Source organism: Nostoc sp. FACHB-133, assembly GCF_014698055.1.
GTDB lineage: Bacteria > Cyanobacteriota > Cyanobacteriia > Cyanobacteriales > Nostocaceae > Nostoc.
In genome coordinates this window covers 1-115343 of sequence record NZ_JACJSH010000023.1, presented here as the reverse complement: position 1 = coordinate 115343, position 115343 = coordinate 1, and the positions used below count along the sequence as shown (strand labels likewise).

Below are 115343 nucleotides of genomic sequence, written 5' to 3'. Positions count from 1 at the left end.
CTCCAGCACAAGTATTAAATAGGAACAAATGATAAAGCTAACCTTTTCAACGTGACTCGTAAAATCTTTTTCTTGGAACATTATCTGTGTCGCAAGTGGCTTATAAGTTATTTATTTAACCGCAGAGGCACAGCAGAAAGCCTGAGAGCAGGCATCAGATTTTCTAAAATAGAAAAGAGATTTAGAGAGGAATTCACTTTTGATAATTTCTACTCACTTTGAAAGGGCTGGTCTTATGTTATACCCTTTTTATCTAGCTTGTGTAGTCATGTCGAAGCACTTTGCCTAGGGTTGGTACAAGGTAAGGATGCCTACAGTTTCAAGACAATCTCAAGTAATACCGCATCCATTGACGACATCCGCAATTGCCGAAAGCCCTGCTGATGTGGGCTATTAGAGTTATGAGTGGCGTGTTGGTGGTAAATCTGGCGCGAAGTCGCATAAATTGCCTGAAAAAAGGCTAATCATCTAGCTCAAACTCTAAATTAGCTGTTTTAGTAGGTAGCTGCTGATATTGTCGCTATTTTAAGCACAAGCTCCGGTTGTATAAATATTCTAATTATTTGAGCCAGGTTCCCATCGCTTACACTGGCTTGTTATATTACAGTTACTAGCTATGTATTACTTATATTAGTATTGGTTGACAAGTTGTTGGACATATTGCTTGGACGAGCCATAGCTTACGATCGCTACATCAAGATCAGCATACTTGTAAAGGTTCAAGGCACGTTGGATTGCTCCAATAATCCAATCGGTTTCGTTGCCAAATGCTCCACCGCCGAGAAGCGTAAGAAACAATCTGTTGTTTCCATTTCTGATCGAATTCAAGATTGCAGTACAAATAGTTGCCTCATAGGATGCCTCTAAAACAAGGCGTGCAAATTCCGTCCAAAGATTTGAGGAATGACGAGAGTAGTTAACTGGCAAGGCAGAGCAATAAGCTTGTGAGACCGTATGCTTGGAATCATTGAGTGTTACTTGCGTACTCCATTGAATGCCGATTCGTAATAATTCTCGCAATCTATCAAGTTCACTCTCGCTTGCTGTTCGAAGTCGATTTGAAATCTCGACCAAACCGCTATGTGATGCCAAAGCATAGCCATTTCTCATTTCCCAAAGACGGCTTTTGGAATTTCCCAATGCTACTCCCATATCTGCAAGACAATCGATTTGGTTTGTTGTTGATTGTCCGGTTTGCCCATTTACGGTTGCAAAGTAGTTTCGATAAATCGTTCCTGCACCAGCCGCGATCGCACAGGCTGGGCCCTGGGTAGAATCATTCCCATAAATCCCTACACCACTCTCAGGCGTTACATTTGGAGATACCATTTCAAGTAGATTAAACTGGGAAGCTACTTGAAAAAGCGAATCAGCATTCGATTCATTTATGTGCAAATGCTGGACATTGGCAACTATTTCGCGTACCGATATTTTTCCAACCTCATATCCACTCGAATGGACACGTTCTCTGAGTTCGGCTAAAGACGGTGTTTCCAACTGACCGCAAACCATTACTTTCCCATTCACATGAGATTTCAATACCTTACCGTCAACAGTGATATTCTGCCAAACCTGTTGTGGGGACTCTTCAGGAAAACCGATCAATGTTTCAAACCACGTCATTGGATAAAATCAAACGACATACATAACTATTTATTGTACGGAAAGTTTTCGTATAATTTTTTTCTTTTTGAAGGACTTGCCAAACGTGATAGACTTGTCCAGCGATCGCTCTTATGACTAATATCCACAAAAGACTGCACCAAACAATCTACTAAATGCGACACGCCCTTTTTCAAAAAAGAAAGCTCTTGGTCGGGGGAATAACTGTTGAGTATTGACTTTCAAGTAGCCGTACTAGGTGTTTGAGGAACTGGCTTGATTAAGAAGGTCAATAGCATCTTGGTCGAGCTTTATATTGACAGCTTTGATAATATCGTTGAGTTGCTCAACCTTTGTTGCACTAACAATAGGAGCAGTAATGCTGGGATTAGCAATGAGCCACGCCAGAGAAACTTGGGTGGGAGTAAAATTATAAGTCGTTGCCACCCGATCAATTGCCTCTAGAATTCGCAAGCCACGAGGGTTTAAATATCTTTTTACAGAATTACCACGAAGACTAATAGACAAATCTTTTTCTGAGCGATATTTACCAGAAAGAAAACCACTGCACAGAGAGGAATAGTTAATCACGCCAATTTCCTGTTCTTGGGAAATTTGTTGTAAATCCTGTTCATAACCATCTCGGTCATACAAGTTATAACGGGGTTGAAGGCTTTCGTAGCGAGGATAGCCATGCTGACGGCTAATTTCTAATGCCTGTGCCAAACGCTCTGCACTATAGTTTGAAGCACCAATCGCACGTACTTTACCCTGACGAATCAATTCTGCGTAGGTTTCAAGGGTTTCTTCAAGTGGAGTGTTTTCATCGTCGATATGCGATTGATATAGATCGATATAATCGGTTTGTAATCTCTGCAATGAGTCTTCCACAGCTTGTTGAATGTGTTTACGAGAAAGCCCTTGACCTCTAACACCCATATCGTTGCCAACCTTAGTTGCAATTACCACTTGGTCACGATGACCGCGCTGCTTGAGCCATTTTCCTAAAATTGTCTCAGACTCTCCACCTTGATTTCCTGGAACCCACTTGGAATAGACATCAGCTGTGTCAATAAAATTACCTCCAGCCTCTATGAAACTATCTAAAATCTCAAATGAACTATTTTCATCAATAGTCCAGCCAAATACGTTGCCACCAAAAGATATTGGTGATACTTCTAGTTCCGAACGTCCAAGTTTACGCCTTTGTGTAATGACCATGAGTTTTTTCTTACGACAGTTTTAGAATTACTTGTGCTGACTCAAATTAAAAATACAGTATGCTATTAAAACTACTATAAAACTATTGATAAACCGTATTTTCAAGAGATGAACGTAGGTTATCACGGAAAATCATGTCAAATCAAGTCTTCTTATCGTTGAGTATTCTTAAGCATACTTGTTTTAAACATTACCGCCTATTTGGTCTGTGTTAACAGTGTTGGCAATATAGCAATCCTACTCAATACTTGTCGGGTTTTGGGTTAAAAGGGAAAAACCTTATATATCAAGTCTTCCACTCCTTTCTCCTTTAACCGAACAGTATTGCAATCCTACTTATTAAACATCTATAGCGGTTCCCGATCTGGTAAGGTGCGTTTTCAAAGCTACTAACCTTGCTAACAAAGATTTGGGTGTACCTCAGTTGCTTAGGAAACGCTATAAGGAATGGGGATTCACTCGAACTCCAGACATTAGCCCATCGTAGACATCGCTCAATAACGTTACAATAACTAATTGTTACTAATTAAACGGTAATTTACTTATGAGTCAACTTGAAAAGATTCAAGCTGAGTATGAAAAGTTTACTGAAGAATTTGAGAGTGTAATCATTAGCACCGTAAACGCCCAAGCAATACCCAATGCTAGTTATGCTCCCTTTGTAATGGATAATTCCAAAAACATCTACATTTATGTTAGTGGTCTTTCAACTCATACTAAAAATCTCTATACCAATCCTCATGTAAGTGTCTTATTTATCGAGGATGAAGCCAAGAGTAATCTAATTTTTGCCCGTCGTCGTTTGAGTTTTGATTGTACGGCAACTTTGATAGAGCGTGAAACTGACAAGTGGAATCAAATTGTTGAGCAATTTCAAGGGCGATTTGGTGAAATTATCGAGGTTTTGCGCGGCTTGTCTGACTTTCGGATTTTTCAGCTAACTCCTAGTGAAGGGCGTTTTGTAGTTGGTTTTGGGGCAGCCTATCATATTAGTGGCGATAACCTCCATCAACTTGTTCAGATCACAGGAGATAGTAATCAAAAATAAAAAATGAATTATGAATTAGTTTAACTGTATACAAATTAAATATGAATAGCTTAGGACACAAAAATTTTACTTACTCTGATATTTATCGGTAAGCTTGACTTTATACCTCTTAATTTTGCCTTCGGGTAAAGTGCTATTAAACTATACTTTTTAATTTTATGCTTCAGTTTCAACCTCCTGGCTTTGGACATAAACTTATCCATACATCCTTGGGGGCAATGGTTTACTATACCCAAACGAATACACCTTGGGCGTTCGCTGATACTGAAGATTTACCTCCACTACTGTTTCTCCATAACTTTGGTGGTGGGGCATCTGCGTATGAATGGTCTAAAGTTTACCCGGCTTTTGCCTCTGATTACCACATTTTAGCTCCCGATCTAATCGGCTGGGGAGAATCGGCTCATCCAGTCCGGGATTATAAAATTAGGGATTATCTCAGCACGATCGCAGAGTTTATCATCGAAACTTGTCGCCAGCCGGTGACGGTGGTAGCCTCTTCTCTAACAGCCGCTTTTGCTATCCGCCTAGCTATTGTTCAACCCAATTTATTCAAAGCACTGTTTTTGGTTTCCCCATCTGGATTTGATGATTTTGGGCAGGGTGCTGGACGCAGACTTCCGCTTTCGGTAATCAATACGCCTCTGTTGGACAATTTTATTTATATGCTTGGTGCTGAAAATGAAATTGCAGTCCGAAATTTTTTACAAAGTTTTCTGTTTGCTAAGTCAGAACGAGTATCTCAAGAAATAGTGGATGCTTATTTAACCTCTGCACAACAACCTAATGCCAAATTTTCCGCCTTAGCATTTTTACGGGGCGATCTTTACTTTGATCTGAGTTTATATATTCAGCAACTGACAATTCCCACTGTGATGTTTTGGGGAGAGAAGGCACAATTTACCAATATTAAACTAGGACGACGCTTGGCAAATTTAAATCAAAGGGCAATTCAAGATTTTTATGCGATCGCAGATGCAGGAATATTACCTCATTTAGAAATACCAGAAGTTGTCATTGGTCTATTGCAACGATATCTTCGGTAACTGGGGATTGGGGACTGGGACTGGGGATTGGGGATTGGGTACTGGGGACTGGGGAAGACGAGGGGGATGAGGGAGACAAATGACAAATGACAAATGACTACTTAGAGAGTAAATGTGCATTTAATGCTTTGGTGATGCGATCGCCAGAAGCTTCTAAGTGGGCTAGGGTGTAAATATCAAGGCTTTCACCCTCCGGGTGATGCTCCTTCTCCTGCAAAGACGCTAGGGCGAATGTCGCTAACGCTGCACTAACGCCAGTCGCTTCAAGGGAGGGAACACCGCCAACGCGTTGCTCGCTAAGTTGTTTGATTCTGACATCAATGGCTTTTTGCAGTTGGCGCAATTCATACCAAGCCAATGTCCGGCCATCTTCAGGTGTATCGGTAGTACCCAACATCATCTCTAGCAAAATATTCAGATATTCCCGTTGCAATGAACGACGAATGCTAGAAATTGGCTTTAGTTCTCCTGGGGTTAAGACTTCTGCCCAGATGCCTGTTTGCAGGGTATCGAACAGTTCCGGGATAGAAAGTGCTTCCCCAGGCAGAGTTTTTAATTCTATATCTTGTAAACGATTGAGGCGATCGCTGTCTAATAGCGATCGCAGCACCGTACTTTGAAACTTCAAAATATTTTCGTGAATTGGATAATCAAGGCGGTTGTTAGGTACAGAACTACCCCAATGTTCCCAGCGTGACGGCGCTAGTTTATTGAGCAATTGTGGTGAAAAACTGAAAGCATTCTCAGAAAATGCATACTCTTGCAATTTTGTCAATGCCTCGCGTTGTTTTAAAAGTGAAACAGGTACAAATGTCCAAGAAGCATTATCACTAGTATGGAGACGCAGAAACGATTGTCCACCAATATATTTAGAAAGCAAGGTGGCGTTCCGAAAATAATATTTAAGCACTCTATTGAATGAGACGCGCAGGTTACTATAGCTTTCTCCTTTTGATAGATAACCCTTATCAAGGCGCTGCCACATAACGCGGGCATTATCCATTTGCCACTGCGAATAAAGTAGCACATCACTACTCATATCCCAAACATTCGCCAAAGGATTAATGTCCCAGATATCCTCATCAGTTGCATAAGACAATTCTGGTTGAGGCGACGCTAGTGCAATCTGCTCTAAAAAACTTTTTTCTGATTCTGGAATTATCCCCTCAAGCGCTGCTGATGGGCTTGTTTTATAACCATACTCAATTGCCCATTCGTCATAAGGCCCAACAACTCCTGGAAAATAGTCACCTTGCTGTACTCCCTGCGGTGCTATATTCACCGGTAGATAGTCCATTACCGAACCCACTAAGCCTTTAGTGTGAGTGATTTCAGTATTATTTAATTCTTCAGGTGCTAACATTGTGCTGCCATGAAAGTTGTGGCGCAAACCGAGAGTATGCCCGACTTCGTGAGCAATGAGAGAACGCAAATATTGATGCACATACTCCTTCATCGTTTCACTACTGGCTGTAGTATTTGGCAAAATTGACAACCCCAGCGCTCCCATCGCAGCTTGATTTGAAGACTCCATACCATAGCAGAACTCAGAGTCCGCTAGAAGAGAATTATTAACTCCTGGCTTTTGGCTTCCCCAAAGGGCTTGACATGGGTTTTTGCCCACTAAAGATGGATTTACTTCCATCAATGCGTGATATTCTTGCTGAATTGATAGCACCATATTGGCATCTACCATAATGTCTGCATCCAATATTTCCCCAGTGAATGGGTTGACGCGCATTGGGCCTTTAGCAAAACCTGCATCCAAAGAGTTGAACCAGCGAATAGTATTGTAATGTACATCTGCCGGCTGCCAATCAGCATCATCTGGCATTTGCTGCACTTCAATAGCATTTTGAAATCCAGCTTTTTCAAATGCTTTGTTCCACATCAAAACACCTTCACGAATCGCATCGCGGTACTCTAGTGGTACAGCATTTTCAATCCAATACACTATTGGCTTTTTAGGTGGAGATAAGGGAACATTCGGATCGGATGGCTCTAGATGCCAACGATTGATGTAACGTACAAATGATTCATGAGGATTCTTATTAGATAAATCTTGAAAAGCAGTAATAAAATATCCCACTCTATCATCAGCAAGTCTGGGAATATAATCATTGTTCTCTCTAAGTTGAGAAAAACTGTAATGTACCTTGAGAGTGAGCGCCCTACTATCAGGTACGGTAACTAAATTTGCTCCTTCTAATGATGAAAAATCGTAAATAGAATCAATCTCTATATTTTCTGAGAAGCTGTTAACATCACCAAAATATGACTTGTGTGCATCCAAGTGGTAATCAGCCTGTAAAGAGTATTTCAAAATGGTAGTTAATCCAGGTAAATCCTGCATTAGCAGTTCATTCAGGTTGATCAGGATATTCTCATTCTGTGGATCGATATTGGCTATTTCGAGTGAATAAAGAACAGAGTCGCTAAATGAACGAGCAAGCGATCGCTGTTCTGGACTACTTTCTGCACGAAATTTCACATTTCGCACCACAAAATGCAATCTATTGTTTACTCGTTGGAAGTAAAAGATAAAATCAGAAAGAGGTAATCCACTATAAATTCCACTTTCCCCAACGCCCGATTCTAATGTCGCTATAGCTAGGTAGTCTTTATTTAGCTGTTCTGGTTTAATTTCTAAGTAAATTTTTCCCGAATTATCAGTGCAATAAAGTGTGAAGAGTCCTTCTACTTTATTTATCCCTTTGACAACCTCATTAAATCGGCAAAAATTTTCCTTTCTATTTTTAGCAATATCGTTGTCAGTATTTGCTAAGTTTTCAACTGCTGGGAGTGCATTTACTTGCTGTGCATCAATATTTGAAAGTTGATTTGCTCCTGCATAATCACTACAGATGAACAAGTTATACAGTAATACTATAAAGATTGCTAATTTCCCGATCCAGTATTTCATCCTTTGGCTTTCCAGGTGAAGCAGTTCTCGTATTGAGGAAAAAATGTGGATTAATTTGTCCTCTGCAAGCCCTTCAAATATCTAGGGATTACGGTATAAATCCACTGATTCAGACAATATCTCTAGCCTAAAAGTCCTGTAACTATTGATTGTTTTTAGTAGGTCTTTGGGAACTATCTATCTCTTTGGACAGATAATTTTTATAACTAAAGATATATGTTTTTTTAAACTCTATCTGTATTAAAAACCAAATGTAGCATTAAAAATGTATTTAGTGCTACATTTGGCAGGCGAAGGAATCTTAAGCAAGATTTATAAACAAAGAGTAAAACTTCTAAAAAAGCTCTGATTAAACAGTTAAATACTTTTTTCAGATGAATTAGGGAAATTTATGGTGAGCCTAACCGTTTACTCACATGGTTAATTGCTTCTTTTCAATCTCTTAAAAGCGGTATCCCAACAAAAAATCAGCTTTTTTACCTAGTTTATGCTGTTTCGCCAGGTTGAGGAAGATTGTTTTGATTTGTTTGGGGAGCCAGGAGATGGGATAGAGCAGTCTAGCCAACTACAAACTGATTTGGAATGGTTTGCTGTAATTTTGTGTAGTAGCAAAAGTAAGTACCCAATTTTTCCCACATCAGTGGTGTCAAAATCAAGCAATACATGAAAAATATCGTGGGTGGCTAAATATCGCAGAGTAAATAGATTAGTTTGGCAATGTCTTCATAGTTCCGGGCTGATATTTAAGGGATTTAGTTGATTTTTAACCAAATCATTGGCATATTATCCTCCAAAGTAGCCTTGACTATATTGGCTTAATTGGTTCAAATAATATTCCACTACTGATTGCAATTTGGAGGCAAGCCTGGATAAAATTAAGTACCAAAATAATCATATTTTAGAATGGCAATATCAACCCAATTTACTGAGTTTTTGTCAGCTATAATTGCTTAGATTTGTGGGAGTTTTTTAGCATCATGATTTTCCTGATTAGATTGACAAAACTTGATAATAATTAGGTGTATACCTTTATCCTATTTGTCATACAACACGGTTTAGTTAGCGCCAAGACCCTTAAACTGAGTAGATTTGGTTGAGGAACTAAACCTAACATCTCTGGGGTTTTGTTGGGTTGCGCTTTGCTTAACCCAATCTATAATTTTTATTGATAATACTGAGATTTAGCCCTTTATCCTATTTGGAATAACAATTTAATTGGTTTAGCAGTGGCTCTCTATCGCTTATTATGTAAACTCTCTAGGGAAAGGCAGTACTGCTCATTGCTCTTGCACATAGACGAATACAAATATCTATTTATCTAACAAACTACCTCCTCCGCAAGGTTTAGAAAGTCTTTCTTTTTTCTAACGGAGTTATGCCTTTTGCTAGAAGGATAATTACTCTTTTATAGTTAATGTTTATTTGTACTCAAAAAATAAGTGAATTGGCATGATAAATTTGATTTCTAGAAAGATTGGTCACATCAGTTCCGTGCTTAAAGGACTTCAGGTAACACGTTTTTTGGCTGTTGTCTTAGTTGGTTTTCTCGTGCTGACGACGAATGTTACTTATGGGCAGAATGACAAAGCCTTAAAGGAGAGAGTTCGCGAACAGGTACAGCAAGATGATGCTCAAAGACCGAAAACAGTAGGGGAGTGGTATAAAGACGCTCGTGAAACAGAAGGCTCTCCTGGTGAACGACTTCAAAAGATTGGAGAACAGTCAGCAGAAGCCTTTAAACAATTTGGTTCTGGGTATGTAGAGGGGGCTAAGGAAACTGCTAATGATGTAGGGAACAGTGCAGCACAGACAGGCAAAAATATCTCTAACCAAGTTCGACGCTAAGAGGTTGTTTGAAAAGTGTTTCACTGTAACTTTAGGCACTTTTAAATCCCCCTAATGCCCTTAAATAACGAATTCTAATACTTGGATAACGCCTTTACCCTTGCTGGTAAAAGATTGTAGCGTTTTTCAGGTGCATAAAATATAGGTCTTTAGTAGGGGCGTACAGCTAGCTGTACGCCCCTACTGCGTGTTACATCTAAAAAAATCGCTAATTTTGAGAAGCGTAGGTGGCGTAGCAATACTTCTTGCTTTGTGCATTTTTAACTCGGAATCGGGTTTGGGTTAAAGGTTTTTGCTTTCCCTTTTCCCCAAAACCCGAGAAGTATTCCACTCCAAAATCCAGATGAATACCAGATAAGAAATAACTTTAAGTAATATTTAGGCACTTTGCATAAATAAAGTGAACTATTAAGGCAGTCATTTATTATTTGCAAGTAGTAAAAAACACTTGATGTGTAAGCATCAGCAGCTTACCGTAGTAGAAAGAAAAGAGTTATGTTTATTTATACCCACTTATCTAAATCTTATAAAACAATCAAGTATCTTTTTTTACTAAAAATTGAACATTTTAATAACAGTTAAGTAACTGTTGAATAACTGTTTTAAAACATGAAACAATGGGGGGATAGTTAAGGAAGTAAAGAAAAAAACAGATAGATGATTAGCAATATGAAGCAATCTAAGAGTACGCGAAAGCGAGGAATTGTCCTAACGATCGCTGGATTGAAGCGTTTACAAGCGGCGATTCTGGCTATGGAAAAGGTTCAAAACAATGGCAATCACTTCACTCTAGAAGATTTAGGCGATCGCATGAATGTTTCAACCAAAACTCTGAACCGATTATGGTCGTTGAATACAGGCGTGGATCAAAAAACCTTGAAATTGTGCTTTAGCGCCTTTAACCTAGAATTACACAGGGAAGACTACACAATTTTGAGTGAACCGAATAATACTGTAGTCTCTCCAACTCAATTGTCGAGTTTAGATACAGGAGAGAAGAAATTATCTCCGCCTTTATCCTTAGAATCATTTGTTACTCAGCACCACAATCAACTCGAAAATCTTTGGTCATACCCAGATGGCCCCGTAGCTCTAGATTCCCCCTTCTATGTCGAACGTCCTCCCATTGAAGAACTAGTTTATCGAGAAATAATTCAACCAGGCTGTGTGATCCGAATTCGAGCACCAAGAGAGATGGGAAAAACATCTCTTGTGTTGCGGCTATTGGCTTTTGCCCAGATGCAAGGTTATCGCGCTGTGAACCTGAATTGCAAGCAAATGGATGCAACCTGTCTGACAGACTTAAACAAGTTTTTGCGTTCTTTTTGCTGGCAAATTGCAACAGAATTAGGCATAGACCCCAAGCTAGATGAAAACTGGGATGAGGAAATAGGCTGTAAGTTAAGTTGCAGTTTATACTTACAATCATACTTACTGAAGCAGAGTAAAAGTCCAGTAGTTTTAGTGTTAAATGAGGTTGACCACTTTTTTGAATATCCTCAAATTGCTCAGGAGTTCTTTGGTTTGTTACGCTCTTGGTATGAAGAAGCGCGACAAGATGCTAACTTGCAGAAGCTTAGGCTACTGGTGGTTTATTCCACAGAAGTTTACGTATCTCTGGATATCAACCGTTCCCCATTTAATATTGGACTACCGATCCGTCTGCCAGAATTTACTAAGCATCAAGTAGAGTATTTGGCCCAACGACATGGGCTAGACTGGACTTCTCAGAACGAGGTTACGCAACTGATGTCTCTAGTGGGAGGACATCCAGCGCTAATTCGGATTGCTCTGTATTATATATGCTGTCAAGGAATCACCTTAGAGGAAGTAATACATGAAGCGATCGCTAACGGCGGTATCTACCGTTATCATTTATGGCGACACTGGGCAATTCTGCAAGAAAATTCTAGTTTGGTAAAGGCATATATTGAAGTTGTTAGCTCAAAGCAAAGCGTTTCTTTGAATCCCATTGATGCTCATAAACTCGAAAGCTTGGGATTAATCACTTATGAAGGCGATCGCATCCTACCGCGTTGCCAACTCTACCGCGCTTACTTTAAAAAACAACTAGGTGTTGCTGAATTTGAATATAAATCATTGCAAAAACGTGCTTGAAAAACTATCAGGTACATTTTCTCTCACGCTTCAATGCTTACCGAAATTATGGGCGGAGTTTTTCTTTGCTCAGATTTATCTGGAGCGTGAGCTTTTTTATCTTGAATTAGCAACACCAAGAACTATCTACATTTTTAAATGATGGCGGCTGGAAAAGATTTTAAACTAATTAACTAGCTGACCAATAAAGTTGATAATCCTCGATAAAAAAAGATCCATTATTGGAAGACATTTTGAAAAAGAAGTAATAATCTCCTGGCTCCCAAATACTAAATTCTTGTTCTTGTTCTTGAACAGTAGCTGTCGAGCCACCGTTGGGAATAGTCATGCTAGCAGTTTGTGTTCTGTTCTGCGCTTTGATCAGAAAAACTTCCAGTAGGCAAAAACCCTGTAGTTCGGCAGAATAACGAATTTTGAAGCGGATTTTCCCTCCATCTCGGAGAGTATTTTGAATAAAAAATTGTTCAGTTTGAATAAGATTACCAGACAGTTTAATATCTTTATCTTGTGTTAAGATATAGGTATGTTTTTGCTCTAATGAACTCACTAATTTTTCTCCTTAAAAAGAATCAACTCTATTGAGATAATTGCATTTTTGACAAATAATTTTTACTGTCACGTTGTATTTTGCCGTCATCGCAAACAAAATGCAATGACAGATAAGACAGTTAAGAAAATAATTAAAAAATTGATTGCAACAAACAAAAATAATTGAAATTGGCAACAAATTTTAAACGTATAGACTACATCTAGGGCAAGGAGCAAGGTGTGGTATCAATACTTTTCGGGTTTTGGGGGAAAGGGGAAAGGGAAAGGGTTTGAATTTCCCTTTCCCCATTGCCCTTTAACCCTTCCCCAGACCAAAAGAGAGATTATTGGGTTTAACCGAAAAGTATTGGGTGTGGTATAGTCTCTTAATTTGAAAACTACTGTAAGTGTTAACTAAATAGTTGTGACCTGACCCAATACTTGTCGGTTAAGGGCAAAAGGGGAAAGGGGAAAGGGGAAAGAAAAAACCTTTAACCTTTACCCTTTAACCTTTTCCCCAAACCCAATTCCGAGTTAAAAATCCAAAACCCGAGCAGTATTGCGACCTGACCAAGATTGCCAAAACTCCATGTTGCCAGTCCTACCACTTGCTGTATCGACAGATTTGGCATTTTCTCTGACACTATTCTTGTCCACTGTTTGAGGTACTCATTTTTTAGCATTTGAGCCTCTGTTTCACTCTTTGAGTCTGCTTTTATTTTCTGACTTTGTGAATGAATACTCACACTCTTGTAAAAAACCTACACCTGTCAGGCAGGGGGCAAGGGGGAGATAAAAATTACCTCTTTCCCCTCTGCTCCCTTGCCTCTTTATTTCCATTCGCCTTGTAGAGTGAAAGGTGCCCAGTAATAGGGTGCGGCATATTTTTGAGTGCGCCATATTTCTATTTGTGCTGTCCGCAAAGCTGCTGCTGGCTTTAATCCTTCTTGCAGCATCTTTTTGTAAAATACCTTCATAAGTTCAGATGTTGCCTGGTCATCTACACTCCACAGGCTAACTACGACTCGCGGGCTGCCTGCATACATAAACCCTCTGGTTAACCCTACCAACCCTTCTCCCTTAACTTCTTCTCCCAGTCCGGTTTTACAGGCGCTGAGTACTACCAGTTCTGCTTGCAGGTTGAGGTTGAAGATATCGTGCAAGCGCAAAAAGCCATTTTGTGGCATTCCCTTGTCGTCAAATAACGATAACACCACTCCTGATAATTCTGGATGCTTGCTGTTGAGAATGCCATGCGTGGCGAAATGGATGATGCGATATTGACTCAAATTTTCGCTGCTTGCAGTTGTACGACTAGCGTTAAAATCAAAGGCTTGCTTGCGATCGCTAATTGGTACAAGAGAAAGAATTTGCTCGGCTTCTTGACGTGTAAAGCGCAGACGTTCAAAGCTAATGTCTGAGTCTTGGGCGGATCTGGTTAAAGCCAGGTTGTCTAAATTGCTCTCTGGCGCAGGTAAGCGAGACACTTGTGCTTTATTTTGGAGACGCTCATCATCACTATTAAAAATCGGATCTGCCAATACAACTAGGGTTTTAGGAGCAGATTTACGTCCTTTGTGTTCGCTTCTGAGGATAGCTAATGTAGATGCTGAAGGGAGAGTAATGATTTCGTGGTTGAGCAGTAATGGTTCATAATTGCGACTGCTACCTGTTGTGAGGACAGCAAATGGCACATATTGCAAAGCACCATCGCTGGCGATCGCTAAACGCTTCTTTTGCAGTTGCTGGGCTACTGGTGCAAGTATTTGTTGAGATAGAACATCTAGAGACGGACTATGCTTTAAATATGGGGTAGTGATTTCTTGACGGAACTTTTGCACTGTAGCTTCAATATCTGCACGCTTGGGTAGTTCATAACTGGTGATACTCTTATTAGTAACTGCCCAAAGATAACTGCGCTTTTCCCCCAAAGAATATTCTAAAAGCAGAGTGTTTTCATCAAGTACTTGCTGTTGAATTTGCACGAGTGAGAGAGGCTGAGGTTGAGTCAGCGCTGCATAACGCGGACTAGTGGCACGAATTTGTGCCTGGACTTGTTTATACTGTTCTAGAAGTACCTCGGTGTCTTCTTCTAAAGCTTGCACCTGCGCTTCGGTATGCTTACCGCCTAATAGTTGTATCCGACGTTTTTCTAAAACATCGAGTTGTTGCTGCAAGTTACGTTCTTGAGCAAGTAACTTTGGCTCTACACCTTGGCGAATATCAGCGTTGGCTTCTGCAAGTAGTTCCAAAAGACTGCGGGCGCGGGCGCGTTCGCTGGCTTGCAGTGCTAAAGCATCATATCCTTGAGATGGTTGCTGTTTGTGTAACTGCATCAGCAAGTCGACATAAAACTCATAATAATTCTGCACTGTGGCAAAATAGGAAGTGCGGAGTTCCTGAGAGTCAATTTTGATACGAAGGTCTTCAACAATTTTGATGACTCTCTCTATCTGAGTCAGGGCAGACTGAAAATTGCCTGCGTCGTGTTGAACAAAAGCGATGTTATAGAGTGTACGTGCTTCCCTTGCCTTGTTCCCTGTCTGTTGATATAGCAGCAAAGATTGGCTGTAATAATCTAGCGCCTTTTGGTGTTCTCCTAAATTTGAGTAAGCTTTGCCAATATTGTTTAGAGCAGTTGCTATCCCTCCTTTGTCTCCCGCCTGTTGGTATAAAGACAGGGCTTGGCTAAAGTATGAGAGTGCTTTTTGCTGTTCTGCTAACTCTAAATAAACTGTGCCAATATTGCTCAGAGCAGTTGGTATTCCTTCTTTCTCTGCGTCTTTAGCCTGTTGGTATAAAGACAGGGCTTGGCTGAAGTATGAGAGTGCTTTTTGCTTCTCTCCTAAATCTAAGTAGACTTTGCCAATGTTGTTCAAAGTAGTCGCTATCCCTGCCTTGTTTCCCACCTGTCGTTTGAGAGACAGCGATTGGTTGTAGTAATCCAACGCCTTTTGCTTTTCTCCGAGGAAATGGTAGACAGAGCCGATATTATTGAGGCTAATAGCTTCACCATTTTTGTCTCCCACTTGTCGCCTTAAAGATATGGATTGGTTGTAGTAATCCAGCGCCTTTTGCTTTTCTGCTAACTCTGAGTAGATTTTGCCAATGTTATTCAGCGTAGTACCTTGGGCTTGTTTGTCCCCCACTTGTTCAGATAGAGGTAAGGATTGCTTGTAATAATCCAGTGCCTTCTGCTTTTCTCCTAAATTTGAGTAGATTTTGCCAATATAAACGAGGGTGTCAGCTTCTAAAGAGCGTAGGTTTTGCCCATTGGAGCGATCGCTCGCCTGACGATATAGTAAAAGTGCTTGCTCAAATTTTGCGATCGCTTTTAACAGAGATTCTGCTGTTCCTTGCTGATATAGTTGCTTCCCTTCTTGATATGCAAGTTTAGCAACAGCCAGAGTTGCATCTGGCGAACTTGTCTGCGTCATCTGTGCAACATTTACCGGCTGCTGTCTAGCAATCGCCACATTTGATTCTGAAAATAACAAAATACTGCTAAAAAGAATAATACTGCGACCTGTTATCAAGGGCAGAAATTGCCATTGTCTTGAGTCACATATCTTAAATTGAGTCATATACATCTGCGGTTTCTATAGCTTATTAGATTTAGAATTCCCAAAATCAATCAAAAAACCGTAGATTAACTCATTCTATGGGGATCTGGCAGCGATTTTCTCAAGCAAAAGCTACCTCAACGCACGATTCTATATCCTCTATGGAGCAGATTATATATGAGTCGAGCCAAGACCAGGAGACACAATAGAAGATATTCTAACTCTCTAATCAACCCGCTTAACTTCAAATCCTCGTAACCCTTCCGGTACTTCATACTCAACCACAACATCTTTAACTACAGCAGCAGGCGGCCCAGAGTGACACCAGCGAACCATATCATCTACAACCTCTCGCGCCCCTTCAAAGACTGCCTCTACTCGATTATCAGGGAGATTTCGCACCCAACCGGTTAATCCCAACTGCCTAGCTGTATCGACAGTGGAATAGCGATAACCTACTCCTTGGACTCGGCCAGAAATGAATACATGGGCGCGAATGATCTTTGGCAGTGCTGTAGAATTCTGCATAAACTGGTCTAATCTTTACGATTCCAGTTTACCTAGTTTGTGTATACACAATCTGTTTTTGACTCCAAGCGTCATGCCCTGAAGGTGCGATCGCAATTATCCCTATCTTTGGGAGTGTAGCAGAGTAATGATAAAGTATTTTTCACTACTCTGCTAATTGTTGTGAATTTAATTAAGTAGCAGTCCGTTTTTCAACCTGGAATTTTGAATTGCTTATGTCTAACCTGCCACCACTCAATACAGCAACAATTTGGGCAATTCTTGAGGATAAACTTGATGATGCTACAGTCAACCAGTTGCTATGGCATTATTTAGGCTATCGCTATGATTCTTCAACTGCACAATGGGACACTAGCCAAGTTGCACCAGAATGGCAAGAGGATTACCCACAACCACCAAATTTCATAGAATCTCGCCCTGCAACAGTGAAGTTAACTCGTTCCATCCCTGCTGAAAACAAACAAATGCTAAAAGAAAAGCTGGGTTTCAAAGGGTACAAAATTGGTGAATTTGGGCCACGGCAAACTCGCAGAGCAACGGCGGCAAATTGGTTTTTAAGTTATTTACAACAAACTAACGGCAAAATTGAATAATCTGATACAGCAGATATTTAGACAAAAACATATTTTTTTACTAAATATCTGCCATTTAAAAAATCATAAAAAGTCATTAGCTTATTTATATAAATTTTGTAGCTTGATTAATAGTATTTAAAGTTTAGTAGTTTTTTAGGTTAAAAACAAATGCGATCAACAGTCAAAAATCGCCAAAATATAGTAATTTTTATAAAATATTTATAAACTCATCCTCAAGAGAGAAGCGCTGGTTAAATAATTATTTCTCTAGACCGATTTGTAAATTCAATTAAGCATCAGAGAATACGTCTATCAACCCTTGATATTACAAACACTTCTATGGCAAAGCCAATTGAATTTAATTTATTTGCACCATACAACAAAGGAGCCGCATTAATTGGTTCTTTTTCTGATTGGCAAGAAATACCAATGAAAAAAGGTGATGATGGCTATTTTCGTACAAGTGTTGAACTAGAAGACGGCGTTTATAAATATAAATTTCGCATCCAGTCAAATTCATGGTTTTTTGAACCAGAACAATGGGTTGATGTTACAGACCCTTATGCAACTGATATAGATGAACTGAGTGGAAAAGATGATAGTGTCATCCATGTAAAAGATGGTGAAAGAATTACTGATACTTATGTCTGGCAACATGATGATAAACCTTTACCTGCTGACAAAGAATTAGTAATTTATGAATTACACGTTGGTGACTTTTCTGGTGGCGAGGATGATCCTTATGCACGAGGTAAATACAAACATGTCAGTGAAAAGTTAGATTATTTGTGTGAACTAGGAGTCAATGCTATTGAGTTGATGCCACTTAAAGAATATCCTGGTGATTATAGTTGGGGTTATAATCCTCGCCACTTTTTTGCAACAGAATCAAGCTATGGTTCTACTGCTGAGTTAAAAAAATTGATTGATGAGTGTCATGGTAGAGGCATTCGTGTGATTATTGACGGTATTTATAACCACTCAGAAGCATCTGCTCCCCTAACACAAATTGACCACGATTATTGGTATCATCATGAACCTCGTGACCCTGATAATAACTGGGGGCCTGAGTTTAATTACGAACATTATGATGAAAAATTAGAGATCCATCCAGCGCGGAAATTTATTGGTGAAACAATTCGTTTCTGGATTCAGGAATATCATCTTGATGGTATTCGTTATGATGCAGCACGGCAAATTGCTAATTACGACTTCATGCACTGGATTGTTCAGGAAGCCAAAAAAACTGCTGGTGCAAAGCCTTTTTACAACGTTGCTGAACACATTCCTGAAACTACCAGCATTACCAATGCAGACGGGCCAATGGATGGTTGCTGGCATGATAGTTTCTATCACTGCATTCTAGAACATATCTGCGGTGATACATTTGATTTAGAGCGTCTCAAAGATGTCATTGACTGCAAACGCCAAGGCTTCTTGGGTGCTACGAATGTAGTAAATTACCTCACCAACCATGACCATAACCACATTATGGTTGAATTGGGGAACCGTGAGATTTTTGACGAAGAAGCCTTTAGACGGGCTAAATTAGGAGTTGCCATCCTAATGACTGCTGTTGGCGTACCTTTGATTTGGATGGGAGAGGAATTTGGTGAGTACAAACCCAAACAACCTGAATCATCAAAAATTGATTGGACTCTGTTAGGTAACGATCTTAATCGTAGTTTATTTGAATCATACAAAGGCTTAACCAACCTGCGTAAAAGTAATCACGCTCTCTACACAGAAAATATTGACTTTATCCACGAAAATCCAGAGGCAAAAGTATTAGCTTATACTCGTTGGAATGATGAAGGTTCTCGTGTAGTCGTAATCGCAAATTTCTCAGAAAATTTCCTAGCTGGCTATCATGTTCCTAATTTTCCTAGTGCTGGTACATGGCACGAATGGACAGGCAATTATGATGTCGAATCTGGTGATGATGGCATCATCACTGACTTGGGCCCATACGAAGCTAAAGTGTTTGTATGGCAGTAATTATATACACTAACACTGAGTCAGTAATCCAATAGCAAAAAGAAAGGGGGGAAATATTCTCCCCTTTTTAAGTTATTACATTTCCGAAATACAGTGTAATTAGAAATTTGTCAAGCACAAAATAAGCTATTTTAAAATTTCATTGGTTTGTGTTACACTTTTGAGTTGAAGTGCGTATATAAAATTGCCAAAGCATCCCCATGCACAACAAATTATTTAATAGTAATATCGACAACGCTAACATTGAGAACGATCGCATTTTATTAACTCCCAATGAAATAAAATCAAAATTACCTTTAACACAATTAGCCGAACAAAGAGTTTTAGCATACAGACAGGAAATAGAAGATATCCTGGATTTTCAGGATCGGAGAAAGTTTATAGTAGTTGGCCCATGCTCAATCCACGACCCAAAAGCAGCGCTCGAATATTCTGAAAGGTTGAAAGCTTTGTCTGAGCAAGTTCAGGATAAGCTGCTACTAATAATGCGTGTATACTTTGAAAAGCCAAGAACAACCGTCGGTTGGAAAGGATTAATTAACGATCCAGATATGGATGATTCTTTCCATGTAGAGAATGGTTTATTAATTGCACGCGATCTGTTATTAAAAATTACAGAATTGGGATTACCTGCGGGTACAGAAGCATTAGATCCAATCATACCTCAATACATTAGTGAACTGATTACATGGTCTGCTATTGGGGCACGCACGACCGAATCACAAACTCACCGTGAAATGGCAAGTGGACTTTCGATGCCTGTGGGTTTTAAAAACGGTACTGATGGCAATATTCAAGTAGCTTTGAATGCCCTACAATCAGCTAGAAACCCGCATAATTTTCTGGGAATTAATCAAAACGGACAAGTCAGCGTCTTTCAAACTAAAGGGAATGGCTATGGTCACGTAATTTTAAGAGGTGGTAGTCAACCCAACTTTGATGCAGCAAATGTCAAATTAGTAGAAGATAAATTAAAACAGGCGAATTTACCACCAAGAATTGTTATCGACTGTAGCCACGGAAATACTAATAAAGATTACAAATTACAAGGTGCTGTTTTAGAAAATATTATTCAGCAAATAGTAGATGGTAATACATCAATAGTTGGCATGATGCTGGAATCACATTTGTATGAAGGTAGTCAACCAATTACTGGTAAAGAAGAATTAAAATATGGAGTTTCTATAACTGATAAATGTATTAGTTGGGAAGAAACCGAAAAAATTATTATGGCTGCTTACGAAAAACTTAAGTAAATACCATAATTGGGATTTTCAGAGGGTTTGAATCTTAATCACCAACGCTTGTAGTAATAACGTGTAAAACTTTACACGTTATTTAGTATTTATCAGAAACGGCTATGAACACAATAACTTTTTTGCTTTCCTCGTTTTTCCTATAGATGCTGTTTCATATCTATTGGTATTGTGATATCAGTCTATTATTATTTGCTGTAAGAATAAATCTCGGTTTTCCAGCCAGATATAACCTAATACGCTTGGGTTAAGAAAAATAGTAGGTTGCTTTGAGGAATAGCGAAACCCAAGCTACACCACTTTTAGTTTTTACCCTTAACTAAACCGTATTTAGGTATAATCTGGCTTATCTAATCTTTTACAACTCAAAAATATTGTTAACTGCTTCACCTACTATTATCTGAAAAGTACTTGTAGATAAAATCATCTTTCAGACTATTGATAGACCCTCATCTCAGTATAAAGATAGAAACAATACTTTTAGTCAATCATGTAATATCAATTTTAATCCTAATAATTGCTGTGTTTCTTTAAATTTTATTTAAGTGATGTTACACAACAAATGTAGGTAGCGGTAAATATTACCCCGTTTCTCCTGCGGGGTTTTTCTTTGAGTTACCGATGTCTACAGAGAGTTACCTTAGCCAAGCAAATCTACTAAGCCTGTAATGCCTTAAACCACTTATTCAAAACTGTGCTGATGGTTTTCTTAATCTGATGATTACGGCTCCACTTCTGGAATGCTATTTCATACTCTTCGCCTTTGATTTGAAAAGTATTCCATACATCCAGTCCTACAGGTAATCCGCAGAATAGCAAAATGTACAGCGACCAGGAAAATCCGCCACCAGTTAGTAAATTTAGCAGTATAAAAAAGCCATTAAAAATTGCATAATTCCCTAGACGCTTCTGAAATCTTCTAATCCGGTAAGCGTCAAAAGCTTTTCGCTGTTGGACTTGACCTTGTTGTACTAACCAGTCGCGCTCGGCTAATTTTAAAGAATCAGGTGAAATTTCTAACTCAGCAGCAATTTCTAATATCTGCTCATAAGAAAATTCTGTATTTTTGTCATTAGCTTGACGAGCGATCGCTAAGTGTAGAATTTGTTGGACATCTTCTTGGCTATAAGAGCGGATGCTTTGGGGTTCAAACGCCGTCATAATTCTTTCTCTTATTATTACTTTTAATAGAAATTTGCTGCACGATAGATTTTAAGCAGCTATGCCAGTACTATTTCCATTATCTCTACATTAGCAAATATGGATGTTGTCGTGCGTCTAATGTGTTGATATACTACTCAGGACTCATGACTAGTAGTCTGCCAACTCAAAAATGCGCTTGTGAGGTCTGGGGAAAGGGGAAAGGGTAAGGGATTTAAAACCTTTTCCCCTTACCCTTTACCCCGCCAAGTCACGAAAGCGAACTACTAGTAAACTGTGATTGTCGATAGGCTTGGCACTCTCCAGGCTGGAGCGTCTCTGTGAGGAGCAGGGTAGCCACGAACGATTCTTCAATCTTAAGACATAAGTTGCTCAAACCTTGCTGGCGCTAAGTTGAGTAGAGAACTCATCTCCTCCACTTTCCTCTCAATATAAAGACTCTCCAAATATCCGAATCCGATCGGATGCAGCAGAGCATAATATCGAAAGAACAAGCATTAACAAGGATGTAACTCAATGGTTGAAGAAAATGGATCGATTCGTACCCTATCGGTTGATATTGGTGGTAGTGGCGTTAAGGCTATGGTTTTAGATATTACAGGAAGTCCTGTAACAGAAAGAGCGCGTTTAGATACACCTCAACCTGCTACACCAGATGTTGTAATTAATGCAATTGTTGTGTTAGCTGCTGCTCAAGGTGAATTTCATCGTGTTTCGGTGGGTTTTCCTGGCGTGGTTCGATGCGGAGTCACGGAAACGGCGGTAAACTTACATCCAGATTGGATTGGATTTGATTTGGAAACAGCATTATTAAAACACTTAAACAAGCCTGTACGGGTGATTAATGATGCAGACATGCAGGGGTTTGGGGCGATCGCAGGTAAAGGTGTAGAACTGGTGATTACTCTCGGTACAGGGTTTGGTTCAGCTTTATTTGTAGACGGTAAGCTAGTACCAAATATGGAAATGGGACATCATCCGTTTCGCAAAGGAGAGACTTTTGAGCAGCAGTTAGGGCGTGCAGAGTTAGAAAAAATTGGTGATAAAAGATGGAATAGGCGTTTAGAAAAGGCGATCGCATCCTTACAACATCTGTTCAATTATGATTACCTTTACATTGGCGGTGGTGAAGCTGTAAGAGTGAATTTCCAGCTACCTTTAAATGTAAAACTCATCCCTAATATTACTGGTTTATTAGGTGGTATCGCTTTGTGGCGAGATGAAAAAAGGTAAAAAGTTTTTCAACATCCACAACTAAGCGTACTAAGCAATGTCTAAGGGCGAGCTATACCTACGCGCCTATAAGGTGCATCCTTTCTTAACATTTAAAAATGTTATAAAAATTAACACAGGTTAAGCAGAGAACTGTATACACATTATTTACATTGCTACCATCTAACTTTGTCATGCAGTAGTCTCAACTCTAGTTGAAATTCAAGACCGTACAACAACGTTGTGCGGTTTCATCTTCTTAAGGTCGAAGTATGTGTTTTCTGAGAATAGGGCGAAGGAGCCATATAAATTCAATTACAAAGCAAATATTTAGGAAACATAGCTGAATATTTCCAGATTAAAGTTGACAAAACTAGATAATGGTGTGACGACCAGCATGTATCCTGCGATATAAAAGTGATTGATAAAAAGTTGATAACCCCCTCTAAAGGAGGACAAATTGTTTAAAATCAAGAGTTTATCATTATTGTCAAATCTTGCATTGATAAATGCTTAAAAAACAGACTCAGAGAATTCACAGGATTTTTGCTGGTAGTATAAATATGCTAAAAGTAGCATCAGCATATCAAGCATGAGCCAAAGGTAACGAGAAAAACTTCTTTGATGGCATTCCCAGAGAATCATATAGTATGTTATTGTCTAAACCGTTGATTTAAATAGCATATCTTAGAAGTTCGTGGCTTGATTGAAGATAAAAAAGGCACAAAACTAATAATATTAGTCTCATTAGATGGAATCGGAGGTGAGCAAATATGAGCATGATAATATTATCTGAAAAATTAGTACATGACTTTTTTATTTAGTCAGTATGTATTATCCTGAACAGCAGCAATGTTGTTAGTTAAAAGAAATATTGGTTAAAGTAAAATGAACTACAATGACTGAAATTGGCCTGATGATGACGGGCGTATTAACAATAAGACAAGCATTTGGAACCAATTTGCCACAACAGCAATTAGTTCAGATGGAAAATGACGAAAAGCAGTCAAAACAGAATGAGTCGGAGATAACTGCTCAAGTCACACCACCTGAATTTATACAGACAGATGAGATTTCCCAGGCTTCTCCCTCAACGATCGCACTAGAGAAAGGACACATACTTCAGAAAATCAGCAAAAATAATCAGTTCCTAGCTTCTTCTAACTTAGGTAAGTCTAAAAAGCATTCTCAGTCTGTAGGCCAAGTCCGCATAAAGGCTACAGGACGTTTCCAGAGGTTTAGTAGCCAACCAATGCCGACTCTTTATTTCGGTAGCTCTGGTCTTGCTGTCAGAGTCTTACAACGGCTATTAGTGGCTAACGGTTATGCCGTAAGAGTGGATGGGATTTATGGCGCACTGACAGAAACTGCTGTCAAAGCCTTTCAAAACCAGCAGAATTTAGGAACGGATGGAATAGTTGGTCAGCGAACTTGGCGGGCGTTGACAACTTAGTCATTTGTCCTTGGCCATAACAAATGACTAATGACAAATGACAAATTACCGATATTTATGCTGCTCTAATAACTGTTGCGCTCTTGGCTTATAAATTAAATAGAACAAAGCCTCAAGATAACGTAACAAATCTTCCCGATTCTCCTTCGAGGTAAAGTTCCAGAAGCCATAAATCCGCGCTAATGATAACAGCTTGCTAGTGTGAATTTTCCAAGTATAGGTACTGTAAACTCGGTCAATTCCTCGCTGCGAAATTTCATTCCAATAGTTAGGATTCTGTTCGCATTTAGTAATGAAATCCACAATTTTTGTGGCTGTCTCATCTAAATTTGTTGGGTTAATCAAAAAGCCATTAACCTTATCTTGAATAATCTCTAGTGGCCCACCAAACTGTGTGGCAAAAGTCGGTAAGCCTGAAACCATCGACTCTAAAATTGTCAAACCAAAAGCTTCAAATAAAGCTGGTTGTACAAAAATTCCTTGATGATCGGCAATGACTCGGTAAATTTCACCAGAATCAGTTTTAGTTAGGCGCACACCCAGCCAACGAATCTTTCCGTGGAGATTGTACTCCTCAATTATTTGGTAGAGTTTGATAATTTCGTCACGTTCTTCGTTGTCGCCTGATTCCTCTACACGTAACTTACCCGCCACCAAAATTAAATTGCAATGCTCCTGTAATTCTTTACTTTGACCATAACATTCAGCTAAACCTGTGAGGTTTTTGATGTGATCAAGACGCGCCATTGAGAAGAGAGGGCGCTTGTTAGGATCGTCGAGTTTGCCAAATATTTGCGTGGGGTCTTCCAGAGTAAAGAGTATTTCCGCAAGGCGTTGGCGATCGCTCTCGACTCTATCTTTAGTCCGGGTGTAGGGGAAGTAATTATTTTCGTTTACTCCAGGCGGTACGACATTAAATTTGGGACTAAATAATTCAATGCCATTGGTAACATGGTACAACTCCGGCATGGTGAAGCACTTATAAGACTCGTACTGTCCAACGCTATCCGGTGTACCGACAATTTCTTGGTAGGTGCTGCTGACAACAAAATTGGCAGCATTCATCGCAATCAAGTCAGCTGTAAATTGCAATGAAAAATGATATTTATCCTCTAATTCTTGCCAGTAGAGGTTACTGAACAAGTATTTAGATTTTTCCAAAGCATGGGCAACATTGCATTGGGTAACTTTTAGCCGTCGCGCCAGCAAGAATGCTATTAAATTCCCATCAGTATAGTTTCCAACTATTAAGTCAGGTGTGCCTTGAAATTCTGCCCGTAGTTCTTTTTCTGAGTCAATCGCGAAAGTTTCTAGATAAGGCCAAAACTCAAACCGAGAAATCCAGTTTTGAGTCATGTTGGGATTAAAATCCCGTAAAGGCACTCGCAAAATCCAGGCATTTTCGGTACCGTGGACTTTTTCTAGCCGTTGATTACAAAGAGTGCCATCACTATTGGGAATCAAGCGGGTAAGAATAATTACCTTTGGCTCGACATTCAATTTCTCTAAACCAGCTAGCAAAACATCTTCTTGTAGCTGCTTCTCTAGGCTCTTAGCCTGGTCAAGGACGTAAACAACCTGACCGCCAGTATCGGGACGACCCAATACTCCCTCTTGCCCAAACCAGCCGTGAGCCGACACCAAGACGATTCTAAAAATCATCGGGATACGAGAAATGAAGGCTTCTAGGGTCTGGGGGTCGGCAGAATCAATCAATTCATCGAGAATATTTAAAGTTTCCCGCACGCGTGCTGCGGTGTTACCCCAACCCGGCTCAAAACCCATTGACTGCAATTGGAACCGGAATTGTTCGTAGGGTTCATCTTCGGGGCGATTATTGACAAAGCCGATCGCTTTCTTAACTTGCTCGGAAAGTTGCTGCTGTGATTGAATGCGATCGTTGACTAGTAGTTGGACACCGTTGTAATGGTGCAGGCGCAAGAAATTCAATAAGCTGTCCAGCAATTGCTTGGAGTCTTGAAATATTTTGCTGGATAGATAGCGGTTGAGAAATTGTACCCCTTTACCAATATTTTTGGGGTCGCGGATGATTGGGGTGTAGTCGTAAAATGGGCCGAAGTCCAATTCTAGCAGGTCGCCATCGTTGGGATGAAATTTGTTCACCAAGCGATCGCGCAAATCCAGCAAATCCTGTACGGTCATCGGCTGAATGCTCAAGTCTGATGTTAACCAATAAACTTCTTGGCTAGCAATCTTCGAACGGATGATGAAACAGAAGTTGGAATCTTCCTGAATAATTTCCTGAGTATAGTAAATCAGTTTGCCTAACTCAGAGGTAGTGTAATAAGCCTCTGGTTTCTGGGACTTTAAGCAATACTCACTATATACATTGAGTATGTCGTTCCGCAGCAAGTACTTCTTTTCTTGTTGGCGTAATTCACTAAGAAAGGAACGCAAATCACTTCTTTCTTCACTATCTAAGACTGCTTGAAGCAATTCAGACATGGCAACTCCACTAGATGACGATGTTTGCATTGTTGATTTTCAAGGCGAGACTAAATAAGCCTCTACCTTTTGTTAGACCAGATATAAACATGAAATAATAGAGATAAATATGATTTATCTGTGTACCTAAAAGTATCAGTTTTTCAGTAGGTACTTAAATCATGTTCTACTTTACTTAAAGTATCTATGACTCAGTATTTTTGGCTCTAACTAAAGGAATACAATTTTTATTTCTTTTGACAGATGTTATTAAAAAAGCTCATAGTAATTTAGGCGCGATCTATTGTGCCTTAAAATTATTGATTTAATCTTTACTATATAATTTATTCGCGTATATCGGATGATTATCAGACCAATATATCAAGATTTAGCTAAAAACTTCTGTAATGCTTGTAAGTCAATACTTTTTTCGGTTTCCCCAGGATGCTAATATTCATTTTTTTAGTGGTGTAGGTGATATATTATGCAATTTTGATCGTTGCCAACATTCTGACAATTCAGATAGAGATTATTCTATTGCTATTATCTATATCTAAATACATGAAACAAAAATTAATAATTTATTTTTAACATAAACTATAATAAATTAAAATAAATTTTTGTTTAAATATAGACTAATCATTATTTGCATTAGTTATAGTTTAAGCAAAAGTTGTTTAAGTAGGGTCTGTTTATATGGCTACTAATACACCTAAGTTAATAGCTTCTGACCACAGTATAGGCAACATTTTGATTATCTCCTTGCTGGCCTTTTGTGGGCTGACTTTTATCATCCTTCTAGGAATTTTCTAACGGCTAAATGTGCGTTCAAAAACTTCTGAGGCTTAGATTCCTGGTTTTTCTAAAAAGTCAGGAATCTTATTAATATAAATAGTTAATTTATCCGAGATTGACGAAAAAGGGTTATCAAGCTTTCTGCACTATCGACGTTGCTTAGATACGTACTTCTGCAAAAAAACAACATTTTGTAAAAGAGAAGTGAACATTGCACACTTAATTTTCTTTTAGCAAGTAGATTTGCTTATATACATCAAAACCTTTATAATATATTCTTATGAATTATGGCAGATTTGCGATCCTTCCAAGTTCATTAACTTGTAGGTGACAGTTACTTGCTAAAGTAATGGTTATGAATTATCACAACCGCAACCCATCTTTTATAAGAACTTATGGATCGTTATGAAATTATATAGGGCGAACGACGGGACTCGAACCCGCGGATGGTGGTACCACAAACCACTGCCTTAACCACTTGGCTACGCTCGCCATTCAACAATTTGAATTATAGCAATAATTTGGCAAACGATCAAGAGTTTATGTTCAAGGAACGGACTCAACTGATTTAGAGTCTCTGAAATCTAACGATTACAATGTATTTTACTTGGCAAACATGAAACCCCTAACCATCATTGCATATACTGGAGCAGCAGCAGGACTCGCCGCCTTGGGTGTGACAATGGCAAAGACTAATCCCAGTCAGGTTGAATATGAAGAATATGCAGTGCAACGGTTGACAGAATACTTAAAAACCGATGTATGCAAAAAAACTACGAATATTATAGAAAATTTAATCCATTTTAATTGTGATAAGTTGGTTGACTCAGCTAACCCACAAATTCAAGGAATTATTGCCAGGACTACAGAAAGACAAAATTTTATGATTTTTAGCATTTACCGTACAGATTTAAAAATAAATTCTTGGATACCTTCATACAAATTTGAAACGGTGGGAGCTTTTGATCAATTTTATACTTACACTGCCGAAGAACAATAGCGCAATCAGAAGTGGAAAAATATAAAAGTGATTTAGAATACTTGTATTTAGGAATTTATAATAGTTTCAATAATCACCAGAGTAATTATTACCACTAGCTTAATATTAAGTAAAATATGAACATTAGTCACTGAGAGTTCAAGCTTTGCCGATGTCATCTGCCTATTTGCTAGTATCTCACGGAAGTCGCGATCCGCGCCCAGAAGTTGCTATGCAGCAACTAGCAAAGCTGGTATGCAACAAATTACCAAACAACTACAACCCATCAAGTAGTGAACATTTGGTTGGCATAGCTGCTTTAGAAATGAGTCCTCAGCCTTTACATGAGCAGATTCAAAAATTTGCCAAGAGCGCTTTTGGCGATGCTTGGGTTGGGCTACACAAACCATCTCAAAACGAGAATCGCCTCAAAATTGTACCGCTATTTCTGTTGCCGGGAGTCCATGTGATGACAGATATTCCCGCCGAAGTAGCGCTAGCGCAACAGGCTATTGGTCAAGATATCATGATTGACTTGCAGCCACATTTAGGATCTCACCCCAATTTAGAGAAATTACTGACCAAGCAAATATCTACTATAAAAGCAGAAGCATGGATTCTCTTAGCTCATGGTAGTCGTCGCCCAGGTTCCAAAGAAACTGTGGAAGCAATGGCGGCGAGTTTGTCAGCAGTTGCTGCTTATTGGGCTGGGCCTCCTAGTTTAGAATCACGGGTGAAAGAGTTGGTAGCCGCTGGTTATAGCGAAATTGCAATTTTGCCATACTTTTTATTCGCAGGTGGAATAACTGATGCGATCGCGGCCTCCATAGAGGAGCTAAAATTACAATTTTCTGCGGTGAATTTCCAGTTGGCGCAGCCACTGGGAGCAAGTGCAGAATTAGCCGAGCTTATTTGGGATTTAACGGATAGATGAACCGCACAGAAAAACAGGAGAACGAGTATTTGGGAAAGGTTTATTTAGTAGGTGCGGGGCCAGGAGATCCAGGTCTAATAACCCTGAAGGCAAAAGGTTTGTTGGAATGTGCAGATGTAGTTATCTATGATGCCTTAGTGAGTCCGGCAATTCTGGCAATGATTAATCCCCAAGCCGAACAAATTAATGCTGGTAAGCGCAGGGGGAAACATTCGCTGTTCCAGGAAGAAACAACTCAATTAATGATTGAGAAAGCGCAGGATCATGCAATTGTAGTGCGGTTAAAGGGTGGCGATCCGTTTATCTTTGGTCGCGGTGGTGAAGAGATGGAAGAATTAGTCAACGCTGGTATATCAACTGAAGTTGTGCCCGGTATCACATCGGGGATTGCGGCGGCGGCTTATGCAGGTATTCCATTGACTCATCGACTCTATAGCTCATCAGTGACATTTGTAACTGGTCACGAAGCGGCGGGTAAGTATAGACCGAAAGTAGATTGGAATGCGATCGCGCACGGTTCCGAAACCATTGTAATTTATATGGGAATTCACAATCTGCCTTATATTGTGGAACAGTTAAGTGCAGCTGGGTTGAATGCAGAAACGCCCATTGCTTTAGTGCGCTGGGGTACGCGCCCAGAACAAGAAGAATTGATTGGTACTTTAAAGACAATTGTAGAACAGGTAGAGCAAACTGGATTTGGTGCGCCTGCGATCGCAGTCATTGGACAAGTAGTAAATATGCACAGCATTTTGTCTAGTTGTCGTCCAGTTTGATGGCTGGCGCAAAAGTGAAATGAAGTGTTTTTAAGTTTCTCGAATCCAAAATGCCAATCCTCCTCCACGGCCACGAGCTGCAATGAAATCTTCCGTCACTAAAAAGAAGGCAAAGAAGGGTAATTGAGCTATGGGCTGGTTGTAGAAATCTTCTGTTTGAAATTTATCAGAACGAATTGGTCTGTTGTAGACAACACGACCAAACAGACTGATAAGCATCTGGTTAAAATCAAACGCCAATAAATTTTTCTTACCTGTATATTGCACTGGCCCCGTGAGCTTCAATAAAAGTTTCCCCAATTCAACCTGATTACAAATTTCGCCTCTATCTGAATCCTGTTCTAAAGTGGCATTAAAGGAAACATGGATTTTTATAAACTTGGGTACATACAAACCCTTGCCTAATACAATTCCTCCATGTTCTCTGGCTTTCTTAGTGCCAGTGGCAAAGCAAAGTTCCCATTTACCTAGAAGAGACTCAAAGGGGTAAGTTAACCGTTTCTGCTTGGCAGATTTTTCTGCTTGTAGCAACGCATTTACTAATATTTCAGTATTAGGGCGTGTATCTTTTTTTTGTCGATATGCAGCCGCAGCCTGTGATAGCACGGTAACAAAGTCAAATTTGGCTACAGGTGTCAAATTAGCTGTCATAATTTAACTATTTCTTTGCTTTTTTGATAAATTGTAACCTTATGAAGAGTAGAGAGTGCAGAATCGAGAAGGGGTATTTTTATAATCGGTTGTTAGATTTTTCGTGATTGAGAGTCTTCCATAGGGTAGATTAATTATTCATCTCCTAGGTGTAACTGGTTTTTGAGTAGGTTACGGCCAAATGTGCCCACTGCTACCTCCCCTACGAAAGCTCTTGCTAATGACCAAATTCTGTGACAATGGTTAACAATCTGACAATTCATACAATATGGAAAAGTTAATGCGGAACCTAACGCCCCAACTTTTGTAGGTAATGGGGAAAATTCAAAGTCTCTCAAAATGAGGAGAGAGGAATGAAAGTAAGGTTTTCCAAATTTTGTGAAAAGTCAGAGTTAACAATAAGCCGGAATCTGAATCTAAGGTACTCATGAGCCAGAGTTCTCAAAACAGCCCTTTGCCACGCAAACCTGTTCAATCATATTTCCATTGGTTATACGCTTTCTGGAAATTCTCTCGCCCTCACACGATTATTGGTACAAGTCTGAGTGTGTTGAGTTTGTATTTAATTGCTATTGCCATTAGTAATAATACTGCTTCTTTATTCACTACTCCCGGCTCCCTAACCCCTGTTTTCGGTGCATGGATTGCTTGTCTATGTGGCAATGTTTACATCGTAGGGTTGAATCAATTAGAAGATGTTGATATTGACAAGATTAATAAACCTCATTTACCGTTGGCATCAGGTGAGTTTTCTCAACAGATGGGGCAATTAATTGTCGCGTCTACTGGGATTTTGGCGCTAGTTGTGGCGTGGCTAACTGGGCCATTTTTATTTGGTATGGTAGCAATTAGTTTGGCCATTGGTACTGCTTACTCTTTACCGCCAATTCGTTTAAAACAGTTTCCCTTTTGGGCGGCGCTGTGTATTTTTTCGGTACGCGGCACGATTGTTAATTTAGGATTGTATTTGCACTATAGTTGGGCGCTTAAACAAAGCCAAACAATTCCGCCTGTGGTGTGGGTGCTGACATTGTTTATTTTGGTGTTTACTTTAGCGATCGCAATCTTTAAAGATATCCCAGATATAGAAGGTGATCGCCTCTACAATATTACTACTTTCACGATTAAACTAGGGCCCCAAGCTGTGTTTAATCTAGCTCTTTGGGTGATAACTGTCTGTTATCTAGGGATAATTCTGGTTGGGGTGCTACACGTGGCCTCAATTAACCCCATCTTTCTGGTAATTGCCCATTTAGGGCTGTTAGTTTGGATGTGGTGGCGGAGTTTAGCGGTAGACTTACAAGATAAAAGTGCGATCGCTCAATTCTACCAATTTATCTGGAAACTCTTTTTTATAGAATATCTGATTTTTCCTATTGCCTGCTTTTTGGCTTAGACAATGCTAGAAACCTTTCCTACCAGTTCTATTATCGCTGCGATCGCAGTTATTTTGAGTTTGTCGATCCTAGGGTATTTCGCTTGGAAAACTTTGATTACTTCAGACTTGTTTCAAAAAGGAATCAATCTTGCTCAAGCAAAAGATTACCAAGGTGCAGAAGCAGCATTTCGCAAAGTGATTTCCCTCAACTCTACTAATGATGTAGTGCGCTTGTTTTTGGGAGATGTTTTAAACCAGCAAGGCCAAGTAGAGGAAGCAACAGAATTATTCCGGGAAGTGATTCGCCGCAGTCCAAAAAATCCCGATGCTTACTTGCGTCTGGCCAATATTCTTATGCAGCAAGAGCGAGAAGAAGAAGCTAAAACTAACCTGCTACAAGCTAAAGATTTATTGCAAAAACAACGCCAACCCGAAAAAGCTCACAAAATCACTCAAGTGTTAGATAAAATGAGTATTAAGTCAAGTCAATCTTAAGTTGAGTGAGAATTGCAGAAATTAAATTTTCCTGTTGCGTCTCCTAATTTTTTACCATTCCCATCATTATTATGATGAGAATGGTTTTATTTTGGAATTACCAGTGTTTTTTGTAATTATGTCCGCAATTTTCGTAAGTTTGATTGTTCCCTTGATAGCACTTAGAATGACATCTACATAAATTGCCTCGACAGCGTATAGTTTTGGGTAAGTCCTATCACAATATGAGGGAAAATACCAATCTTTCAAAAGTTCACAGTACTGATGCAAAAACCCTTGACAACTCTCTTATCTTTGCGCTCTTTATGTTCTCCCTATGGGTACTCCTTCGGAGAACTCGTAGAGTAGCCGCTTTGCGTCTATGCGGTTCATTTACTCATTCTCTTATTCCTATTTTCAGACAAGATAAAAGTAAATTTCAAACGTGCAAAAAACTTGGGCTAATTAAAGGCATTTAGTATTAAATTTTATAGATTCAAAATAATCCAATATTTATGTCAGACTTTATATCAGAATTGTGGACTAACTTTTTTACATCAGGATCGTTTATTCCACATGGACATTGTTATCTATGGCAAACGAATTTAGTTTGGTTACATATATTATCTGACGCGTTCATTGCACTAGCTTATTATTCGATTCCAGCTACCCTATTTTACTTTGTCCGTAAACGGCAGGATTTACCCTTTGATTGGATATTTTTACTGTTTAGTGCATTTATTGTGGCTTGCGGCACTACTCATTTAATAGAGATTTGGACACTTTGGCATCCAACTTATTGGGTATCAGGGTTTGTCAAAGCAGTAACTGCCATGATATCTGTAATTACGGCAGTACAACTTGTGTCTTTAGTTCCACAAGCATTAGCACTTCCTAGCCCTGCTCAACTAGAACAAGCAAATCAAGAGCTTCAAACACAAATAGCCGAACGCTTACGGGTAGAAAAGGAACTGCGAAAATACCAAAATCATTTAGAAGAAATGGTTGCTATTCGCACCAATGAAATTACCAAAACCAACGAGCAATTACAACAAGAAATCCTTGAACGCCAACGAATTTTAGAAGTTCTCCGACAAAGTGAAGAACGTTACCGTTATCTAGCTGAGGCAATTCCTCAACTTGTATGGACAACTGATGCTAACGGTGAATGTGATTTCTTTAATCAAAATTGGTGCGAATATACTGGGCTAACATTAAAGCAGTCCTTGGGTTCTGGTTGGTTAGCTGCATTGCATCCAGATGATGTCCAAAATGCTAATAAGGTGTGGTCTAATGCCGTAAAAAATAGCACTACATATAACAATGAATATCGTTTCAAACGGGCTTCTGATGGTTCTTATCGTTGGCAGCTAGCGCGAGGTTTACCACTCAAAGATGAGCAAGGTATTGTAGTTAAGTGGTTTGGGACGTGTACAGATATCCACGAACAAAAACAAATACTTGAAGAACGGGCACACCTGCTGGAATTAGAACAAATAGCACGAGCTAAAGCAGAAACAGCCAATCGAATTAAAGATGAATTTCTAGCTGTACTATCTCACGAACTACGCACTCCACTAAACGCAATTCTCGGCTGGTCAAAGTTATTGCAAAGTCGGAGGTTAGACCAAGCAAAGACATCGGAAGCACTAGCCACAATCGAGAGGAATGCAAATTTACAAGTTCAACTCATCGAAGATTTGCTGGATATCTCCAGAATTTTACAGGGCAAACTGACGCTGAATATTACGAAGATTAACCTAGAGTCTACGATATTGTCGGCACTAGAAACAATGCGTTTAGCGGCAGAAACAAAATTAATTGAGGTAAGTAAAGTATTTGAACCGAATGTGGGACAAGTTATGGGCGACTCGACTCGTTTGCAGCAAGTCGTCTGGAATCTCCTTTCTAACGCTCTCAAATTTACACCCAAGGGAGGAAAAATAGAAGTGCGATTAGAGCAAGCCGATGGTTATGCTCAAATTATAGTTAGCGATACAGGTAAGGGAATCAGCCCTGAATTTTTGCCATTCGTCTTTGATTACTTCCGTCAAGCAGATAGCACCTCTACAAGAAATTTTGGTGGATTAGGATTAGGGTTGGCAATTGTGCGTAATATCGTCGAAATACATGGCGGTATTGTCAAAGCGAAGAGTGAAGGTGAGGACAAAGGGGCAATATTTACTGTTAGTTTGCCGCTTCTGCCAGATGAAAGCCGAAGCCTGACGGATAAACAAAACTATGCTGTATTCTTAACTTCTAACTCCTTACCCCTCAGTGGCATCCGGGTTTTAGTTGTAGATGATGATACTGATTCACGAGATTTTGTTGCTTTTGTACTAGAGGAAGATGGGGCTTTTGTGATTGCGGTATCTTCCGCTTATGAAGCATTACAAACCCTAGCACTGGTAAAGCCAGATGTCTTGGTCAGCGATATTAGTATGCCTGAGATGGATGGCTATATGTTAATACATCAAGTGAGAACTTTGACACCAGAACAAGGTGGACAAATCCCAGCAATTGCCTTGACTGCTTTTGCTAGAAACGATGACCAGCAAGAAGCGCTAAAAGCTGGGTTTCAAATGCATTTATCCAAGCCTGTTAACCCAGAAGAATTAATTGCAGCCATTACTCGAATTGTCGAAACAAAAGTGTAAACAATTACTTAGTAAACAACTTTTTACTCGTAATAAAGCCTCATATTTTGTATGCAAATGGACAATTAGATGAGAATCCACTTGTATCAAGTTAGGCTAATAACCTATAATTCCTGCTATAACTACGCCAAAGCTATACAAGTCGATATTATATATAAACCAAGCAGGTAAGGTAATAAAAATGCTGAAAAACAAGAATGTACTGGTAGCAGCTATTATCTGCTTGTGTTTGAGTAATGGCAATATTGCTTTTAGTAAAGATGTCGGCGTTTTTTTATCAAAAATTCCAGACTCAAATCGAGCAGTACTTCCTGGCAACAAAAACGCAGTTGCTAACTTTGAGCAAGGAAGCAATCTATACAAACAAGGAGATTTCAAAGGAGCAGAGGCGGCTTTTCGCAAAGCGATTGAACTTGAACCCAACTTTGTGCAAGCTTATATTGCTTTGGCAAATACTCTCGACGATCAAGGCAAACCCCAAGAAGCGATCGCACATTACAAAAAAGCCATCAGCCTCGATCCTCATGACTCTGGAGCCTACTTTAATTTGGGTTTAACTTTAGCAAGGCTCAATCAGTTAGAAGCTGCGATCGCCCAATATAAAAAAGCCCTGAGCCTTGAACCCAACTATGCAGACGCTCACTATAACTTAGGAAATGCTCTCTACGCCCAAGGTAAGCTAACCGAAGCAGTCACCGAATATACAGCAGCTATTCGCCTTAAACCCAGTTATGCCCCAACTTACACACGTCTGGGAAATGCTCTGTACGATCAAGGTGAGCTAGCAGAAGCAGTGACTCAGTACAAAAAATCCATTAGCTTTGATCCCAAATATGCAGACGCTCACTATTACTTAGGAAATGCTTTATACGCTCAAGGAAAGTCAGCTGAAGCGATCGCCGAATATACAGCAGCCATTCGCCTCTCTCCAAAAAATCCCGCAGGTTATAATGCCTTGGGAAATACTCTCTACGCTCAAGGCAAACTAGAAGAAGCGATCGCACAATATAAACAAGCCCTGAGCCTTGAACCCAACTATGCAGACGCTCACTATAATTTAGCAAGCGCTTTTTACGCTCAAGGCAAACTAACTGAAGCGATCGCCGACTATACCGAAGCGATTCGCATCGATCCAAAACACGCACAAGCTTACACAGGTTTAGCAAATGCAATGGACGATCAAGGTAAACCCCAAGAAGCGATCGCACATTACAAAAAAGCCATTAGCCTTGTACCCAATGATGCATTCACTTACTATAATTTGGGCATCACTTTAGGAAGAGAACAACAGCTAGAAGAAGCGATCGTTAATCTCAAAAAAGCCAAAGAGTTATTCCAAGCTGAAGACAACAAGGAAATGATTGAGCAAGTCGATCAGCTAATCCAAAAAATTAATATCCGAACGAATTGAATTTAGGGAATTGGGAATTGAGAATGGGGAATGGGGAAGTAATAACCAATGACAAATGACAAATGACAAATGACAAAAATTGAAGAAAAGGGCAAAGTCTACCTCGTAGGTGCTGGGCCTGGAGATGTGGCATACCTGACTGTAAAAGCTTATAATCTCTTAGCTAATGCTCAGGTTTTAGTCTACGATGCCCTGGTAGATGCTCAATTATTGCAGTGTGTACCACCTGATTGCTTGAAATTGGATGTTGGGAAACGCGGTGGTAAACCTAGTACAACCCAAACTGAGATTAACAAGTTACTAGTAAAATATTGCCAACAAGGAAAACAAATTGTCAGGCTCAAATCAGGCGATCCATTGATTTTTGGGCGTTGCACTTCTGAAATTGAAGCGTTGAAAGCATCGGGTTGTGATTTTGAACTGATACCAGGAATTTCTTCTGCCCTTGCAGCACCCTTGTTTGCAGGAATTCCCCTTACAGATCCGGTATTGAGTCGTTGTTTTGCAGTGCTTACAGCTCATGAACCAGAGGTTTTAGACTGGGAGGCACTCTCACGCTTAGAGACACTGGTAATTTTGATGGGAGGGCAACATCTGCCAGAGATTGTACATCAATTGGTGCAACACGGGCGAGCGCACTTAACACCCATTGCAATCATCCGTTGGGCAGGAACTCCTCGTCAAAAAATTTGGACAGCGCAACTGGGCAATATTTTGGAACAAACCGCCGGATTATCACTTTCCCCGGCGGTAATTGTTGTTGGCGAAGTTGTTGGGCTACATAAGTACTTACAACCTGAGAAAATAGATTATCAGGATTCGACTACAGCCCAAACTCCAATGTTAAACAACCTCTCCGCCTCTCCCGAACCCCTCACTGGTAAAACAATCTTGGTGACACGTTCAGTTGGACAGTCGAGTACATTTAGCGATCGCCTCATGAAATTAGGTGCAACAGTCATCGAAATGCCTACCTTAGAAATCGGCCCGCCTTCCAGTTGGGAAGCTTTGGATGATGCGATCGCTCATTTATCTCAGTTCGACTGGTTAATTCTCACTTCTAGCAATGGCATAGATTACTTTTTTGAAAGGTTAATTGCCCAAGGTAAAGATACCCGTGCCTTAGCAGGTGTAAAAATTGCTGTCGTTGGCGAGAAAACAGCCAATAGTCTCAAACAATACTCTCTCCAAGCAGATTTTATTCCCCCCAACTTTGTTGCCGATTCTTTAATAGAAAATTTCCCAGAGGAACTGAATGGTAAAAAAGTTTTATTTCCCAGAGTTGAAAGCGGCGGAAGAGAAGTTTTAGTTAAGGAATTAACTCTCAAGGGAGCAAAAGTAATTGAAGTTGCTGCATATCAATCTTGTTGTCCTAGTGATATTCCACCTGCCGCAGAGTTAGCTCTCCAAAACCGTAAGGTAAATGTAATTACCTTTGCCAGTTCTAAAACTGTACAATTTTTCGATCAGCTAACTGAGAAGATATTGCCCAAAAACTCTGATGTTAATCAACTTTTAGAGAGAGTTTGTATTGCCTCTATCGGCCCTCAAACCTCTAAAACTTGTCATGCTTTATTCGGACGTGTAGATGTAGAAGCTCAAGAATATACTTTAGATGGTTTAACCCAAGCACTAATAACATGGGCAACCAATTCTTAGATAAGGAAAATAAAATAAGCGAGCAGGAAAGGCAGGGGGAGAAGAACTAATAACAAATAACAAATAACTAATGACAAATGACAAATAACTAATGACAAATGACAAATGACAAATGACAAAACGTATAATCGGCTTAACCGGAGGTATTGCCACAGGCAAAACCACTGTCACCAATTATTTAGCTAGCGCTTATAACCTGCCGATTCTGGATGCAGATATTTATGCAAGAGAGGCAGTATCTTTAGGTTCGCCTATTCTTAGTGCGATCGCTAAACGTTACGGCGAACAAATTTTATGGCCAGATGGCAGCCTCAACCGCCAAAAGCTAGGCGAAATTATCTTTAATCGTCAAGATGAACGCAACTGGATAGACAATTTGATTCATCCTGATGTGCGCGATCGCTTCCTTAAAGCAATTGACCAATCTTCCTTACAAACACTGGTCTTAGTAGTGCCTCTATTATTTGAAGCGGGAATGACTGATTTAGTTACAGAAATTTGGGTAGTGTGTTGTTCTCAAGAGCAACAACTACAAAGATTGATACAACGAAACCATTTAAGTAGAGAACAGGCGCAAGCCAGGATCAACAGCCAATTATCTATCGAAGAAAAAGTGGCTCGTGCAGATATAGTTTTAGATAACTCTTCTACCCTCGAAAGACTACTGAAGCAGATAGATGTCGCTCTAAAAACTACAAGTAGAGACTAGAAGCTATCTATATTAAAAAATATACATAGATTGCATTCTCAAGACATAAAACCTTTATCATTTTAGATGATCTAGTCCAGTAAAAAATATTATATCTGACCAGCCTTATATAATAATTCGGTGATTTTACAGTTGAATCTGCGGTTGATGATACTGTAAATTTAAATGATTGTTCATAAAAAGATATATAGAGTAAAATGAAAGACTAATAATTAAGAATTAAGAAAAATTGATTGTAAATTATTAATCTTATTTTAAACTTACTTTTAAGTACCTTATCGATGACCTACTTGTAATTTAATTTTGCTAGTTATTCTGTGCAGGCACTTAATTGGACATTGGGTTATAAATTTCTTTACTAACTGTCAATGTGGTTGATTTCTAACTAGATTGTCGACCTGTTCGATTCTGGATTGGTGATTTAAAAATGATTGAGATTCACCTAGAGTCCAAAACTCTTCGTTATAGATTTCTTCTTTGGGAGAACTCATTTATGTCTTTGATCAGGACAGGTATGAACTTAAGTTTTAGTTTTTTAAGCAAGTTAGCTCTAGTGAGCTTTCCAGTAAGCGAATTAAAGAAGAAAAATAAAATACACGATTATAGCCAACTAGCCTGGGGAACTGACTACGTATTTGAGCGCCTCAACCAAGGAATGATCGGATATCTGACTGGAGTAGGGAAAGGCGTTAAACCCTGCGATCGCATTATTTTACGAGAAGGTTGTGAATCTTATCAATATCAAGTAGAAGAAGTTGATTATTATTCCGATCCATCTGATATGTGGATAGCTTTGCTTAAGCAAGTACCTATTGACTAAATATTAAAGTCAACCAGTTACTTCAATTATATCTGTGAAAATTTTCCCTATCTTGCTAGACGAATAAGAGAAAGCGTATATCTATTTTAAATCGATCAAAAAATGAGCTATTAAAGTATTCCTTTCGTAGGATAGCAAGTAAAGATGCAGAAGATTTGGGTTATCTTTATCAAGGTGCATCACTGAACCATCAACTGCTAAATGGTGATGATCTATCCACCGCTCCTGCGAATCTAGTAAAAAACTGAAGTATGGGCTGGCATCTGGATGATTTTTCGTTAATTCATCGTAGCTTTGATAAAAAGGAGGTATGCCAATTCCCATAGGCATATATAAACCTTTAGGATACTCTTCTACAGGCAATTGAGGAAGCTTTTTAAGATTAATGCCACTGATGAGTAATTTATTTTGCTCACTAGTTTTAGTATCTGTAAATACTAACTCAATTTCTTGTAAATTTTGTTCAATGCCAATCGGTTTAATGTTCCTTAAAATAGTTTTATCAAATTTGCCTATTCTCCAGTATTGATTTCCCCAAGACTTATTTTGATCGTAAAATCCTGGTGGTCGAAAACTGGCAAATTTAATTTCATTTTTAGCATCGTAAAAATCTCTCCATTTTGTAATATTTTTCGTTAGTGTAGTTCTAACTTTTCTACTCTGCTCTCCCGACACAATTATCCTCTCATCAAGGGGGAATTGAGTAGCAACTTCTTTTTGATCGAGTACGTTTCTCAGAAGATTACTTTTGACTATTGTGCCACTTGGATCTTGCCAGTGTTCTAATTTCCACCAATGCTTCCAATAAGAAATATTATTAATTTTTTCAAAAATATTTTTGTAATTTCCCATCGGGAAGGTAAACCAACTTTGATAATAAAGGGATTTATTACCATCCTCTTTAGTGAAAAGTAAAATTTCCCAAAATCCTGCATTTAAGCAATTATTAGCCAAAGCCACTTCTACCAGATTTTGCTTTTCAAAACCGTCTCCGCCGCTAATTTCTATATTTGGTGAGTTAGCAGGAAAACTAACCTGTTGTCTGTTCCACTCCCGGTCTGTAAAAGCGATTATTTCTAAAGCTTGATCTTTTTTAACCCATTCTGGTGCTTTCGGGACTAATAGCTCTAAATCAACATTTTTTATAATGATTTGCGCCGTTTTGTTGTCTGTTGGCTCAATCACAAAATCGAAATGTGTATCATATCTCTTAATAATTGTTAATTTTCTCTGAGAATATCTTTGAAAATTTTTACCTAAGGGTGCGGGATTGACTGGATAATCGACATTAGATAATTCTTGTAAGTTTACACTCATCTTATTATCAAATTTATATCTGGATTTAAACCAGAAGCCAGCCAATCCCAGCAAACCAATACATAGAAGAAGGGTGCTAAATAAAATCTGTTTATTCGTGACTCTAAAATTAAGCTTGCCAAATCTGAAAATGCCTGCATTTTTTTCCTTTGCAGAAGTGTTTTTCATGGGATAGATTAATTTTTATGAGAATGGTACTTAACAGCATACTGTTATGTGAAACTGATTTTTCATTCTCATTATTAAAGGTCACATTAATAAACAATTATCTAAAATTAAGGGGTTTAATACCCATTTTCTGCTGACTTTTCACAGTTTCTGGAAAACCTCTCTTCTATTTCTCTCTCTTTCTAGGCTACGGTGTACACATAAGTCTTTTAAAGTTGTCCTACAACTTTTTGATCCACTCCACCCAGTCCCGCGGTAAATTGAGGGCAAAAACCTCTCAAAGTCCTCCAATTTATCGGAGGATTTAGGAGGAACTACAACATTTTGGTTTTGTAGAGAGATGTGCAATAGTTTTCGGTTAAGGGGGAAAGGGTTTGAATTTCCCTTTCCCCATTGCCCTTTAACCTTTCCCCAGACCAAAAGAGAGATTATTGGGTTTAACCGAAAAGTATTGGAGAGATGTGTATACACCTTAGCCTAGAAGAAGAGAGACTTTGAATTTCCTCCCAGTCAGGATTTTAGTGACGAGTGTAGGAACGCTCAAAGTGAGTTTTGAGTGTCTGAGCCATAGCGGATATTACAATTGCTGTTATAGAAACCGATATTGCTGCTATTCTGATTCTAGAATCATCTGCAAGTATCCCTACAGCAGCTAAAGCGATCGCTATCCCTATACAAATTTGTCTGACTTTATTTGTCACTTGATAAGCTTGATTGCAGGAATGACAAATAATTGTATGTTGCGACAATCGGTCTAATGTTATCAACTTCTCATTGGACTCGCTATTACCGACATTTTTTGAGGTGGAATAACCTTGATAAAACGGCAAAGATGATCCAAATTTATCCAACCACTTGCGATACTCGACCACCAAAGTATCAGATGTCTTCAGAGGTAAATACACTTCTTTAAGATTTTTTTTCAAACGCTCAATTTGTGCTTTTTGTTCAACAACTAATTGCAAATCACCTTCCAAGATTTTGTTTCTTATCAAGATGTGATCTAACCAAGGAGGCATCAGCTTGATTTTTTGGGTAAAAGAGTTACTATAATTTCTGATGAGAATCCGACATCTATTCTTACCTAGTGGAATTGAATACAAGGCTGTGCCCCCAAATTTACCTTGCTGTGCATTAGCAAATTTGTAAAGAATCAAATTAGGAGCAATGAAATCTAATGAAATCCAAGGCAGATTGGGTTTCCGTGTTCGTCGCCACCTTCCCTTAATTCCCTGAATATTGCTCTCAATGACTTCTAGTTCCAACGCTTGAGCATCTTCTCGACTTCCCATGATGCCATCATGACTGATTGGAACATGAGCCGGATCAATAATATTTTCAATAAAATAGCTTTGGTCGTAAGGTAGGTCACGTACATAGTCTAAGTTGAAGCATTCCGGCTTGTTCCAATCTGGTAGTGATGGAATTAGCTCATCAATAGCTGTTTCGGCTTCACCTGCCCACATCCAAATGATACCTTGACGTTCCAAGACTTTAAAGGATGGCACGCAAGCATTTACCGGAATTTTTGCATCGCTTGGTAACTGGGGAATGTGTAGACATTGACCATTATTGCCAAACTGCCAACCGTGGTACGAACATTCTATTTTGCCGTCAATAATTTGTCCATCAGAAAGTCTAGCTGCACGGTGAGAACAACGATCTGTTAAACAAACAAGCTGTCCATTTTGGTCTTTGAACAAAACGAAGGGTTCTTCATATAGCGAAAAAGTATAAGGACGATTTGTAGGCAAATCTTGCAGAAAACAGACAGGATACCAAGATTGTCTCCAGTTAAATTCCTGCTGATTTTCAAGTGTTTCAAAGGTAGAAGTTGATGATGTCGCCTGTAGTGTCTCTGTTTCTAATGTCATCGTTTTCTTCAGGTTTATGCCATTTTAACTTTTATAGAAAACTCCTATTTAATTTTTGAACATAAAATTACACATAATGTCTTATTCTTACCCAACAAGCGATGTATATAACATAACAGACACTGAGTTGTTGAGAGGAAATCTGCGGTTAGAGGAAGTAAGCGTAGTTTATGACCGCAAAGTTTTTCTCGCCTAGATGAAGCTGAATATAAAATAACGGAAACGTCTCAGGCTCTGCCCCTAAATTCTGACTTCTGAATTCTTCAACAAAAGCTGCTCGTAATCATCTGGAGTATCTAAGTCGAATACACCTTCTGGGAAAGGAACTGCTAAAACTTCTTGAAGATATTTTTTAATTATATGTCTTGCACCATCTGTACCACTTAGTGTAGTTAGTTTTGCAAAGAAAGTGCGGTTAAATAATGCAGGAACACCTAGAGTGTCTGCATATTGTGAAGCAACGATTGGTTTAAGAGTAGTTTCGTGAACTTCAACAAGTTGATTGATGAGTTGAGGTGAAATAAAAGGTTGATCGCATACCATCAAAACAACAGCTTTTGCTTCTTTACTGATTATATTCAGAGCTTCTATGCCAACACGAATAGAGGTACTTATTCCCTCACTAAAAAGTGGATTTTCTACAATATGTACTTGTTCTGAGTTAATCTCTGGTTTGATACGTTCAGCGTATGACCCTAATACAACGATAATTGGATGGCAAACTGAAGCGTTCGCCACTTGAACTACATGCCTAATCAAACTCTGTTCACCGTAAAGTAGAAGTTGTTTTGGTGTTCCCATACGAGTAGATGCACCAGCAGCAAGAATAATTAGACCGACATCAGACATTTGATTTTATCTCCATGAATTGAGCCAAGTCGTGACCTCAGCATTCCACCAGTGCGATTTGCCAGCACTGCTTGAATTTCTGCTACGATTGACAGTGTGATCGCTTCTGTTGAATCTGCACATCTGAATACTTATGGAGAAGAAGAATAAGCTTTTGTCCATAAGCATTCCAGTGATTTGTGCTATTAAGTAGTGAATAGTTTAGGCGATCGCTATCTCTTGCAGTCCGAATATTTCTTGTAGGTAGAAAAAGTTTAGTCGTTTATGAAACACTCTTTTTTATCCGAATAAGCTAACACAATAAATTCTCAAAGAGAAGTTTAGTCAAAGTTTGGGATTAAGGAAGCAAGCTTCTCTCACCAGAGTTAAAACAGTATTAACGTTTCTGGCAAATTTCTGAAACATTACCCAAATGCGATATCACAATTGTCCCAGTGTGACTGGTATTTTATTGCAAGTCCCTAACTTTGCTCTGCTTGCTTGGCGATATACTTCTCAAGCAAGAATTGCTTAAGTTGCGGTTGTTCTAAGTTTAAACCAAGCTCTTGCGCTTTCTGGCTAATTTCCTCATAGGTCAGACCTTCGCTAATAGCATTGGCAATCAAGGCAATACCACCAGCCCTTGCTCCAGCCGCACAGTGAATTAAAATTGGTTTGGGTAAGTTTTCAATCTCTTGGATTGCTGCCTCTGTTAGCTCTTGATTTGCTTCTGAAGGCTTTAACGGGATATTGGCATATTGCAATCCAGCAGCTTGGGCTTGCTGCTGTTCATCACTGAGAAAACCTGGTTCATCGGGAGAACGCAGGTTTAGCACCGACTTAAATCCCTCTTGGGCTGCCTGTTTTAACTCTTCAGGAGTTGGTTGTCCAGCAGCGCTCAAGTCTTCACTAACTTTTTTAGTGTTGCTCATAAAATACACTAGTTAGATAGGCTTAATGTAGTATATTAGCAATTCCGTTCAAAAATCTAGGCTTTTCCTTAATCAAAATTCTGTAATAGTTGGCTCATATCATTTGCCTACATGAGATAATTTCCTATTAATTATTTTATTCTGCACAAAAGAAATTAGCTCAGTATGCGTATGCAGCAAAAAGCATCAGACCATAACATAGAGTTACCAATTCATCTGTGTGCTAAAACAATTGCCCGACGTTTAATGGCCGCAGTTATTTGCCTCACCTTAGCAGGCGCTCTAAGTTCCTACTTCTGGTTCACAGAGTTTTCCTTCCCAGCTAGCAAATGGTTTTACGAACTATTTAGCTTAGATAAAGAATTGAATATTCCTGCCTGGTATTCTGCATTTTCTCTATTATTTTGTTCGGGATTACTTAAAGCAATTACCGCTATTAAGACGGAAGATCGCTATTTCTCTGGCTGGAAAAACTTATATTTTATATTTGTATATTTGAGTTTGGATGAAGCATTTAGTTTTCACGAGCTTTTGATAATTCCGTCAGTGCGAGAATCGCTTAATCTCAATCCTATATTTTTCCAAACCTGGGTGATACCTGGTGCTATTCTAGTGGGAGTTTTTGCATTTAAATATCTAAAATTTTGGCTTCATCTCCCTTACAAAACACGATATTTATTTCTAATTGCCGCAGTTGTTTATGTGAGTGGAACTTTAGGTATGGAGATGGTGGGTGGACTTTTGAGAGAAGATTTTGGGCGACACGGACTAATAACGTTAATTGGTATAGTGGTTGAGGAATTTTTGGAAATGACTGGAATTGTGATTTTTACTTATACGCTGTTAGCTTACCTTAGCAGTTTGAGAAAAAGCCTTCAAATGAAAATCTATATATCTGAAAATTAATTTAAACAATTCGTAGTTCGTAATAGCGCTCTCTACGATCCACTATTATCTTAAGATGGCAACACGAATTCCGAGCATTAATCCGCATTGTTAACTGTTGCTTGGCTCAAAATCTAGTGCATAATTGAATCGCAATTTAAAATTTCCATAAATGTTTGCCAAACAGAAACTGGAATTTAATTGGTGCGCTCCGGTATCTGGGGATGGATTCTATTTAGGTTTGCCCATTTGGGAACGTCCTCCCAGTCTTGAGTATACAGTTGAGATTTTTAAAACAGCAGAACGATTTGGGTTCCGGCAGGTTCTAATTGGTATGGGTTTCAACCACCACATTATGGAGGCTTGGACTTTAGCAACGGCAGTTTTAGCACTTACCATTAGTGCTGGAGCGATGGTAGCTGTGCGTCCAGGGTTTTATTCTGCTCCAGTATTGGCAAAGATGGCTGTTACCTTAGATCATATCAGTAAAGGTCGCCTTTCTCTTAACATTGTCACAGGTGGAAGACCAACAGAACAGGCAATGTATGGTGATTATTTAGATCATGATAGCCGCTATCGTCGCACTCGTGAATTTATGCAAATTTGTCGGCAGTTATGGTCAACAACTAATTCCTTTGACTATGAGGGAGAATTTTATCAGCTCCATCAAACTCGGTTAGAAACATTACCTCTGCAACCGTCTGGTCCGTTATTTTATTTCGGTGGTGCAAGCGAGATGGCTCAACAAGTGGGTGCAGAATTTGCAGATGTTTATCTAATGTGGGGAGAAGCACGACAACAACTAGCTGACCGAATCAACCAGATGCAGCAATTAGTTAGCAATTGCGGACGAAAAAAAGGGGTACGTTATGGATTAAGAATTAATATTATTGCTCGAACAACTGAAATCGAAGCTAGGGAAACAGCAAAAGAAATGCTGGCAAAAATTTCTCCACAAGTATTAGCTAAAGCACGAATTACTGAATTTCCCAATACCAAGCGGGAAAGTGTCGGTCAAAGTCGACAATGGGAATTACGGGGAAATGCTGATGAAGATTGGTATGTTGAACCACTGCTTTGGGCTGGTATTTCTGTGGTGCGGAGTGGTGCGGGAATGGCTATTGTTGGTAGTTATCAGCAAGTGGCAGAGCGTCTTTTAGAATACATAGACTTGGGAATCACAGTTTTTATTTTGTCTGGTTATCCCCATTTAGAAGAGTGCGAAAATGTGGGACGAAATATTTTGCCGTTAGTTAGAGAAAGTTATCTTCAGAGAAAGTAGTAGCAACTTGGAAAGCAAAGGCAACTCTTAAAATTAAAGCTTCGGTATAGGAATTACCAACAAGTTGCAATCCTATAGGTAAACCCTGACTGCTTCGTCCACAAGGCAGTGATATTGCAGGTAAACCCAGAAAACTGAAAGGTATCATAAATCGCTGATTGAATCGATAGATTTTAGCATCTGCGTCAATAATAGGTGCAACCATTGGTGTTGTGGGTGTTAGCAAAATATCCACTTCCTGAAACAGTTTTTGCCGTTGCAGAAAACATTCTTCCTGTTTCTGCTTTGCTTTTTTGTAACTGTGATAAGAAATTTTTACTCCTTTAGATAAATCGCTTTGTACTTTAGCTCCAAATATATTTGAGTTTGTAGTATAAGCTGCTTGCAAAGCTTGATGGAATTCATAAAGAGCAATAGTGGAATAAGTCACCTCATCAAATTCCTCTATTAAAAATGGAGAATTTATAGTGATAATTTTCGCTCCAAGTTTTTTAAAGATGGATATGGCATTATAAATTGCCTTAGCAATTTCTGGTTCAATTCCCCGAAATGTATAGTTATTAACTATGCCCAATTTTAAGCCGTTGATATTGGTTGTTAGAGGATACAGTTGTTTGAAATTTGTGGAGAGCGGGAAGAGTGCAGCATCAAGTAAAATGGCAATATCTTCTACACAATTTGTCAAAAAACCAACTGTATCAAAACTACGAGCGCGGGGAAAAATACCTTCATTGCTAAGTAATCCGTAAGTTGGGCGTAGTCCTACCACTCCTGACCAACTGGCGGGAACTCGAATTGAACCACCAGTATCAGTACCAATTCCAGCTAAACAAAGGCGTGCAGCAATAGCGGTTGCACTTCCACTAGAAGAACCTCCTGATGAGTGGTTGTGGTTCCAGAAGTTGCAAGTATTTCCATAAAAAAGATTGTTTCCAGAAAGGTCAGCCGCAAATTCGCTTAAATTTGTCTTACCTAAAATTACCGCACCTGCTGCCTTGAGCTTTTGGACAATTACACTATCAGATAATGGTATGCGATCGCACCAGCCCTGATTTGTCAGTTCGCAAAAAAGTTGTGAACCAACAGTAGTTTTTACTCCTGCTGTATCAATATTATCTTTTACAACAATAGGAATCCCGTGTAGTAGCCCGCATTGTTGACCGTTGATTCGCTCAAAGTCCTTTTGAATAGCAGCTTCTATAGCTTCTTGTTTTAGAACTGTAATAAAAGCATTGAGTGTAGGATTTAACTTTTGGATACCTTCGAGATAATGCTTGACTAACATACTGGAAGTTAGCAAGCCACTTTGCATTTGCTGACTTGCTTGTGCGATCGTTTTAGGGATAGAATCTGCTTCCATGTTGGAAAAAGCGATGAGAGTGGAATGGCACTAAGAAAAGCCTAAACACTTGTGGTTTAAGCAGTTTGTATCTGTTGTGCCTCAAGGAGACAAATGGTACATCTACTGTCGTGCCATAATGGTACGCATCTCGGCTTCTGTGTCTTGAGTCAAATCTCCACTAACATCTATGATCGCACGATAAATCTTGCCCGTAAACTTGAAGGGTGGTTCATAATCAGGTGTTACAGGCGCACCAGGGGCTATCCCACAGGTCACACCACTGGTCAGACCTAGTGCTAAGGGAGTAGTTACAGGGACATCAGCTTGTCCGACTAATTTCCCATCGATATAAAGTTGGGCGTGACCCGGCGATCCTTTCCCCTTCGCTAAATCTGGCTGACCCGTCACTTCAAACTCAAAGCGCAACTGATGGCGACCCTCTGGGACTGACTCTACAGACTCGACATGATAGAGCGATCGCGCTACATAGTTATGAACCCAGTGAAGTTTACCATTTTTGACATAAAAGGAGTAGCCACTATCATTACCCCCGTGAGCAAGTAATACTCCTTCTGCGCCACCGATGGGAATTTCGACATCAGCCGTAATACTATGGGGACGATTTAACACTCTAACGGCACTATTGGCTGGAATCGCCTGAGTATCGGGATAGTAAATATAGCGGGTACGATTGACAGCAATCTGAGGACGTTCTTCTGCCAATCGTTGCGTGCCACGTCCATCCACGGGCAACACATTATATTTACCCGCCTCTACATACCAAGTAGCAATCATCTCAATTAGCTTAGGGCGATTGTCAGCAGCAATGTCGTGATTTTCCGCAAAATCCTTAGCGACATGATACAGTTCCCAATGATGGGTATCCAAGTCTGTAAGGGTTTGGGCTGAGATTGGCGCACCAAAAAACTGCCCTGCTTCTGTAAATGATGGCCCAGGCCAAGGACAAACCGCCCGCCAGCCATCATAGTAAAGAGAGCGATGTCCCATCATCTCGAAATACTGGGTAAGATGCTTAGTGGGTGCGTCAGTTTTATTAAAAGTATGGGCGAAGCTTACACCTTCAAGGGGGGATTGAGTAACACCCTTGATAGTTGTGGGTGGTTCAATTTCTAGTAGGTCAAGCACCGTCGGCACAAGGTCAATGGCATGGGCATACTGAGTACGGATTTCGCCTTTTGCCTCAATGCCTTTAGTCCAATGGACGATCAAAGGATCGCTGATTCCACCCCGATAGGTTTCCCGTTTCCAACGACGAAAAGGCGTATTACCTGCCCAAGTCCAGCCCCACGCATAATGATTGAAGGTTTCTGGACTGCCTAGCTTGTCGAGTGCCTTGAGATTTTCCTCTAGGGATTCTGGCACATTGTTAAAAAATAGGTTCTCATTAACCGAACCAGTGGGCCCACCTTCCGAACTTGCCCCATTGTCCGAGATGACCATAATTACGGTATTGTCGAACTCCCCGATAGATTTGAGGAAGTCGAGTAAGCGACCAATGTGGTAGTCAGTATGGGTTAAAAAGCCAGCAAAGACTTCCATCATACGGGCATAAAGCCGTTTTTCTGCTGCTGAGAGAGTATCCCAGTGAGAGACATCGGGATCATGGCGGGAGAGTTCGGCATCGGCGGGGACGATACCCATTTGCTGCTGACGGGCAAAAACTTTTTCCCTGTAAGCTTCCCAACCATCATCAAACTGTCCGGCGTAGGCATCAGCCCATTCTTTTGGCACATGATGAGGGGCGTGCATCGCCCCAGGACAGAAATACATGAAGAAGGGCTTATCGGGGGCAACCTGCTTGGCATCAGCGATGAAGCTAATTGCTTTATCTGCTAAGTCTTCAGTTAAATGGTAGCCTTGTGCAGGGGTCTTTTCTGGTTTAACGGTGTGGTTATCATAAACCAATTCGGGATAATACTGGTGGGTTTCTCCTCCCAGAAAGCCATAAAAACGTTCAAAACCGCGACCGAGAGGCCAGCGATCGTAGGGGCCGGCGGCAGAAAGCTGGTCTGAGGGTGTTAAATGCCACTTCCCGATCGCATAGGTGTTATAACCCTTCTGTAGTAATATCTCCGAGAGAAACCCATTTTCAAAGGGAATATTCCCATTACCACCGGGATAACCGGTAGAACCTTCTGTAATGCAGGACATGGCGTTGGAATGGTGATTGCGCCCAGTCAGCAGACAAGAACGGGTGGGTGAACACAACGCTGTCGTGTGTAAATTGTTGTAGCGCAAGCCATTGGCGGCTAATGTGTCTAAATTGGGTGTTTTGATCGGACTTCCGTAACTCCCAAATTGCCCAAAGCCCGTATCATCGAAGACGATAAATAGGATGTTTGGTGTACCTTCTTTGGCTCGCAAAGGTTCTGGCCAAGCAGGGCTGGATTTATCAACTGTCCGTCCTATGACACCGGGGAAAGTCTTTCCGGGTTTGTATTCACGCAGAGACATAAACCAAAACTCCTTATCTAGGTTGACGAGTGGCTGACTCATAACGAGTTAATTTCCCGACTCAATCCGGCTAATCTGCGCTTATTCCAGATTGAGTAAGGAATACCTACAAAAGCTCCCAAAATTACATAAGCTACCAGCGTCGGAATCACCTGCTGCTGTATATGATTCAAAATAGCGATAAATAAAGCTAAACCAAAATTGCGAGCAATACAGAAAATCGCTAAGATAGACCGCATATCATCATCAAGTCTGCCTAAAATATGTCCAATTCCTAGAGAGGCAATCACCATAATCGCGATCGCTACGAGTGGTAATTGCCAAACTCTGGAAAACAGTGGCAGCCCTAAGATGCACGCTAAAATAACCAGTATTGAAAAGACACCATTAGCAATAAAAATCAAAGGTTTGGCAATCTTTTCGGCAAATGTAGGAGCGAACTTTTGAATCAAAAGACCGAGACTGACAGGCAATATCTGTACCATAATGACTTGTCGGGCAACTTCTAAAATCGCCACCTTTTGTGAAATACTCTCAAATAAGGCGGCGAAAATCGCCAAGGTGAGGGGAGTAACAAAAACCGCAAGTATTGCCAGGGTTAGCTGAAGACTCGCTGCGTAGGATAAGCTGCCTCCAGCCCTTTGCGTTCGCTTTGTGCTTAGAGGCGCACCTGGTGAAGCTGCCAACAAGGCCAACCCTATCATCACTTCTGATGGTAAGTTAAACAGTTTCAGCAAGAAAATAACCACTAGAGGAACTAGCACAATAACGGCTAGAAGCGCACGGAATACTAAGGCAGGTTTTCGCCAGAAGGAGAGCATTTTTTCAAAAGAAAGGTTGCTCCCGATGGCTAACATCAGAGAAAAAATAGTGATTTTAACGAGAATCAATAGTAAAGGATGATCCATGCCTTTAAAATGGCTAATACTGGGTGTGGCCAAAAATAGTCGCTTCCCAAGTCACAAGTGATGTAATTGGAATTGTCATTTAAAATTTGGCAAAATAAGCTAATCGGCATTTAAAGTGTAATAGAGTCACTGTTTGCCTTGTTTCTTTACTCTTAATGACTAACTCGCCCTGATTCAATAGCTTATCTAGTAAAGATTTCAACTCATCTACTGATTGGAATAAACGACAAGCAATTCATTCTTTACAGAAATACCAGACTAATTTAATGATGTTGTAAGCCGGATTATATGCGGGGAAAAATTTTAGTAGAAAGTTATTGAGTTATTGGGTAACTAATCTAGCAATATCTTGACGTTGATGAAAACTAGCATTAGAGACTTGCAGAGAAATAAGATACTAGCTAATGTAAAGGTTTGCCACTCAAAGTGGGTGTAAATGGTGGCTAGGCGGTTAAATTATCTGGCTGATGATTATCCCACTGCTGACAACCAATCACAGAAGCCGGATTTGCACAACGGCGCGAAGTTAACAACCACGCATAATGAGTGTATTTGTTTGAGATGATGAAAAATTTTACAAATTGTTTTTGGTTTAAGTGAAGCGGAGAATTACAAGCCTCTCTCCTAAAAAAAGAGAGGTTTGTGAAATGTCCTAAAATTACTGATTATGCGTTGAAAATTTACCATGCTATTTGATGCGTTTAAAAATCGTAAATCTCCTAAAATCGAATTCATTAAGACTGCCCCAACCTGGCGCGTAGCTTGGGGAACAGTTGATGAAAGTTATGAAAATATAGCTTGGCGAGATGAAAAATTTTCTGTAGTTTTACCACGTACAACTTCTGGGTTTCTGACGGAGAAATTAGCAATCAGTTCTGGAGGACGATTTGTTGTTGTTGGTGATGTTTGGTTAACGAACCAAGTGCAGTTACTGCAAAAGTTAGGGATTGAACCGGATAGCTTTCAAGGAAGTTATCTGCAAGTAGTTGCCAATCTTTGGGAACGATGGGGTAATGAAAGTCTTCACCAACTTGTGGGGATGTTTGCGCTAGTGGTTTGGGATAGAGAAAGACAAGTATTGAAGTTGGTTCGCGATCGCATTGGTGTTCGGACTCTCTATTACACTACCACTGGTTCGGTTCGTTGGATTGCGCCTCAACTGAGAACTTTATCACCTCACCGTTCATCCGAATTAGATTTGGTAGCGTTGCGAGATTACCTTTGTTGTGCCTTTGTTCCAGGAGAAAGAACGCTTTGGGAACAGGTGCGCGAACTACGACCTGGAACTGTTTTAGAATTTCCCGACCACAAAGTTGAAGCTTATTGGCAGCTTCAAGAACAGATTGTAGCAGTAGATCAACCCTTAGCATGGCATGGCGATCGCTTGCGAGAACTCCTAGACCAAGTTGTTCAAGAATATTTACCCCCAGCAAACGAACCCGTCGGCGTTTTTCTTTCCGGTGGTTTGGACTCTAGCTGTATCACTGCTTTAGCAGCGAAATTCCACAAAGCACCAGTTCACACCTTCTCGATTCATTTCGGTTCCGAATGTCCCAATGAGTTAGAATTTTCCAGTCTCGTTGCATCCCATTGTCAGACGCAGCACCACATTTTAGAAATTACTTTTAAGGATATGTGGTCACGCCTACGGTCAACAATGGCATATTTAGATGACCCCATTGGCGACCCACTGACTGTTCCCAACCTATTGCTAGGACGACTGGCGAGAGAAAGCGTAGAGGTAGTTTTAAATGGCGAAGGTGGCGACCCCTGTTTTGGTGGGCCAAAAAATCAGCCAATGCTCATCAATAGTTTATATGGCTCTGTCACTAATCAGGATGCATTGCAAGCTTATTTAATTTCCTTTCAAAAGTGCGCTGTTGACTTACCGCAACTTTTAAAACCAGAGGTTTTGACAGAGGTACAAACAGCACCTTGGGTTTTTGAAGAAGATTTATATTCCCAAGCCAGCTATCTGAATCGTTTGATGGCAATGAACATCAAATTCAAAGGTGCTGACCAAATTCTGACGAAAGTCAGTAACTTGACTCAAGCAGCCCTTTTGCACGGTCGTTCTCCTCTGTTTGACCAACGAGTGATAGATTTAAGCATGGAAATTCCTCCAGAGTATAAGCTTTCTGGAGTGGAAGAAAAAGCAGTTTTAAAGCAAGCTATCGCAGATATCTTACCAGAGGCAATTATTCATCGTCCCAAAAGCGGCATGATGGTGCCTGTGCAGTTAGGATTTCGGAAATATTGGCAGCAAGAAGCCAAAGATTTATTACTAAATCGGAATGCAGCTATCACGCCTTACTTGAACCAGTTACCTATTCGTAATTGGTTAAACTATCAAGGAGATACTTGGAGTCGTTATGGAGTAAAGCTTTGGTTGCTTGCAAGTTTAGAAATTTGGTTACAGGTGAATCAAAAAGCGCGGTAGTAAAAACAAAAAATGAATACACGATAACTACAGCCAACTTTGGAAAGTAAATAAGTTTGTAGTAAAAACTTGAGTTTTTGTATCAATAAGCACTAAAAAGCTTAATATTGCCAGCAGATTTCTACCGTACTGTACTAGTCAATAAAATATTTTTTTAACTACAATATTAACTTCATTCTGGAATGGTAATTTTCTGCTGTGTATTTACACGTAGATAAAAATAAAATCTAGAGTTCTAATAAAAATTACAGAGAACAAATTAATGACACAGCCTAACTCGCAAGATAAAAATAGCTTTCTTTACCCTCGTAGCCGATATTATGGTAAATTCCAGCCAGAGACTTTAGCATTTAATGCCAACCTCCAAGAATTTGCCCAAAGAATTACTTACATCTCTTGTCTAGAAACAGGCGGAAAACTATCTCCAGAAGAAGCTTACGAGCAAATTAGGGCGCTTTGGAAACAGTTGAAACATAGCAAAAAGGAACTGTCTATTGGCGTAAATAAATGAAAGCTAGTTTTTGGGCATAGGGCATGGGCAATAACTAGCAATGCCCTATGCCCCCTTAATTAGCTTCCAGCAAAGTCCAGAAGTAGCCATCTGGCGCAATGAAAGAGAAACTCGTCTCGCCAAACTCATTACTAATAATATCTGTAACTTTTTGTACAATACTTGCTTTAATGCGATCGCAATACTCCTGTATTCCCTTAACTCGATAGGTGTATAAAGACATACCCAAGCTACCTGGTTGGGCTGCCTCAAAGCGCGATTCTAAATTAATAGATTCTGGGAATCGAACAATATAAAGTCTACCACTGCGTGCAGCCATCAGGTCAGACTTAGAAGAACGCGGATCATCAAAAGCAGTAACAATAAACTTTTCACCAGGGTTAAGGTCAAAAATATCTCGACCTGCTGGCGAAGATTCATAGCTAGTTTCGACATCATCACGCACACGCAGTAAACCTAAAACTTCTTCGTAAAACTTGAGGGTTTCTTTGCTGTCATCTTGAGAGATGATTCCTATATGAGTAAACTGACTAGCCTTGAGAGCAGCATTATGATTAACTTGTCCATAATGCGGTAATGTATAGCCAAAGCGTTGAAATAAAACTTGTCGAGCTAACGGTTGAAGTAGCAGCATTTCTCGTACACCAACTGCTGACTCAATAAAAGGACGGCTTTTCCTCTCTTTGTTATAGATGACTTCCCAATAAGGATGAGAGTGCCTAATAGGAAAACCTGCGGCTTTTGCATCCTCTATATGATTTAAGATACTTAACACATCGGTCGTTAAGCTTGTCGCCCAGCGATTTCCCTTAATTTTCATCGATGCTATTCCCAAACCTTCATGGGTGGGGTTTTGCCAAACCATCAACCGAATCAAACCATGATCTGAATTTTGGTGGTAAAGGCGAATTGAGCGTAAAGACGAATTTACTCCATATAATTGATAGGCTACATCTGCGGTTAATTCACCCACTTGACCAATACGATAGCCAAATTGCTCCCAATACTGAATTGCAGAAATTGGCTCTGGAATGCCGATACAGACTTCATAGATACCTTCGATTGCGGTTTGTTGTTCTTGAGCCATAACAATTTTGGATTTTAGATTGGTCAAATAAATAAAGCTTTCGGAAAGATATCTCACAAAGAATCCGAAAAGCAACAACTTTAGGTTGTAGCTTATGATGTACTTTGAAAATCGGGTATAGAGTTCTTCTGATTGCACGTAATCAAGAATCGCCATCAAGTTTTTTTTAACAGGAGTTAAGCGATGACGCAGCGACTGACTCAAGAGCAATTAGCACAAATAGTCACAGAAGTAGAAGGTCTGCAAGTGCGTCGAGAAGCGGAACTAGACCAACAGCAGGTTAGAGAAATTTTACAGGAGTTGAATTTACCGCCTGAGTTACTAGATGAAGCGCTGATTCAGTTAAATCGCCGCCAAGCGCTGGAGGTACAGCAACGCCGCAATCGATGGATTACCTCTGGAGTTGTGGCATTCTTAGTCATAATGAGTGCATCTACAATATTTTTCATCCAGCGACAGAATTCTCTACTCTCTCGTGTTTCAGCTCAACAAGACCGCATCACCTTGGTATCAAATACTGGCGGTGATTTGAAGACAATTTACCGCCAAACCAATCCAGAAATTTTTTACCATGTCACTTTAAAAGATGCACCTTTGGGTAAAAAGCTGGCTCTCTCCTGTAATTGGATTGACCCAAGTGGTCAAATTGTCAAGCAGAACAGTTATCAAACCCGCGAAATTAATACGTCTGTCTGGGATACGCAGTGCCGCTACACGATTAATCCGGCTGCAACTGTAGGCAATTGGAAGGTGCAGATGTTGCTGGAAGGTCGGCAGATTAGTGATGAAACCTTTGAAGTGAAATAGTCTAGATGGGCAACATCCCGCATCACTTTCTTGGCTATTGGGGTTATGGCACTCAACATGAGTTGGAGGCGCTGTTAAATAGCGTTTTAGAAAACCTCTCTCCAAACCTCTCCCCTTGTAGAGGAGAGGCTTTGAACTTTCCCCTTTCCCTTGCAGGGAAGGGGGTTAGGGGGTTAGGTCAGAAAAATAATTTCTCTCTACAAGAAAATTATCCTTTTCCTATTTGGAATGTTGTTCATATAGGAATTGATGGAAATTGTCCACCTCTAAAAAATCAAATTGCTGCTATTTCGGCATCAGGATTATTAACTTCACCCGATGCTTGGGTTCTCCAAGAAAATAACTGCCTAATTTTGGGTAGAGAACCTTTCGGAAAGATGCCCTTATATTGGACTCAGCAAGGACAAGTTATCTGGTTTGCATCACAACTGCAACTACTCTTACCGATTTTGCAACAGTCAGAAGTTAGCATTTCTGGGTTATATGGCTATAGCTGTTTTTCTTACGTTCCCACACCCTTAACCCCTGTTAAGGAAATGTTTGCACTGACGGCGGGAACTGAATTAGTTTGGCAGAGTGATTCTCAATTAGGTAAGCTACAAACACCTAAATCTAAGCACATCTACTCGTGGCGGGAAGCCCCAATCCAGTTAACAGATGAAGCTACAGCAATTACCGAATTGCAAACCCTCCTTAAAGATTCCATTGAACGACAGATTGTCGATTTAAAGGATGAACCTGTTGCGGTATTTCTCTCTGGCGGACTCGATTCTTCAGTGGTGGCGGCGCTGTTGGTGCAAGCAGGGGTGAAAGTCCGCGCCTACACTCTAGATTTTGGTGATGTAGGCATTTCAGAATATCCATACTCTGAACAAGTTGCCCAGTTTCTCAAAATTCCGCTTATTAAAGTTGCAGTAACCCCAAGTTCCATCAAGAATGCCCTAATTCCCACTGTGCAAGCATTAGATTTACCCTTTGGAGATGGCGTGTGTGTTCCGTTGTATCTCTTATCTCAAAGGGCGAGTCAAGAAACTCAGGTAATTTTTAACGGCGAAGGTGGAGATCAATTGTTTGCCGGTTGGACGAACAAACCTTTAATTGCCGCAGGTGTTTATCAGGCAGAAAATCCCACCGGACAGGAAACTTTTATCCAGCAATATCTCCGCACCTTTCACCGTCTTGGGGGATACGAATCTCAAGTTTATCAGCCGGAGGTTTATGCACAGATCCAAAATTTGCATCCTGAAGATTGGCTATTGGCGGCTCTTAATCGTGATGAGTGTCCATCTTTGCTGCATCGCCTCCGCCGTGCTAGTTTGATGCTCAAAGGGGCACAAAATATCCATCCCCGTGCGACTGCATTGGGGTTTGCTCATGGGTTGTGGGTGCGATCGCCTTTTTGTGATTTACCTTTAGCAGAATGGACATTCCGCCTATCTGGAGAACTCTGTTTGCAAGGAGCCTGTGAAAAATATATCCTCAAGCGGGCTGTAGAAAGTTGGCTTCCGCCTGAAATTGTCTGGCGACAAAAGCGTGGGATGGGGGTTCCCTTAACTTCTTGGTGTTTAAATGATTTTTGGCATCAACTAGGCATCTGGCTCAATCCAGAAACACTTCGCGCCAACAACCATTTTTATCCGCATATTGCGGCCCAAATCGTTGAAGGCAAACTAGGAGCAGCTATTCAAGGTCGACGGATTGGTGAAACTCTCTGGTTACTTATTATGTGGCAACTTTGGCGATCGCACGTCTTAAATGAAGAACTAGGTAAACAGTCCTTGGATCATCCTTTTTGGTTACATCGATGGCTATGGAGAAATTACAAAATAATTCGTAATTCGTAATGGGCTACGCCCCGCTACGCTAACGTAATTCGTAGTTTACTGTAACAGTATTCTTGGTAAATGGTATCAAATAATTTAACTCAAAATCGCCTTAATCCCCCATTCTCTAAAGAACTTGCTCAGGAGTTACTGAATAACTATGGTTCTCCGCTTTATGTTTATAATGGCGATCGCTTGCGTGAAACTATTGAGCGGATTACAAAAGCAGTCAGTTATCCTCGCACGCAATTTCGGTTTGCCAGTGTTACTAATGGCAATATTGCCTTGTTAAAAATTTTTCGCTCCTTTGGATGGGGACTTCACGCTAATACCCCAGGAGATATTTATTTAGGATTGCAAGCTGGTTTCGATCCTAGTGAGATTGTTTACAGTGGTAGCAATTTGAATCGGGCTGAGATGCTACAAGTCTTAAATTGGGGAGTTACAACTCTCAATCTCGATAGCCTCGCTCAATTGCAGTTGTGCTGCAAAGTTTTGCCCAAACACAGAGAGAAATCTATTCGGCTGGGTTTACGCCTCAATTTGCCCGAAATTACCGGAGATAGCCGCATTGGTGTGCGTCCTGAAGAATTTGGTGATGCGATCGCTTTAACTCGTGAAGTTGGATTAAAGCTGAGTGGTTTACACTTTTATCGAGGGACTGGAACCAATGCCACAGAAGCATTTACCCAAGTGATTGATGCAGTAATGGCCACAGCACAACTGTTACCAGATTGGGAATATTTAGATTTTGGTGGTGGCTTTGGCTATCCATATCACCACAACAAAACAGCCTTTGACTGGGAAATATTTGGCGCTGAGTTAAGCGAGAGAATTACTCATTTAGGGCGGAAAATTGATTTGGTGATTGAACCGGGACGAAGTGCGATCGCAGGATGTGCAACTTTGCTTGCTCAAGTTGTTTCTGTGAAATGGCAAGGAGAAAAACAGATTGTCGGAGTTGATACTACAGTTGCCAATCTTTCAGTACCATCAGTACACGGTGGCTACCGAGAAATCGTCACCTGGAAGCAAGCAGACAATCCATTCACAACTGATATTTGTGGTAACACTACTTATTCGCGAGATTATCTAAGTAAAAATTGCCAACTCCCAGCGTTAGAAATTGATGATATCGTTGCCATTTTAGATGTCGGTGCTTATGGTTATGCTATGTCGTCTCACTTTTTACACCGCCCAAAACCGGCTGAAGTCTTGCTAGAAAATGGCACACATCGCTTAATTCGCAAGCGGGAAGACTACAGTGTTTTACTAACAAATCAGATTCTTGATAATTCCCCCCTTTTTTAAGGGGGGTTAGGGGGGATCAAGCCTCACCTAAAGGTATTGGCTAACAATTAATAAATAACATTGAGCAACCATTATGAAGTGCATTAACTGCGGAACTGACAATAAACTAAAAGACCGGACAGCTAATCAAGGTCGGTGTATAAAATGCAATCACACCTTTGCTTTTGAACCGACCAGTATGAGTAGTGTTAAGATTACTGACCCTTTTTTTGCAAAGGCGATCGCTGATATTTCTGCAAATAATACCTTGTTTTTCACTCCCAAGCAGCTTTTTTACTTATTAGATAGTCGGGTAAAAGTCAAGTCTATTTCAATATTTGGTTTGTTGTTTATATATTTATTTTTTAATATTTGGGTGCCAGGGTTTATAGGTGGATTTGCTTCGTTGGTGTTTGGTGCTAACTCTTGGTTAATAGCATCAATTCTATTCAATATATGCTTTTTATTATATTTATATAAAAAATTTATATCAAACAAAACAAACATTAACTCTCGCCAAAAATATGCTCGATGTTTCCAAATAATAGGAGGTATGATTATTGCTGTGGGAATTTATGCCAGCTTAATTATATATAACTCGTTTAGTCTATTTGTCATCGCCGTAATTTTAGGGATGCTATCAATATACTGGGGAACTCGACAGATCAGACAAACTAAATTTGCACAGGAGTTTTTATTTTCTCAAAATGATTTTCAAGGTTGGTTAAGCCGATGGCAGAAAATCAATGGTTCAATTCTTAAAATCCTACCTTTTCCGCGTGAGGAAAATACACCAGCTACGGTTAATCCTGATGTGACTGCTTACAGTTTCGATAGATTAGTTGTTTGTGATAGTGCTAATATTGCTCAACTATTAATTGCTAATAATTTTCACTTTGAAAATAACTGTGCAATTCTCAGCATTACTGGATATCCACAAAGCATTTTTGACACCACAATGCAAATGCTACGCCGTAATCCCGATTTAAAAGTATATGCAGTTCATGATTGCAATCCACGAGGAATTGGTTTAGTTCATAATTTGAGAAGCAATGCTAGTTGGTTTCTCAATAACGAGATTGCAATTATTGATATCGGATTAACGCCAAGTCAAATTATCGCCACTAAACGCGGAATGTTCATTCAATCTTCTCCAGATTCGGCGCAAGCAGCTAAACAATTACCTCAAGAAGTTCGTCAAAGTTTGTCTGCTGAAGAATTAGCATGGTTAGAATCTGGAAAGTTTGTGGAATTAGAATCTTTCACTCCCCAAAGACTGATTAAAGTTCTGCAAAAGGGTATTGCTGGTAGTCGAAATCTAGAAAGTGATGACAGTAACTTGCTTTTAGTAGGGGATACTGGTAATGATATGTATGTTGTTCAAAGTTTTGGTTGATCTAGACAGAATGCCTAGGCATAGCCCGTTGCAGACATCACATTTAATATACAAAATTCCCCTCAGACTGGAAGTCCATTGCTCATAATAGAAGGTCGAATTCCTGCTAGAGAGCATTCAATACTTTTCGGATTTTGGGGAAAAGTGGAAAGAGAAAGGATTTGAATTTCCCTTTCCCCATTGCCCTTTAACCTTTCCCCAGACCAAAAGAGAGATTATTGGATTTATCTGAAAAGTATTGAGAGAGCATTCGCTTTTGCAGGAAAATTTTATACAGCAATGACAGTTTTGTGTATATTAGTTTACTTATTCCTAACCTTCTGTTAAATTAACCTTAATGTACGCCAAATCCATTGATTTACTGTACTTGGGTTTTCAGCTACAAACGTGGGTAGCCATCTAGCTCACTGGCAATAGGCGCAAAATTCCATTCTGTCTCTAGGAGGAAAAAGGTAATGGGGCCGATGTTTATTACTGCCAACGATTGGCCACATATAGCGTTTAGATTGTCTTTGGCGCTTCTGGTTGGTTGCCTGATTGGATTTAACCGTCAACAAGGGGGTAGACCAGCAGGGATGAGAACATTTATGCTTGTGAGTATGGGAGCAGCACTATTCGTAATGATTCCTTTGCAGGCTGAAGGTGATAGTCCCTATGCAGCCACCAATGCACTGAGTCGCACCATTCAGGGTGTAGCTACCGGGATAGGATTTCTCGGAGCCGGATTGATTTTACAAGAGTCTCCTAGAAAATCTGCGACACCAAAAGTAAAAGGTTTAACTACAGCCGCCTGTGTCTGGACTGCGGCCGGGTTGGGGGCTGCGATTGGTTGTGGTCTGTGGCAAATGGGATTATTAGGAGGGCTACTGACTCTAATCACCCTCAGTGGGGTAAAGCGGCTCAATCGCGCATTTGTATTTTTGACGAATCAGGGTAAACAGGGGACTGCTCAGGAGCTAACAAACACCTCTGATGAAGATGATGATTGACCGTCGCTACACATCCAGGTGTATTCAAAATCAAGTCAACTTGATTCCGATTCCTTACAGTGTTTGATTGCAGAATAATTTTTGGTTTCTTAGCTAATTTTAATCACTTTATCAGCGCTAATTCAGAGCGATCGCTGATTATAGTGATTAAGTAGGGAATTCCGTACTGGAGTTGATTGGCCAGTTAACCGGAAAATAGAAAATAATAGATATATGGACAAACGGTATTTTTTACAAGCTAGTGCGGTAATAGTCGGCACAGCATTGTTATCAAGGTATATCAACTGGGGGGCAAAAGCGATGACAACTTCTAATAGTGGATTTGAAATTACCAAACCAGAAGAAGAGTGGCGCACTATTTTAACGCCAGAACAGTTTAATGTATTGCGTAAACACGGGACTGAACGCCCTCACACCAGCGCATTAGATAAGGAGTACGACAAGGGTACTTATTATTGTGCCGCGTGTGAACTGCCATTGTTTACCTCTGATACCAAATTTAACAGTGGTACTGGCTGGCCCAGCTTTTTTAACCCGATTGAAGGTGCGATCGCTACTACTGTAGATAAGTCGTTGTTTATGACTAGAACTGAAGTACATTGTAGTCGTTGTGGTGGTCATCTGGGTCATGTTTTTGATGACGGCCCTGCACCCACAGGCAAGCGCTACTGTATGAACGGTGTTTCGCTGAAATTTACTCCCGCCTAATTTACGTTTCACTTTAAGGTTGATACAAATAGGCAGCAGAGGGACAAGGAGGACAAGGAGGACAAGAAGAATAAGGGAAAATTATTAAACAAGTCTCTTCTTTGTCTCCCCCCTCTCCCTTGTCTTCCTTCTCTCTTCCCCCTGCCCCCTGCCCCCTGCCCCCTGCCCCCTGCTCCCTGCCTCCTTCAATGAAGTTGGGAAATAGCGCTATCAGTGAAGCAAACCTCTTCAACCATCGGGGTATAGCCTAGCCACTGCACTCCTGACTGAGCAAATTGTTGTGGACACCCGCTAACGGCGAAACGAGTTGGTAGTGGGAGGTGAGTATTTTTTAAGCCTAGCAAGTCTAACTCTTGGGCACAAGCTGCCACGACATGAACAGCTGGGTCAACTAGCTTGACTTGAGAGGGGAGGAGCGATCGCAATACTGGTGTAAGGTGGGGATAATGGGTACAGCCATGAACTAAGGTGTCAATTTCTTGCTCTAGTAAAGGCTCTAAGTAGGCTCGTGCCACTTCAGCAGTGTAAGGGTCGTGAATCCGGTTTTGCTCAATGAGTGGCACAAACTCTGGACATCCAACTTGCCAGACTTGAACATCAGGAGCAATTTCGAGGATGGCGTGCTTATAAGCATTACTTTTCGCCGTAGCTGGAGTGGCAATTACACCAATCCGCTTTCCTTGCTGCACCGCAGCTTTTGCACCCGGTAGAATTACTCCCAAAATGGGTATATTGAATTCTTGACGAACGGTTTCTAGGGCTAGGGCAGAACTGGTGTTGCAAGCCATAATTACCATTTTTACCTGCTGCTGTTGTAGCCAGGTAAGAATTTCGCGCGTAAATTGTAAAATTTCTGCTTGTGAACGAATTCCATAAGGAAGTCGGGCTGTATCCCCAAAGTAAACAATTGATTCATTGGGGAGTTGCCGATATATTTGTCGCAGTACTGTCAATCCACCCACACCACTGTCAAAGATGCCAATTGGGGCACGTTGGGGTTCTTGAGCAGAAAAATCGTCTAGATTCGCTTCAATGATCGAAGATGAATACACAGGCTGATATTAATTTAGGTTTTGGGATTTAAAATACAGAATTTAACAGACAATCGGCTAATTGACCACTAAATTCTGCACGCCAAAGAATTCTAAATATCACCTTTTACCTCTGTAAGTATTTTAGGATGCCACGAGCGATCGCTTCTGCCATCTGATTTTGATACTCTCGTGATGCCAATCTGGGATTGTCTTCTCGACCAGTCATATAACCTGTTTCTACTAAAATCGAGGGCATAGAGCTTTTCCTGAGAACGTAGAATCTGGCTTTGCGGGTTCCTCGGTTTTTGATTGTATCGATGTTTTGCAGAATGGTATTGCGAACTACTTCCGCCAAAGCATAACCACTATCGTAATAATATACTTCTAACCCATTGACATCAGGGCGATTATCAACAGAATTAGCGTGAATACTGACAAAAGCAGTTGCATTAACTCGCTCGGCAATTTCTACCCGTCCCTGAAGTTCTACGAAAAAGTCAGCATCACGCGTTAGTACTGCTTGTACACCATGTTGCTCTAAAATTGCAGCTACCCTTTTACCAATAGGCAGAATTACATCCTTTTCTAAAAGCCCACCTAGACCAGGAGCGCCTGAGTCTTTTCCACCATGTCCTGGGTCAATCACAACTAGTAATTTCCCTCTCGGAACTGAGGGGCGCGGCTTTGGTTGAGATATAGGACGGGGATTATCTATGGGGTTGGGGAATTGACCTTGGTTTGGCGATAAAGGAGGTAAATCAATAGGCTGCTGTGTAATGCTACCAGAACGTTGTAATTCTAGAGCCAAAAGCTGGTCGCCAACTTGGTTAAGTTCACCAATTTGCACTCCGGCTGCTGGCTGAACCAAGACGTTGACTGTATTAGATTCTTGGGGTTGCAGGCGGACTCGCAGGATAGGGCTATTAGAATTAAAAGTCGGGCCTGTAACTTTGGGAGCTAACCGAGCATTGTTGATGGTAATGCGGTACAAACCAGAGGTTCTATCCCAGCCTCCTGTTGCAGATAAAGCTTGATCTGCTCTAATCAGTAGTTGTGTGCCATTATTAGCCAGTTGCACAGACTCAATAGTCGCTGTACTAGATGGTATGGAGCGTGGACTATTACTATTACCTCCAGGGAACTGGGCAATGCCACGACTGGGCAGAAGCACAAAACCACTACTGTTACTATTAGTTGCTCGCCAATTTTGACTATTTTCATCCACCTGTAAAGTCATGCGAACAGCAGATGGGCTTGTTTGTAGTTGGCTGAACTGAATACGGCTGACACCATAACGATTAATCGGCAAATCGCGTTGCTCTAGACTTGGTGATAAAGTAGCGCTGGCAATGTCGATGTTAATTTCTCTTTGATCGTTGCTACGATTTACCTGAATCTGAGGATTACCACCATTGGTACGGATGAAAAACCCATCGCCTGTAACTTGTAAGTTCTCAATTTGAGTTACCCTGGCGGCAAGCATTCCGTTTTTAGGTGGATTAATAGGGCTTGTTCTCACCACGTTGTAAATATCTCTTGGTGAGAATACAGATGGAGATGTTCTCGGTGAAGGTTGTGTTGCTATAGCTTGTTGTTGCCCACCAGTATTTCTTGAGGGAACATTTTCGGCTACTGGCGTGGGTAATTGCACCATCCAGCGATCACCAGTTCTACCAACAAATTGTACACCCTTGGGGTCTAAAGTATAACCAGGAGTCAGTTCAACGACTATGCGTGTTGTTTGTTCGTCAAACTGCCCAACACGGATAGCGCGAATTGCACCGCCCACCTGTTGGGTTAGCTGCGGACGGCCAAATGTCGTTCCTGGTAAATCAATTACCAAACGAGTGGGGTTAAAAATTAATTGTGCTTGGGGTTGAACATTCCCTAGAGTATTTATTTCCAGCTTGTTTTGATTAACATCAAAACGCCAAGATTCAAGTTTCGCAGCCATTGCGGGCGACGATAGCATGAAGATAGTTCCAATAGTACTGGATAGTAACCAGCGTAATTTCACAGTCTTTTCTCCTGATTCACATTCATGGGAGCCGTCAAAATTTCAATATATTGGCAAATCCTCACACCATCACCGCACACACTTGAGTATTACGCTGTTATTAAGACACAGCTAATGGCGTAAAATATAGCACGCTCCTCTGATTTTGCCATGCTATCCATTAGCCTAGATAAATTTGACTTGTAAAGCATCAGATGACAATAACAAAGATGCTACTCTTGTCCCGCCGCAATAATACTTAAATTGGTTTTACTACTAAATTGGATAAACATGGTAAAGATTAGATGTATTTACTCAATAATTTCGACTAAATTACTTATCTTCTCTTTAAATACTGAAGAACGCCACGAGCGATCGCTTCTGCCATTTGATTTTGGTAAGCTGAGGTTCTCAGCCTAGCCATATCCTCTCGACCAGTCATATAACCCGTTTCCACAAGAATGGAGGGCATAGAACTTTTTCTGAGAACATAAAATCTGGCTCGCCGGACTCCCCTGTCTTTGAGAGTACCAATACTTTGGAGAATGCTACTACGGACAACGCGAGCGAGATCCAGACCACTGTCGTAATAATAGACTTCCAAACCATTAACATCGGGACGACTCGCGCCTGCTGAGTTAGCGTGGATACTCACAAACACATCAGCATTAGCTCGCTCTGCTAATTGCACTCTTCCCGGAAGAGTAACAAAATAGTCAGAATCCCTTGTCATAACTACTTGTACACCATTTTGCTGCAAAATCTGTGCCAGTCTTTTACCAATAGGCAAGATCACATCCTTTTCACGTGCCCCTCCAATACCAAGCGCTCCTGAGTCTTTACCGCCATGTCCTGGGTCAATAATGACTACCACTCGTCCATTGGGAACTCGGCGCTGTGGTTGGAATTGGGGCTGGGGATTGGGATTGTTTGGGTCTGGGAACGGCCCCCGGTTTGGTGGTGGTAGCCCAGGTAAAGCAAAGGGCGGTCTTCCGGGGAGGGAAACAATTCGACGAGAACCTTGTATTGGTATAGCCAAAAGCTGGTCGCCGATTTGCTGGGGTTGATCGAGTTGTACTCCAGGTGCTGGTTGAACTAAAACAACTACTGTGTTGGCTGCTTGGGGTTGCAGACGTACCCGAAGAATGGGGCTATTGGGGGCAAAGGTAGGGCCTGTAACTCTGGGAGCTAACTTGGCATTGTTAATTGTGACGCGGAACACACCGGATGATCTATCCCAGGTTCCCGTAGCAGATAAAGTTTGGTCGGCTCTAATCAGCAGCTGTCTGCCATTATCAGCCAGTTGCACAGACTCAATGGTTGCTGGGGAGTTGTTAGCAGCAGATAATCTGCTAGGGAAGGAGGGTGGTTGTGATTGATTGTCCGAATTACTACTTCCAGGCAATCTGACAACGCGACTAGGCAGAACCACCAAACCACCACTGTTACTATTACTGGCTTGCCAATCTGGACTATTTTTATCTACCCGCAAAGTCAAACGAACAATAGGAGCTTGGTTTTGTAGTTGGGTGAATTCGACGCGGCTAATACCATGTTTGTTAACAGGCTGATTATTCTGTTGCGCCAGACGTGGTGATAAAGATGCATCAGAAACATCTATGAAGATACTAGCGCGATCGCGGCTGCGAATTGTCTTAATCCCCGGATTGCCACCATTGGTACGGAGGAACAACCCATCGCCTGTTACTGTCAAGCTCTCAATTTGCGTCGCCCCGCGTGTAGTAGTGGCAACCCTTGAAATACTAGGTTGCCGCTCAGAGTCTGGGGTAACGACAGTGTAAGCACTTCTGGGAGGTGAGGCGGGAAATGAGGCTACTCGATCAACTTCTGGTCTAGGTAATTGCACCGTCCAACGATCGCCAGTTCTACCAACAAATTGAACGCGTTTGGGGTCTAAAGTATAACCAGGTGTCAGTTCTACAACTATGCGTGTTGTTTCTGTATCAAACTGCCCAACCCTGATTGAGCGAATTCCACCGCCCACCTGTTGGGTTAGCTGCGGACGGCCAAATGTCGTTCCTGGCAAATCAATTACCAGCCGAGTCGGGTTGAAAATTAATTGTGCCTGGGGTTGAACTGCTCCCACAGTATTAATTTCCAGCCTGTTTTGAGTGGCATCAAAGCGCCAAGATTCAAGTCTCGCAGCCATTACAGGCGACGATAGCATGAAGATAGTTCCAATAGTGCTGGGTAGTAACCAGTGTAATTTCACAGTTCTTTCTCCTAATTCACGTTCATGGGAGCCGTCAATATCTCAACTCATTGGTAAGTCATCACACCGTCACCACCTAAACTCGATCTTTGATGCCTTGTTTAATTTTTAAACTGGTATAAAGACACGCTTAAATCGGTTATTAGATTTAATATTTGCTTGAAATCCCAATATAAAATCTTCCACCTTTGGAGGTGGAGGAATCTGACTCCCAAGGAAGCTAGAAAACTAATAACTGATAACCGTTCACTGATAACTGTTTTTTATTTTTTGCCATCAATGCACTAAGTAGATAATTCCCATTACTGTCAGATGATCTAGCAAAATTTATGAGTGTTACTCCCCAATTACCTGAAAAATATTCCGATAATGGCTCACAAACCAAGGGAGACTGGAAATAAATAACATTCCGAATGCTGATAGAAATTATAAACAGACGATTATTCTACAATCAGATGGGACGGAAATTTGGAGAAAGAAGTTTCCACTTTATAATTACAGAATCTTCAAAATACGGTGATTTTACTGAATTTAGAGTGCTGAGTTCCGAGGGAAAATCACTCAGAACTCAGTAAGAATTTACCCAAGATTTTGATTAGCGATCGCCAGAATCTGGAGTTACTTCCAAATTGCCACTGTCATTTGATGCTGGCACCTTCGACTTAGGTGGTTCAATTACCAACGAGGTTCCAGAAGAACCATCTAAAACCAGTTGGTTTGAGCCTGCATCCACAGTTTTTGGATCTGGAAACACAAATCGTAACAAAGGAGGAGCTAAAAAGGTTGTCAAGATAACCATCATAATGATTGCCGCCCCTAGTGGTTTCGAGAGAGCGCCACTGGCTGCGCCGACACCAGCAAACACTAATCCAACTTCTCCTCTAGGAATCATCCCCACACCGATCGCTAAACGGTTGATTTCCGGTTGACCAAACACGCTTAAGCCTGTGATAACTTTACCGAGAATGGCTACTGTAATCAGGAAAGTTGCCATAATTAGACCTTCTCGATTGTCAGGAATTGCTGGGTTTAATACTCCCAAATCGGTTTTTGCCCCAACAGTCACAAAGAAAATTGGCACTAACATATCGGCAATGGGACAAACTTGCGTTTGCAATTCTTTGCGCTTCTCTGTCTCTTCTAGAACTAAACCCGCCGCAAAAGCTCCCAGAATCGCTTCTAAGTGGATGACGGCAGCAAGGTATGCCATAGCAAAGGCGAAGATGAATGCTGGGATTACCAGTCCACCGCGTGTTTTGAGTTGATCAGCGATCGCTACAAAGGATTTATTGAAAACATTCCCCAGTAGAATTGCTCCCAAAATAAAACCAGTGGCGCTGATAATCAAGTAAATGACTTTGCTGACATCCACCACACCATCTTTAGCTAGGCTGGCAACTACCGCCAAAACGATGATTCCGAGAACATCGTCAATTACAGCAGCACCCAAAATAATCTGCCCTTCTTTAGAATTGAGCCGCCCCAACTCTGACAGCACCTTGGAAGTAATCCCAATACTAGTAGCAGTCAAAGCCGCCCCCGCAAAAATCGCGGGTATAGCAGCAATTCCAAATAAAGTCATCAGTCCGACAGTACCAGCCGCAAATGGTACTACTACCCCCACTACTGCGACAACGGTGGCTTGGATACCAACTGCCATTAAGTCTTTTAAGTTTGACTCCAAACCGATTTCAAACAGCAGAATGATCACACCCAACTCTGCCAAAACAGAAATGACCTCAGACTGCGCTGCAAACACTGCTGGAGTGGCTTCAGGACTTAAACCAGCAGTGATTTGAAGGAAGGACATGATCAAAGAGTTAGAACTGTCTGTGCTGCCTTCTGGAAACACTAAAAGGTGGAAAACAGAGATGCCAACTACCACGCCACCTACTAGTTCGCCTAAAACGGGCGGCAAACCCACTTTGTTTGATAACTCTCCACCAACTTTGCTGGCGAGGTAAACGACTACTAAGCTTAGTAGCACTGCGGCTACTACCATTGAACTGTCTGCGGCTTCTGTTGCAGTAGCCAGCAGAGGAAAAGAGAAGTTAATTGGATCTAACAAATGCATGGGTTCTGTGAAAATCCTTCTCTTTGATTTTGACGTGTTTCTGAAAAACATCTATCTGTGGAGACGCTATTGGCAGGTTCAAAAACTTAATTTGTGCCATTTGTCTACTTAACCAAGCGCTATCAAAAAACTTCGGAAGCCTTGACTACAAACAGTCTATAAAGTTGCAGTAAGTCAAAGTCGGTGAATTAATTTACCATCATGACAAAATCTTTAAAAATGTTGGTGTAATTTTTTTAGTATCAAAAAATGTAACCATTTCAGCTTTTGACGATCGCAGTGTCAAAGTAAGAACATACAAATCGTATCTAGCGATCGCACTTAAGTTGTGAAAAACTTGTGGTGACTGTTGACTTTTAACAGCCGCCAGAAGATTGCTAAATACGCTTATTAAAAACATCTGTGGATACTTTGAGGAGTGCAAATCTTATGACTAGAGCCGCTTTACCCGGTTCTCAGTTTCCATCTGGAAACTTGTGGAAAATACTGCCTTTAGCCCTGCTAGTATGTGCAACTTTTGTACTACCTGCATTGGCGCAAGAGAAGGAGAAAATGTGGCGAACCCTTAGTGTCAGTGGTCGCGGAGTTGAAACGATTCCGACAACCCTGGCGCAAGTTAGCTTAGGAGTGGAGATTCAGGGAAAAACAGCACAAGAGGTACAGCAAGAAGCAGCCCGGAAGTCATCGGCTGTAGTTGCGTTCCTCAAAAGCCAAAATGTCGAAAAATTACAAACTACTGGTATCCGCTTGAATCCAGTCTACAGCTACACCAATAATGTGCAGAGGATTACAGGCTATGCTGCCAGTAACACGGTGAGTTTTAGGATTCCCACAGAGAAAGCTGGTACATTATTAGATGATGCAGTGAAAGCGGGTGCAACACAAATTAATGGTATTAGTTTTGTTGCGAATGATGAAGCGATCGCAGCTGCTCAAAAACAAGCATTAAAAGAAGCCACCCAAGATGCCCGCCAGCAAGCTGATGCTGTTTTCAGCGCTTTGGGTTTCAAATCCAAAGAAATAGTCAGCATTCAAGTTAATAATGCCACTGCGCCTCCAACACCCATGTTTTTACGGGCTGAGGCTGCCAAGGTAGCTGATTCTTCCACCCCTGTCGTTGGTGGTGAACAGGAAGTGGAAGCATCGGTGACGTTACAAATTAGTTATTAGTCATTTGTCATTAGTCCTTTGTCATTTGTGAGGGCAAAGGACTAATAATCAATTCCCAATGCCCAATTCCCAATACCCAATTCCCAATTCCCAATTAATTAAAAATGTTCTGAAGACATATCTCCACCGCCCTCTCCATCGCGCTTAGAGCCTAATAATTCTAGTTGGTCTACTCTAATAATCGGTGTAGAACGGTTTGCTCCTGTTTGGCGATCGCTCCATGTGTCAAACTTTAAGGAACCTTTGATGCCAATTAAGCTGCCCTTACGCACATAATTACCTGCTACTTCAGCCGTTTTATCCCATAATTCTAGAGTGAACCAGTCAGGTTCGTCGCTGTTGCGTGATCGCCTTTTTACCGCTAGTGTCAATCTACACTTAACACTACCAGACTCAAAATATTTTATATCTGGGTCGCCGCCTACACGGCCAACAAGGGTGACAATATTGATACTCATAGGTTTTACCTTTCAGTACAGGTGTACTTGTTAATTCCGACTTTCATCATAGCGAATTGTGAAACACTTGAAAATAATGTGTTAAACAGTTAACAATATAGTGGAATTGAAAAATTATACATAACTACTTGGAGAAACACATAAAAGTATACGGATATACTAAGCAAACCAGAGAATATCAAAAAACAAGGGCCTGAGACATAGTAAATATTCCTGGGAATCATATAAAAATATAGTTTAGTTTGCTGAACTCAGGATACAAAGATAATCGAATCCACTCTTACCGTTGTAGTCAAGAAGTATCGCACATAGGGGGCTTAGAGAAGCGTGGGTATTTTTAGGAACTTTCGCACATCATGGGATATGGGTATCGACCTCGGTACTGCTAACACCCTGGTTTATGTATCTGGGAAAGGTATTGTACTGCAAGAGCCTTCTGTAGTTGCTATCGATGTCAACGAAAAGGTAGCACTAGCAGTAGGAGAAGAAGCCAAAAAAATGCTCGGCCGCACACCTGGAAATGTGATTGCCCTCCGCCCCTTGCGCGATGGTGTAATCGCTGATTTCGATATAGCCGAGCTAATGCTGAAAAGCTTTATTCAGCGTGTAAATGAAGGCAAATCTCTAATTTTACCCCGAATTGTCATTGGTATTCCCAGTGGGGTCACGGGTGTAGAAAGACGAGCTGTAATGGATGCGGCTCACCAAGCAGGAGCAAGAAAAGTTTATCTAATTGATGAACCTGTAGCTGCCGCCATTGGTGCAGGACTGCCTGTTGCCGAACCCACTGGCAACATGATTATCGATATTGGTGGTGGTACAACAGAAGTCGCAGTGCTGAGTCTTCAGGGCACGGTAATCAGCGAATCAGTACGCATTGCTGGGGATGAACTAACTGATTCAATCATTCAGTATATTAAAAAAGTTCATAACTTAGTCATTGGTGAACGGACTGCTGAAGACATCAAGATTCGGCTTGGTTCTGCGTATCCTACCCATGATGATAATGATGCCATGATGGAAATCCGAGGCTTACACCTGCTTTCTGGTCTACCGCGAACTGTAACCATCAAAGGCCCAGAAATCCGTGAAAGTATGTTGGAACCACTATCAGTAATTATAGAAGCTGTGAAGCGGACACTGGAACGTACACCTCCAGAACTAGCAGCAGACATTATTGACAGAGGGATTATGTTAGCTGGGGGTGGTGCTTTGCTTAAAGGCATAGATACCTTAATTAGTCATGAAACGGGGATTGTGACTCACATTGCCGCCGACCCTCTCTGTTGTGTTGTGCTGGGAACAGGTCGGGTGTTAGAAAACTTCAAACAGCTAGAACGGGTTGTTACCGAAAGCTCTCGCAATATGTAGCAAAAAAATATCATACTTGAGTTCTATTTGAGTTCTATTTGGGTTCTATATAAATAGAATCCAAATAGGACTTAATTGTATAAGTAGATAAAGGTATATATGGTTACAATACGGCGCTGGTGGGATCGTAAAGGCTTACAAATCGGGTTGTTAGGTCTAGTAGTTGGTAGTGCTTGGGTATTGCGACAGACTCAAGGTGAATTGGTGCTTGAGACATACCAGGCACTTACCCGTCCATTAGAGATGTTGCAGTCAGGGCCAACTCCAGAAGAACGTATCAGAGATGCCCGGATATTAGAATTGCAAACCCGTATAGTAGATTTGGAAAGTCAAAAGACAAAGCTACAAGATTTATTAGGCTATGTGGAAAAAGAGCCACTGGCATCACGGCCAATTCCAGCCAGGGTAGTAGGACGTAGTGCTGACCAGTGGTGGCAACAAGTTACTCTGAATCGCGGCGCGAATGCAGGGATTCAGGAAGGCTTTGTAGTCAAGGCCGATGGCGGATTAGTTGGGTTGGTGGAGAGTGTAACTCCCAATACTAGCCGCGTGTTGTTAATCAGTGACCTCAAGAGTCAAGTTGGTGTATCAGTTAGCCGCACAGCAGCTAAAGGCGTTTTGCGAGGAGATTCTTCTGCCGAAGCTGTGCTGGAGTTTTATGAAAAAGTCCCAAATGTCAAAATAGGAGATTTAGTTTCCACATCTACCTATAGTCAGAAATTTCCATCTGGCTTGGCAGTAGGACGAATTAAGTCGCTGGATTTAAAGAAACTTCCAGCATCAGTAGCGAAAATTGAGCTTTTTCCGCCAATTCGCTCTCTTGATTGGGTAGCAGTTTATCCAAAGCCAGAAAACCAAGAGCCGGAAAACGAAAAGTCGGCAAATCAACTGCCGCAAAATTCTAAGTAAATTCTCCCTTAAAAATCCATAGAAAAATGAAGATTCCTGCATTTGGTATTAGCAGGCAGAAAAAGCCAAAATCGTCAGAGCGAAAATCGAAATTCCGAATCCAGCCGCTTTCTCGTTGGCATCCCGGTGTACGGCAGTTGTTTAGTTGGATAGTGACTGCTAGTTCTGTACTGTTATGTTTACTATTATTACCAACCCGCCTGCCAGGTATGGAATTATTGGGAATTGGCCCTAACTGGCTATTAATTTGGGTGGTAACTTGGAGTGTGAAGCGCACAGTATTTGCCGGAGCCTTGGCAGGTATAGTTCTGGGACTACTTCAAGATTCTATGACAGCACCTAACCCTAGTCATGCCATCAGTTTAGGAATTGTGGGAATTTTAACTGGTCTACTCCAGAAACAGCGTTTTATTGAAGAAGACTTTATTTCGATTGCTGTAATTGTCTTTGTGATGGCAGTTTTGGCAGAAACTATTTTTGGGTTGCAATTAACTTTGACAGGAAATGAGCGCAAAGTAACAGATATTTGGACATATTACCAGCGTGTCGCCCTCGCCTCTGCCATTCTTAGTAGTCTGTGGGCACCTGTGGTCTATTATCCCCTCAATCGTTGGTGGCAACGAATGAAATTGTTGGAGCAATAGTCAAGGGAGTTAGAATAGAATTTACGCAAAACCACACGCAGTAGAGGCAATTCATGATATTACCCCTACGCGTGTGGTTTTGGCTATTATTTGCGTAAATCTTGCAAATCTTTAATTATTTAAACCGATTTACTTAGGTTATGATTGCCAGGAAAGAAAATTCTCCTCTGTAACCTGAATCTTGATGAAATTTGGGCAATCTCTGGCAATATGGATTCAAGCTACATTAAATCAAACAACACCGTATCATTGTAGTTAGTAGCATTTATGTTTGATACTTTCTTTTTGCCTTAAAGAATATCAGGTTAAGTCATCTCCTGATTTCCTGACGGCAGAATATGGAAGCTTTCACTGAATAACCTAGTTGGAGAACGCTAATGTCGAAGGAAAGAAAAAGTAATAAAGAAGTTAAAAAACCTAAAAAAGATCCCAAGGACAAAAAGGATAAAAACGACCCAAACAAATAGAACGATTTAGACCAAGGGCATTTCTAATGTTTTTTATATTTTTTGGCAGAAAAACCACAGGTTTCGAGCTAGACGAGGTTTATACCAATTCTTTGTGAAACTTTACAGAATAAAGCTAGTGAGGCAAGGGGCAAAATCCCCTTGTTCGCAAGCAACCTCAGATGTAATCAGTATTAAGAGTTAAAAGTTTTGAATTAATAACTCTTAACTTCTCACTACCCACTACTGACTATTAACAGCTTCAGTCACCTTTGCCCTTACTGATATCTCCTGCTTGTGTTTTCCTTCGCCAGATGAAGGAAAACTTTTAGGAACAGTCTTTGTACCTGTTCGCTTTGCCAGTGCCAATAACAGGTAGACTGTGAACAAATATCCAGACGCTAAAATAAAAATCATCATAGGTATACTTCCGTAAATCATTGTTCTACTAGCACCCTTTCAAACGAATATAAAATTCCATAAAATTAGTAGAACCTCAGCCAACCAAGTACATTCTTGATTGCTGTAGCTTCCTATGGTAAAATTACCTATAGAGATAAAATTCTCTACGGACAAAGAATTTATTGTCTAATGAGACTTCTTGCAGACCATAGATCCACAGCAGTTAGATTGCCGTTTAGCAATCTAAAACTACGATTCTCAGCGGTCTACTTGATCTGCGTTATTTTTACTCACACTGCTGTGAAAAGAGCAATGCTTGCGCTCAACGTGCGCTGAAGACGTGTAGCGGCTTCCCATAGGGATATAGCATAGCTCCAAGCCAGGAGTTTTGCATATCGTAGGAAAAATCAAAGGGATTATTCCCTTAATCTAGGCTACGACTAATTATTTTAGACTCACATCACCGAGCCAGTAAAATCACTTAGTAAGTGAACTACTTTGGGGTGTGAACATCTTAAAAATTTAAAATTCCTATATTTTAGCGTAACACAACGACCCTGAATTTGAAGCCCATTCCACTGCTAAATTTCAAATTTTTTGAATAGCTACACTTCAGTTCTGAAGAAATTTAGTTTTATCCATTGGCAACTCAATTTAAATTATATCCATTTTGTCAATAAGTAATATTGCTTAAAGTTTGCTTTGATCTGTAGCGGTAAACGTGTACTTGAAAACTACTTAATAGAATTGCAACTGGTGTTTGTCTTCGTGTACTGAGAAGTCATGTTTTAAGTTAGTTTAAGATATGATTCTCTCAAAAATTAAGCATAATTACTTATTGACAAAAGTATTGGCAACCTTAATTATCACCGATAGACTCATGAAAATGGGATTGTCTTATGAAAACTTTGCGCTGGCACAGGGTTATCTTAAAATGAGTGTAGGATATGTAAACTTTCGTAACCTAAGTCAGAGTCCGCCCATTCATGACCCCAGCCACCTCCCTGTTTACCCCTGTGGAAGCAGACCTGCGACTACTAGCAGATAACCTAAAACAGCTAGTTGGAAATCGCCACCCCATTTTGTTTGCAGCAGCCGAACATTTATTCGGAGCTGGGGGAAAGCGTATCAGACCAGCAATTGTCCTGCTAATATCGCGGGCAACAATGTTAGAGCAAGATATTACACCGCGTCATCGCCGCCTAGCTGAGATTACAGAAATGATTCACACAGCAAGCTTGGTACATGACGATGTGGTAGATGAATCAGACGTGCGGCGAGGCGTTCCTACCGTTCATAGTTTGTTCGGTAATCGCATTGCCATATTAGCAGGAGATTTTCTTTTTGCCCAATCGTCCTGGTATTTAGCAAACTTGGACAATTTGGAGGTTGTGAAACTCCTCTCAGAAGTCATTATGGATCTGGCTACTGGGGAGATCCAGCAGGGACTAAATCGTTTTGATGCTGGTATCTCTATTGAAACTTACCTTCAAAAGAGTTATTACAAAACAGCTTCGTTAATCGCCAACAGTTCTAAAGCTGCTGGGTTACTTAGTGAAGTCTCGCGGGAAACTGTTGAGCATCTGTATAGCTACGGTCGTCATTTTGGTATAGCATTTCAAATCGTTGACGACATTCTAGATTTCACCAGTACGACAGATACCTTGGGTAAACCAGTGGGGTCTGATCTCAAAAGTGGTAATCTGACTGCGCCCGTTTTATTTGCTTTAGCGGAAAAACCATCCTTGGAAGTGCTAATTGAACGAGAGTTTGCTCAAGATGGAGATTTAGAGCAAGCACTAGCATTAATTCAAGATAGTCAAGGCATACACCAGGCGCGGGAGTTAGCTGCTCACCATGCTAAGTTAGCAATTGAACATCTTGCAGTTCTCCCACCCTCAGAATCTCACCAGGCATTAATTAACATAGCTGAGTACACACTGAGTCGCCTCTATTAACTCAGTTATTAGTTATTAGGTACAAAATGGGGTTTTGATGCCAAGTTAAACCTACCAGATGTTCTTAGGTGGGGAAATTTGGCTCAGTTGTCAGTTAAATTTTGAAAAATGTTCACTGATAACTGTTTGTTCACCAATTTTAGATTAGGCCGATGCCTGGTTCTTTAAAGAACTAAAAGGGTAGTAATTGGCATTAATTTCTTTTGATCAAAAACTTTTTCAAACAAATTTGAGATTTAAAATTTGGGATGTGGGATTGTATCTAAAAAATCCCACATCCCAAATTTTTCTATGCAATATCAGGGGGTATCTGTTTAGGCGATCGCTGCTGCCGCAACCTTTGTTGCATGAGTTTCTCTAGATCAGTTCGCCGAATTTCAACGGTATGAGTGGTCTTACCCGGCGTTTCCAAAAAAAGGATACTATCTACGGGTTCCAATGCCACCAATTGGAACAAAATATGGGTGACAGGAACAATTTTAGCTAGCATTTGAGGGTCAAGCCCAGCAGGGGAAATTAGAGAGACATCCTGTATGGTAGGGAAAGCGTAAATAACGCGCTTTTCCAATCCTGGATTAGCACGATTGCTCAAGGTAGTTACAACCCAGCTTGCCTCCGAATTTTGGAGAATATAGTACTGGGAGTGACGTAATTTTTGAGCGATCGCTCTAAGGGCAGGAGCAATTGCTGCAATCAGATTTGGTGTTATACCATCGCGGGGTGCATTGTCAATCAGCAATTGAATTTGTGCTTCTAAATCCATAATGACTTGTATACGGCTCCTGGGTAATGGCAATAACATCTATCAAAGTGTGAACAATCCCATCCAAGTTGGGAATAATAAAATCAGCCATATCCTGAATGTAGGATTGGTCTGCGTTTAGCTTATACGTAAAACCAAAAAAGCCAATACCCACAGTCGTACAGGTTGTATTTAAATACTTAAGGTCTTTTGAAAACTGAGACTATGAATTCAGCCGCAACCGCAACAATTCCATCTGCAAATATTCTGGGAGAAAATTCTAAAGGCGTGGAGGTGATCTTTCAACTCCTATCCAAGGAGTTTCAACAATCGACCAAAGCTTCGGAACAGAATTGCCATGATGTAGCAAGACGTATTACCACCGAAGTCTATCGGATTTGCCATGAGAGCAAACGTATTCAAGCTTCGGGAACTGTAGAAAGCTCGGCGATGACCCTGGCTCGGCATCGGCTACAACAGTGTCTCAGGTACTATCAGTTGGGTTCAAATCGGGGCAGGGTAGAATTACACAGTACTCTGAGTGCAATTATTTATCGATACATTAATCCGCCTCAGAAACAATTGAGTTATCAAGGGCGACTGACTATAATCGAAGATTTTTTACAAAGTTTTTATCTGGAAGCATTAAACGCTTTCCGTCGAGAAAATCAACTTGGTGCTACTTATCGCCCTCAGACGCTTCTAGAATTGTCTGAGTACATGGCATTTACCGAGCGCTACGGCAAACGACGCATTCCCTTACCAGGCCGTCAGCAGCAGCTAATTATCCTGCGGGCACAAACTTTTTCTCAACAGCAGCCCCCAGAAACCAGCGTAGATATAGAACAAGCCGCAGAAGGTAGCAATAACGAAGGCGATGGTTCTTGGGAAGAACCCGCAGTGCATCAATTGCGCTCCACAATGGCAACGCAAGCCGAACCCGAACCTGAAGAAGATACCTTGCGTTCGGTTGTGGTGACAGAATTAATGAATTATCTCGAACAACGACAACAATCTGACTGTGCTGATTACTTTTCCCTCCGCCTCCAGGATCTCTCAGCACAAGAAATAGAGTCGATTTTAGGTTTAACCCCTCGTCAGAGAGATTACTTACAGCAGCGCTTCAAGTATCATTTAATTCGGTTTGCTTTATTACACCGTTGGGAATTAGTTCACGAGTGGCTGGAAGCTTCTTTGCACACCAATTTGGGCTTAACTCCCCAGCAATGGCAAGTATACACAGCACAGCTGGACAATAAGCAACGGTCTTTATTAGAGTTGAAGCAACAAGGACAAGCCGATGAAAAAATCGCCAAAACTTTAGGGCTGTCAATGGCACAACTTCAAAAGCGATGGTTTAAGATTCTTGAGCAAGCTTGGGAAATTCGTAACTCATTAGTGTCCGGATCAGGTGCATCTACTCATGAATAGTGACTCAGAATCCTCACAATACCAGTATCTCGGTTGGTTATTGACAGATGATGTCAAAAATAACGAGCGATCGGTAGAATCTGAGGAAAATGACGGGGTAAAAAAACTCATCAATGAAGCCACTGCTTCAAAAAGCAGTGAGCCAAAATTGGGAGTAACGCCCCAGACCCTTCAATTGGGAGAAATTCCTACTGTGCAAGATCGTTTTCAAGCCGTCATTAAACATCGGTTACAAATCCAAGCCCAAGACCACCCACCTTTGTTTCCCTGGGAAACACAATTAATCGACTATCCCGATTTTGTTGATGAGCCGTCAATGACGCTCGTTCCTACCTGGGGATGGATGGTCCAACAGTCGAAACTGAAACTTCCTTGCCCCTTGCCGGAGAGAGTTTTCCAGCAATTGCTGGAACAGTGTCAGGCATTGGTGACATCTTCAGTCCCTCTAGGGGCAAAATTAGTTCAAGTGGTGGAGAACTTTTTTCCCAACGAGTCTCAAGCATTAAATGATATAGCTGGATTGGTGCTAAGAAGTACCTATCGCTCTGTCAGTACTCTGGAGACAATGCCCAATATTCAGAGCGATTACTCAGATTTACAGCCGCGTCAACAGATGGCTTTGTCGTTGCTGGCAGCTAAACAACTGCTGGAAAATTTGACTCTACCACTTTCAGCAAGCAGCCCAGTGGTAGAAAGACAATGGCTAACTACTGTCGGTAATTTGAACATCAGAGTAGAGTATCAGTCTGTAGGTAAACTTACGAAGTTGCTTGTTCAGGCTGAGTTACCTGTTAAAGGAACTTTGATACTTCGTGGAAGTGGAACTTTAGCAATGGCAACATCTTCGACTTCGGGATACTTAAGTGTAGAGTTAGGTTGTGAGCAACTTAACCCAACTTATACTCTGGAAGTTGAGTTTCCAGAAATAGACCAACAGCCGCTTTTGTTTGTCATTAATCCCACTGTGTAATATTGATTACTACAGCTAGTACGTAATGCCGCATATCTTAAGGTAACTATTCCCTAGCTGTTGCCTTGGGGATTTTTCAGTCTCTAGATACTACTAGCAACAGGGTGCTTACTTATACTTAGGCGTGGTTACAGTTAATCAGTGGTGTAGACTCACTCTCCATCCCATAAATTGAATGTTCGTGGATACTCGTCAGTCCACTCGGTTACTAGCAAACCCTTGGGAACGAGTTAGTTTGTTGTGCTGATTTCGCCTCTATTTTACCAAGCAACCAATTTTCACAACGAATTTATTCGATTGTGGTGTTTTTTATACAAAATTATGTTCACTCTTGGCACAATCAAACCCTAAGACAGGAGAAGGGAAGCAAAGGTTGAAAACAGAGTTTTCAACCTTTTTATTTTGTAAAAATAGGCGCTAAACCTTGATAGATGAATGAAGACAGGATAATAAAGCTTCTTCTAACGGGAATACTTTAAAGTAGGGCGAATAGTTTCGTCCTCAACATTGTTCCCGTGGCATCTATAACTTAGACTCGAAATGCTCAACTTATCCAGGATGAATCGGTTTTGGCGTGTCCCTGTGGGTAATTTCTGGCGGCAAAATTTGCAGCGATCGCCTTTGACAGAAGTGGAAGATTCAATTTCCTTGCGGGTGCTGGTGCTAGCATTGGTTATTTTGGGAATTGGGGCGACAGATATCGCCGCCGAGACTTCATTCAGTTTTTGGGCATTACCCCTGAGTGTATTGGGTGCGATTTGGAGTTACTATCGTCGCCGCGATCGCAATGTTGCAGTTCAGTTTTGCATCGCTATCGGAATGTTAGTAGCCCTAGGTGCTTTCTTTGGGCGGTTAGTGGGAGAGTTGAATGATACGCGGTTGGGTTTGGCGGAGTTATTAATTCAACTTCAGGTGTTGCACAGCTTTGATACACCCCGCCGGAAAAATTTGGGCTATTCAATTGTTATAGGACTGATTTTATTGGGTGTGGCGGCAACGTTAAGTCAGACTTTAGCATTTGCACCTGTATTGCTGTTATTTTTAGCGATCGCTCTGCCAACTTTAGTGCTAGATTATCGCTCACGCTTGGGTTTACAGCCATTAAAAACTCAAAAGGAAAAATTCAACCCAAAGAATTCCTCAACTCTTAATTTTAAATTTTTAACTCTGACTTTTTTACTAATTGTCAGTCTGGGACTGGCAATTTTTGCTGTTTTACCAAGATTTCCCGGTTATCAATTACGGAATTTTCCTGTAAGTTCGGCTATCCAGTTAAAAGGTAATTTTACAGGGCGTACTATCATCAATCCCGGTTATGTCCGTCAAGGTAGTGGTAATAATCAAGGCAGTAGTGGTAGTGGTACGGGACAAGGCCAAAGTGGTGAACCAGGTAAGGTAGATAATAACTTTTATTACGGTTTTAATAGCCAAATGAATCAAAACTTGCGGGGCGAGATGAAACCCAAGGTTGTAATGCGGGTACGATCGCAAGCTGAGGGTTTTTGGCGAGTACTAGGATTTGACCGCTATACGGGTAAAGGATGGGAAGTTTCGCGTAATGAAGATGTTACGACCATCAAGCGATCGCCTTGGTCTTACCAAATTTTCCTGAACCCACCTCTGACTACTGCTAAAACCCAAGAAATAGTACAAACTTATACAGTAGTGGCGGACTTGCCTAACCTAATTCCGGCGATGGCTTATCCCAAAGAGATTTACTTTCCGACACCAATGGTTGCGGTTGATAAAGAAGATGGATTGCGATCGCCTGTGGAATTATCAGAAGGACTCACCTACACAGTAATTTCTGAAGTACCATACCGCGATCGCACTAAATTAGGTCAAGCTTCTACTAATTATCCGCGACAGATTAAAAAGCATTATCTGCAAATTCCTCCCGAAATTGCCGAAAAAGTCCGGCAACGTACCGAAGAAATCCTTGCTAACTACAGTCGGGAAGGAGTCACAAAGTCTTCTAAAAGCCTAGATTCAGCCTATGAAAAGGCTCTCTACTTAGCTCAATATTTAAAGCAACGTTACACTATTCCCCAAAATGCCTTAGATTTGCCTTATTTGGGAGAAAAAGATGACTTAGTAGAAGCTTTTTTATTCAAATATAAAGGTGGTTATCCAGACCACTTTTCCACAGTTCTCACGGTGATGCTACGTTCCATTGGTATCCCAGCGCGGTTAGTGGCAGGGTTTAGTTCAGGAGAATTTAATCCATTTACTGGGCTATATGTTGTCCGTAATACTGACGCTTATGCGATGGCAGAAGTATATTTTCCGAAATATGGCTGGTTTGCCTTTGACCCGATTCCCAATCATCCCCTCATACCTCCATCAGTAGAAGATACTCAGACTTTTAGTGTATTGCGTCAGTTATGGCACTGGGTTGCTGGATGGCTACCTTCTCCAGTGACAGGTTTATTGAATAATGTATTTGAGACAATATTTAGGTGGGTGATTAGAGCGATCGCTTGGTTTTTAGCTTTATTTTCTCAAGGTTGGTTTGGTATATTAACTGGCTTAATCTTGGCAACTACAGCGGCTTTCTTCGGTTGGCTGGGTTGGGGTCAGTGGCGAGAGTGGCGCAACCGCCGATGGTTAAAGAAATTGCCAGCAATGGAAAGCCTTTATCAACAAATGCTGCAATGGACAACCCAAAAAGGTTTAGGTAAACATCCAGCACAAACACCTTTAGAGTATGCCAGAGGATCATACCAGCATCATCCCCCAGCAACTGCTGAGGTAATAGATGAAATTAGCCAAGCTTATATTAGCTGGCGTTATGGTGGTCATACGCCTAACTTGAAGCGACTGCGACAAAGATGGCAAGGTATCAAAAAGGCTGGTAAGGCTGATAAGTAACTCCAGTTGCGGGTTATCAACTGACGTGTGTTTGCTAACCCTCAATTCATACGATGTTTTGTGTAAGGCCTATAGAAGAAACTCTAAATGCAATAAATCCTAAAATACCAAATATAGCTGCAGCTACACCCGTCTTTCAACCTGCCTCGTTAAGAATTATTTCCGTCGTTTCGGCATAGGACGCATTGCTTCCCGACCCAACATAAACATCCCTGCAACACCCAAACTAACAAACCAAACATATTGATACCAGTATTGCCGAATCTCCTCACCAGTGCTGAGTTCTGGATGCAAGGTGTTCAAGTACAGTAGTAGCACTAATATCATCAGTGCCCCAAAACCAACAAAGCTTAAGCCAACACGAATTCGTACTGGTCGCAGTTCAAAATCACTAATAGTGTCTAGGTCAATTTCTGCCAATTCCTTAAAGGAGTCATCTGCCAAAGATGAGGTTGCTTGGAATTTATTGCTCAGTTTTGGTGGCAAAATCGGCGACAGTGTTGCTACAGTTGGGCGGCGTAGTAAAGCCTCGGTATCTCGCAGCAATTGCAATGGCTTACGGCTAGTAGTTTGTTGAGCAAACTCTATATTGTCTGTGGAAGTTGGGGCATTGGCTTTACTTTCAAAATCCATAGTACGCTTCAGAAAAACCAGGATATACATAGCCTAGCGAATCATCAGAAAAATGCATCAAAATAATATAACTATGAATTATAAATTACTCGTCCATCTCTTTTAATGTTGCTAATGCCGATGGAGATAAGCGACTCAGATAGCGGAATATCCAGTACTTAAAGATAGTGTTTAAAATTACAGGAAATGTCGCAATAAATAAAAATATCGCATTTCTACTGGCTGGCAAACCTAAATGTTCTGCAAATCCTTCCAGAAGAACCTCCCACCCATCTGGGGAATGGAATCCTACGAATATATCTGTAAAGAGAATAATTATAAAAGCCTTAGCACTATCGCTCAATCCATAAACTATAGTATCTATGAAAGACTTCACAATCACAATTTCTTTTTTACTATAAACGATAATTATACTAAAAGAAATTAATGATATCAAATCAGCAAAAACATTACTAACCGCACTATTAGTTTTTAGATTAAATTCCTCAGCTATCTCAATTGCTTTGTCCTTTATTTTTTCTTGAATTACCTCAGAAGAAAGTGCTGGCACATTATTTAATAAAGATTCAAATCTCAAATTTTTTTGAAAATTAGATAATTCATGGAGAGCTTCTTTTTCCATGTCAGAATTGATGAAAATTTGAGATTTATTCTCTCCTCTAGTCTTTTCTAATATAGGAATCACTAACAATTGTTTAGATAAAATCTGAGTCAAAAGTGGAACAATAATTAAAGTGAGCAAAAATCTTAGACCAATCTTTGTTCTATTTTTAGAAATACGGTAATTTCTGACAAATTCTTCTTCTCCCTGTGGTGAAAAATCTCCTTTAATTTTATTAATAGTTCTGCCAAGAGACCCAGGTAAAGCTCTAGCTTTCTGATTTGGAGGCAGACGTTTAATATTAGACAATTCTGGTTGGTTATTGATTTCGCTCTGATTAACTTTTAGTAGTTCATTATTTGACAATAACTCACTGTTACTAATCAGGTCATCTTTGATAGCATATTTCTCTACAACTTCATCAATCACCTTCAGCTTTTCTAATAAAACAGAATTAGAGATATTGACAATTCCCCGACTAAGTTGGAATTCTGCCAGCCTGAACTTGATAATAGTTAAGTTTTTATCAAGATAGACTTGCCAATAAGACATCGCAGTTTCAGTATATTTTACTGATTCTGAAGATATTTTTTTACCTTCAAAATGTTCTATTTCGATGTTTTTAATTCTCTGAGCGGCTTGTTGAGCTTCTAAGAGTGCCCTTTCTGGTGTATCGAAAAACCAATTTTTAAGCGATCGCAAATAATTTTGCAAATTTTGGCGAAGCAATTCTGCTGTTTTGGTAAATGAATTTTTCATTATATGTATAAAGATTTATACCATGTGTATTATAATTACATAAATATGAAAAGTAGGTAATACCTAGTTTAAAATATTATTAACCATTAAGGCAGAGTATTAATAAACTCAGTATTCAACTTTATGGGAAACAAGCCTTAGAGGATGTTTTAAAAGTCCTTTCGTCGGTAGTAAAACGTTATCGATCCCCTCAACCTTGCGCCACCTTACGCCAGTCGAGGAATTGCCCGCTTTGAGTTGGGAGACAAAAAGGGAGCAATTACTGATTTTAATCAAGCTTTGCGGATTAATCCTAACTTGGCTCCCGCTTACACTGGTTGGGGGGTTGCCCATTATACATTGGGAGATAAACAAGGTGCGATCGCGGATTTACAGAAAGCTCCTGATCTCAATTTGGAACCTGACTTCTCACGGCATCTGGAAAACCTCACTTCTATTTCTCTCTCCTAAAAGAAGAGAGACTTTGAATTTTCAGGGGGTTAGGGGTTAGGTTTTTGGTGGACTTTTCCACATAACATGAAAAGTCAGATTTGGAATAAGGGAAAACAGATGATTATCAACAACTACTGGAGTTAATTAAAAAGCTTCAATAGTAAGGATATGGGAAAAATATTTTCTAACGGTTCTCCGTTGAGTCCAATACAGACTTAAGAGGTTGTTTAAAAAGTGTTTCACTGTGACTTCCATTGCCGCTATGTCAATTCGCCTCGATGCTGCGGTACAAGAATTATAGGTAAATGCTAAATTGATTAATCTTTAGTACTTTCAACAATTTTATCGACTTTTAAAACACGCCCTAATTAAAACATCCAAGAGATTTCTTTATTATTCCTTGAAGTAAATGTCATTAATTCTACCAATGCAGTCAGAGTTTAAATGATTGATATTAGAGGAGCCATAAAAAATCTCGAAGGATAAACGCAGTATGTTTAGCAGCCAAGTCATTATTCCCGGTTATCAAGTTAGCAAAGAACTTTATAACGGCTCTAGAACCCTAGTTTATCAGGGATATCGGGAAACTGATCAAAAACCAGTGGTGATTAAACTGCTAAAAAATCTTTATCCTACATTTAGCGAACTCGTACAATTTCGTAACCAGTACACCATTACCAAAAATCTCAACTATCCCGGAATCATTCAAACTTATACTCTGGAACCATACCAGAATGTTTATATATTGGTGATGGAAGACTTTGGGGGAATTTCCCTTAAAGATTATTTTGCCAACAATCATAATGTTGCATCTCTAAATGAATTTTTACACATCGCAATATCTTTATGTGATGCCTTAGATATACTTTCCCGTCATCGAATTATTCATAAAGATATAAAACCCGCCAATATATTAATTAATCCCGAAGCTAAGCAAATAAAGCTAATTGACTTTAGTATTGCCTCTTTATTACCACGGGAAACCCAAACGCTCATCAGCCCCAATGTATTAGAAGGTACGCTGGCTTATATTTCCCCAGAACAAACAGGAAGGATGAATCGGGGAATTGACTACCGGACTGACTTTTATTCTTTAGGTATTACTTTTTATGAATTACTTACAGGAAAGTTACCCTTTCAATCAAACGATGTGATGGAGTTGGTGCATTGTCATATTGCGAAACAACCTCCACTTTTAGGAAATAGCGAAGAAATTCCCCAAGTTCTTTGTGACATCGTGACCAAATTAATGGCAAAAAATGCCGAAGACCGTTATCAAAGCGCATTAGGGCTGAAATTTGATTTAGAAATTTGTTTACATCAGCTAAACGAAATTGGCAGAATTGATAGTTTTTCAATTGCTCAAAGAGATGTGTGCGATCGCTTCATTATTCCTGACAAACTCTATGGAAGAGAAACTGAAGTAGAAACCCTACTCCAAGCATTTGAAAGAGTTAGCCAAGGTGCTACAGAAATGATGCTGGTAGCGGGGTTTTCTGGGATTGGTAAAACTGCGGTTGTTAACGAAGTTCATAAACCAATTGTTCGTCAACGCGGTTATTTTATTAAAGGTAAATATGACCAATTTAATCGCAATATTCCCTTCAGTGCTTTTGTGCAAGCTTTCCGAGATTTAATGGCACAATTGTTAACAGAAAGCGATATTCAAATTCAGCAATGGAAAACTAAGATTTTAGAAGCGGTTGGTGAGAACGGACAGGTAATTATTGAAGTTATCCCCGAATTATCAAGAATTATTGGTCAACAACCACCTACTACAGAATTATCAGGAACTGCGGCCCAAAATCGATTTAATTTATTATTTCAGAAATTCACCAAAGTTTTTACGAGTGATGCACATCCATTAGTGATGTTTTTAGATGATTTGCAATGGGCTGATTCTGCATCACTGATGTTAATGCAGTTATTAATGGCTGATACAAAGCATTTTTTATTAATTGGTGCCTATCGTGATAACGAAGTCAACCCAGCACACCAGTTAATGTTGACTTTGAATGATATCCAAAAAACAGCAGCCACCATTAATAAGATTACTTTAGCACCACTGAGTCAAGAGCAGGTAAATCAATTAGTTGCTGACACACTTCAATGCTCAGAAAATTTGGCATGGACTCTTTCTCGCTTAGTATCTCAGAAAACTCAAGGTAATCCATTTTTTGCTACACAGTTCCTTAAAGCATTACATCAAGATGGAGTAATTGAATTTAACTTAGAATTGGGATGTTGGCAATGTGATATCACGCACATAAATCAGCGATCGCTCACAAATGATATCGTTGAATTTATGGCGTTGCAATTACAAAAATTGCCAGAATCAACTCAAGATATTTTAAAATTAGCTGCTTGTATCGGCAATCAGTTTGATTTAGAAACATTAGCGATTGTTTCTAAACAATCAAAAATAGAAACGGCTGTTTGTTTGTGGAATGCTTTACAGAAAGGTTTGATTTTACCTCAAAGTGAGGTTTACAAGTTTTTTGTGGGGTCAGAAAATCAAGCTCTTACTCAAGAAAATTCCGAAATTATTGGATATAAATTTCTCCACGATCGCATCCAACAAGCAGCTTATTCCTTAATTCCGTCCGATCAAAAACAAAAAACACATTTGATGATTGGTCAATTGTTATTGCAAGGGTTATCCGAGCAGGAGCAACAAGAACGGATTTTTGACCTAGTAAACCAACTGAATTTGGGACAAGGTGCGATCGCTGAAAATGATTCTCTTTCGAGCATTGCTACCTATGAGCAGCAAAAACAGCTGGCTCGCTTAAACCTGCAAGCAGGACAAAAAGCAAAACTGTCGGCTGCTTATCAAGCATCTCAGAGCTATTGTACTACTGGGATTGATTTATTACCCGTAACTGCTTGGCAGACTGACTATGAACTAATGTACAGTTTGCACCGTGATGGCTCAGAAGCAACTTATCTGTGTGGTAATTTTGACCGAGCCGAAGCCCTTTATGGGGAAGCACTAAGCTATGCTCAAACACCCCTGGACAAAGCAGTGATTTATCGCGTGCAAATGACTCAATATCAGCTTCAAGGACGCAATGCAGAAGCGATCGCTATGCAAAGCCAAAGTTTACAACTACTTGACTGGGAAATGCCTACAGAACAAGAGTTGATTCAAGCGAGTCTGGACAAAGAAATTGCCATAGTTAACAGATTTTTAAAGCAGCAGACTGTTGAATCCATTCTCAATCTTCCCAAAATGTCAGATGCCAGTATTGCAGAAATGTTGCGAATTTTACAAATTCTCTTCTATGCTGCATGGCTTAATGGTCAATCGACTTTAGGATTGCTAGTACTCGCCAAGATGACCACTTTATCTTTGCAGTATGGTAACAGCGATATGTCTCCCTTTAGCTATGCCGGTTATGCCTTAATTGCCAATGCCATCCTCAAGGACTTGGGAATAGCTTATCAGTTTGGAGAAATGGCGGTGCAACTTTGTGAACAGTTTGATAATGCAGATGTCCGGGGAATGACTAATTTTATCTTTGCTGCGGATGTCCATAGCTGGAGTCATCCAATTAGAGAAGCAGATACATACTATGACAATGCCTATAAGTATGGTATGGAAGCAGGGAACTGGTTGACCGTTGGCTTTATGATCATGCAAAGTGGTTCCGATCGCCTCACTTATGGTAAAAATCTAGATGACCTATATGCGATCGCCCAAGCCCATGCAGATTTTCTCCGTCGCATCAAAAGTTTAGAAAACCTAGATGCTTTAATCGTTGGAGTTATTCAACCAATTCGCAATCTTCTTGGTTTAACAAAAAATCCCTTCAGCTTTGATGACGATAGTTTCAGTGAAGCTGAGTATTTACAAAAATATAGAAATAGCCCTTATCATCTAGCTTGGTTATATTCTGTCAAAATCCGCCATGCTTATTTATTTGACTACAAAGCTGCATACCCAGATTTAATTCCCCAACTGAGCATAATTGAAAACACCATCTCTAGCCATGCAAAAGTCCCTTCTAGCGTGTTTTATGTAGCATTAATGCATCTATCTCTAGCTGAAATTGCTAGCGACGAGCAAGAGCGTCAGTTCCATTGGCAAGCGCTAATTCCCCTAGAGGAACGCTTAAACAGTTGGGCAAAAGCCTGCCCAGAAAATATTCTCCACAAGTGTCTGCTAATACTTGCAGAAAAAGCACGCTTAAAGGGACAAAAAGCAGAAGCACTCGATTTTTACGAACAAGCCATTGCTCAAGCTCAACGTCAAGGTTATGGCTATGAAGAAGCCCTCGCCAGCGAACTTGCAGCTAAATTTTTCCTCAATTGGGGCAAAGAAAAAGCCGCCTCAGATTATATACATGAAGCCTACTATTGCTATAGCCGTTGGGGTGCAAAAGCCAAAATCTTGGACTTAGAAAAACACTATCCTCAACCTCTCAAACCCATCCTAGAACAGCAACGACTTACCCTCAACCCCCTAGAAACTATTAGCTTGCGTGGAACTTCCTCATCTGGTTGTACAAATAGTACTGGCAGTACTGCTATTTCCGATGGTCTGGATTTTACCTCTGTCCTCAAAGCAGCTATTGCTATTTCCAGTTCTCTGGAATTAGAGCAACTTATTGCCAGCCTCACTCGCATTATCATAGAAAACTCTGGTGCAAAAAAAGCTGTGCTGCTGCTTCCTGAAGCAGGCAATTGGCAAGTTCGAGCAATTACTTTTATTGAGCATAAAAAAATGCAGACTATACTCGAACCTCAATCACTAGATAATTGTCGAGACATTCCTTTAAATATTATCTATTATGTCAAAAATACCCAACAAAAAGTTGTGATTGACAATTGCAAAACAGATATCCCTGGTTTAATTGGAGAATATGTACTGCAACATCAACCCAAAAGTATATTTTGTACTCCGATTATTAATCAAGGGCATTTAGTGGGAATTCTCTACCTAGAAAATCAACTGACTCAAGGAGTATTTTCTAGCGCTCGTCTCAAAGTCATTCACTTATTGTCTTCTCAAGCAGCAATATCCCTAGAAAATGCTCGACTTTATCAACAAGCTGGACAAGCATTACAAGATTTACAACAAGCACAACTGCAAATTGTCCAAAGTGAAAAAATGTCTGCACTGGGTAATTTAGTTGCTGGAATTGGCCATGAAATGAATAATCCATTAGGCTTTATTTTTGCTACTCTCCAACAAGTTAAACCGACCCTGAATGATATTGTTAAACACTTAAAGCTATATCAAAAGACCTTGACCAACAAGAGTGATGAAATCAAAGACCATGCCGAAGAAATTGACTTAGATTATACCTTGGAAGACTTACCCAAAATGATAGATGCAATGGTGGTGGCTTGCGACAGGTTGACAAATATTAGTACTAGTCTCCGCACTTTTTCCCGTGCTGACAAAGATTATAAAGTGCCATTTAATATACATGAAGGAATTAATAGTACAATATTAATCCTCAAACATCGCTTGAAAGCAAATGAAGAACATCCCGCTATTGAAGTAATTACTACCTATGGAGATTTACCTTTGGTTAATTGTTTTCCAGGTCAATTAAATCAGGTATTTATGAATATCATAGCTAATGCAATTGATGCGTTTGAAGAATCAAATATTGGGCAGAGCTTTGCAGAAATTCAAGCTAATCCTAACCGGATTACAATTACAACATTAAAGGCAGATAAATATGTAAAAATATCAATTGCTGATAATGGTCAAGGGATTAATGAAGCGGTCAAACAAAAGATTTTCGATCATTTATTTACTACCAAAGAGGTAGGTAAAGGAACGGGTTTAGGATTAGCGATCGCTAAGTCTATTGTGGTAGAAAAACATGACGGGAGTTTGGATGTGAATTCTACACCAGGTAAAGGAACTGAATTTGTCATCACCTTACCGATTCTCGCTTGATTTAACCTGAGTTCGACGGAAGAAAAAGTCTGAAAACTCTACTACACGCAATTTAGGTATTTCAGCCATGTTTAGCAGCCAGCGATCGCTCAATGGTAAAGTTTCTTTTATCTACCCTATCTATGGCAATACTTGCCGGGTTTTGGGGGAAAGGGAATAAAACCTTATATATCGAGCCTTCCACTTCTTTTTCCCTTGAACCAAGCAGTATTGCCACCTATGGTTGCTTATGTTTGCAAAATAAATATCTTAGCTGTATAGCTTGGCAAGTCAGTGACTAAACCATCTTCTCCAGATTTCACTTCCCGATTACCAACCCAATCCCGCCAATCTTCAGTAGTTGGAAAGTTGGAAATTTTATATTGATTTAGACTCCGATCGGAGAAATTTACCACAACGACGACATGAGAATTTTGCTCATCCCAACGGCTGTAAGCCAGCACTTTATCATCTGCATTTTCGTAGAAAAACTCAACATTGTCACTTTGCAAAGCTGGAGTTTGCTGGCGTAGAGCAATCAGCTTTTGATAATACTCAAATAAATCATAATTTTGGTCGTTTAACAACAAAGACCAATTAATCTTCTGTGGCTTAGTCACATCTTCACTTTTTTGCTGGTATTCGCCAAACTCTTCTCCCATCCACAGCATCGGTACACCCATCGCCGTCATTAACAAAACAGCTGCTAACTTGGCTCGTTCGAATGCCGTTGCGTCAAAGATGCCACAATTGCCTAATTCTCGTAATAGACGTTCGCGATCATGGGTTGCCAAATAATTTATCACATTGGTAGCGATCGCATAACCCTGCTGTTTGGGGTCTAAAATCTGCTTGAGTTGTTCTAATTCAAATGATTTTCCACAAATATATGGAACTAAAAAGTAGCGAAAGCTCTCATGCCAACAAGCATCTAATGGCCCATCTGGCTTGACTACAGTGTTTGTATCGGGAATGTGTTCAGCAATGTTGTAAAACGGCTTGGGTGCAGCATGGCTTTTCGCTTGCTTAGTTAGCCAGTTGAGAAATTCAAAGTTAGCCAATTGCCGCACTGCATCAAAGCGAATTCCATCAATGTGATACTCCTGAATCCAAAACTTTACCACATCGCCGATGTATTCCCATGCAGGCTGAATATTTAAGTTTTTGTCGTAATTATCATAGTTAAATTCCGGCCCCCAGTAATTATCTGGGTCTTCAGGATAATGTTTGTGTTCGTAGTACCAGTAATTGCGGTCAATTAGTATTAAGGGGCATTCTTCATCTGTGTGGTTATAAATTCCATCCATAAAGACGCGAATACCTCTACCATGACACTCGTCAATCAATCGCTTTAAATCTTCTGTTGAACCATAACTAGATTCTGTAGCAAAGAAGTGACGAACTTTATAGCCCCAGTTATAATCACCAGGGTACTCATTAACTGGCATTAATTCAATTGCATTAATTCCCAATTCGCAAAGGTAATCTAACTTAGCAATTATCCCTAGATATTTGCCTCGCTCGTGAGAATCAACTTCATCACCAGTAAAATCAGCAACATGCATTTCATATATGACTAATTCCCGATTATCAGGCAACGGCATTTCATCGTGTTGCCAAAGGTAAGTATCAACAACGCGTTGCCCATCTTGAATACGGACTATACCGTACTTTTCTGTTTCATTAACTTCTGTTGCTTTAGGATCAATGACATCGATCCATTCATCAGGTGCAAAATTTGGACTTTTGGTTTGAATGCGAAATTTATATTGATAAACGCCATCTTCCAGTTTAATTTTAGTGCGAAAACAACCATCTTCACTTTTTGACATTGGAATTTCTTTCCAATCCGAAAAAGACCCGATTAAAGCAGCTCCTTTATTGCGAGGAGCAAACAATGTAAATTCAGTTAAATTTGCCATTTTTATACTTTTAGCTCTTTCTCTACGTATAGTAAATAAAAATATTATCTAATAAAAAATAATTTGTGGCTTCTTTCTTAAGTGTGAATAAAACACGGGAGTCAGAGCTGCTATTTGCATTCCTGACTCCCCACACTCTACAATAATTATTATTAGCAAGTACTCATTCAATACTTTTCGGATAAGCATAAACGGCTTTCTTTCAAAAAATATTAATTATAGCGGTGTTCTTAATGAGTAACAGTAATAGCTTATTATGCTGAAAATTTTAGTGACAGGTGCAACTGGAAACGTCGGACAAGAAGTTCTTCGCTTACTGCAATCCCACGATTGTAATGTCTGTGCCGCAGTTAGAAATCCAAACAGCGCTAAACACCTCTTAGGCAGCAATATCCAAACTATTCCCTTCGACTTTACCAATCCTGACACCTTTGATTATGCTTTTTTTCAAGTAAATAAACTTTTTTTAGTGCGTCCGCCTGCCCTTGCTAATATTCGTAAACAAATTGCCCCAGCCCTAAATGCTGCAAAACTTGCAGGCGTTGAGCATATCGTATTTCTTTCAATACTGGGAGCCGAACGCAACCCTTTTGTGCCACACTCCCAAATTGAACGCTATATAAACCAATTGGGTATTAAAGCCACCTTTTTACGGTGCAGCTTTTTTATGCAAAATCTTAATACTACACACAGAGAAGACATCAAAGTTCGTGGGGAATTGCTTCTTCCAGCTGGTAACGGGAAAACAAGTTTCATTGATGTGCGGGATATTGCTGCCGTTGCAGTTCGTACTTTACTCGAAGATGGGCATCAGGGAAAAGCATATCCGCTTACGGGTGCAGAAGCCTTAACCTATTACGAAGTAGCAGACATTTTCACATCGATTTTAGGTAAACCGATACGCTATAATCCTTCTCTGCTAAAGTTTATTCAACAAATGCGCTCATCGGGGCTGCCAATAGACTTTATTTTAGTAATGCTATTAATCTACACTACAGCTCGGTTAGGATTGGCAGGCAACATCACATCTGATACTGAGCAATTGCTCAATCGTTCACCTCTAACCATACGGCAGTATATCGAAGACTATCGACAGTTTTGGTTATAAGTTTATTTTGCTCTCTGTCAGCAGTTATAATTCCATTATTTCTAAAATTTAACGTCCATTTTCCCCATTTTAGTACGGTGATGCCTACACATAAAAATATTTGATAAATAATTTCTTATAACATTGTTAAGCTCAGAATACTACGCTTAAAAGGTATTATATATTCAAGTAATTATGTTGACTTTACCAGTGTCAATATCGTAACAAGCACCAACAATTTTCAGTTTACCTTCACTGAGCAATTTAGCTAAAATTGTTGAGCTTTCCTGCAATTTTTCAGTCTGATATTGAATATTGGCAATAACTGCATTTTGCATATTATCACCCGTTCTTAACTTTACTCTTTCAACAGATGGTTTGATGCCCTCAATAATCAAACCAATTCTTCCAGGAAGTGGTTCGTTTTTGATTGCTTCTGCCACTGCACCGCATCTTTTATGACCTAAAACCACAATCAACTGCGAGCCCAATACTGTTGCAGAGTATTCCAGACTACCTATAACTGTGTCACTGACCACATTACCAGCAACTCGCACGACAAATAAATCTCCAAGTCCTTGATCAAAAACGATTTCCGCAGGGACTCTGGAATCTGCACAGCCCAAAATGGCGGCAAAGGGATATTGAGCTTTAGCGACTAATCGCAGATGTTCTAATGATTGATCGGGATATTGGCGTTTTTGATTGATAAATCTTTGATTCCCATCTAGTAAGCGTTTGATAGCTTCATTAGGACTCACTGGATTAGAGCTAACTGGGTGAATATCAGCAATAGCAGTTTGCTCTCTATTCCAAAAGCTATCACCAAAAGCAGTAGCCGCAATACCTACCACACTGGCAAATTTTAAGAAGTCACGTCGTCCTACAAATCCATTAATTCGACTCATTAATCTAGCTGATAACAACAAAGCTGTTTTCAGGAAGATATCATCTTCAAGCAAGATGCAAGAGTACCATCGTACACCATTTAAGAGTCATTTAATCTTCATGTGCGATCGCTACGGCTACTTTATCTATAGCAATTCGCTTGGATTTCTGTTCGCGCAGCGTGGCGTAGCCATAATTATTTTCGTAGGAGGCAAGAGGCAATCTTGCTAAAGCCAAGAAGCCTTTTTCAGGTGTACTGAATGTTTTCAGAAATCGAATATTAGTTCTATAGGATTCCTAAATATCTATCATTTGGCAGAGATAAATTTCATTTTAATTTCATTTTTTAATGAAATACTATAAACAAGTACGTAAAAAAATATTTTTGAGATTTTTGCAGTTGTAACAGATGACAAGTGATTACTAAAAATATATTAGCCGGGGGAAAAATTCTGTGGTTGAGGCTTTCCCGTCAGCTGCTTCGACCAAGGCGCTTGGCTTTTGTTGAAGCTTGCATAATTGGTTTAGTTTCTGGGCTAGCAGCAGTTCTGCTAGGACAGGCGGTAGACTGGGCGGGAGCATGGCGAGTACATCTTTCCTACATCTGGCCTGCCTACTTGGTACTACCAGGCATTGGACTGGTAGGGGGAATCTTAGCTGGTTGGCTAGTAGAGCGCTTCGCACCTGAAGCATCAGGTAGTGGGATGTCTGAAGTCAAAGCCGTATTGGCTCGTGTGCCGATGCCATTAAATCTGCGAATCGCTTTGGTCAAGCTGGTCAGCGCTACACTAGTTCTGGGTTCTGGAATGCCTTTAGGACGGGAAGGGCCAACTGTTCAAATTGGGGCAGCTTTGGCAAATCAACTTAGTAATTGGGTACCGACTTCACCAGAGCATCGTCGCCAACTTATCGCCGCCGGAGCTGGGGCTGGATTAGCTGCGGCTTTTAATGCACCGATCGCAGGTGTGCTGTTTGTAGTGGAAGAATTACTCCAAGATGTGTCAGGTATCACTCTTGGCACTGCGATTTTGGCTTCTTTCATCGCTTCAGTCATCTCCCGGCTGTATGGTAGTCACAGCTTGGATCTGAATCATCTGGATTTAGGATTTTCACATACCACTTTCTTCGCTCAGGAAATCCCTTTCTACTTGATTTTGGGGGTGCTGGGTGGGTTAATAGGCATTCTGTTTAATAAAAGTATTCTTGCAAGTCTGGCAATTAATCGGCGTTTCCTCAACCTGAGTTTACCCTGGCGAATTGGAATTGTGGGGTTAGTGACTGGTGTTGCGATCGCTCTGTTACCTGTCACCTTTCGCAATAATGCTGGGCTGAGAGAAATTTTGCTTGTAGGTAGTGGTAATTGGCTATTTGCAGCGATCGCTCTTTTAGTCCAATTTACCCTAATTATTTTAACCTACGGCTCAGGAGCGCCAGGGGGTTTGCTGGTTCCCACATTGGTCTTGGGTGCTGCCCTTGGCTATTTGGTTGGTGCTGTCGAACAGAGTTTGCTGGGAATGAGTGCTGCAACAACCTACGCTCATGTGGGGATGGCTGCACTTTTTAGCGCCGTCTCTAAAGTGCCGATTACAGCAGTCGTCATTGTGTTTGAGATGACGACAGATTTCAATCTGGTGCTACCGTTAATGATTGTATCTGTGATTGCTTATTTAGTAGCGGAAAAAATTGACCCGCGATCGCTCTATGACCTTCTACTAGAGTGGAAAGGGATTCACATTACAAAAGAGCCAGGCACAGAGGGGATTTTAGCACAAATAACTGCCGCAGATGTGATGCAGCGACGTGTCGAAACCCTATCTAGCCAGATGAGTATTGATGAGGCAGTGCAGGCATTTTCCGACTCTCACCATCGCAACTTCCCAATTTTAGAAAAAGGTAAAGTTGTTGGCATTATCACTCAGAAAGATTTAGTTAATCTTGCCTCGCAACAGTTAAGTGGAAATACAACTATCAGCAAGATTATGACACCAGAGCCAGTAACAGCGAGTCCCACAGCGACGCTGGCTTATGTGCTGCATATACTTAATCGTTATCACTTAAGTTGCTTGCCTGTTACAGAAGGTCGGAAGCTAGTAGGAATTATTACTCGTAGTGATATTATCCGTGTAGAAGCAGAGAGGTTGAGTGGTAATACCCAACAGATAGAATCGAAATCAGCACCTTCTTATGTGATTTACCAAACTCGCGCTCCAGCTACAGGCAAAGGAAGGTTACTAGTGCCACTTTCGCATCCACAGACAGCCGAGACTTTATTGGAAATGGCTGGGGCGATCGCTAGAGCTAACAATTACGAAATAGAATGCCTACAAGTAATTATTGTTCCATCTAACCGTATCCCATCTGAAACACCAGTACAAATTACCAAAAGCCTTGAGCTTTTACAGAAAGCAATACTGTTAGGAGAGAAGTGGCGGATTCCCGTTCACACCCAGATTCGAGTTACCCATAATGTCGCTGGAGCAATTTTGGAGACTGTCAAAGATCGACATATTGATTTGGTATTAATGGGATGGAAAGGCACTACATCAACTCCTGGTAGAGTTTTCAGCCGAGTGGTAGATACCATAATTCGACAGGCAGGTTGTGATGTTGTCTTGGCTAAATTGGATGATAAAAGAGCTTTTGACCGTTGGTTGCTGCCAATGGCAGGTGGCCCTAACTCCAGCCAAGCAATTCGGTTATTACCTGCTCTTGCTTCCTTAAGTAAATCCCCCCAAATCAATCTATGTCAAATATTCCAGCCTACTAAGTCTCTACCTGACACAACATTACTAGATAAATCTGTTCACTTTCTCCAACGCCGAGTTAAAGGTAAAGTGGTGGCGACTCCAGTCCAAGCCAATTCTGTTTCTGAGGCTGTACTTGAATGCGCCCAGCAAGACAATAGTGATGTTATTGTTTTGGGAGCTAGCCGTGAAAGTCTACTACAACAGGTAATTCAAGGAAATATTGCAGAAAATATTTCTCGCAAGAGTAATTGCACAGTTATTATGGTCAAAACTTAATTACGTAGGCGCAAGCTTACACGTAGGGAATTACGAATTAGTTTTGACTTTCATCGGCGAGTATACAGTAAAGGTTGCACCTTAATTAGGGCAGCTATGAGCAATAATACTGCTCCAGTTAATGCACTCGTCCAGTTTTTCAAATCTGTTACCCTAGTACCCACCCTTGATAACTAACGCTTATTTAGCAAACAATCTGACTCCAGAACCAGTGATTTGTTTGGCGATCGCACTAATTTTTTGAGTCCATGAATGATCTGGATACCGCAAACAGAAGATTCCACCACTCCCTAATTCAAACATCTCTTCACAAACAGGGAGTATTCCAGCCACAGGGGTTTTGTAGGTATTCTCCACTCGTTTCCCCAACTCTTTGAAATCTAAAGATGGCAGAGCTTTGTTGATCACTATTAGCATTTTAGGTACTTCTAGCTTACGAGCAACATCTATCGCCACTGCTGTACCTTGATAATCTTGTTTATCTGGACGGAGAATCAGCACCAAGACATCAGAAAGAATAATAGATAGCAATGTTTCTTCGTTAATGCCAGGATGAGTATCGATCAACAGATAGTCAAGTTTTAAACGACGAACTAGATTATGTAAACCATCATTCAGCCGACGTGCATCATAGCCCTCGCGCAAGATTCGAGAAATGTCACTCATCTTAATGCTGGAAGGAATTAGATGAATACTTCCCTGGCGACCAAAAAATGTTTGTTTTTGTTTGAGAATGGCGCTAACGTCATAAACGGCTTCTTCAATTTGACAACGACCCCAAAGATAATCGTTCAAGGTGTAGCGAATTCGTTCTTGTTCAAGACCAAATAGAACGTGGATTCCAGGAGATTGGATATCTGTATCAACTATCCCAACTCGCTTTCCAGAACGAGCGATTAGGGCAGCAAGATTACTCGTGACGTTTGACTTACCAGTTCCGCCTCGGAATGAGTGAATGGAAATAATTTCAGACATAATAAATCCTCAATACTAATTTTTAATTCGTAATTCTTAATTATTAATTTGGAGTATTTCGTTTATTTCTGATTGCTTTTGCCTCCTCCTGCAATTTTTGGAATGTTTTTGATTCAGCAATTTCTGCAACTTCACGCGCACGTTTAGCTTCATCAACTTCTATACGCAGTGTATGCAACTGCTGTCTGAACTGTTGTTCACGGGCAGAAATTTCATGCACCATGCGTTGAAAAACTCGTCCTAATTGTCCTAACTCATCATGACGTTGCACAATCGATGTTAGCTTTTCACGATCGTACTCTTGTGCTTCTTCGACACTAATTTCATTCATACTAATTTTCTGAGCAAGTTGTGCCATTGGTTTAAGCGGTTGCAGTACATTTCGCTTTAACAAATAATTAATGAGCAAAATCATGATGGCGAAGATCGTAATAAATAAGCTAATGAATAGAACAAAAGCACGATGAGCATCCTCAAAGACTTGCTTGGCAGGAATATAAATAATTTGTGTGCCTAAAACTTCATTGAGTTCCCACCCAAAGCCATTTTCTGAACCATAACTAGCAATCTGACTTTTTGGAGCAACTTCAGGAGTGCTATGACAGCGTAGACACGTTGGATTATTAATGGAAAATGGACGAGCGTTATAAAACATTTTCTCGTCATAAGAATCATGAAAACCGGATATGTTTTTCAACCCTGGTTCCTTGCGAAACCGTTCGATAAGTTCCATCTCAAATGCATCTGCTTTATCTCGTAAGTTAGTTGGATTTAGGTTGGCATCTTTGTATAAAAAATCTTTAAAATCTTTGTTTTTTCGAAGATTATCAAACACTTCTCTTACTGCAAAGCTGGGAACAATTTCAGGGATAAATGTGGCTTGAGTGTCCAGCATTGGTGTCAAAATAGGATTGATACGCGTGTGAGTATAGTTCCTCACTGAGTTCATAGTTTCTGCAATAACTTGGCTACGATAAGCGATTTCGGCTTCTGCTTTTTGCTCAAGTGCATGAGATAAAGCAAAACCACTAACTGCGATCGCACCGATGAACACCAGTAATAAAAGTAAAGTAAATTTAGTTGCTAATTTGAATCTATTAAACATTGTTGTTTGAGTTTTTATTTACAACATTGCTAGAGACTGATAACTATAATTTCTTAATTTAGTTGAGTTAGTGATGGATGTAGAATACTCTCATTTATTAGGATCAATCCTAGTTTTGCATTCATACTTCTACGTTTAGTCATACTACGATATTGCAGTGAAATGCCACATCGAAAGCAAATCCATGACTTTTGTAGTAACTAGCTTGGTTAGCCTATGACGAAAGTCTTACCTATTGCCCAATACCATATAGCGAAAGTCAGACCACATCTACTTACTTCGCTTAGGTAAAATCCTAGACGTTTTTCAGATGTACATAACTAAGTTGATTTCGTATTCTAAAGACATCAAGCGAGGGAAGCGGTAAGCGACTAACCAGCAAATCACTCTTTCTGCTTGATATAACACACATTACACATTAAGGAAAAAACATCATGTCTGACAACATTAAACCCGTAGAATTATCTGCTGAAGAATTGGACAACGTTGCTGGTGGTGCTTTTAGCTTCGTCGATGCTGACAACTACAACGCAATTGATCAGCAAGCTGGTGCAACTGTTCTCGGTGCTAATGGCGGTATTAGTTCTTTGAACACTCAGCAAACTGCTGTATCTCATCAAAGTCTGCATGAAATCAAAGCAACTGGTTTCTTTCCTTCCACTCTTGAAAGTTAGTAACAGAGCAGTAATTACACAGAGCAGAACTCAATAAAGTGTTCTGCTTGATAAACCATACACATTACACATTAAGGAGAAAACATCATGTCTGACAACATTCAACCCATAGAATTATCTGCTGAAGAATTGGACAACGTTGCTGGTGGTGCTTTTAGCTTTGTCGATGCTGACAACTACAACGCAATTGATCAGCAAGCTGGTGCAACTGTTCTCGGCGCTAATGGCGGTATTAGTTCTTTGAACACTCAGCAAACTGCTGTATCTCATCAAAGTTTGCATGAAATCAAAGCAACTGGTTTCTTTCCTTCCACTCTTGAAAGTTAGTAACAGAGCAGTAATTACACAGAGCAGAACTCAATAAAGCGTTCTGCTTGATAGAACACACATTAAACACATTACACATTAAGGAGAAAACATCATGTCTGACAACATTCAACCCGTAGAATTATCTGCTGAAGAATTGGACAACGTTGCTGGTGGTGCTTTTAGCTTCGTCGATGCTGACAACTACAACGCAATTGATCAGCAAGCGGGTGCAACTGTTCTCGGTGCTAATGGCGGTATTAGTTCTTTGAACACTCAGCAAACTGCTGTATCTCATCAAAGTTTGCATGAAATCAAAGCAACTGGCTTGTTCCCTTCCACTCTTGAGAATTAGTAACAGTTTTATTTGAGATAACACACACATTACACATTAAGGAGAAAACATCATGTCTGACAACATTAAGCCCGTAGAATTATCTGCTGAAGAATTGGACAACGTTGCTGGTGGTGCTTTTAGCTATGTCGATGCTGACAACTACAACGCAATTGATCAGCAAGCGGGTGCAACTGTTCTCGGCGCTAATGGTGGTATTAGTTCTTTGAACACTCAGCAAACTGCTGTATCTCATCAAAGTTTGCATGAAATCAAAGCAACTGGCTTGTTCCCTTCCACTCTTGCTAGTTAGTAACAGTTTTATTTGAGATAACACACACATTGCACATTAAGGAGAAAACATCATGTCTGACAACATTAAGCCCGTAGAATTATCTGCTGAAGAATTGGACAACGTTGCTGGTGGTGCTTTTAGCTTTGTCGATGCTCACAACCTCAATGCATTGGATCAGCAAACTGGTGGAACCGTTCTTGGTGCTAATGGCGGTATTGGATCTTTCACCGCTCAACAAACTACTGTATCTGAACAAGATTTGCACGAAATCAAAGCAACTGGCTTCTTTCCTACCACTCTTGAAAAATAGTAACTAATTACACAGGGCAGAACTCAATAAAGCAGATTGCTTTATTGAACACAGATACAACACACATTAAACACATTACACATTAAGGAGAAAACATCATGTCTGACAACATTAAGCCCGTAGAATTATCTGCTGAAGAATTGGACAACGTTGCTGGTGGTGCTTTTAGCTATGTCGATGCTGACAACTACAACGCATTGGATCAGCAAGCTGGTGCAACTGTTCTCGGCGCTAATGGTGGTATTAGTTCTTTGAACACTCAGCAAACTGCTATATCTCATCAAAGTTTGCACGAAATCAAAGCAACTGGTGTCATTCCTCCCACTCTTGAAAGTTACTAACCAAAACTTAATAAAGCGTTCTGCTTGATAAACCATACACATCATAAATTAAGGAAAAAACATCATGCCTGACAACAATCAACCCGTAGAATTATCTTCTGAAGAACTAGATAACGTTGCTGGTGGTGCTTTTAGCTTTGTCGATGCTCACAACTTCAACTTTTCAGATAAGCAAAGTAGTGCAGTGATTATCGGTGCTGATGGCGGCATTGCATCCTTCAACAGTCAGGAAACTACTATATCTAAACAAGATTTGCACGAAATCAAATTCACTGGAGAAGAATTTCCTAGCGGAATTCCTAGTAATTTATTTCTAGGCTCATAATCAACACCATAAGGAGAAGGACAACGATCATGGAAAATGTGCAGCCTAATGAAATGCTGGAACTATCCAATCAAGAACTTGATTATATTGCCGGTGGCGCAACTAGCGATGTCTTTGGAACAAACGCAAATGCTATAGATTCTCAGTTTGGTTTTGTGGAAATTCCTAAAGAAGGCGGCATTAAGAGCGTTACCTTTCAAGTAAGCGTTTTCTCTGAGCAAGACCTTAGAGAGTTTAAGGAAGCCGGTATTTCTAGCCCTGAAGCTTGATCTGGATTTCTCGGTTTGACGAATTTCGGGAGCAGGAGGGGTTGTTAACCATGAGCCTAGCAGCCAATCAGTTAACTCCCTCCGCCTTATTTAACTTTAACACGTGGGGTCAAGGAGCTTCTATGTCAGGTGACGAAATTACTCCGAATGATGAAGCGATCGAACTATCAGATGAAGAGTTAGACGATGTAGCTGGTGGTTTCAATTTGCAGTTTACATCTACACGATTTCACAGATCGACAAGGGGATTTAGCCAACAATCATCACGAAGAGGAGGGTTTCACTCAAAACGGTCGGCTTTTCATGCAGAGACAACAGACTCTTCTGTGTTCCACCTCTCCATCACCGACGCGACAACAGAGGATCTAAAGGTTCTTGGTGAGTTGTTTGGAGATATATCTGCGATCGAAGGTTCTACATAAACGGAGTTTCTCAAATCAATTGCAGTTGAGCAAAACTTGTCCAACTGCTTTCTGAAATTATTCTTGTGTGATTAATAATTTCACTTTCATAAAATTAGGTCAATTTAGTAATAAATGAAATGACAAGGAAAAAATGGCAATGGAAAACAAAAAGCAAAATGAATCACAAGAGCTATCGCTTCAAGAACTCGCAAATATTTCGGGTGGTATTGCCGTAGGCGAGCATTATCCAGGTGAGTATCCTACGGACGATAAATATAAGGATTTGTCTGAAGCGATCGCAAACAAGCTTGAGAATATAAAGCTTCCTTATTGGAATGGCAATAAACCAATAAGCGTTGAGCCGAATGAAGGTCGCGGTGATTGATGCTAAAAACCTGTAGCAACTCATCAACCTAGTTAATCGCGCAATGGGGAGTTGAAAAATTCAAAATTCAAAATTGCGGAAAGTCTAAGTTAAGGCTTCTCTATATCTGAACCATAAATTAAATTACGAATTACGAATTACCCGTCTCTATTTCTCTCCCGTTAGCAGAACACAAGGAAGTTAAATTATGACAGAAGTTCTACTTAAGGAACTGACAAATAGCGATATTGACTGGATCTTGGCAACGGGTCAAAGAGAAGAAATTACTGCTGGTACGACCCTCATCCGCCAAGGAACACCTGTTGATGCTCTCTACATTCTGCTTGATGGTGCATTAAGCGTTTCTGTGGCTCAGGCTGACGATAATCCCATTGGTCGGGCATTTGCCGCCCTTGAAGGTGGCGAACTATCTGGACGAGAGGTTGCATTGCTGGCAAATGGTGAAGTTGTAGGAGAAATGCCTTTTTTAGCCTCCTACCAATCTTCAACTACAGTCAAAGCTGCGAGAAAGTCCCTGGTGTTGATGATTCCTCAGCAGCAATTGATTCAAAAATTGCAAGAAGATGTCACCTTTGCAGCCCATTTTTATCGAGCGATCGCAGTTCTACTTGCTCACCGATTAGAGCAGATGATCGGTCAAATTGGCCAAAGCACAGTCGTGCTTTTTCAGCCCCAAATTCGAGAAATCTTATTCACATTTGCAGAATTAAATGATAGCGATATTGGTTGGATGATTGTTGCAGGAAATGCTATGAGACTTCCTGCGGGAACAGTGTTGTTTCAAGCCGGAAGACCCGTTGATGCTCTCTATATTTTATTAGATGGCAAGATGGTGGCTTCTATTGCTGAAGATACAAGCAATCCTCTCACCCGCGCCTTTTCAACTTTAGAACAGACAGATCATATCGAACGGGAGTTTGCGAGATTATCGCGGGGTGACATAGTTGGCGAAACGCCCTTTGTCGAAGCCAGTCCACCTGCGATGACAATTCGCGCGGTTGAGGATGCGACTGTGTTATCGATTCCCAGATGGCGGCTTTCTGCCAAATTGTTACACGATGTGGGTTTTGCTGCCCGATTTTATCGAGTCTTAGCGATTTTGTTAGCAGATAAACAGCAAGGAATCATTAATAGTCTGGGTTACGGCAGGATTAACTATAGCTCAGGTAAATCTTTAGATGAACGCTTGACTTATGAAGATGAACTGAGTTCTAGCTTTTTGGCTCAAGTGACATTGGCGGGGACTCGATTTGATTGGATGCTGAAGCAGATTCGCGGGAATTGAACTGGGGACTGGGGACTGGTGAATAGGGATTGGGGATTGGGTATTAGGAAAAATTTACTCTTTATCTCTATCTCTAATCTCTATCTCTGTTGTCTTTAGCTTTTACTTTTAAAGTATCCAATTCCCAATTCCCATTTCCAATTCCCAATTCCCAATTCCCAATTCCCAATTCCCAATTCCCAATTCCCAATTCCTAATATACAAATTTCTACAACTTAAATGGAGTCAGTATGGTAACGGTCAACAAAAGCAATCTATTCCGTAAAGAAGCACTTGATCGTTTATCCTCCCCGGAGCGGCTCGATCAACTTATGCAGGTGGTTCAACCAAAGAAATGGATTCCGTTAACTGCGATGGGATCTCTAATTGTTGTTGGACTTGTTTGGAGTGTTTTTGGTCGCATTCCCATTACTGTAGCTGGACAAGGCGTACTGGTTTTTCCTAGCAAAGTCGTTGGGTTCCAGTCTCCTAGTTCCGGGCAGATTCTTATGCTTTTTGTTCGTACAGGCGATGAGGTGAAGAAAGGACAGGTACTAGCGACAATCGACCAAACTGAACTTCAAGATAAGTTGAAACTTGCACGAGTCAAGCTTGCTCAACTTCAGGAACAAGACCAAAATGCCAATTCTCTGCAACTTCAGCGAACGGTTTTAGATAAGGGTGCAATTGGGCAACAACGTCAAGCACTTTTGCAAACTCTCAAAACAACCCAATCACTAACACCAATTCTCAGAAGTAAAGGTCTGGAGTCGATTCGGCAAGAGCGTCAGAACTTACAGGAACAGTTGCAGACAACGCGAGATTTGATGCCCACGTTCAAAGAACGATTTGACATTCGCCAAAAGTTACGCGAAGAAGGAGCAGTTTCGAGTGATACCGTTCTTCAGGCGCAACAGGAATTTCTCAATAGTAAAACTAAAATCAATGAAATAGAATCGCAACTGAAACAACTTAATGTTAAAGAAGCGGATGCAGAACGAGAATTCTTAGCAAATATCAATTCAACAAAAGAATTGCAAGCACAGTTAGCAGTACTAGATAGTAAGTTTGCTGGGCAAGCAGAACAAGATTTAGCTATTTCTACTAATCGCAGAAAAGAAATCCAAGACACCCAACGAGCGATCGCAGAATTAAAATTAGAAATCAAAGCAAACAGCCAGGTAACTAGCAATTTCAATGGACGAATTCTCGAACTTTCTGCTGTTCCTGGACAAACCCTGGAAAAAGGCGCTCGCATTGGCACCATCGAAGCTAGAGACTCTGGGAATAAGTTAGTTGGGGTGGCATTCTTCCCAGTCAGCGAAGGCAAAAAAATTCAGAAAGGGATGGAGTTGCAAGTCACTCCTTCAACCGTTAAACGAGAACGCTTTGGTGGTATTATCGGGAAAGTCACAAGTATTTCTGCATTTCCGGTTAGTAAGGAAAGCGCATCAAGTGTTGTCGGTGGTCTGGAAGTTTTACAAGGTTTAACCACAGAAGGCGCACAAATTCAAGTTTTTGCAGAACTTGAGCCAGATCCTTCGACTAAAAGCCGTTTTCGGTGGTCATCCTCTAAAGGGCCAAATAGCCAAATTACACCGGGAACCACGACCTCAGTGCGCGTGAAAGTGGATGAACAATCCCCGATTTCCTTTGTGTTTCCGATTCTGCGATCGTGGAGTGGAATGTATTGATTATGCGGCAAATTCAATCACAAATTGGGCTTAGATTTAAAAAATTTCAACGACTCATCAGCCGTCCCGATCGCCGTCGTCGGACTCCCACCCTCTTACAAATGGAGGCAGTAGAATGCGGTGCAGCCGCACTGGGAATTATTTTAGGATACTACGATCGCATTGTCCCCCTTGCAGAACTCCGTCAAGCTTGTGGTGTTTCACGAGATGGCAGTAAAGCATCTAATATTCTCAATGCGGCTCGTAGCTACGGATTACAGGCGAAAGGCTTTAAAGTCGATTTGGCTGGGTTACGCAAACTGCAATGTCCTTATATTGTCTTTTGGAATTTCAACCATTTTCTAATCGTCGAAGGATTTGCCAAAGACAAAGTTTATCTTAACGATCCTGCTACTGGGCCGCGCACAGTTTCGCTCCCAGAATTCGATCAGTCTTTTACCGGGGTAGTACTAGTTGGTGAACCGAGTGCAGAATTCCAGCCAGGAGGACGGAAACCGAGCCTGACATTATCCTTATGGGATCGATTGCAGAGTTCTCTGGGAGCGCTTATTTATTGTGTGATCGCCGGCTTGCTGTTAGTGATTCCCGGATTAGCCATCCCTGCATTCTCCCAAGCCTTTGTTGATAATGTCTTGATTGAAGGCAGAAGTGATTGGTTGCGGCCATTAATTTTAGGGATGATCCTCACAGCTATTTTGAATGGTTTTCTCACATTGCTTCAGCTGCAATTTCTGCGACGCATGAAAATTAAGCTGGCTGTGGGGATGTCTAGCCGATTTTTGTGGCATATTCTACGGCTACCAGTGAGTTTTTACGATCAGCGATTTGCTGGTGAAATTAGCAGCCGTGTTCGCCTCAACGATAGCTTGGCAAATCTGCTTTCAGGAAGATTAGCGACGACAGTAATCTCAGCCTTCACCGTTGTCTTTTATGCCGCAGTTATGCTGCAATATGATGTCGTTCTCACTGCGATCGGCATTGCCTTTGTAATCGTGAATGTCAGCGTGTGGCGATGGGTTTCACGGCAGCGTGTCGATGCCAACTTGCGATTAATGCAAGAACAAGGCAAAGTCAATGGGGTAGCGATTTCGGGACTGCAAAGTATGGAAACGCTCAAAGCATCCGGGCTAGAGTCAGAATTCTTTTCGCGCTGGGCAGGTTATTACGCTAAGGCAATTAATGCTCGGCAAGAAATGGATACAACTAATCAAAACCTGGGTGTGTTGCCGTCATTTCTCACCTCCATTACATCTATGCTTTTGCTAGCGGTGGGAGGGCTACGGGTAATGGATGGCGTACTCAGTATTGGGATGCTGATTGCCTTTCAAGCCTTGATGCAAAGATTTCTAGAGCCTGTAAATAATCTGGTGAGTTTAGCGGGTGAACTCCAGGAAATGGAAGGCAATTTGGGTCGGTTAGATGATGTGTTACGCAATCCCATCGACCCTGCCGTAGAGCGAGACCTTAGTATATCGCCAACTCAGCTACCTGCTGCAAACGTTCGGCTTCAGGGTTATGTTGAACTCCGTAATATCACCTTTGGCTATAACCGCTCTGCACCTCCCTTAATCGAAAATTTCAGTCTTTCACTTAAACCCGGTCAACGAGTTGCCTTAGTGGGTGGCAGTGGTTCGGGTAAGTCAACCGTTGCCAAGCTGGTATGTGGATTATACGAACAGTGGGCGGGAGAGATTTTATTTGATGGTAAACCCAGAAAACATATTCCGCGATCGATTCTGACTAATTCAATTGCCCTAGTTGAGCAAGATATCTCGCTTTTTGCAGGCACTGTCCGCGACAATCTCACGCTTTGGGATTCGACTGTGCCTTTTAGTAACTTGGTTCGTGCTTGCAAAGATGCGGCTATTCAGGATGTAGTGCTTTCCATGCCTGGAGGCTACAACGCTGACCTCGCAGAAGGGGCATCTAATTTGAGCGGTGGACAGCGACAAAGATTAGAAATTGCCCGCACTTTAGTGAATAATCCGGCAATTTTGGTGATGGATGAAGCTACCAGTGCGCTTGATGCTGAAGCAGAAAAGATGATCGATCAGAGACTTCGGGAGCGTGGCTGTACTTGTGTAATTGTGGCGCATCGGTTAAGCACAATTCGGGATTGTGACGAAATTATTGTCTTCGATCGCGGCAAGGTGGTGCAACGGGGTAGCCATGAGGAATTGCAGCAGGTTGAAGGTAAGTATTTGCAATTGATTCGCAGTGAAGGGGAAGCGGTTCAGGAAGAGTGAGACTAATTCGTAATTCGTAATTCGTAATTAAAAAACAGATTTCATTTAAGTTTATGGGTTGTAAGGCGAAATAAAAAAGTGCGATAACTCAATCTTTAATCTCTGTGTGAAATCTTTCATACATCTTGGATGAAGCAAGAAATAAACATTTTTATATTAATTTTAGGGAGCAGGAATATATATGTTAGATCAGATTCGCAGCGCCACCCTGCCGGGAGAGTATTATCACTTTAAAGGCAATGAGCCAATTATTCTCAATGACCCGAAGACGATTTGGATCGTAAAATCGGGTTCATTGGCGGTGTTTGCGATTCCGGTGAAAGAGGGAATTGCTGAGGGAAGTCGCCGCTATTTATTTACCACCCGAACTAAACAGGCAATGTTTGGCATCATTAGTGATTCTCAGCCGATACCCTATCAACTGCTGGCGGTGTCGATTGAAGAAACGGAACTTATGAAAGTTTCAAGGAAGGATTTTCGGGAATTTATTAGTGATCGCAATGGCGAAGCCGTAACTTTAATCGAGGGATGGATTGAGCAACTAGGATTGGCGCTGTCTTCTATTACTCCACCGGGACTGCCGTTTCAAGAAGAAGGGGTTCGCTACTTCTCACTCAGCAGTGGTCAGATTTTCCAACCACAGCGAGAGCTTGTATCCTGGGTACAAATTCAGCGTGGTTACGCAGTTTGGATGGGGTTTGAGCAACTGTTAGTTATGCCTCAATCAGGATTGTTGCCGTTGAGCGCAGATATGTGGTTTCAAGCTGAAGATACAACCGAGCTAGAAATCCTAACTACATCTGAAATTGAGGATGCGAATACTCTGTTGAGGGGGATTTTCCAAATTCAAGTCTACTTTCTTCAGAGCCTTTTTCTTCTGGAACAGGAGGAAAAAGCGGTAGAATTAAACCGATTTCAAGAACGGCAACACCTCAACGATCATGTAATGAAGGAGACGCTGGGCGAGTTAGCCTCGTTGCTGCAATCTCCGCAAATAGCCGCTTCTGCTCAAATTGAAGCCAATGATTTTGACCAAGCTTTGCTCATCGCTGCGGGTGCTGTAGGGCGAACTTTGGGTGTGACGATTCGACCACCAGCCAAGTCTGAAGACCTGAAACGAGTTCAAGATCCGCTACAAGCGATCGCTCGGGCTTCTCGTTTACGAACCAGAACGATCAGTTTGCAGGGTCAATGGTGGAAGAAGGATTGCGGTGCGATGCTGGCTTACACGCTAGAAGATAACAATCCGGTGGCGCTGTTACCTGTGTCTGATACCCGCTATGAAATTTTTGATCCAATTAAGCGATCGCGCACTCCGGTTAATGCTAAAACTGCGATAAAACTGGCGCTCACCGGGTATACCTTCTATCGCCCATTACCTGATAAAGTCCTCACCACCATCGATTTACTGAAATTTGCTCTCCAAGGACACTACAAGGAATTGTTGATTGTCTTGGCTGCGGGTATGGCGACAAGTTTATTAGGAATGATTGTCCCCCAAGCTATGGCCATCTTGATTGACAGTGCCATTCCTGATGCCAATCGCGGTTTATTAGTGCAAATTGCCTTAGCGCTGCTAGCAACTGCATTTGGTAGCACCTTGTTTCAACTTGCCCAAGGCTTCGCAATCATGCGCGTGGAAACCTTTGCCGATGCTTCCACCCAAGCAGCAGTCTGGGATCGGTTATTGAATCTAAAAGCATCATTCTTCCGTCAGTACTCAACTGGAGACTTGAACTCACGGGTCAGCGCCATTAGCCAAATCCGCCAAAAGCTCAGTAGCACTGTTCTTAGAAGTATTTTCACCAGTTTGTTTGCGTTTTTGAATTTAGGACTGCTTTTTTACTACAACGGTTCACTAGCCTTAATTGCCACTCTTGTGGCTTTTGTCAACATTACTATTACTCTGGTTTCGGGAATTTACACTCTGCGGAAGGTTCGTCCCTTACTAGAGTTACAAGGACAACTCTCAGGGGTAATGGTGCAGTTAATCAACGGCGTTAGCAAATTGCGAGTTGCAGGCGCAGAAGCCCGCGCCTTTGCTTTTTGGGGAAAACAGTATAGTCAGCAAATCAAATGGATGCTGAGTACCCAAGGCATTGAAGATGCTCTGGCTGTGATTAATAAAATATTGCCTGTATTGACTACAGCAATCCTTTTCTGGTTCGCCAGCAGTTTACTTCAGCAAGCCAATTCCCCAGAAGGTGGTTTATCTACAGGTGTATTTTTAGCATTTAATGCGGCATTTGGCACATTTATCGGTGGAGCTACCAGTCTCAGCAGCACAATTATAGATGTTTTGCAAGTGGTTCCTTTGTGGGAACGAGCGCAGCCGATTCTCGAATCCAAACCGGAAGTTGACTCGGAAAAAACTGATCCAGGTCGGCTTTCTGGGCGAGTGGTTGTGGATCATGTAATTTTCCGGTATCGAGATGACGGGCCTTTGACATTGGATGATGTTAGCATCCATGCTGAACCTGGGGAATTTATCGCTTTTGTCGGAGCTTCGGGGAGTGGAAAATCAACGCTGTTCCGATTATTACTGGGGTTTGATGTCCCGGAATCTGGCACAATTTATTACGACGGACAAGATTTAACAGGGTTGGATATTCATGCAGTGCGTCGGCAACTAGGAGTTGTGATGCAAAATAGCCGATTGACATCTGCATCGATCTTTGAGAATATTGCCAGTGGAGCAATGATCTCGATGGATGAAGCGTGGGAAGCGGCGCGGATGGCTGGCTTTGCTGAGGATGTCGAATCTATGCCAATGGGAATGCACACGGTAATTAGTGAAGGAGGAACCAATATTTCTGGAGGGCAACGCCAGCGATTATTGATTGCCCGATCGCTAGTATTAAAACCCAAAATCTTGTTATTTGATGAAGCCACCAGTGCCTTAGATAACCGCACTCAAGCGATCGTCAGTCAAAGTTTAGAGCGTTTGAAGGTGACACGAATTGCGATCGCTCACCGTCTGAGTACTATTCGCAACGCCGATCGCATCTATGTATTCGAGAATGGTCGCGTGGTGCAAGAAGGCAGTTTTGATCAACTCGCCAATCAACCAGGACTGTTTGCCCAACTGATGGCGCGACAAAAGCTTTAAAATCACAAATGAAGGAGATATCTACTATGTCACCTACTTTTTGTAAAATTATTCAGATAAATTGCAGCCTCGTTGTTTCGCTGTTGATGTTGAATGGCTGGGGTGTTTCTGTAAAAACTGCGATTGCCGGAACTATGGAGCCTGCCCAACGCATAGCGGATGTGGCTGCGATCCCTGATAGTATAAAAGTTCCAAATGGTGAGCAACTTCTTCTAAAAGCATCTGCCAAGGGTTCACAAATTTATATCTGCAAACCGAAATCAGAATCTCTTGAGCAGTATGAGTGGACGCTTAAGGCTCCCGATGCCGTGTTGCTGAATGAGCAAGGGCAAGATTTGGGCAAGCATTATGCAGGCCCGACTTGGGAAGCCAAAGACGGTAGCAAAGTTTTAGGGAAATTGAAATCTAAGGTAAATGCACCACAAGATGATGCCATTCCCTGGCTATTATTAGAAGCGCAATCTTATGAAGGAAATGGTATCTTACGCCAAGTAAATTGGATTCAACGGATCAATACAGTTGGTGGAAAATCTCCTGTTCAAGGGTGTGATAAATCATCCGAAAATCGAGAAATTAGTGTGAATTACACGGCTAATTATCTATTTTATAAGATTAAGTAATCAATATTAATAAACAAGGGGAAAATGCCCTTATTTAGATGTTTTATATAAGAATTTCGGACTAGCCTTTTCAACGTGACTCGTTAAATCTCTTTTTTTCTCTCTGTGCCTCTGTGGTTTAAAAATAATTTATTTAACCACAGAGACGCAGAGAACACAGAGTCAAGAGATTGAAGAGGAATTTTTTGACCAAAATTTTTACCCATTTTGAAAGGGCTAGTCCTAGAATTGTTCTCTCGTTCTCCGGTTTATTCGGGTAGCTTCTCGGCTAGTTTCTTTTCTTGATTGAGAACAGAATTTGCATAGATTGCCAGTTGCGATCGATTTTTGAGATTGAGGCGGTTTAAGATACTCGTCACATGAGTTTTTACCGTTCCTTCGGTAATATAAAGTTGTTGGGCAATTTCGCGGTTCGTTGCACCAACACCGATCAAACATAAAACCTCTTGTTCTCGTGCGGTAATTTCCGATGGCTTTGATGAAGCGGAATTTTGGTTAGCTGAAGCTGCTTCCGTAACCAATAATTTATCAAATAACCCCGGCCCAAATTGAGTATAGCCAGAATGCCCAAAGCGAATTGCATCTGCTAGCTCACTTGAAGGCATATCTTTTAGCAAATATCCTTTTGCGCCTGCACGCATTGCCCCTGTTAGATAAGAATCATCATCAAATGTACTCAAGACGAGAACTTTGATATTAGGAAAGTTTTGCATAATCAGTTTTGTTGCAGTTCGTCCATCCATTTCGGGCATCCGAATATCCATTAGCACCACATCGGGCTGAAGTTCTGCAACAAGCTCTAGAGCAACTTTACCGTTCTCAGCATCACCAACCACTTCCAAATCAGGTTCCTGTTCTAGCATTGCTTTCAGTCCCTGACGAATGAGGCTCTGATCGTCAACGATTAACAGGCGAATAGGAGAGGATTTATCATTTTTCATGGTAATTATCTCTTTCTGGTTTTGATGAACGATCAATAGATATCTCCAAAAATTAATGAAGGATTACCTGAAACCCTTGTAGAAACGTTACAACATTTAACAATTTGGTATGGGGCATCCAGGGCTAGGGCAATGCGTTTGCTCTCAGCAGGCAGCAAACTTATCACCCATAACAGCAACGCTGCAAAACAACTGCTCACATCCAACGTGCGACGCAACTTACCTTTTTTGGCTTTTGCTTTCTGATACCATTCTTTTAATTGTTGACGGACTGTATTTCCTACTTGTGTGTACACCGTAGCTTAAAAGGGGAGAAACGGAATCAAAGTCCCCCTTTTTTAAGAGGGATTTAGAGGATCTAAAACTATTTGATACCGACAAGAGGAGTTTTCAAACATCCTCTAAGCTCGACTTTATCCATTTTTCGCTACGGGTCATCATAAATGTAGGCGATCGCTAAAAGATGTGGGTTTTGCTGCATACATAACATTTAAATACAGTCTTGGTGAATACTGGTGACAAGAGCAATACACTGAGATTGAAGGATAATTGTGTGTATCTTCCCATGAATACAACAATACCAGTTGAAATCGCCAGTATCCTACTACCGTTTAGGGCGCTGTTTACCAAGCCAGTCTGGTATCATGTCCAAACTTTAGTAATTGGAGCGATTTTAACAACAGGTAAACGTACCATTACTTCGGTACTTATAGTCATGGGACTGAATCAGGAGGAACACTTTCAAAATTATCATCGTGTATTAAATCAGGCAGTATGGTCAAGTTTGAAAGCAAGCCGAATTTTATTAACGCTCATGGTAACAGTGTTTTTACCAAGCGGGCCAATCATTATGGGAATAGATGATACGATTGAACGCCGTAAAGGCAATAAAATTAAGGCAAAAGGAATATATCGAGACCCAGTACGTTCAAGTAACAGTCAAGTTGTTAAGGTTAGTGGCTTACGATG

At 40.7% G+C, this 115343-nt stretch carries 93 protein-coding genes, 1 tRNA gene and 1 pseudogene; 58 read left to right on the top strand and 37 right to left on the bottom strand.

Annotated features, from left to right (window positions below; genetic code table 11):
- Positions 1-630 precede the first annotated feature (630 nt).
- Positions 631-1623, bottom strand: coding sequence for a hypothetical protein (locus H6G86_RS19835; RefSeq protein WP_190935733.1), 993 nt, complete (start codon positions 1621-1623; stop codon positions 631-633).
- Positions 1624-1857: 234 nt separating this feature from the next.
- Positions 1858-2823: an aldo/keto reductase gene (locus H6G86_RS19830; protein ID WP_190935732.1), complete on the bottom strand. Its 966-nt coding sequence runs from the start codon at positions 2821-2823 to the stop codon at positions 1858-1860.
- 544 nt (positions 2824-3367) lie between these two features.
- Between H6G86_RS19830 and H6G86_RS19825 the strand changes: the two genes are divergently transcribed.
- On the top strand, positions 3368-3871 hold the full coding sequence (locus tag H6G86_RS19825) for a HugZ family pyridoxamine 5'-phosphate oxidase (RefSeq protein ID WP_190935731.1): 504 nt from the start codon (positions 3368-3370) through the stop codon (positions 3869-3871).
- Positions 3872-4029: 158 nt separating this feature from the next.
- Positions 4030-4917 (top strand): alpha/beta fold hydrolase, encoded by an 888-nt coding sequence (locus H6G86_RS19820; protein WP_190935730.1) that lies wholly within the window; start codon positions 4030-4032, stop codon positions 4915-4917.
- Positions 4918-5014: 97 nt separating this feature from the next.
- Here the strand turns inward: H6G86_RS19820 and H6G86_RS19815 are convergent, their stop codons facing one another.
- Complete coding sequence (locus H6G86_RS19815) at positions 5015-7840, bottom strand: zinc-dependent metalloprotease (protein WP_242064868.1); 2826 nt, start codon at positions 7838-7840, stop codon at positions 5015-5017.
- Between the two features lie 487 nt (positions 7841-8327).
- Between H6G86_RS19815 and H6G86_RS19810 the strand changes: the two genes are divergently transcribed.
- The 3 genes from H6G86_RS19810 to H6G86_RS19800 all read left to right on the top strand — a co-directional run bounded on the left by H6G86_RS19810 (position 8328) and on the right by H6G86_RS19800 (position 11803).
- Positions 8328-8507 carry a hypothetical protein gene (locus H6G86_RS19810; protein WP_190935729.1) on the top strand — a complete coding sequence of 60 codons (180 nt, stop codon included), beginning with the start codon at positions 8328-8330 and terminating at the stop codon, positions 8505-8507.
- Between the two features lie 782 nt (positions 8508-9289).
- The gene (locus H6G86_RS19805; protein ID WP_190935728.1) at positions 9290-9685 is read left to right on the top strand and encodes a hypothetical protein; all 396 of its coding nucleotides are present in this window, start codon (positions 9290-9292) and stop codon (positions 9683-9685) included.
- A 669-nt stretch (positions 9686-10354) separates the two neighbouring features.
- Positions 10355-11803: an AAA-like domain-containing protein gene (locus H6G86_RS19800; protein WP_190935727.1), complete on the top strand. Its 1449-nt coding sequence runs from the start codon at positions 10355-10357 to the stop codon at positions 11801-11803.
- A gap of 169 nt (positions 11804-11972) precedes the next feature.
- On the opposite strand, the gene H6G86_RS19795 is transcribed toward H6G86_RS19800, so the two are convergent.
- From H6G86_RS19795 to H6G86_RS19780, 3 genes are all read right to left on the bottom strand, one after another.
- Positions 11973-12350: a hypothetical protein gene (locus tag H6G86_RS19795; RefSeq protein ID WP_190935726.1), complete on the bottom strand. Its 378-nt coding sequence runs from the start codon at positions 12348-12350 to the stop codon at positions 11973-11975.
- A gap of 811 nt (positions 12351-13161) precedes the next feature.
- A complete protein-coding gene (locus H6G86_RS19785; RefSeq protein ID WP_190935724.1) occupies positions 13162-15915 on the bottom strand; it encodes a CHAT domain-containing tetratricopeptide repeat protein in 2754 nt (917 codons plus the stop codon).
- Between the two features lie 204 nt (positions 15916-16119).
- A complete protein-coding gene (locus H6G86_RS19780; RefSeq protein ID WP_114085812.1) occupies positions 16120-16422 on the bottom strand; it encodes an acylphosphatase in 303 nt (100 codons plus the stop codon).
- Positions 16423-16637: 215 nt separating this feature from the next.
- Between H6G86_RS19780 and H6G86_RS19775 the strand changes: the two genes are divergently transcribed.
- The 3 genes from H6G86_RS19775 (at position 16638) to H6G86_RS19765 (ending at position 20251) form a co-directional block, all read left to right on the top strand.
- On the top strand, positions 16638-17015 hold the full coding sequence (locus H6G86_RS19775) for a DUF1823 family protein (RefSeq protein WP_190935723.1): 378 nt from the start codon (positions 16638-16640) through the stop codon (positions 17013-17015).
- Positions 17016-17336: 321 nt separating this feature from the next.
- A complete protein-coding gene (locus H6G86_RS19770) occupies positions 17337-18995 on the top strand; it encodes an alpha-amylase family glycosyl hydrolase (protein ID WP_190935722.1) in 1659 nt (552 codons plus the stop codon).
- Positions 18996-19195: 200 nt separating this feature from the next.
- Entirely contained in the window at positions 19196-20251 is a 1056-nt protein-coding gene (locus tag H6G86_RS19765; protein ID WP_190935721.1) for a 3-deoxy-7-phosphoheptulonate synthase, read from the top strand.
- 657 nt (positions 20252-20908) lie between these two features.
- Here H6G86_RS19765 and H6G86_RS19760 read toward each other — a convergent pair.
- The gene (locus H6G86_RS19760; protein WP_190935720.1) at positions 20909-21412 is read right to left on the bottom strand and encodes a 2TM domain-containing protein; all 504 of its coding nucleotides are present in this window, start codon (positions 21410-21412) and stop codon (positions 20909-20911) included.
- Positions 21413-21928: 516 nt separating this feature from the next.
- Between H6G86_RS19760 and H6G86_RS19755 the strand changes: the two genes are divergently transcribed.
- Together H6G86_RS19755 and H6G86_RS19750 are read left to right on the top strand one after the other, a co-directional pair.
- Positions 21929-22645: an ROK family protein gene (locus H6G86_RS19755; protein ID WP_114085806.1), complete on the top strand. Its 717-nt coding sequence runs from the start codon at positions 21929-21931 to the stop codon at positions 22643-22645.
- 877 nt (positions 22646-23522) lie between these two features.
- Positions 23523-24077 carry a peptidoglycan-binding domain-containing protein gene (locus tag H6G86_RS19750; protein ID WP_242064867.1) on the top strand — a complete coding sequence of 185 codons (555 nt, stop codon included), beginning with the start codon at positions 23523-23525 and terminating at the stop codon, positions 24075-24077.
- A gap of 45 nt (positions 24078-24122) precedes the next feature.
- Here H6G86_RS19750 and H6G86_RS19745 read toward each other — a convergent pair whose 3' ends face one another.
- Both H6G86_RS19745 and H6G86_RS19740 read right to left on the bottom strand, forming a co-directional pair.
- On the bottom strand, positions 24123-26543 hold the full coding sequence (locus tag H6G86_RS19745) for a sucrose synthase (RefSeq protein ID WP_190935745.1): 2421 nt from the start codon (positions 26541-26543) through the stop codon (positions 24123-24125).
- Positions 26544-27736: 1193 nt separating this feature from the next.
- A tRNA-His gene (locus H6G86_RS19740) sits at positions 27737-27809 on the bottom strand.
- A 124-nt stretch (positions 27810-27933) separates the two neighbouring features.
- On the opposite strand from H6G86_RS19740, the gene H6G86_RS19735 reads away from it, so the two are divergent.
- The 3 genes from H6G86_RS19735 (at position 27934) to cobA (H6G86_RS19725) (ending at position 30006) form a co-directional block, all read left to right on the top strand.
- Positions 27934-28317 (top strand): DUF4359 domain-containing protein, encoded by a 384-nt coding sequence (locus tag H6G86_RS19735; protein WP_114085803.1) that lies wholly within the window; start codon positions 27934-27936, stop codon positions 28315-28317.
- A 151-nt stretch (positions 28318-28468) separates the two neighbouring features.
- Positions 28469-29230, top strand: a complete 762-nt coding sequence (locus H6G86_RS19730; protein ID WP_190935719.1) for a sirohydrochlorin chelatase — start codon at positions 28469-28471, stop codon at positions 29228-29230.
- Positions 29227-30006: a uroporphyrinogen-III C-methyltransferase gene (gene cobA / locus H6G86_RS19725; RefSeq protein ID WP_190935718.1), complete on the top strand. Its 780-nt coding sequence runs from the start codon at positions 29227-29229 to the stop codon at positions 30004-30006. Before H6G86_RS19730 ends, cobA (H6G86_RS19725) begins: the two co-directional genes overlap by 4 nt.
- A gap of 30 nt (positions 30007-30036) precedes the next feature.
- Here cobA (H6G86_RS19725) and H6G86_RS19720 read toward each other — a convergent pair whose 3' ends face one another.
- On the bottom strand, positions 30037-30657 hold the full coding sequence (locus H6G86_RS19720) for a hypothetical protein (RefSeq protein WP_190935717.1): 621 nt from the start codon (positions 30655-30657) through the stop codon (positions 30037-30039).
- A 427-nt stretch (positions 30658-31084) separates the two neighbouring features.
- Between H6G86_RS19720 and H6G86_RS19715 the strand changes: the two genes are divergently transcribed.
- The 7 genes from H6G86_RS19715 (at position 31085) to H6G86_RS19685 (ending at position 39765) form a co-directional block, all read left to right on the top strand.
- Entirely contained in the window at positions 31085-32053 is a 969-nt protein-coding gene (locus H6G86_RS19715) for a homogentisate phytyltransferase (RefSeq protein ID WP_190935716.1), read from the top strand.
- Between the two features lie 3 nt (positions 32054-32056).
- On the top strand, positions 32057-32530 hold the full coding sequence (locus H6G86_RS19710; protein ID WP_190935715.1) for a tetratricopeptide repeat protein: 474 nt from the start codon (positions 32057-32059) through the stop codon (positions 32528-32530).
- Positions 32531-33024: 494 nt separating this feature from the next.
- Entirely contained in the window at positions 33025-35166 is a 2142-nt protein-coding gene (locus H6G86_RS19705) for a hybrid sensor histidine kinase/response regulator (protein WP_199338349.1), read from the top strand.
- 181 nt (positions 35167-35347) lie between these two features.
- Positions 35348-36577: a tetratricopeptide repeat protein gene (locus tag H6G86_RS19700; RefSeq protein ID WP_190935714.1), complete on the top strand. Its 1230-nt coding sequence runs from the start codon at positions 35348-35350 to the stop codon at positions 36575-36577.
- Positions 36578-36646: 69 nt separating this feature from the next.
- Positions 36647-38236, top strand: a complete 1590-nt coding sequence (gene cobA / locus H6G86_RS19695; RefSeq protein ID WP_190935713.1) for a uroporphyrinogen-III C-methyltransferase — start codon at positions 36647-36649, stop codon at positions 38234-38236.
- 112 nt (positions 38237-38348) lie between these two features.
- Positions 38349-38945 (top strand): dephospho-CoA kinase, encoded by a 597-nt coding sequence (coaE, locus tag H6G86_RS19690; protein ID WP_190935712.1) that lies wholly within the window; start codon positions 38349-38351, stop codon positions 38943-38945.
- Positions 38946-39438: 493 nt separating this feature from the next.
- Positions 39439-39765 carry a hypothetical protein gene (locus H6G86_RS19685; protein ID WP_174711484.1) on the top strand — a complete coding sequence of 109 codons (327 nt, stop codon included), beginning with the start codon at positions 39439-39441 and terminating at the stop codon, positions 39763-39765.
- Between the two features lie 81 nt (positions 39766-39846).
- On the opposite strand, the gene H6G86_RS19680 is transcribed toward H6G86_RS19685, so the two are convergent.
- The 4 genes from H6G86_RS19680 to H6G86_RS19665 all read right to left on the bottom strand — a co-directional run bounded on the left by H6G86_RS19680 (position 39847) and on the right by H6G86_RS19665 (position 44884).
- Positions 39847-41250 carry a hypothetical protein gene (locus H6G86_RS19680; protein ID WP_190935711.1) on the bottom strand — a complete coding sequence of 468 codons (1404 nt, stop codon included), beginning with the start codon at positions 41248-41250 and terminating at the stop codon, positions 39847-39849.
- Positions 41251-41768: 518 nt separating this feature from the next.
- A complete protein-coding gene (locus tag H6G86_RS19675) occupies positions 41769-43124 on the bottom strand; it encodes an aromatic ring-hydroxylating dioxygenase subunit alpha (RefSeq protein ID WP_190935710.1) in 1356 nt (451 codons plus the stop codon).
- Positions 43125-43364: 240 nt separating this feature from the next.
- A complete protein-coding gene (locus H6G86_RS19670; RefSeq protein WP_190935709.1) occupies positions 43365-43973 on the bottom strand; it encodes a nucleotidyltransferase family protein in 609 nt (202 codons plus the stop codon).
- A gap of 461 nt (positions 43974-44434) precedes the next feature.
- Complete coding sequence (locus tag H6G86_RS19665; protein ID WP_190935708.1) at positions 44435-44884, bottom strand: protein tyrosine phosphatase family protein; 450 nt, start codon at positions 44882-44884, stop codon at positions 44435-44437.
- A 165-nt stretch (positions 44885-45049) separates the two neighbouring features.
- Between H6G86_RS19665 and H6G86_RS19660 the strand changes: the two genes are divergently transcribed.
- Positions 45050-45790, top strand: a complete 741-nt coding sequence (locus H6G86_RS19660; RefSeq protein WP_190935707.1) for a DUF8692 domain-containing protein — start codon at positions 45050-45052, stop codon at positions 45788-45790.
- Positions 45791-45941: 151 nt separating this feature from the next.
- Positions 45942-47051: an LLM class flavin-dependent oxidoreductase gene (locus H6G86_RS19655; RefSeq protein WP_190935706.1), complete on the top strand. Its 1110-nt coding sequence runs from the start codon at positions 45942-45944 to the stop codon at positions 47049-47051.
- Here the strand turns inward: H6G86_RS19655 and H6G86_RS19650 are convergent.
- From H6G86_RS19650 to H6G86_RS38730, 4 genes and pseudogenes are all read right to left on the bottom strand, one after another.
- A complete protein-coding gene (locus H6G86_RS19650; RefSeq protein WP_190935705.1) occupies positions 47023-48411 on the bottom strand; it encodes an amidase in 1389 nt (462 codons plus the stop codon). The two genes, H6G86_RS19655 and H6G86_RS19650, sit on opposite strands and share 29 nt — an antisense overlap.
- Positions 48412-48513: 102 nt before the next feature.
- Positions 48514-50910 (bottom strand): arylsulfatase, encoded by a 2397-nt coding sequence (locus tag H6G86_RS19645; protein ID WP_242064866.1) that lies wholly within the window; start codon positions 50908-50910, stop codon positions 48514-48516.
- Complete coding sequence (locus H6G86_RS19640) at positions 50907-51776, bottom strand: bile acid:sodium symporter family protein (RefSeq protein WP_190935704.1); 870 nt, start codon at positions 51774-51776, stop codon at positions 50907-50909. Before H6G86_RS19640 ends, H6G86_RS19645 begins: the two co-directional genes overlap by 4 nt.
- Before the next feature lie 79 nt (positions 51777-51855).
- Positions 51856-52167: pseudogene (locus H6G86_RS38730) on the bottom strand (transposase); the annotation flags it as partial.
- 294 nt (positions 52168-52461) lie between these two features.
- On the opposite strand from H6G86_RS38730, the gene H6G86_RS19635 reads away from it, so the two are divergent.
- Both H6G86_RS19635 and H6G86_RS19630 read left to right on the top strand, forming a co-directional pair.
- Positions 52462-54216, top strand: coding sequence for an asparagine synthetase B family protein (locus H6G86_RS19635; protein ID WP_190935703.1), 1755 nt, complete (start codon positions 52462-52464; stop codon positions 54214-54216).
- 262 nt (positions 54217-54478) lie between these two features.
- Positions 54479-54727 (top strand): DUF7219 family protein, encoded by a 249-nt coding sequence (locus tag H6G86_RS19630; RefSeq protein WP_190935702.1) that lies wholly within the window; start codon positions 54479-54481, stop codon positions 54725-54727.
- Between the two features lie 55 nt (positions 54728-54782).
- Here the strand turns inward: H6G86_RS19630 and H6G86_RS19625 are convergent, their stop codons facing one another.
- Complete coding sequence (locus tag H6G86_RS19625; protein WP_190935701.1) at positions 54783-55814, bottom strand: VOC family protein; 1032 nt, start codon at positions 55812-55814, stop codon at positions 54783-54785.
- A gap of 183 nt (positions 55815-55997) precedes the next feature.
- Here H6G86_RS19625 and H6G86_RS19620 point away from each other — a divergent pair, with 183 nt between their 5' ends.
- The 6 genes from H6G86_RS19620 (at position 55998) to msrB (ending at position 62827) form a co-directional block, all read left to right on the top strand.
- On the top strand, positions 55998-56621 hold the full coding sequence (locus H6G86_RS19620; protein ID WP_190935700.1) for a DUF3859 domain-containing protein: 624 nt from the start codon (positions 55998-56000) through the stop codon (positions 56619-56621).
- 5 nt (positions 56622-56626) lie between these two features.
- Complete coding sequence (locus tag H6G86_RS19615; protein WP_190935699.1) at positions 56627-58465, top strand: asparagine synthetase B family protein; 1839 nt, start codon at positions 56627-56629, stop codon at positions 58463-58465.
- Between the two features lie 60 nt (positions 58466-58525).
- The gene (locus tag H6G86_RS19610) at positions 58526-59755 is read left to right on the top strand and encodes a diaminopimelate decarboxylase family protein (RefSeq protein WP_190935698.1); all 1230 of its coding nucleotides are present in this window, start codon (positions 58526-58528) and stop codon (positions 59753-59755) included.
- A 73-nt stretch (positions 59756-59828) separates the two neighbouring features.
- Positions 59829-61130, top strand: a complete 1302-nt coding sequence (locus H6G86_RS19605; protein ID WP_190935697.1) for a toprim domain-containing protein — start codon at positions 59829-59831, stop codon at positions 61128-61130.
- Between the two features lie 455 nt (positions 61131-61585).
- A complete protein-coding gene (locus tag H6G86_RS19600) occupies positions 61586-62119 on the top strand; it encodes an MgtC/SapB family protein (protein ID WP_190935696.1) in 534 nt (177 codons plus the stop codon).
- Between the two features lie 213 nt (positions 62120-62332).
- A complete protein-coding gene (gene msrB, locus H6G86_RS19595) occupies positions 62333-62827 on the top strand; it encodes a peptide-methionine (R)-S-oxide reductase MsrB (RefSeq protein WP_174711495.1) in 495 nt (164 codons plus the stop codon).
- Positions 62828-63012: 185 nt separating this feature from the next.
- Here msrB and murI read toward each other — a convergent pair whose 3' ends face one another.
- From murI to H6G86_RS19570, 5 genes are all read right to left on the bottom strand, one after another.
- A complete protein-coding gene (gene murI / locus H6G86_RS19590; RefSeq protein ID WP_190935695.1) occupies positions 63013-63879 on the bottom strand; it encodes a glutamate racemase in 867 nt (288 codons plus the stop codon).
- A 106-nt stretch (positions 63880-63985) separates the two neighbouring features.
- A complete protein-coding gene (locus tag H6G86_RS19585; RefSeq protein WP_190935694.1) occupies positions 63986-65878 on the bottom strand; it encodes an N-acetylmuramoyl-L-alanine amidase in 1893 nt (630 codons plus the stop codon).
- 316 nt (positions 65879-66194) lie between these two features.
- Positions 66195-68090, bottom strand: coding sequence for an N-acetylmuramoyl-L-alanine amidase (locus tag H6G86_RS19580; RefSeq protein ID WP_190935693.1), 1896 nt, complete (start codon positions 68088-68090; stop codon positions 66195-66197).
- Positions 68091-68685: 595 nt separating this feature from the next.
- A complete protein-coding gene (locus tag H6G86_RS19575; RefSeq protein WP_190935692.1) occupies positions 68686-70164 on the bottom strand; it encodes a cation:proton antiporter in 1479 nt (492 codons plus the stop codon).
- 199 nt (positions 70165-70363) lie between these two features.
- Positions 70364-70564, bottom strand: coding sequence for a hypothetical protein (locus tag H6G86_RS19570; protein ID WP_190935691.1), 201 nt, complete (start codon positions 70562-70564; stop codon positions 70364-70366).
- Positions 70565-70593: 29 nt separating this feature from the next.
- On the opposite strand from H6G86_RS19570, the gene H6G86_RS19565 reads away from it, so the two are divergent.
- A complete protein-coding gene (locus tag H6G86_RS19565) occupies positions 70594-71334 on the top strand; it encodes an SIMPL domain-containing protein (RefSeq protein WP_190935690.1) in 741 nt (246 codons plus the stop codon).
- A gap of 98 nt (positions 71335-71432) precedes the next feature.
- Here H6G86_RS19565 and H6G86_RS19560 read toward each other — a convergent pair whose 3' ends face one another.
- Positions 71433-71792: a single-stranded DNA-binding protein gene (locus H6G86_RS19560; protein WP_012408517.1), complete on the bottom strand. Its 360-nt coding sequence runs from the start codon at positions 71790-71792 to the stop codon at positions 71433-71435.
- Positions 71793-72155: 363 nt separating this feature from the next.
- Here H6G86_RS19560 and H6G86_RS19555 point away from each other — a divergent pair, with 363 nt between their 5' ends.
- The 3 genes from H6G86_RS19555 (at position 72156) to mreD (ending at position 74716) form a co-directional block, all read left to right on the top strand.
- Positions 72156-73163 (top strand): rod shape-determining protein, encoded by a 1008-nt coding sequence (locus H6G86_RS19555; protein WP_094330992.1) that lies wholly within the window; start codon positions 72156-72158, stop codon positions 73161-73163.
- A 99-nt stretch (positions 73164-73262) separates the two neighbouring features.
- A complete protein-coding gene (mreC, locus tag H6G86_RS19550; protein ID WP_190935689.1) occupies positions 73263-74072 on the top strand; it encodes a rod shape-determining protein MreC in 810 nt (269 codons plus the stop codon).
- Between the two features lie 26 nt (positions 74073-74098).
- On the top strand, positions 74099-74716 hold the full coding sequence (gene mreD / locus H6G86_RS19545; RefSeq protein WP_190935688.1) for a rod shape-determining protein MreD: 618 nt from the start codon (positions 74099-74101) through the stop codon (positions 74714-74716).
- Positions 74717-75405: 689 nt separating this feature from the next.
- On the opposite strand, the gene H6G86_RS19540 is transcribed toward mreD, so the two are convergent.
- Positions 75406-75603 (bottom strand): hypothetical protein, encoded by a 198-nt coding sequence (locus tag H6G86_RS19540; protein ID WP_190935687.1) that lies wholly within the window; start codon positions 75601-75603, stop codon positions 75406-75408.
- A gap of 947 nt (positions 75604-76550) precedes the next feature.
- On the opposite strand from H6G86_RS19540, the gene sds reads away from it, so the two are divergent.
- Positions 76551-77522 carry a solanesyl diphosphate synthase gene (gene sds / locus H6G86_RS19535; protein WP_190935686.1) on the top strand — a complete coding sequence of 324 codons (972 nt, stop codon included), beginning with the start codon at positions 76551-76553 and terminating at the stop codon, positions 77520-77522.
- A 289-nt stretch (positions 77523-77811) separates the two neighbouring features.
- Here the strand turns inward: sds and H6G86_RS19530 are convergent, their stop codons facing one another.
- Positions 77812-78285, bottom strand: coding sequence for a hypothetical protein (locus tag H6G86_RS19530; RefSeq protein WP_190935685.1), 474 nt, complete (start codon positions 78283-78285; stop codon positions 77812-77814).
- Between the two features lie 204 nt (positions 78286-78489).
- Here H6G86_RS19530 and hetZ point away from each other — a divergent pair, with 204 nt between their 5' ends.
- The 3 genes from hetZ (at position 78490) to H6G86_RS19515 (ending at position 83536) form a co-directional block, all read left to right on the top strand.
- The gene (hetZ, locus tag H6G86_RS19525; RefSeq protein ID WP_114085764.1) at positions 78490-79695 is read left to right on the top strand and encodes a heterocyst differentiation protein HetZ; all 1206 of its coding nucleotides are present in this window, start codon (positions 78490-78492) and stop codon (positions 79693-79695) included.
- On the top strand, positions 79688-80665 hold the full coding sequence (locus H6G86_RS19520; RefSeq protein WP_190935684.1) for a PatU: 978 nt from the start codon (positions 79688-79690) through the stop codon (positions 80663-80665). The genes hetZ and H6G86_RS19520 overlap by 8 nt, the downstream gene beginning before the upstream one ends.
- Before the next feature lie 540 nt (positions 80666-81205).
- A complete protein-coding gene (locus H6G86_RS19515; protein ID WP_524538512.1) occupies positions 81206-83536 on the top strand; it encodes a transglutaminase-like domain-containing protein in 2331 nt (776 codons plus the stop codon).
- Positions 83537-83692: 156 nt separating this feature from the next.
- Here H6G86_RS19515 and H6G86_RS19510 read toward each other — a convergent pair whose 3' ends face one another.
- Both H6G86_RS19510 and H6G86_RS19505 read right to left on the bottom strand, forming a co-directional pair.
- Entirely contained in the window at positions 83693-84169 is a 477-nt protein-coding gene (locus tag H6G86_RS19510) for a hypothetical protein (RefSeq protein ID WP_190935683.1), read from the bottom strand.
- 85 nt (positions 84170-84254) lie between these two features.
- Entirely contained in the window at positions 84255-85529 is a 1275-nt protein-coding gene (locus H6G86_RS19505; RefSeq protein WP_190935682.1) for a proton extrusion protein PcxA, read from the bottom strand.
- A 180-nt stretch (positions 85530-85709) separates the two neighbouring features.
- Between H6G86_RS19505 and H6G86_RS19500 the strand changes: the two genes are divergently transcribed.
- Positions 85710-85979 (top strand): tetratricopeptide repeat protein, encoded by a 270-nt coding sequence (locus tag H6G86_RS19500; protein WP_190935741.1) that lies wholly within the window; start codon positions 85710-85712, stop codon positions 85977-85979.
- 475 nt (positions 85980-86454) lie between these two features.
- A complete protein-coding gene (locus H6G86_RS19495) occupies positions 86455-91878 on the top strand; it encodes a trifunctional serine/threonine-protein kinase/ATP-binding protein/sensor histidine kinase (RefSeq protein ID WP_190935681.1) in 5424 nt (1807 codons plus the stop codon).
- 61 nt (positions 91879-91939) lie between these two features.
- Here the strand turns inward: H6G86_RS19495 and H6G86_RS19490 are convergent, their stop codons facing one another.
- Positions 91940-92095 (bottom strand): hypothetical protein, encoded by a 156-nt coding sequence (locus H6G86_RS19490; protein WP_190935680.1) that lies wholly within the window; start codon positions 92093-92095, stop codon positions 91940-91942.
- Positions 92096-92105: 10 nt separating this feature from the next.
- Positions 92106-93779 carry an alpha-amylase family glycosyl hydrolase gene (locus tag H6G86_RS19485; protein WP_190935679.1) on the bottom strand — a complete coding sequence of 558 codons (1674 nt, stop codon included), beginning with the start codon at positions 93777-93779 and terminating at the stop codon, positions 92106-92108.
- Between the two features lie 256 nt (positions 93780-94035).
- Here H6G86_RS19485 and H6G86_RS19480 point away from each other — a divergent pair, with 256 nt between their 5' ends.
- Positions 94036-94887, top strand: a complete 852-nt coding sequence (locus H6G86_RS19480) for an SDR family oxidoreductase (RefSeq protein ID WP_190935678.1) — start codon at positions 94036-94038, stop codon at positions 94885-94887.
- A gap of 164 nt (positions 94888-95051) precedes the next feature.
- Here the strand turns inward: H6G86_RS19480 and H6G86_RS19475 are convergent, their stop codons facing one another.
- Together H6G86_RS19475 and H6G86_RS39570 are read right to left on the bottom strand one after the other, a co-directional pair.
- Positions 95052-95774, bottom strand: coding sequence for a carbonic anhydrase (locus H6G86_RS19475; RefSeq protein ID WP_190935677.1), 723 nt, complete (start codon positions 95772-95774; stop codon positions 95052-95054).
- Between the two features lie 91 nt (positions 95775-95865).
- Positions 95866-95991 (bottom strand): hypothetical protein, encoded by a 126-nt coding sequence (locus tag H6G86_RS39570; RefSeq protein ID WP_277883643.1) that lies wholly within the window; start codon positions 95989-95991, stop codon positions 95866-95868.
- Positions 95992-96185: 194 nt separating this feature from the next.
- On the opposite strand from H6G86_RS39570, the gene H6G86_RS19470 reads away from it, so the two are divergent.
- On the top strand, positions 96186-98777 hold the full coding sequence (locus H6G86_RS19470) for a chloride channel protein (protein WP_190935740.1): 2592 nt from the start codon (positions 96186-96188) through the stop codon (positions 98775-98777).
- 180 nt (positions 98778-98957) lie between these two features.
- On the opposite strand, the gene H6G86_RS19465 is transcribed toward H6G86_RS19470, so the two are convergent.
- Positions 98958-99752, bottom strand: coding sequence for a MinD/ParA family ATP-binding protein (locus H6G86_RS19465; protein WP_190935676.1), 795 nt, complete (start codon positions 99750-99752; stop codon positions 98958-98960).
- Positions 99753-99795: 43 nt separating this feature from the next.
- Positions 99796-100857: a Tll0287-like domain-containing protein gene (locus tag H6G86_RS19460; protein WP_190935675.1), complete on the bottom strand. Its 1062-nt coding sequence runs from the start codon at positions 100855-100857 to the stop codon at positions 99796-99798.
- A gap of 434 nt (positions 100858-101291) precedes the next feature.
- On the opposite strand from H6G86_RS19460, the gene H6G86_RS19455 reads away from it, so the two are divergent.
- The 15 genes from H6G86_RS19455 to H6G86_RS19385 all read left to right on the top strand — a co-directional run bounded on the left by H6G86_RS19455 (position 101292) and on the right by H6G86_RS19385 (position 113433).
- Positions 101292-101531, top strand: coding sequence for a CTB family bacteriocin (locus H6G86_RS19455; protein ID WP_185585830.1), 240 nt, complete (start codon positions 101292-101294; stop codon positions 101529-101531).
- An 87-nt stretch (positions 101532-101618) separates the two neighbouring features.
- Positions 101619-101858, top strand: coding sequence for a CTB family bacteriocin (locus H6G86_RS19450; protein WP_190935674.1), 240 nt, complete (start codon positions 101619-101621; stop codon positions 101856-101858).
- A gap of 94 nt (positions 101859-101952) precedes the next feature.
- Positions 101953-102192, top strand: coding sequence for a CTB family bacteriocin (locus tag H6G86_RS19445; protein WP_163933140.1), 240 nt, complete (start codon positions 101953-101955; stop codon positions 102190-102192).
- Positions 102193-102244: 52 nt separating this feature from the next.
- Entirely contained in the window at positions 102245-102484 is a 240-nt protein-coding gene (locus tag H6G86_RS19440) for a CTB family bacteriocin (protein WP_190935673.1), read from the top strand.
- Between the two features lie 52 nt (positions 102485-102536).
- The gene (locus H6G86_RS19435) at positions 102537-102776 is read left to right on the top strand and encodes a CTB family bacteriocin (protein ID WP_190935672.1); all 240 of its coding nucleotides are present in this window, start codon (positions 102537-102539) and stop codon (positions 102774-102776) included.
- Positions 102777-102874: 98 nt separating this feature from the next.
- A complete protein-coding gene (locus H6G86_RS19430) occupies positions 102875-103117 on the top strand; it encodes a CTB family bacteriocin (protein ID WP_190935671.1) in 243 nt (80 codons plus the stop codon).
- A gap of 64 nt (positions 103118-103181) precedes the next feature.
- A complete protein-coding gene (locus H6G86_RS19425; protein ID WP_190935670.1) occupies positions 103182-103442 on the top strand; it encodes a CTB family bacteriocin in 261 nt (86 codons plus the stop codon).
- Between the two features lie 29 nt (positions 103443-103471).
- Positions 103472-103711, top strand: a complete 240-nt coding sequence (locus H6G86_RS19420) for a hypothetical protein (protein WP_114085746.1) — start codon at positions 103472-103474, stop codon at positions 103709-103711.
- Positions 103712-103761: 50 nt separating this feature from the next.
- Positions 103762-104133 carry a CTB family bacteriocin gene (locus tag H6G86_RS19415; protein WP_190935669.1) on the top strand — a complete coding sequence of 124 codons (372 nt, stop codon included), beginning with the start codon at positions 103762-103764 and terminating at the stop codon, positions 104131-104133.
- Between the two features lie 133 nt (positions 104134-104266).
- A complete protein-coding gene (locus tag H6G86_RS19410) occupies positions 104267-104500 on the top strand; it encodes a hypothetical protein (protein WP_190935668.1) in 234 nt (77 codons plus the stop codon).
- 187 nt (positions 104501-104687) lie between these two features.
- On the top strand, positions 104688-105785 hold the full coding sequence (locus H6G86_RS19405) for a cyclic nucleotide-binding domain-containing protein (protein WP_190935667.1): 1098 nt from the start codon (positions 104688-104690) through the stop codon (positions 105783-105785).
- Between the two features lie 230 nt (positions 105786-106015).
- Positions 106016-107458 carry an NHLP bacteriocin system secretion protein gene (locus H6G86_RS19400; protein ID WP_190935666.1) on the top strand — a complete coding sequence of 481 codons (1443 nt, stop codon included), beginning with the start codon at positions 106016-106018 and terminating at the stop codon, positions 107456-107458.
- A 2-nt stretch (positions 107459-107460) separates the two neighbouring features.
- Positions 107461-109704 (top strand): NHLP family bacteriocin export ABC transporter peptidase/permease/ATPase subunit, encoded by a 2244-nt coding sequence (locus H6G86_RS19395; RefSeq protein WP_190935665.1) that lies wholly within the window; start codon positions 107461-107463, stop codon positions 109702-109704.
- Between the two features lie 181 nt (positions 109705-109885).
- On the top strand, positions 109886-112813 hold the full coding sequence (locus H6G86_RS19390; protein WP_190935664.1) for an NHLP bacteriocin export ABC transporter permease/ATPase subunit: 2928 nt from the start codon (positions 109886-109888) through the stop codon (positions 112811-112813).
- 26 nt (positions 112814-112839) lie between these two features.
- A complete protein-coding gene (locus tag H6G86_RS19385) occupies positions 112840-113433 on the top strand; it encodes a DUF3455 domain-containing protein (RefSeq protein WP_190935663.1) in 594 nt (197 codons plus the stop codon).
- 248 nt (positions 113434-113681) lie between these two features.
- Here the strand turns inward: H6G86_RS19385 and H6G86_RS19380 are convergent, their stop codons facing one another.
- Positions 113682-114374 (bottom strand): response regulator transcription factor, encoded by a 693-nt coding sequence (locus H6G86_RS19380; RefSeq protein WP_190935662.1) that lies wholly within the window; start codon positions 114372-114374, stop codon positions 113682-113684.
- Between the two features lie 32 nt (positions 114375-114406).
- Positions 114407-114670 (bottom strand): hypothetical protein, encoded by a 264-nt coding sequence (locus H6G86_RS19375; protein WP_190935661.1) that lies wholly within the window; start codon positions 114668-114670, stop codon positions 114407-114409.
- Between the two features lie 257 nt (positions 114671-114927).
- On the opposite strand from H6G86_RS19375, the gene H6G86_RS19370 reads away from it, so the two are divergent.
- Positions 114928-115343: transposase (locus tag H6G86_RS19370; protein ID WP_190935660.1), on the top strand; the 416-nt coding region annotated here is incomplete at its 3' end.

Excerpts from the sequence above, each read along its gene's own strand:
- H6G86_RS19835 (WP_190935733.1), bottom strand. The coding sequence starts at position 1,623 with ATGACGTGGTTTGAAACATTGATCGGTTTTCCTGAAGAGTCCCCACAA.
- H6G86_RS19830 (WP_190935732.1), bottom strand. The coding sequence starts at position 2,823 with ATGGTCATTACACAAAGGCGTAAACTTGGACGTTCGGAACTAGAAGTA.
- H6G86_RS19825 (WP_190935731.1), top strand. The coding sequence starts at position 3,368 with ATGAGTCAACTTGAAAAGATTCAAGCTGAGTATGAAAAGTTTACTGAA.
- H6G86_RS19820 (WP_190935730.1), top strand. The coding sequence starts at position 4,030 with ATGCTTCAGTTTCAACCTCCTGGCTTTGGACATAAACTTATCCATACA.
- H6G86_RS19815 (WP_242064868.1), bottom strand. The coding sequence starts at position 7,840 with ATGAAATACTGGATCGGGAAATTAGCAATCTTTATAGTATTACTGTAT.
- H6G86_RS19810 (WP_190935729.1), top strand. The coding sequence starts at position 8,328 with ATGCTGTTTCGCCAGGTTGAGGAAGATTGTTTTGATTTGTTTGGGGAG.
- H6G86_RS19805 (WP_190935728.1), top strand. The coding sequence starts at position 9,290 with ATGATAAATTTGATTTCTAGAAAGATTGGTCACATCAGTTCCGTGCTT.
- H6G86_RS19800 (WP_190935727.1), top strand. The coding sequence starts at position 10,355 with ATGAAGCAATCTAAGAGTACGCGAAAGCGAGGAATTGTCCTAACGATC.
- H6G86_RS19785 (WP_190935724.1), bottom strand. The coding sequence starts at position 15,915 with ATGACTCAATTTAAGATATGTGACTCAAGACAATGGCAATTTCTGCCC.
- H6G86_RS19780 (WP_114085812.1), bottom strand. The coding sequence starts at position 16,422 with ATGCAGAATTCTACAGCACTGCCAAAGATCATTCGCGCCCATGTATTC.
- H6G86_RS19775 (WP_190935723.1), top strand. The coding sequence starts at position 16,638 with ATGTCTAACCTGCCACCACTCAATACAGCAACAATTTGGGCAATTCTT.
- H6G86_RS19770 (WP_190935722.1), top strand. The coding sequence starts at position 17,337 with ATGGCAAAGCCAATTGAATTTAATTTATTTGCACCATACAACAAAGGA.
- H6G86_RS19765 (WP_190935721.1), top strand. The coding sequence starts at position 19,196 with ATGCACAACAAATTATTTAATAGTAATATCGACAACGCTAACATTGAG.
- H6G86_RS19760 (WP_190935720.1), bottom strand. The coding sequence starts at position 21,412 with ATGACGGCGTTTGAACCCCAAAGCATCCGCTCTTATAGCCAAGAAGAT.
- H6G86_RS19755 (WP_114085806.1), top strand. The coding sequence starts at position 21,929 with ATGGTTGAAGAAAATGGATCGATTCGTACCCTATCGGTTGATATTGGT.
- H6G86_RS19750 (WP_242064867.1), top strand. The coding sequence starts at position 23,523 with ATGACTGAAATTGGCCTGATGATGACGGGCGTATTAACAATAAGACAA.
- H6G86_RS19745 (WP_190935745.1), bottom strand. The coding sequence starts at position 26,543 with ATGTCTGAATTGCTTCAAGCAGTCTTAGATAGTGAAGAAAGAAGTGAT.
- H6G86_RS19735 (WP_114085803.1), top strand. The coding sequence starts at position 27,934 with ATGAAACCCCTAACCATCATTGCATATACTGGAGCAGCAGCAGGACTC.
- H6G86_RS19730 (WP_190935719.1), top strand. The coding sequence starts at position 28,469 with ATGTCATCTGCCTATTTGCTAGTATCTCACGGAAGTCGCGATCCGCGC.
- cobA (WP_190935718.1), top strand. The coding sequence starts at position 29,227 with ATGAACCGCACAGAAAAACAGGAGAACGAGTATTTGGGAAAGGTTTAT.
- H6G86_RS19720 (WP_190935717.1), bottom strand. The coding sequence starts at position 30,657 with ATGACAGCTAATTTGACACCTGTAGCCAAATTTGACTTTGTTACCGTG.
- H6G86_RS19715 (WP_190935716.1), top strand. The coding sequence starts at position 31,085 with ATGAGCCAGAGTTCTCAAAACAGCCCTTTGCCACGCAAACCTGTTCAA.
- H6G86_RS19710 (WP_190935715.1), top strand. The coding sequence starts at position 32,057 with ATGCTAGAAACCTTTCCTACCAGTTCTATTATCGCTGCGATCGCAGTT.
- H6G86_RS19705 (WP_199338349.1), top strand. The coding sequence starts at position 33,025 with ATGTCAGACTTTATATCAGAATTGTGGACTAACTTTTTTACATCAGGA.
- H6G86_RS19700 (WP_190935714.1), top strand. The coding sequence starts at position 35,348 with ATGCTGAAAAACAAGAATGTACTGGTAGCAGCTATTATCTGCTTGTGT.
- cobA (WP_190935713.1), top strand. The coding sequence starts at position 36,647 with ATGACAAAAATTGAAGAAAAGGGCAAAGTCTACCTCGTAGGTGCTGGG.
- coaE (WP_190935712.1), top strand. The coding sequence starts at position 38,349 with ATGACAAAACGTATAATCGGCTTAACCGGAGGTATTGCCACAGGCAAA.
- H6G86_RS19685 (WP_174711484.1), top strand. The coding sequence starts at position 39,439 with ATGTCTTTGATCAGGACAGGTATGAACTTAAGTTTTAGTTTTTTAAGC.
- H6G86_RS19680 (WP_190935711.1), bottom strand. The coding sequence starts at position 41,250 with ATGAAAAACACTTCTGCAAAGGAAAAAAATGCAGGCATTTTCAGATTT.
- H6G86_RS19675 (WP_190935710.1), bottom strand. The coding sequence starts at position 43,124 with ATGACATTAGAAACAGAGACACTACAGGCGACATCATCAACTTCTACC.
- H6G86_RS19670 (WP_190935709.1), bottom strand. The coding sequence starts at position 43,973 with ATGTCTGATGTCGGTCTAATTATTCTTGCTGCTGGTGCATCTACTCGT.
- H6G86_RS19665 (WP_190935708.1), bottom strand. The coding sequence starts at position 44,884 with ATGAGCAACACTAAAAAAGTTAGTGAAGACTTGAGCGCTGCTGGACAA.
- H6G86_RS19660 (WP_190935707.1), top strand. The coding sequence starts at position 45,050 with ATGCGTATGCAGCAAAAAGCATCAGACCATAACATAGAGTTACCAATT.
- H6G86_RS19655 (WP_190935706.1), top strand. The coding sequence starts at position 45,942 with ATGTTTGCCAAACAGAAACTGGAATTTAATTGGTGCGCTCCGGTATCT.
- H6G86_RS19650 (WP_190935705.1), bottom strand. The coding sequence starts at position 48,411 with ATGGAAGCAGATTCTATCCCTAAAACGATCGCACAAGCAAGTCAGCAA.
- H6G86_RS19645 (WP_242064866.1), bottom strand. The coding sequence starts at position 50,910 with ATGAGTCAGCCACTCGTCAACCTAGATAAGGAGTTTTGGTTTATGTCT.
- H6G86_RS19640 (WP_190935704.1), bottom strand. The coding sequence starts at position 51,776 with ATGGATCATCCTTTACTATTGATTCTCGTTAAAATCACTATTTTTTCT.
- H6G86_RS19635 (WP_190935703.1), top strand. The coding sequence starts at position 52,462 with ATGCTATTTGATGCGTTTAAAAATCGTAAATCTCCTAAAATCGAATTC.
- H6G86_RS19630 (WP_190935702.1), top strand. The coding sequence starts at position 54,479 with ATGACACAGCCTAACTCGCAAGATAAAAATAGCTTTCTTTACCCTCGT.
- H6G86_RS19625 (WP_190935701.1), bottom strand. The coding sequence starts at position 55,814 with ATGGCTCAAGAACAACAAACCGCAATCGAAGGTATCTATGAAGTCTGT.
- H6G86_RS19620 (WP_190935700.1), top strand. The coding sequence starts at position 55,998 with ATGACGCAGCGACTGACTCAAGAGCAATTAGCACAAATAGTCACAGAA.
- H6G86_RS19615 (WP_190935699.1), top strand. The coding sequence starts at position 56,627 with ATGGGCAACATCCCGCATCACTTTCTTGGCTATTGGGGTTATGGCACT.
- H6G86_RS19610 (WP_190935698.1), top strand. The coding sequence starts at position 58,526 with ATGGTATCAAATAATTTAACTCAAAATCGCCTTAATCCCCCATTCTCT.
- H6G86_RS19605 (WP_190935697.1), top strand. The coding sequence starts at position 59,829 with ATGAAGTGCATTAACTGCGGAACTGACAATAAACTAAAAGACCGGACA.
- H6G86_RS19600 (WP_190935696.1), top strand. The coding sequence starts at position 61,586 with ATGGGGCCGATGTTTATTACTGCCAACGATTGGCCACATATAGCGTTT.
- msrB (WP_174711495.1), top strand. The coding sequence starts at position 62,333 with ATGGACAAACGGTATTTTTTACAAGCTAGTGCGGTAATAGTCGGCACA.
- H6G86_RS19575 (WP_190935692.1), bottom strand. The coding sequence starts at position 70,164 with ATGCATTTGTTAGATCCAATTAACTTCTCTTTTCCTCTGCTGGCTACT.
- H6G86_RS19570 (WP_190935691.1), bottom strand. The coding sequence starts at position 70,564 with ATGTTTTTAATAAGCGTATTTAGCAATCTTCTGGCGGCTGTTAAAAGT.
- H6G86_RS19565 (WP_190935690.1), top strand. The coding sequence starts at position 70,594 with ATGACTAGAGCCGCTTTACCCGGTTCTCAGTTTCCATCTGGAAACTTG.
- H6G86_RS19560 (WP_012408517.1), bottom strand. The coding sequence starts at position 71,792 with ATGAGTATCAATATTGTCACCCTTGTTGGCCGTGTAGGCGGCGACCCA.
- H6G86_RS19555 (WP_094330992.1), top strand. The coding sequence starts at position 72,156 with ATGGGTATCGACCTCGGTACTGCTAACACCCTGGTTTATGTATCTGGG.
- mreC (WP_190935689.1), top strand. The coding sequence starts at position 73,263 with ATGGTTACAATACGGCGCTGGTGGGATCGTAAAGGCTTACAAATCGGG.
- mreD (WP_190935688.1), top strand. The coding sequence starts at position 74,099 with ATGAAGATTCCTGCATTTGGTATTAGCAGGCAGAAAAAGCCAAAATCG.
- H6G86_RS19540 (WP_190935687.1), bottom strand. The coding sequence starts at position 75,603 with ATGATTTACGGAAGTATACCTATGATGATTTTTATTTTAGCGTCTGGA.
- sds (WP_190935686.1), top strand. The coding sequence starts at position 76,551 with ATGACCCCAGCCACCTCCCTGTTTACCCCTGTGGAAGCAGACCTGCGA.
- H6G86_RS19530 (WP_190935685.1), bottom strand. The coding sequence starts at position 78,285 with ATGGATTTAGAAGCACAAATTCAATTGCTGATTGACAATGCACCCCGC.
- hetZ (WP_114085764.1), top strand. The coding sequence starts at position 78,490 with ATGAATTCAGCCGCAACCGCAACAATTCCATCTGCAAATATTCTGGGA.
- H6G86_RS19520 (WP_190935684.1), top strand. The coding sequence starts at position 79,688 with ATGAATAGTGACTCAGAATCCTCACAATACCAGTATCTCGGTTGGTTA.
- H6G86_RS19515 (WP_524538512.1), top strand. The coding sequence starts at position 81,206 with ATGCTCAACTTATCCAGGATGAATCGGTTTTGGCGTGTCCCTGTGGGT.
- H6G86_RS19510 (WP_190935683.1), bottom strand. The coding sequence starts at position 84,169 with ATGGATTTTGAAAGTAAAGCCAATGCCCCAACTTCCACAGACAATATA.
- H6G86_RS19505 (WP_190935682.1), bottom strand. The coding sequence starts at position 85,529 with ATGAAAAATTCATTTACCAAAACAGCAGAATTGCTTCGCCAAAATTTG.
- H6G86_RS19495 (WP_190935681.1), top strand. The coding sequence starts at position 86,455 with ATGTTTAGCAGCCAAGTCATTATTCCCGGTTATCAAGTTAGCAAAGAA.
- H6G86_RS19485 (WP_190935679.1), bottom strand. The coding sequence starts at position 93,779 with ATGGCAAATTTAACTGAATTTACATTGTTTGCTCCTCGCAATAAAGGA.
- H6G86_RS19480 (WP_190935678.1), top strand. The coding sequence starts at position 94,036 with ATGCTGAAAATTTTAGTGACAGGTGCAACTGGAAACGTCGGACAAGAA.
- H6G86_RS19475 (WP_190935677.1), bottom strand. The coding sequence starts at position 95,774 with ATGAGTCGAATTAATGGATTTGTAGGACGACGTGACTTCTTAAAATTT.
- H6G86_RS19465 (WP_190935676.1), bottom strand. The coding sequence starts at position 99,752 with ATGTCTGAAATTATTTCCATTCACTCATTCCGAGGCGGAACTGGTAAG.
- H6G86_RS19460 (WP_190935675.1), bottom strand. The coding sequence starts at position 100,857 with ATGTTTAATAGATTCAAATTAGCAACTAAATTTACTTTACTTTTATTA.
- H6G86_RS19455 (WP_185585830.1), top strand. The coding sequence starts at position 101,292 with ATGTCTGACAACATTAAACCCGTAGAATTATCTGCTGAAGAATTGGAC.
- H6G86_RS19450 (WP_190935674.1), top strand. The coding sequence starts at position 101,619 with ATGTCTGACAACATTCAACCCATAGAATTATCTGCTGAAGAATTGGAC.
- H6G86_RS19445 (WP_163933140.1), top strand. The coding sequence starts at position 101,953 with ATGTCTGACAACATTCAACCCGTAGAATTATCTGCTGAAGAATTGGAC.
- H6G86_RS19440 (WP_190935673.1), top strand. The coding sequence starts at position 102,245 with ATGTCTGACAACATTAAGCCCGTAGAATTATCTGCTGAAGAATTGGAC.
- H6G86_RS19435 (WP_190935672.1), top strand. The coding sequence starts at position 102,537 with ATGTCTGACAACATTAAGCCCGTAGAATTATCTGCTGAAGAATTGGAC.
- H6G86_RS19430 (WP_190935671.1), top strand. The coding sequence starts at position 102,875 with ATGTCTGACAACATTAAGCCCGTAGAATTATCTGCTGAAGAATTGGAC.
- H6G86_RS19425 (WP_190935670.1), top strand. The coding sequence starts at position 103,182 with ATGCCTGACAACAATCAACCCGTAGAATTATCTTCTGAAGAACTAGAT.
- H6G86_RS19420 (WP_114085746.1), top strand. The coding sequence starts at position 103,472 with ATGGAAAATGTGCAGCCTAATGAAATGCTGGAACTATCCAATCAAGAA.
- H6G86_RS19415 (WP_190935669.1), top strand. The coding sequence starts at position 103,762 with ATGAGCCTAGCAGCCAATCAGTTAACTCCCTCCGCCTTATTTAACTTT.
- H6G86_RS19410 (WP_190935668.1), top strand. The coding sequence starts at position 104,267 with ATGGCAATGGAAAACAAAAAGCAAAATGAATCACAAGAGCTATCGCTT.
- H6G86_RS19405 (WP_190935667.1), top strand. The coding sequence starts at position 104,688 with ATGACAGAAGTTCTACTTAAGGAACTGACAAATAGCGATATTGACTGG.
- H6G86_RS19400 (WP_190935666.1), top strand. The coding sequence starts at position 106,016 with ATGGTAACGGTCAACAAAAGCAATCTATTCCGTAAAGAAGCACTTGAT.
- H6G86_RS19395 (WP_190935665.1), top strand. The coding sequence starts at position 107,461 with ATGCGGCAAATTCAATCACAAATTGGGCTTAGATTTAAAAAATTTCAA.
- H6G86_RS19390 (WP_190935664.1), top strand. The coding sequence starts at position 109,886 with ATGTTAGATCAGATTCGCAGCGCCACCCTGCCGGGAGAGTATTATCAC.
- H6G86_RS19385 (WP_190935663.1), top strand. The coding sequence starts at position 112,840 with ATGTCACCTACTTTTTGTAAAATTATTCAGATAAATTGCAGCCTCGTT.
- H6G86_RS19380 (WP_190935662.1), bottom strand. The coding sequence starts at position 114,374 with ATGAAAAATGATAAATCCTCTCCTATTCGCCTGTTAATCGTTGACGAT.